Origin of the sequence: Plantactinospora sp. CA-294935, assembly GCF_050936445.1 — a bacterium.
Classification (GTDB): Bacteria; Actinomycetota; Actinomycetes; order Mycobacteriales; family Micromonosporaceae; genus Plantactinospora.
On sequence record NZ_JBNJMU010000001.1, the window covers coordinates 1,801,495 to 1,913,964 of the forward strand.

Annotated in this window: 104 protein-coding genes, 3 tRNA genes and 1 riboswitch (2 of these 108 cut by a window edge); of the genes, 48 read left to right on the plus strand and 59 right to left on the minus strand. The window is 71.7% G+C overall.

The annotated features are described in order from the left end of the window. A protein-coding gene (locus ACQEVC_RS08095; protein ID WP_432874655.1) for a peptide deformylase crosses the window boundary here: on the minus strand, positions 1-1,095 show its 5' portion. Its footprint begins 432 nt before the window's first position; the window shows 1,095 of its 1,527 coding nt (coding positions 1-1,095); it begins with the start codon at positions 1,093-1,095; the stop codon falls past the left edge of the window. 350 nt (positions 1,096-1,445) lie between these two features. Here ACQEVC_RS08095 and ACQEVC_RS08100 point away from each other — a divergent pair, with 350 nt between their 5' ends. Continuing rightward, positions 1,446-2,225 carry an IucA/IucC family C-terminal-domain containing protein gene (locus ACQEVC_RS08100; RefSeq protein WP_432891152.1) on the plus strand — a complete coding sequence of 260 codons (780 nt, stop codon included), beginning with the start codon at positions 1,446-1,448 and terminating at the stop codon, positions 2,223-2,225. 304 nt (positions 2,226-2,529) lie between these two features. Continuing rightward, positions 2,530-3,240 carry a class I SAM-dependent methyltransferase gene (locus tag ACQEVC_RS08105; protein ID WP_318398416.1) on the plus strand — a complete coding sequence of 237 codons (711 nt, stop codon included), beginning with the start codon at positions 2,530-2,532 and terminating at the stop codon, positions 3,238-3,240. Between the two features lie 68 nt (positions 3,241-3,308). On the opposite strand, the gene ACQEVC_RS08110 is transcribed toward ACQEVC_RS08105, so the two are convergent. The 3 genes from ACQEVC_RS08110 to ACQEVC_RS08120 all read right to left on the minus strand — a co-directional run bounded on the left by ACQEVC_RS08110 (position 3,309) and on the right by ACQEVC_RS08120 (position 4,971). Next, on the minus strand, positions 3,309-3,851 hold the full coding sequence (locus ACQEVC_RS08110) for a YbhB/YbcL family Raf kinase inhibitor-like protein (protein WP_432874658.1): 543 nt from the start codon (positions 3,849-3,851) through the stop codon (positions 3,309-3,311). 175 nt (positions 3,852-4,026) lie between these two features. Next, the gene (locus ACQEVC_RS08115; protein ID WP_432874661.1) at positions 4,027-4,311 is read right to left on the minus strand and encodes a hypothetical protein; all 285 of its coding nucleotides are present in this window, start codon (positions 4,309-4,311) and stop codon (positions 4,027-4,029) included. A 573-nt stretch (positions 4,312-4,884) separates the two neighbouring features. Then, positions 4,885-4,971 (minus strand) — tRNA-Ser (locus tag ACQEVC_RS08120). Positions 4,972-5,198: 227 nt separating this feature from the next. On the opposite strand from ACQEVC_RS08120, the gene ACQEVC_RS08125 reads away from it, so the two are divergent. Next, positions 5,199-6,176, plus strand: coding sequence for an NAD(P)H-quinone oxidoreductase (locus ACQEVC_RS08125; RefSeq protein ID WP_432874664.1), 978 nt, complete (start codon positions 5,199-5,201; stop codon positions 6,174-6,176). A 1-nt stretch (position 6,177) separates the two neighbouring features. Here ACQEVC_RS08125 and soxR read toward each other — a convergent pair whose 3' ends face one another. Beyond that, positions 6,178-6,636 (minus strand): redox-sensitive transcriptional activator SoxR, encoded by a 459-nt coding sequence (soxR, locus tag ACQEVC_RS08130; RefSeq protein ID WP_432874667.1) that lies wholly within the window; start codon positions 6,634-6,636, stop codon positions 6,178-6,180. Positions 6,637-6,728: 92 nt separating this feature from the next. Between soxR and ACQEVC_RS08135 the strand changes: the two genes are divergently transcribed. After that, positions 6,729-7,466 carry a transketolase gene (locus tag ACQEVC_RS08135; RefSeq protein WP_432874670.1) on the plus strand — a complete coding sequence of 246 codons (738 nt, stop codon included), beginning with the start codon at positions 6,729-6,731 and terminating at the stop codon, positions 7,464-7,466. Between the two features lie 6 nt (positions 7,467-7,472). Next, positions 7,473-8,375, plus strand: coding sequence for a transketolase family protein (locus ACQEVC_RS08140; protein ID WP_432874673.1), 903 nt, complete (start codon positions 7,473-7,475; stop codon positions 8,373-8,375). 137 nt (positions 8,376-8,512) lie between these two features. On the opposite strand, the gene ACQEVC_RS08145 is transcribed toward ACQEVC_RS08140, so the two are convergent. The 5 genes from ACQEVC_RS08145 to ACQEVC_RS08165 all read right to left on the minus strand — a co-directional run bounded on the left by ACQEVC_RS08145 (position 8,513) and on the right by ACQEVC_RS08165 (position 13,625). Beyond that, complete coding sequence (locus ACQEVC_RS08145) at positions 8,513-9,217, minus strand: glycosyltransferase family 2 protein (protein WP_432891154.1); 705 nt, start codon at positions 9,215-9,217, stop codon at positions 8,513-8,515. Positions 9,218-9,412: 195 nt separating this feature from the next. Then, positions 9,413-10,870 carry a HAMP domain-containing sensor histidine kinase gene (locus ACQEVC_RS08150; RefSeq protein ID WP_432874676.1) on the minus strand — a complete coding sequence of 486 codons (1,458 nt, stop codon included), beginning with the start codon at positions 10,868-10,870 and terminating at the stop codon, positions 9,413-9,415. Positions 10,871-10,874: 4 nt separating this feature from the next. Further along, positions 10,875-11,591 (minus strand): response regulator transcription factor, encoded by a 717-nt coding sequence (locus tag ACQEVC_RS08155; RefSeq protein WP_432874679.1) that lies wholly within the window; start codon positions 11,589-11,591, stop codon positions 10,875-10,877. A gap of 208 nt (positions 11,592-11,799) precedes the next feature. Then, positions 11,800-12,378, minus strand: a complete 579-nt coding sequence (locus ACQEVC_RS08160) for a hypothetical protein (RefSeq protein ID WP_432874682.1) — start codon at positions 12,376-12,378, stop codon at positions 11,800-11,802. Between the two features lie 59 nt (positions 12,379-12,437). Next, positions 12,438-13,625, minus strand: a complete 1,188-nt coding sequence (locus ACQEVC_RS08165) for a thiolase family protein (protein WP_432874685.1) — start codon at positions 13,623-13,625, stop codon at positions 12,438-12,440. 149 nt (positions 13,626-13,774) lie between these two features. Here ACQEVC_RS08165 and ACQEVC_RS08170 point away from each other — a divergent pair, with 149 nt between their 5' ends. Then, positions 13,775-14,218, plus strand: coding sequence for a PH domain-containing protein (locus ACQEVC_RS08170; RefSeq protein ID WP_432874688.1), 444 nt, complete (start codon positions 13,775-13,777; stop codon positions 14,216-14,218). A 56-nt stretch (positions 14,219-14,274) separates the two neighbouring features. On the opposite strand, the gene ACQEVC_RS08175 is transcribed toward ACQEVC_RS08170, so the two are convergent. Next, entirely contained in the window at positions 14,275-15,186 is a 912-nt protein-coding gene (locus ACQEVC_RS08175) for a rhomboid family intramembrane serine protease (RefSeq protein ID WP_432874690.1), read from the minus strand. 70 nt (positions 15,187-15,256) lie between these two features. Continuing rightward, on the minus strand, positions 15,257-15,787 hold the full coding sequence (locus ACQEVC_RS08180; protein ID WP_432874693.1) for a peptidylprolyl isomerase: 531 nt from the start codon (positions 15,785-15,787) through the stop codon (positions 15,257-15,259). A 189-nt stretch (positions 15,788-15,976) separates the two neighbouring features. Between ACQEVC_RS08180 and ACQEVC_RS08185 the strand changes: the two genes are divergently transcribed. Continuing rightward, positions 15,977-16,666: a hypothetical protein gene (locus tag ACQEVC_RS08185; protein ID WP_432874696.1), complete on the plus strand. Its 690-nt coding sequence runs from the start codon at positions 15,977-15,979 to the stop codon at positions 16,664-16,666. Between the two features lie 124 nt (positions 16,667-16,790). Here the strand turns inward: ACQEVC_RS08185 and corA are convergent, their stop codons facing one another. The 3 genes from corA to ACQEVC_RS08200 all read right to left on the minus strand — a co-directional run bounded on the left by corA (position 16,791) and on the right by ACQEVC_RS08200 (position 20,225). After that, positions 16,791-17,939 (minus strand): magnesium/cobalt transporter CorA, encoded by a 1,149-nt coding sequence (gene corA / locus ACQEVC_RS08190; RefSeq protein WP_432874698.1) that lies wholly within the window; start codon positions 17,937-17,939, stop codon positions 16,791-16,793. A 543-nt stretch (positions 17,940-18,482) separates the two neighbouring features. Next, on the minus strand, positions 18,483-19,577 hold the full coding sequence (locus ACQEVC_RS08195) for a PLP-dependent aminotransferase family protein (protein ID WP_432874701.1): 1,095 nt from the start codon (positions 19,575-19,577) through the stop codon (positions 18,483-18,485). A 255-nt stretch (positions 19,578-19,832) separates the two neighbouring features. Next, positions 19,833-20,225 carry a CBS domain-containing protein gene (locus ACQEVC_RS08200; RefSeq protein ID WP_432874704.1) on the minus strand — a complete coding sequence of 131 codons (393 nt, stop codon included), beginning with the start codon at positions 20,223-20,225 and terminating at the stop codon, positions 19,833-19,835. Between the two features lie 112 nt (positions 20,226-20,337). Here ACQEVC_RS08200 and ACQEVC_RS08205 point away from each other — a divergent pair, with 112 nt between their 5' ends. From ACQEVC_RS08205 to ACQEVC_RS08225, 5 genes are all read left to right on the plus strand, one after another. Beyond that, positions 20,338-20,787, plus strand: coding sequence for an NUDIX hydrolase (locus ACQEVC_RS08205; protein ID WP_432874707.1), 450 nt, complete (start codon positions 20,338-20,340; stop codon positions 20,785-20,787). Further along, positions 20,784-21,623: a hypothetical protein gene (locus ACQEVC_RS08210; protein ID WP_432874710.1), complete on the plus strand. Its 840-nt coding sequence runs from the start codon at positions 20,784-20,786 to the stop codon at positions 21,621-21,623. The genes ACQEVC_RS08205 and ACQEVC_RS08210 overlap by 4 nt, the downstream gene beginning before the upstream one ends. A gap of 192 nt (positions 21,624-21,815) precedes the next feature. Continuing rightward, positions 21,816-22,547, plus strand: coding sequence for a sugar phosphate nucleotidyltransferase (locus ACQEVC_RS08215; protein ID WP_432874713.1), 732 nt, complete (start codon positions 21,816-21,818; stop codon positions 22,545-22,547). Then, positions 22,535-23,602, plus strand: a complete 1,068-nt coding sequence (locus tag ACQEVC_RS08220; protein WP_432874716.1) for an iron-containing alcohol dehydrogenase family protein — start codon at positions 22,535-22,537, stop codon at positions 23,600-23,602. The genes ACQEVC_RS08215 and ACQEVC_RS08220 overlap by 13 nt, the downstream gene beginning before the upstream one ends. Continuing rightward, positions 23,577-24,305: a CDP-alcohol phosphatidyltransferase family protein gene (locus ACQEVC_RS08225; RefSeq protein WP_432874719.1), complete on the plus strand. Its 729-nt coding sequence runs from the start codon at positions 23,577-23,579 to the stop codon at positions 24,303-24,305. The genes ACQEVC_RS08220 and ACQEVC_RS08225 overlap by 26 nt, the downstream gene beginning before the upstream one ends. A gap of 127 nt (positions 24,306-24,432) precedes the next feature. On the opposite strand, the gene ACQEVC_RS08230 is transcribed toward ACQEVC_RS08225, so the two are convergent. Beyond that, positions 24,433-25,605 carry a glycosyltransferase family 4 protein gene (locus ACQEVC_RS08230; protein WP_432874721.1) on the minus strand — a complete coding sequence of 391 codons (1,173 nt, stop codon included), beginning with the start codon at positions 25,603-25,605 and terminating at the stop codon, positions 24,433-24,435. Between the two features lie 84 nt (positions 25,606-25,689). Here ACQEVC_RS08230 and ACQEVC_RS08235 point away from each other — a divergent pair, with 84 nt between their 5' ends. The 4 genes from ACQEVC_RS08235 (at position 25,690) to ACQEVC_RS08250 (ending at position 30,645) form a co-directional block, all read left to right on the plus strand. Next, a complete protein-coding gene (locus ACQEVC_RS08235; RefSeq protein WP_432874724.1) occupies positions 25,690-26,562 on the plus strand; it encodes an Fpg/Nei family DNA glycosylase in 873 nt (290 codons plus the stop codon). Between the two features lie 467 nt (positions 26,563-27,029). Further along, positions 27,030-28,541, plus strand: coding sequence for a sugar transferase (locus tag ACQEVC_RS08240; protein ID WP_432891156.1), 1,512 nt, complete (start codon positions 27,030-27,032; stop codon positions 28,539-28,541). A 117-nt stretch (positions 28,542-28,658) separates the two neighbouring features. Beyond that, positions 28,659-29,837 (plus strand): sensor histidine kinase, encoded by a 1,179-nt coding sequence (locus tag ACQEVC_RS08245; RefSeq protein ID WP_432891159.1) that lies wholly within the window; start codon positions 28,659-28,661, stop codon positions 29,835-29,837. A gap of 52 nt (positions 29,838-29,889) precedes the next feature. Beyond that, on the plus strand, positions 29,890-30,645 hold the full coding sequence (locus ACQEVC_RS08250) for a LytR/AlgR family response regulator transcription factor (protein ID WP_346263182.1): 756 nt from the start codon (positions 29,890-29,892) through the stop codon (positions 30,643-30,645). 75 nt (positions 30,646-30,720) lie between these two features. Here the strand turns inward: ACQEVC_RS08250 and ACQEVC_RS08255 are convergent, their stop codons facing one another. Continuing rightward, complete coding sequence (locus ACQEVC_RS08255) at positions 30,721-31,029, minus strand: hypothetical protein (RefSeq protein ID WP_432874727.1); 309 nt, start codon at positions 31,027-31,029, stop codon at positions 30,721-30,723. 265 nt (positions 31,030-31,294) lie between these two features. On the opposite strand from ACQEVC_RS08255, the gene bla reads away from it, so the two are divergent. Together bla and ACQEVC_RS08265 are read left to right on the plus strand one after the other, a co-directional pair. Next, complete coding sequence (gene bla / locus ACQEVC_RS08260; protein WP_432874730.1) at positions 31,295-32,245, plus strand: class A beta-lactamase; 951 nt, start codon at positions 31,295-31,297, stop codon at positions 32,243-32,245. Between the two features lie 203 nt (positions 32,246-32,448). Continuing rightward, positions 32,449-33,741: a D-alanyl-D-alanine carboxypeptidase family protein gene (locus ACQEVC_RS08265; protein WP_432874733.1), complete on the plus strand. Its 1,293-nt coding sequence runs from the start codon at positions 32,449-32,451 to the stop codon at positions 33,739-33,741. A 126-nt stretch (positions 33,742-33,867) separates the two neighbouring features. On the opposite strand, the gene ACQEVC_RS08270 is transcribed toward ACQEVC_RS08265, so the two are convergent. The 3 genes from ACQEVC_RS08270 to ACQEVC_RS08280 all read right to left on the minus strand — a co-directional run bounded on the left by ACQEVC_RS08270 (position 33,868) and on the right by ACQEVC_RS08280 (position 37,009). Then, positions 33,868-34,278: a VOC family protein gene (locus ACQEVC_RS08270; protein ID WP_432874736.1), complete on the minus strand. Its 411-nt coding sequence runs from the start codon at positions 34,276-34,278 to the stop codon at positions 33,868-33,870. An 82-nt stretch (positions 34,279-34,360) separates the two neighbouring features. Continuing rightward, positions 34,361-34,753: a helix-turn-helix domain-containing protein gene (locus ACQEVC_RS08275; RefSeq protein ID WP_432874739.1), complete on the minus strand. Its 393-nt coding sequence runs from the start codon at positions 34,751-34,753 to the stop codon at positions 34,361-34,363. 75 nt (positions 34,754-34,828) lie between these two features. Further along, positions 34,829-37,009, minus strand: a complete 2,181-nt coding sequence (locus ACQEVC_RS08280; RefSeq protein ID WP_432891162.1) for an Hsp70 family protein — start codon at positions 37,007-37,009, stop codon at positions 34,829-34,831. 555 nt (positions 37,010-37,564) lie between these two features. Between ACQEVC_RS08280 and ACQEVC_RS08285 the strand changes: the two genes are divergently transcribed. From ACQEVC_RS08285 to ACQEVC_RS08300, 4 genes are all read left to right on the plus strand, one after another. Continuing rightward, complete coding sequence (locus tag ACQEVC_RS08285; RefSeq protein ID WP_432874742.1) at positions 37,565-38,083, plus strand: AAA family ATPase; 519 nt, start codon at positions 37,565-37,567, stop codon at positions 38,081-38,083. Positions 38,084-38,716: 633 nt separating this feature from the next. Next, the gene (locus ACQEVC_RS08290; protein ID WP_432874745.1) at positions 38,717-39,085 is read left to right on the plus strand and encodes a hypothetical protein; all 369 of its coding nucleotides are present in this window, start codon (positions 38,717-38,719) and stop codon (positions 39,083-39,085) included. A gap of 63 nt (positions 39,086-39,148) precedes the next feature. Next, on the plus strand, positions 39,149-39,823 hold the full coding sequence (locus tag ACQEVC_RS08295) for an ABC transporter ATP-binding protein (protein ID WP_432874747.1): 675 nt from the start codon (positions 39,149-39,151) through the stop codon (positions 39,821-39,823). 92 nt (positions 39,824-39,915) lie between these two features. Then, the gene (locus ACQEVC_RS08300; protein ID WP_432874750.1) at positions 39,916-42,360 is read left to right on the plus strand and encodes an FtsX-like permease family protein; all 2,445 of its coding nucleotides are present in this window, start codon (positions 39,916-39,918) and stop codon (positions 42,358-42,360) included. A 107-nt stretch (positions 42,361-42,467) separates the two neighbouring features. Here the strand turns inward: ACQEVC_RS08300 and ACQEVC_RS08305 are convergent. Continuing rightward, positions 42,468-42,541, minus strand: a tRNA-Gly gene (locus ACQEVC_RS08305). Between the two features lie 252 nt (positions 42,542-42,793). On the opposite strand from ACQEVC_RS08305, the gene ACQEVC_RS08310 reads away from it, so the two are divergent. Then, complete coding sequence (locus ACQEVC_RS08310; RefSeq protein ID WP_432874752.1) at positions 42,794-43,741, plus strand: zinc metalloprotease; 948 nt, start codon at positions 42,794-42,796, stop codon at positions 43,739-43,741. A 1-nt stretch (position 43,742) separates the two neighbouring features. Here the strand turns inward: ACQEVC_RS08310 and ACQEVC_RS08315 are convergent, their stop codons facing one another. Beyond that, a complete protein-coding gene (locus ACQEVC_RS08315; protein ID WP_432874755.1) occupies positions 43,743-44,315 on the minus strand; it encodes a pyridoxamine 5'-phosphate oxidase family protein in 573 nt (190 codons plus the stop codon). 100 nt (positions 44,316-44,415) lie between these two features. Here ACQEVC_RS08315 and dcd point away from each other — a divergent pair, with 100 nt between their 5' ends. Further along, on the plus strand, positions 44,416-44,994 hold the full coding sequence (gene dcd / locus ACQEVC_RS08320) for a dCTP deaminase (protein ID WP_346261027.1): 579 nt from the start codon (positions 44,416-44,418) through the stop codon (positions 44,992-44,994). A gap of 147 nt (positions 44,995-45,141) precedes the next feature. On the opposite strand, the gene ACQEVC_RS08325 is transcribed toward dcd, so the two are convergent. Further along, a complete protein-coding gene (locus ACQEVC_RS08325; protein WP_432874757.1) occupies positions 45,142-46,182 on the minus strand; it encodes an NlpC/P60 family protein in 1,041 nt (346 codons plus the stop codon). Positions 46,183-46,194: 12 nt separating this feature from the next. Then, positions 46,195-46,335, minus strand: a riboswitch (cyclic di-AMP (ydaO/yuaA leader). A gap of 266 nt (positions 46,336-46,601) precedes the next feature. Here ACQEVC_RS08325 and ACQEVC_RS08330 point away from each other — a divergent pair. Beyond that, positions 46,602-48,587, plus strand: coding sequence for an N-acetylmuramoyl-L-alanine amidase (locus ACQEVC_RS08330; protein WP_432874760.1), 1,986 nt, complete (start codon positions 46,602-46,604; stop codon positions 48,585-48,587). On the opposite strand, the gene ACQEVC_RS08335 is transcribed toward ACQEVC_RS08330, so the two are convergent. The 3 genes from ACQEVC_RS08335 to ACQEVC_RS08345 all read right to left on the minus strand — a co-directional run bounded on the left by ACQEVC_RS08335 (position 48,584) and on the right by ACQEVC_RS08345 (position 51,854). Then, positions 48,584-49,639, minus strand: coding sequence for a hemolysin family protein (locus ACQEVC_RS08335; protein WP_432874763.1), 1,056 nt, complete (start codon positions 49,637-49,639; stop codon positions 48,584-48,586). The genes ACQEVC_RS08330 and ACQEVC_RS08335 overlap by 4 nt on opposite strands. Continuing rightward, on the minus strand, positions 49,636-50,982 hold the full coding sequence (locus ACQEVC_RS08340; RefSeq protein WP_432874766.1) for a hemolysin family protein: 1,347 nt from the start codon (positions 50,980-50,982) through the stop codon (positions 49,636-49,638). Before ACQEVC_RS08340 ends, ACQEVC_RS08335 begins: the two co-directional genes overlap by 4 nt. A 146-nt stretch (positions 50,983-51,128) precedes the next feature. Continuing rightward, the gene (locus ACQEVC_RS08345) at positions 51,129-51,854 is read right to left on the minus strand and encodes a hypothetical protein (RefSeq protein ID WP_432874769.1); all 726 of its coding nucleotides are present in this window, start codon (positions 51,852-51,854) and stop codon (positions 51,129-51,131) included. A gap of 198 nt (positions 51,855-52,052) precedes the next feature. Between ACQEVC_RS08345 and ACQEVC_RS08350 the strand changes: the two genes are divergently transcribed. Further along, positions 52,053-52,721: a DedA family protein gene (locus ACQEVC_RS08350; protein WP_432874772.1), complete on the plus strand. Its 669-nt coding sequence runs from the start codon at positions 52,053-52,055 to the stop codon at positions 52,719-52,721. Positions 52,722-52,771: 50 nt separating this feature from the next. On the opposite strand, the gene ACQEVC_RS08355 is transcribed toward ACQEVC_RS08350, so the two are convergent. From ACQEVC_RS08355 to ACQEVC_RS08370, 4 genes are all read right to left on the minus strand, one after another. Continuing rightward, positions 52,772-53,416, minus strand: a complete 645-nt coding sequence (locus tag ACQEVC_RS08355) for a response regulator (protein WP_432874774.1) — start codon at positions 53,414-53,416, stop codon at positions 52,772-52,774. Next, the gene (locus ACQEVC_RS08360) at positions 53,407-54,624 is read right to left on the minus strand and encodes a sensor histidine kinase (protein WP_432874776.1); all 1,218 of its coding nucleotides are present in this window, start codon (positions 54,622-54,624) and stop codon (positions 53,407-53,409) included. Before ACQEVC_RS08360 ends, ACQEVC_RS08355 begins: the two co-directional genes overlap by 10 nt. A 66-nt stretch (positions 54,625-54,690) precedes the next feature. Beyond that, positions 54,691-56,892 carry a (Fe-S)-binding protein gene (locus tag ACQEVC_RS08365; RefSeq protein WP_432874779.1) on the minus strand — a complete coding sequence of 734 codons (2,202 nt, stop codon included), beginning with the start codon at positions 56,890-56,892 and terminating at the stop codon, positions 54,691-54,693. Positions 56,893-57,168: 276 nt separating this feature from the next. Beyond that, complete coding sequence (locus tag ACQEVC_RS08370) at positions 57,169-57,432, minus strand: cell division protein CrgA (RefSeq protein WP_101368904.1); 264 nt, start codon at positions 57,430-57,432, stop codon at positions 57,169-57,171. Positions 57,433-57,657: 225 nt separating this feature from the next. Between ACQEVC_RS08370 and ACQEVC_RS08375 the strand changes: the two genes are divergently transcribed. Genes ACQEVC_RS08375 through ACQEVC_RS08390 form a run of 4 tightly spaced genes read left to right on the plus strand, consistent with a single transcriptional unit; the run spans position 57,658 to position 61,399 of the window. Next, a complete protein-coding gene (locus ACQEVC_RS08375; RefSeq protein ID WP_432891164.1) occupies positions 57,658-58,467 on the plus strand; it encodes a DUF881 domain-containing protein in 810 nt (269 codons plus the stop codon). After that, positions 58,464-60,434, plus strand: a complete 1,971-nt coding sequence (locus ACQEVC_RS08380; RefSeq protein ID WP_432874782.1) for a class E sortase — start codon at positions 58,464-58,466, stop codon at positions 60,432-60,434. The genes ACQEVC_RS08375 and ACQEVC_RS08380 overlap by 4 nt, the downstream gene beginning before the upstream one ends. Before the next feature lie 6 nt (positions 60,435-60,440). Further along, positions 60,441-60,743, plus strand: coding sequence for a hypothetical protein (locus ACQEVC_RS08385; protein WP_432874785.1), 303 nt, complete (start codon positions 60,441-60,443; stop codon positions 60,741-60,743). Between the two features lie 5 nt (positions 60,744-60,748). Continuing rightward, complete coding sequence (locus ACQEVC_RS08390; protein ID WP_432874788.1) at positions 60,749-61,399, plus strand: aminodeoxychorismate/anthranilate synthase component II; 651 nt, start codon at positions 60,749-60,751, stop codon at positions 61,397-61,399. Between the two features lie 262 nt (positions 61,400-61,661). On the opposite strand, the gene pknB is transcribed toward ACQEVC_RS08390, so the two are convergent. From pknB to ACQEVC_RS08425, 7 genes are all read right to left on the minus strand, one after another. Next, positions 61,662-63,467: a Stk1 family PASTA domain-containing Ser/Thr kinase gene (pknB, locus tag ACQEVC_RS08395; protein WP_432874791.1), complete on the minus strand. Its 1,806-nt coding sequence runs from the start codon at positions 63,465-63,467 to the stop codon at positions 61,662-61,664. Positions 63,468-63,486: 19 nt separating this feature from the next. Further along, entirely contained in the window at positions 63,487-64,860 is a 1,374-nt protein-coding gene (locus tag ACQEVC_RS08400; RefSeq protein WP_432874795.1) for a protein kinase domain-containing protein, read from the minus strand. A 1-nt stretch (position 64,861) separates the two neighbouring features. Continuing rightward, positions 64,862-66,367 (minus strand): peptidoglycan D,D-transpeptidase FtsI family protein, encoded by a 1,506-nt coding sequence (locus tag ACQEVC_RS08405; RefSeq protein ID WP_432874798.1) that lies wholly within the window; start codon positions 66,365-66,367, stop codon positions 64,862-64,864. Then, on the minus strand, positions 66,364-67,755 hold the full coding sequence (locus tag ACQEVC_RS08410) for an FtsW/RodA/SpoVE family cell cycle protein (protein WP_432891166.1): 1,392 nt from the start codon (positions 67,753-67,755) through the stop codon (positions 66,364-66,366). Before ACQEVC_RS08410 ends, ACQEVC_RS08405 begins: the two co-directional genes overlap by 4 nt. 145 nt (positions 67,756-67,900) lie before the next feature. Further along, positions 67,901-69,319: a BofC C-terminal domain-containing protein gene (locus ACQEVC_RS08415; protein ID WP_432874801.1), complete on the minus strand. Its 1,419-nt coding sequence runs from the start codon at positions 69,317-69,319 to the stop codon at positions 67,901-67,903. Then, positions 69,316-69,798, minus strand: coding sequence for an FHA domain-containing protein FhaB/FipA (locus tag ACQEVC_RS08420; RefSeq protein WP_432874804.1), 483 nt, complete (start codon positions 69,796-69,798; stop codon positions 69,316-69,318). Before ACQEVC_RS08420 ends, ACQEVC_RS08415 begins: the two co-directional genes overlap by 4 nt. A gap of 5 nt (positions 69,799-69,803) precedes the next feature. Continuing rightward, the gene (locus tag ACQEVC_RS08425) at positions 69,804-70,595 is read right to left on the minus strand and encodes a DUF3662 and FHA domain-containing protein (protein ID WP_318398479.1); all 792 of its coding nucleotides are present in this window, start codon (positions 70,593-70,595) and stop codon (positions 69,804-69,806) included. Positions 70,596-70,872: 277 nt separating this feature from the next. Here ACQEVC_RS08425 and ACQEVC_RS08430 point away from each other — a divergent pair. From ACQEVC_RS08430 to ACQEVC_RS08460, 7 genes are all read left to right on the plus strand, one after another. Then, positions 70,873-70,955 (plus strand) — tRNA-Leu (locus ACQEVC_RS08430). A gap of 112 nt (positions 70,956-71,067) precedes the next feature. Beyond that, entirely contained in the window at positions 71,068-72,135 is a 1,068-nt protein-coding gene (locus ACQEVC_RS08435; RefSeq protein ID WP_432874808.1) for an NAD-dependent epimerase/dehydratase family protein, read from the plus strand. Between the two features lie 129 nt (positions 72,136-72,264). Beyond that, positions 72,265-73,071, plus strand: a complete 807-nt coding sequence (locus tag ACQEVC_RS08440; protein ID WP_432874811.1) for a WecB/TagA/CpsF family glycosyltransferase — start codon at positions 72,265-72,267, stop codon at positions 73,069-73,071. 94 nt (positions 73,072-73,165) lie between these two features. Continuing rightward, a complete protein-coding gene (locus ACQEVC_RS08445) occupies positions 73,166-74,050 on the plus strand; it encodes an ABC transporter ATP-binding protein (protein ID WP_432874814.1) in 885 nt (294 codons plus the stop codon). Next, complete coding sequence (locus ACQEVC_RS08450) at positions 74,044-76,536, plus strand: ABC transporter permease (protein WP_432874817.1); 2,493 nt, start codon at positions 74,044-74,046, stop codon at positions 76,534-76,536. Before ACQEVC_RS08445 ends, ACQEVC_RS08450 begins: the two co-directional genes overlap by 7 nt. Before the next feature lie 89 nt (positions 76,537-76,625). Continuing rightward, a complete protein-coding gene (locus ACQEVC_RS08455; RefSeq protein WP_432874820.1) occupies positions 76,626-78,023 on the plus strand; it encodes a hypothetical protein in 1,398 nt (465 codons plus the stop codon). 387 nt (positions 78,024-78,410) lie between these two features. Continuing rightward, positions 78,411-79,190: a 3-ketoacyl-ACP reductase gene (locus ACQEVC_RS08460; RefSeq protein ID WP_432874823.1), complete on the plus strand. Its 780-nt coding sequence runs from the start codon at positions 78,411-78,413 to the stop codon at positions 79,188-79,190. A 65-nt stretch (positions 79,191-79,255) separates the two neighbouring features. On the opposite strand, the gene ACQEVC_RS08465 is transcribed toward ACQEVC_RS08460, so the two are convergent. Continuing rightward, the gene (locus ACQEVC_RS08465; protein WP_432874825.1) at positions 79,256-81,127 is read right to left on the minus strand and encodes a S8 family peptidase; all 1,872 of its coding nucleotides are present in this window, start codon (positions 81,125-81,127) and stop codon (positions 79,256-79,258) included. A 248-nt stretch (positions 81,128-81,375) separates the two neighbouring features. Between ACQEVC_RS08465 and ACQEVC_RS08470 the strand changes: the two genes are divergently transcribed. Further along, positions 81,376-81,975, plus strand: coding sequence for a hypothetical protein (locus ACQEVC_RS08470; protein WP_432874828.1), 600 nt, complete (start codon positions 81,376-81,378; stop codon positions 81,973-81,975). On the opposite strand, the gene ACQEVC_RS08475 is transcribed toward ACQEVC_RS08470, so the two are convergent. Next, on the minus strand, positions 81,943-82,383 hold the full coding sequence (locus tag ACQEVC_RS08475; protein WP_432874831.1) for a hypothetical protein: 441 nt from the start codon (positions 82,381-82,383) through the stop codon (positions 81,943-81,945). The two genes, ACQEVC_RS08470 and ACQEVC_RS08475, sit on opposite strands and share 33 nt — an antisense overlap. Positions 82,384-82,432: 49 nt before the next feature. Here ACQEVC_RS08475 and ACQEVC_RS08480 point away from each other — a divergent pair, with 49 nt between their 5' ends. Next, complete coding sequence (locus ACQEVC_RS08480; RefSeq protein WP_432874833.1) at positions 82,433-82,639, plus strand: hypothetical protein; 207 nt, start codon at positions 82,433-82,435, stop codon at positions 82,637-82,639. Positions 82,640-82,764: 125 nt separating this feature from the next. Here ACQEVC_RS08480 and ACQEVC_RS08485 read toward each other — a convergent pair whose 3' ends face one another. Together ACQEVC_RS08485 and ACQEVC_RS08490 are read right to left on the minus strand one after the other, a co-directional pair. Then, the gene (locus ACQEVC_RS08485; protein ID WP_432891169.1) at positions 82,765-82,986 is read right to left on the minus strand and encodes a DUF397 domain-containing protein; all 222 of its coding nucleotides are present in this window, start codon (positions 82,984-82,986) and stop codon (positions 82,765-82,767) included. Further along, positions 82,956-83,837: a helix-turn-helix domain-containing protein gene (locus tag ACQEVC_RS08490; RefSeq protein WP_107263184.1), complete on the minus strand. Its 882-nt coding sequence runs from the start codon at positions 83,835-83,837 to the stop codon at positions 82,956-82,958. The genes ACQEVC_RS08485 and ACQEVC_RS08490 overlap by 31 nt, the downstream gene beginning before the upstream one ends. 585 nt (positions 83,838-84,422) lie before the next feature. On the opposite strand from ACQEVC_RS08490, the gene ACQEVC_RS08495 reads away from it, so the two are divergent. Both ACQEVC_RS08495 and ACQEVC_RS08500 read left to right on the plus strand, forming a co-directional pair. Further along, positions 84,423-84,725 (plus strand): hypothetical protein, encoded by a 303-nt coding sequence (locus ACQEVC_RS08495; protein ID WP_346261053.1) that lies wholly within the window; start codon positions 84,423-84,425, stop codon positions 84,723-84,725. 160 nt (positions 84,726-84,885) lie between these two features. Beyond that, positions 84,886-85,404, plus strand: coding sequence for a hypothetical protein (locus ACQEVC_RS08500; protein WP_432874837.1), 519 nt, complete (start codon positions 84,886-84,888; stop codon positions 85,402-85,404). A 171-nt stretch (positions 85,405-85,575) separates the two neighbouring features. Here ACQEVC_RS08500 and ACQEVC_RS08505 read toward each other — a convergent pair whose 3' ends face one another. Both ACQEVC_RS08505 and ACQEVC_RS08510 read right to left on the minus strand, forming a co-directional pair. After that, entirely contained in the window at positions 85,576-86,427 is an 852-nt protein-coding gene (locus ACQEVC_RS08505; protein WP_432874839.1) for a PASTA domain-containing protein, read from the minus strand. Positions 86,428-86,548: 121 nt separating this feature from the next. Then, positions 86,549-87,223 carry a PASTA domain-containing protein gene (locus ACQEVC_RS08510; RefSeq protein ID WP_432874842.1) on the minus strand — a complete coding sequence of 225 codons (675 nt, stop codon included), beginning with the start codon at positions 87,221-87,223 and terminating at the stop codon, positions 86,549-86,551. Positions 87,224-87,408: 185 nt separating this feature from the next. Here ACQEVC_RS08510 and ACQEVC_RS08515 point away from each other — a divergent pair, with 185 nt between their 5' ends. After that, positions 87,409-88,848 carry a hypothetical protein gene (locus ACQEVC_RS08515; RefSeq protein ID WP_432874845.1) on the plus strand — a complete coding sequence of 480 codons (1,440 nt, stop codon included), beginning with the start codon at positions 87,409-87,411 and terminating at the stop codon, positions 88,846-88,848. A gap of 6 nt (positions 88,849-88,854) precedes the next feature. Here ACQEVC_RS08515 and ACQEVC_RS08520 read toward each other — a convergent pair whose 3' ends face one another. After that, positions 88,855-90,333 (minus strand): glutamate-cysteine ligase family protein, encoded by a 1,479-nt coding sequence (locus ACQEVC_RS08520; protein ID WP_432874848.1) that lies wholly within the window; start codon positions 90,331-90,333, stop codon positions 88,855-88,857. Positions 90,334-90,613: 280 nt separating this feature from the next. Further along, positions 90,614-91,198, minus strand: coding sequence for a YceI family protein (locus ACQEVC_RS08525; RefSeq protein WP_432874850.1), 585 nt, complete (start codon positions 91,196-91,198; stop codon positions 90,614-90,616). A gap of 150 nt (positions 91,199-91,348) precedes the next feature. Here ACQEVC_RS08525 and ACQEVC_RS08530 point away from each other — a divergent pair, with 150 nt between their 5' ends. After that, a complete protein-coding gene (locus ACQEVC_RS08530; protein WP_432891172.1) occupies positions 91,349-91,798 on the plus strand; it encodes a MarR family winged helix-turn-helix transcriptional regulator in 450 nt (149 codons plus the stop codon). Between the two features lie 278 nt (positions 91,799-92,076). Here the strand turns inward: ACQEVC_RS08530 and ACQEVC_RS08535 are convergent, their stop codons facing one another. The 3 genes from ACQEVC_RS08535 to ACQEVC_RS08545 all read right to left on the minus strand — a co-directional run bounded on the left by ACQEVC_RS08535 (position 92,077) and on the right by ACQEVC_RS08545 (position 97,985). Then, positions 92,077-94,746 (minus strand): ATP-binding protein, encoded by a 2,670-nt coding sequence (locus ACQEVC_RS08535; protein ID WP_432874852.1) that lies wholly within the window; start codon positions 94,744-94,746, stop codon positions 92,077-92,079. Positions 94,747-94,865: 119 nt separating this feature from the next. After that, the gene (locus ACQEVC_RS08540) at positions 94,866-97,175 is read right to left on the minus strand and encodes an MMPL family transporter (RefSeq protein WP_432874855.1); all 2,310 of its coding nucleotides are present in this window, start codon (positions 97,173-97,175) and stop codon (positions 94,866-94,868) included. Between the two features lie 324 nt (positions 97,176-97,499). Continuing rightward, positions 97,500-97,985 carry a MarR family winged helix-turn-helix transcriptional regulator gene (locus tag ACQEVC_RS08545; RefSeq protein WP_432874858.1) on the minus strand — a complete coding sequence of 162 codons (486 nt, stop codon included), beginning with the start codon at positions 97,983-97,985 and terminating at the stop codon, positions 97,500-97,502. Between the two features lie 51 nt (positions 97,986-98,036). Here ACQEVC_RS08545 and ACQEVC_RS08550 point away from each other — a divergent pair, with 51 nt between their 5' ends. Beyond that, positions 98,037-99,347: a multidrug effflux MFS transporter gene (locus ACQEVC_RS08550; protein WP_432874860.1), complete on the plus strand. Its 1,311-nt coding sequence runs from the start codon at positions 98,037-98,039 to the stop codon at positions 99,345-99,347. A gap of 19 nt (positions 99,348-99,366) precedes the next feature. On the opposite strand, the gene ACQEVC_RS08555 is transcribed toward ACQEVC_RS08550, so the two are convergent. Together ACQEVC_RS08555 and ACQEVC_RS08560 are read right to left on the minus strand one after the other, a co-directional pair. Further along, a complete protein-coding gene (locus ACQEVC_RS08555; protein ID WP_432874863.1) occupies positions 99,367-99,552 on the minus strand; it encodes a DUF397 domain-containing protein in 186 nt (61 codons plus the stop codon). Then, entirely contained in the window at positions 99,543-100,340 is a 798-nt protein-coding gene (locus ACQEVC_RS08560) for a helix-turn-helix domain-containing protein (RefSeq protein WP_432874866.1), read from the minus strand. Before ACQEVC_RS08560 ends, ACQEVC_RS08555 begins: the two co-directional genes overlap by 10 nt. A 175-nt stretch (positions 100,341-100,515) precedes the next feature. On the opposite strand from ACQEVC_RS08560, the gene ACQEVC_RS08565 reads away from it, so the two are divergent. After that, complete coding sequence (locus tag ACQEVC_RS08565; RefSeq protein WP_432874869.1) at positions 100,516-100,983, plus strand: hypothetical protein; 468 nt, start codon at positions 100,516-100,518, stop codon at positions 100,981-100,983. Positions 100,984-101,039: 56 nt separating this feature from the next. Here ACQEVC_RS08565 and ACQEVC_RS08570 read toward each other — a convergent pair whose 3' ends face one another. Together ACQEVC_RS08570 and ACQEVC_RS08575 are read right to left on the minus strand one after the other, a co-directional pair. Further along, the gene (locus ACQEVC_RS08570) at positions 101,040-101,441 is read right to left on the minus strand and encodes a hypothetical protein (protein ID WP_432874871.1); all 402 of its coding nucleotides are present in this window, start codon (positions 101,439-101,441) and stop codon (positions 101,040-101,042) included. Next, entirely contained in the window at positions 101,438-101,728 is a 291-nt protein-coding gene (locus tag ACQEVC_RS08575; RefSeq protein WP_432874873.1) for a hypothetical protein, read from the minus strand. Before ACQEVC_RS08575 ends, ACQEVC_RS08570 begins: the two co-directional genes overlap by 4 nt. A gap of 111 nt (positions 101,729-101,839) precedes the next feature. Between ACQEVC_RS08575 and ACQEVC_RS08580 the strand changes: the two genes are divergently transcribed. Beyond that, positions 101,840-103,081 (plus strand): D-alanyl-D-alanine carboxypeptidase family protein, encoded by a 1,242-nt coding sequence (locus tag ACQEVC_RS08580; RefSeq protein WP_432874876.1) that lies wholly within the window; start codon positions 101,840-101,842, stop codon positions 103,079-103,081. 27 nt (positions 103,082-103,108) lie between these two features. On the opposite strand, the gene ACQEVC_RS08585 is transcribed toward ACQEVC_RS08580, so the two are convergent. After that, the gene (locus ACQEVC_RS08585) at positions 103,109-103,861 is read right to left on the minus strand and encodes a GNAT family N-acetyltransferase (protein ID WP_432874879.1); all 753 of its coding nucleotides are present in this window, start codon (positions 103,859-103,861) and stop codon (positions 103,109-103,111) included. Between the two features lie 109 nt (positions 103,862-103,970). On the opposite strand from ACQEVC_RS08585, the gene ACQEVC_RS08590 reads away from it, so the two are divergent. Further along, positions 103,971-104,522, plus strand: a complete 552-nt coding sequence (locus ACQEVC_RS08590; RefSeq protein WP_432874882.1) for a DUF1697 domain-containing protein — start codon at positions 103,971-103,973, stop codon at positions 104,520-104,522. Between the two features lie 97 nt (positions 104,523-104,619). Here the strand turns inward: ACQEVC_RS08590 and ACQEVC_RS08595 are convergent, their stop codons facing one another. Together ACQEVC_RS08595 and ACQEVC_RS08600 are read right to left on the minus strand one after the other, a co-directional pair. Then, the gene (locus ACQEVC_RS08595) at positions 104,620-105,768 is read right to left on the minus strand and encodes an acyl-CoA dehydrogenase family protein (RefSeq protein ID WP_432874884.1); all 1,149 of its coding nucleotides are present in this window, start codon (positions 105,766-105,768) and stop codon (positions 104,620-104,622) included. A gap of 116 nt (positions 105,769-105,884) precedes the next feature. Next, complete coding sequence (locus tag ACQEVC_RS08600; protein ID WP_432874886.1) at positions 105,885-107,417, minus strand: acyl-CoA carboxylase subunit beta; 1,533 nt, start codon at positions 107,415-107,417, stop codon at positions 105,885-105,887. A gap of 206 nt (positions 107,418-107,623) precedes the next feature. Between ACQEVC_RS08600 and ACQEVC_RS08605 the strand changes: the two genes are divergently transcribed. Then, positions 107,624-108,199 (plus strand): snapalysin family zinc-dependent metalloprotease, encoded by a 576-nt coding sequence (locus ACQEVC_RS08605; protein ID WP_432874889.1) that lies wholly within the window; start codon positions 107,624-107,626, stop codon positions 108,197-108,199. A gap of 287 nt (positions 108,200-108,486) precedes the next feature. On the opposite strand, the gene ACQEVC_RS08610 is transcribed toward ACQEVC_RS08605, so the two are convergent. From ACQEVC_RS08610 to ACQEVC_RS08625, 4 genes are all read right to left on the minus strand, one after another. Further along, a complete protein-coding gene (locus ACQEVC_RS08610) occupies positions 108,487-109,134 on the minus strand; it encodes an MBL fold metallo-hydrolase (RefSeq protein ID WP_432874891.1) in 648 nt (215 codons plus the stop codon). A gap of 127 nt (positions 109,135-109,261) precedes the next feature. Continuing rightward, entirely contained in the window at positions 109,262-110,824 is a 1,563-nt protein-coding gene (locus ACQEVC_RS08615) for an alpha/beta fold hydrolase (protein WP_432874894.1), read from the minus strand. 177 nt (positions 110,825-111,001) lie between these two features. Then, positions 111,002-111,901: a hydroxymethylglutaryl-CoA lyase gene (locus ACQEVC_RS08620; protein WP_432891174.1), complete on the minus strand. Its 900-nt coding sequence runs from the start codon at positions 111,899-111,901 to the stop codon at positions 111,002-111,004. Between the two features lie 87 nt (positions 111,902-111,988). Continuing rightward, on the minus strand, positions 111,989-112,470 hold the 3' portion of the coding sequence (locus tag ACQEVC_RS08625) for an acetyl-CoA carboxylase biotin carboxylase subunit (protein WP_432874896.1). It continues 895 nt past the right edge of the window; the window shows 482 of its 1,377 coding nt (coding positions 896-1,377); its start codon lies off the right edge, out of view; the stop codon is at positions 111,989-111,991.

Consider the following 112,470-nt stretch of genomic DNA (forward strand, 5'->3'; position numbering starts at 1 on the left):
GGCCACCACGTCCCGGGCGTTGGCGTCGTCCCGGGGCAGGTCGAAGTGCCGGGCCGGCTGGCGGAGCAGGTCCGCGCCGAGCTGCACGATGCCGGCGGCCCGCATCCGGTCGCTGGCCCGGCCCTCCGCCGATTCCGGCGGCGCGGCGGCGGGTACGGCCGGCTGGGCCCGGTAGCGCCACTCCAGCCGGTACCGGGCGTTCAGCGGCGGGTCGTCGGTCGACCACTCGAAGAGCGCCCGGCCGCCCTCGTCGTGCCGGACCAGTGGCGTACGCAGCGGCCCCTCCTCGGCCGACAGCGACGTCTCCACGCCCCAGACCTGCGGCTCGAGGTCGAGCGGCAGGTCGAGCCGGAGCGCGAGCCGGCGGGTGGGCAGCCGTACGGCGCGCTGGAACCACTGCCCCCACTTGTCCTGGTTGACCCGGTAGGAGTATTCGGTGGTGACCCGCTCGCCCGGATACAGCGGAAACCGGCCGTCGCCGTTCTCGAAGAGCAGCCACACCTCCTTGAAGGCGTCCCGGTCGTGCTTCTTGCGCCACTCCATCGGCTCGCGGCTGCCCTGGTCGTCGCAGAACGCCTGGAGGTCCAGCTCGGCGAAGGTCAGCGGGTTCTCCCGGTGGTGCCGGTTGGACCGGGCCGGGTCGTTGGGATAGCGGTCGACGGCGATCCGCACCAGGTAGCGGGTGACCGGCTCCGTTCCGGCGTTGTAGAGCGCCCGCCGGATCACGCAGCGGTACGCGCCCTCGTGGTAGGCGAGCGTGGCGGTCTCCTGCTCCACGATCAGTCCGGTGCCGGGCGGCATCCACTGCTCGGGCACGGGTGGGTCGCGGTGCGCGACGGCACTGGAGCGGGCCTGCCGCAGTTCGTCGTACTCCTGGAAGCGCTGCCAGATCGCTCCGGCGGCGCCGAGTACGGCCTCCGCGCGCCGGGCGAAGTCCTCGGTCGGCCGGTGCCGCCGGCCCTCGACATGGCTGACGTAGGAAGGGTCGAACCCCATCCGGGCCGCGAGCTGTTTCTTGGTCATGCCCCGCTCGACCCGCCGACGGGAAAGCTCGGCCGCGAACGAGTCGGCAGCCCGCTCGATTGGCGTGGTCATCAGGTTCCTCTGGCCGGGAATCTCAGTTTGCTGGCCGAGCCGGCCAGTCTGACAGAACTGGCGCGTTAACGACAATGGCTTGACATTCCGGTCTCCGTGGATGATCCTCCACCGCCCAACTCCCGATCCCAGTCAGATCCGCGACGTGTCGGGGGAAACATCACGGGAAGACACCCCGGTACCCCCAACTCTGGTTAGCCTTGCCTTAGTAGGCTAGGGTGACGTTCGGTTGTCAGACGTGGGGGGTTGATCCAGGTGGTATCGAGGCAGACCAGTCCGGCTGCGGCCGTCGTGCCGTCCGCCTGCCCGCCCACCGGAACGACGCGAAACGGCGACCCAGCGTGACCATCCTGATCGGCGACCGGGCCGCCGCGCCACTGGCCCCGGTGACCGCCACGCTGCGCGCCGCCTTCGGCACCGACGAGCTGCCCGGCCTCGCGACCGGCCTGCTGGTCTCCGACGAGACCGGCTGGGCCCCGGCCACCGAGCTGGTCGACGGCACCCGGCTGCCCGAGCTGCTGGCCGTCACCCGGCACCGCTGGGGCGCCACCTCGCACGCCGCCGCCGCGCTGGCCTGGAAGTCCTACACCTACTGGCTGCTGCTGCCCGTGGTGCTCGGCTGGGCCTCCGCGCGCCGGGTGCCACTGCTGCGCCCGGACGACGTACTGGTCAGGTTCGAGGACCATCGGCCGCTGCTCACGCTCGGCATGCGCCGCTCCACCGAGATCGCCGTACTTCCCTCGGACCCACTGGCCCTCTCCGGCCTGCCCGAGGTGCGGGTCGTACTGGGCGAGGCCGAGCTGCTCGCCGCGCTGCGCGCGTCCCTGCTCGACGCGCACCTGACCCCGATGCTCGACTCGCTGCACCACCAGGTCCGGGTCGGCGCCCGTACGCTGCTCGGCTCGGTCGCCTCTGGCGTGGCGCACGGGGTACTGCGGGCCGCCGACGCGCTGCCCGGCGGCTCCGCCGAGACGATCGGCGCCCTGCTCGACACCCTGGGCGTGGCGGACCTGGTCGACCTGGTGCCCGGCCCGACCGGCGAACTGACCGTCCAGCGCAAGACCTGCTGCCTGGCCTTCACCCTGCCGCAGCCCAAGGTCTGCGCCGGCTGCTGCATCCGCACCTCCTGAGCACCCGTCCGCCGCCGAACCGGGCTCCGCCACTGCGGCGATCCCGGAGCGTCACCGTCGGCTGGCGGAGCGTGGCGAACCGACCAAGGGATCGACGCTGGACTGTTATCGCCATGACATGCCGGGCGTACCTCCTCGGGCTATGTTCGGGAGGTCTGTAACGAAACGCCCCCGAACTGGTCACAACCGATGCCTGAAGTCACGAGTTCGGCTCGCACGAGTGCCCCAATTTTCCTACGGTCGTCGTAGATGGTTCACTCTGTCGGTCCAGTGCAGGTCGAGTCAGAGCGTGAGGGATCTACGCATGGCAGAAATAACTGGAGATCAGCGTATTCAGGAAGAGGTGCTCGAGGGCCTGGCCACAGCCGTCAACCACCGACGCTGGTTCGTCGAGCTGGCCCTCCCCTACCTTGGCGACAATCCGATCGAGATCGGTAGTGGCCTGGGGGACTACGCCATCGAGTGGGCACCGTTCCTGGAGCGGTTCACCGCAACCGAGGCTGACCCGGACCGGCTGGTCGCGCTCAAGGAGCGCCTCGCCAGCGAGCCGACCATCGAGGTGCGGCAGATGCTGCTGCCCAACACGGAGCAGGGCGACTACAGCGCCGCCGTCTCCTACAACGTGTTGGAGCACATCGAGGACCACGTCGGGGCGCTGCGCAGCATGCGCAACCTGGTACGGCCCGGCGGGGCGATCGTGCTGATCGTGCCGGCCTTCGAGTTCGCGATGAGCCCGGCCGACATCGCCACCGGGCACGTCCGGCGCTACACGAAGAAGACCATGCGGGCCGCACTCGAAGAGGCGGGCCTGGAGGTCGAGACGCTGCACTACGCCAACGCGCTGGGGCTGCTCGGCTACTACATGGCGACCAGCGTCTTCCGGCTGATGCCCAAGGAAGGGCCGATGGTCAAGGTGTACGACACCCTCGTACTGCCGGTGACCAAGGCCGCGGAGCGGGTGGTCCGCCCGCCGTTCGGCCAGTCCGTCTTCGCGGTCGCCCGAGTGCCCGCCTGAAGCAACCACGGGCCACGGGCCGGCATCGGCGCACCATTTCCCGCCGGATGCCGGCCCCGCCGCCAGCCTCAGCCCTTGACCTGGTACGTCGGCCGGATCACCGCCCGGGCCAGGGTATGGAAGGTCAGGTTGAACCCGACGTACGCCGGGCTCGCCTCCGGCGCGAGGTCGAGCTTCTCCACGTCGAGGGCGTGCACGGCGAAGACGTACCGGTGCGGGCGGTCCCCGGCCGGCGGCGCGGAGCCGCCGTACGTCTGCTCGCCGTAGTCGTTGCGCACGCTGAACGCGCCCGGAACACCGGCCGATGACGTCTGCCCGGCTCCCCGGGGCAGCTCGGTCACCTCGACGGGTACGTTGACCAGCACCCAGTGCCAGAACCCGCTGCCGGTGGGGGCGTCGGGGTCGTAGCAGGTGACCGTGAAGCTCTTGGTCTCGGCCGGGAAGCCCGTCCAGGCGAGCTGCGGCGAGAGGTTCGCGCCACCGACGCCCGGGTGGGCGAACTCGGCGGCCATCGGCTCGCCGTTCTGGACGTCGTTGCTGGTCAGCGTGAATGTCGGAACGGTCGGCAGCATCTCGTACGGGTCGGGTGGAACGGGTCGGTCGAGAGTCATCGCGAAGTCCTTTCCGCACAGCGGGTCGCTCGGGCCGGTGCACCGGCGCCGTGCCCTTTCTACCCGTTCGACGGGTAACCACCCGCGTGGACCTCGCGGCCTGCTCGGTACGCCCGCCACCCGTCACTCCCCAGGGCATCTCGGCCCGCCACCGCGCGGCCTCGGCGCCGGCGGGTCAGGGTTCGGCGTCCATCGGTACCGCGTCGGCGGCGATCCGCAGCTCGGCGGCGGTGACGCCGGGCGGCGGTACGGCCGCACGGCGGTGGATCTCGACCACCAGCGGGCGGCGCGGCTCCTCGACCCGGGCCAGATAGCCGCGCGCCGCCGCCAGTGCCTCGCAGTGCAGCACTCCGCAGCTGCGGCAGATCCCCTCGGCGTCCGGAGCGTGGTCGGCGACGATCCGCCGGGCCACGAGGATGAGTCGGTTCCGCACCTGCACCGGGGTGAGCCGCAGCTCCATGGCGCCCTCGCTTCACTCCGTACGCCCATTCGGGCGTGACCGTCGCCAGCGGCCCCGTACCGCCGATTTCCGCAGAAGATGTGCACGGATAATCACCATGCGATTACTACGCGTAGAGCGTAGGCAAACGCACCGCATAGCCGTCAACCGAGTGTGGGACATCTCCCAGGTACCGGAACAGACCCGCGTATCCGAAGGCCCCTGTACCACATCCGACACATGATCAGGCCGTTGTCCACAGACGTCTTCGTTATCCACAGTCGTGCTCGTCGTCGCCCAACGGCGTTGGCACCGAGGCAACACTTGCGGCATGTCCGACGTGTGTCGGAGGCCATGGGGCAGAGAGGAGGAGAGTTGTCCAGGAAACATGAGAGAGAGCAGTTCGAACGGATGCGTCGTGTCGAACAGATCGAGCGGGACCCCTGCTCGTCGCGCTGCCGACGGAGGTACGCAGGCACCGCCTGGTGCGCGTCCGCCGCGCCGCCGTACTCGTCAACCCGATCGACACCCGGACGGGGCAACGGCAACGGCGTTTCCCGGGCGGGCAGACCGGCGCACACCCAGGTTCACTTGCGGAGGGCGTGGGATTCGAACCCACGAGGACGTTGCCGCCCTACCGGTTTTCAAGACCAGCGCCATCGGCCACTAGGCGAGCCCTCCCGGGGCCGTGGTCGTCCATGGAACGGCGGTCCACGGCCGTGCCTAGTGTGCCATGGCCGGCGGTCGGCCGGGCGGAGCAGGCCGGGGGCCACCGGCCGGATCGACCGGCTTACCCGGCAGGGTCGCCGGGCGTACCGGCAGGGACCACCGACCCGGTCGTCGGGCGTAACCAGCCGGAATTTGGGCCGAGGCTTGGGGTGGAAACAGGATCGGGTAAGACTGGACCGATGAAGGCGATCACGATTCCCGAGCCGGGCGGACCCGACGCGTTGGTCTGGGCCGACGTGCCCGAGCCGACTCCGGGGCCGGACGAGGTGACGCTCGAGGTCCGGGCGAGTGCGGTCAACCGTGCCGACCTACTGCAACGCCAGGGACACTATCCGCCGCCGCCGGGTGCTCCGCCGTACCCGGGCCTGGAGTGCGCGGGCGTGGTCAGTGCGGTCGGTGCCGAGGTGACGGGCTGGAGTGTCGGCGATCCGGCCTGCGCGCTGCTCAGCGGCGGCGGCTACGCGGAACGGGTGGCAGTACCGGCCGGGCAGCTCCTGCCGGTACCGGAGGGGGTCGACCTGGTCGACGCGGCGGCACTGCCCGAGGTTGCCTGCACGGTCTGGTCCAATGTGGTCCAACTGGCCCGGCTCGGCATCGGGGAGACGCTGCTCGTGCACGGCGGCGGCAGCGGCATCGGCACCTTCGCGATCCAGCTCGGTACGGCCCTCGGCGCCACCGTGCTGGCCACCGCCCGGGGCAACAAGCACGACCGGCTTCGCGAGTTGGGCGCCAGCGGGGTCATCGACTACGCCGAGGAGGACTTCGTCGAGGCGACGAAGCGGCTCACCGACGGCCGGGGCGCCGACGTGATCCTGGACATCATGGGCGCCTCCTATCTGGGTCGCAACGTCAAGGCGTTGGCCACCGGCGGTCGGATCGTGGTGATCGGCCTCCAGGGTGGCCGCAAGGGCGAACTGGACCTGGCCGCACTGCTGGCCAAGCGGGGTTCGGTGGCCGCGACCGCACTGCGTTCCCGGCCCGCCGTGGAGAAGGCCGCGATCGTCCGGGGCGTACGCGAGGAGGTCTGGCCGCTGGTCGAGTCGGGCACGATCCGCCCGGTGATCTACCGTCGGCTGCCGATGTCGGAGGCGGCCGAGGCGCACCGGATCGTGGACTCCAGCGACCACATCGGCAAGGTGCTGCTCACGGTCGACTGAATTACCTCGGCTCGGCGGGCGGGTCGGGCAGCATCCGGCGGGGGCCAGGGCCCTGCGCGGCCAGCTCGTCGTCCGGGTTGTAGAGGTTGCAACTGCGCAGCGACAGGCAGCCGCAGCCGATGCAGTTGGTGAGATCGTCGCGCAGCCGGACCATCAGGTCGATCTTCTCGTCCAGCCGGCGGCGCCACCTCGCGGAGAGCCGCGCCCAGTCGGCCTTGGTCGGGGTACGCCCGTCCGGCAGCTCGGCGAGCGCTCCCCGGATGTCCTCCAGTGACACCCCGAGCTGCTGGGAGATCCGGATGAACGCGACCCGGCGCAGCTCTGTCCGGTCGAAGCGCCGCTGGTTGCCTCCGGTACGCCCGGCCCGGATCAGCCCGAGCCGCTCGTAGTAGCGCAGCGCCGAGGTCGCCACGCCGGAGCGGACGGCCAGCTCCCCGATGGTCAGGGTCTCCTGCCGCACGGCGATCCCCCTCGCAGACGGTCGGACCGGATCGACAGCTATCCCGGAAAAGGTCTTGAGTTGAAGCGAACTTCAACTTGCAGGGTAGAGGCATGACCACGATAGCCACCGCACCGGGGCGTACCCGCCCGTCCGCACCGCAGGTCCGGCGCTCCGGCCTTCCGGCCGCACTCGGTCCGCTGCTACGCCGGCTGACCGGTGACGAGAAACACGCGCCCAGCGCGCACTCGACCCTCGACGTGCTCTGGGTGCTCTACGACCGGATCCTCCGGGTCTCCCCGGCGACCGCCGACGACCCCGACCGGGACCGTTTCCTGCTCTCCAAGGGTCACGGACCGGCCGCCTACTACGCGGTGCTCGCCGCGAAGGGGTTCGTCCCGGAACACTGGCTCGACGACCTGGCCGGCCCGGAGAGCCGGCTCGGCCACCACCCGGACCGGGTGCTGGTCCCCGGGGTCGAGATCGGCACCGGCTCGCTCGGCCACGGCCTCGGGCTGGGCGTCGGCACCGCGCTCGGTCTCCGCGCCCAGGGCCTGGACCGGCCCCGGGTGTACGTCCTGCTCGGCGACGCCGAACTCGACGAGGGATCGAACCACGAGGCGATGGCGTACGCCGGCGCCACCGGGCTGGGCACACTCACCGCGATCGTGATCGACAACCAGTCCGCCAGCCACGGCTGGCCGGGAGGGATAGCCAGCCGGTTCACCGTGCACGGCTGGTCCGCCAGCACCGTCGACGGCCGGGACCACGACGCGATCGAGACCGCCCTCACCGCCTACCGACCGGACCGGCCGCACGTGGTCGTCGCGGTCGTCGAACCCAAGGAGTGACCGACGATGCGCGACACCTTCGTCAACACCGCCACCGCGCTGCTGGACGACGATCCGCGTACCGCGGTCGTGCTCGCCGACATCTCGGCGTCGAGTTTCGGGCCCGCCGCCCGGCAGCACCCGGACCGGGTACTCAACGTCGGGATCCGGGAGCAGTTGATGGTCGGAGTGGCCGGCGGGCTCGCCCTGACCGGGTTGCGCCCGATCGTGCACTCGTACGCCACGTTCGCCGTCGACCGGGCGTACGAGCAGCTCAAGCTCGACCTCGACCACCAGGGGGTGGGTGCGGTGGTGGTCAGCGTCGGCGCGTCGTACGACGGAGCGAGCATGGGCCGCACGCACATGTCCCCGGGCGACGTGGCCCTGCTGGACACCCTCACCGACTGGACGGTGCACGTGCCCGGGCATCCGGCCGAGGTGCCCGGGCTGCTCCGGGCCGCCGTCCGGCACGACGACCGGGTCTACCTGCGGCTCTCCACCCAGGTCAACGAGGTGCCACTGCCCGCCGCCGGGCGGCTGGCGGTACTCCGCCGGGGCTCGGTCGGCGCGGCCCTGGTGGTGGCGGTCGGCCCGATGCTCCGCCCGGTGCTGGAGGCGGTCGCCGGGCTGGACGTGACGGTCGCGTACACCCACACGCCGCGCCCGTTCGACGTCGTCGGACTGCGGGAACTGGTCGGCGCGGCCACCTCGGCCGGCACCGCACCGGCGGTGGTGCTGGTCGAGCCCTACCTGGCCGGTACGTCCAGCGCGCTGCTCGGCGCGGCGCTGGGCGGGGTACCGCACCGGTCGCTCTCGCTCGGCGTGGGCCGCACCGACCTGCGCCGGTACGGCGAGCCGGCCGACCACGCCCGGTGGCACGGTCTCGACCCGGCGGGCCTGCGCCGGTCGATCACCGAATTCCTCGGCTGACGACTGGCCCTCTTCAACCTGAACCGCGCGGCGCACGCGCCCCGGTTTCCGCCTACGGCCATGGCGGACCGCAACGGGAAGTTGAAAGGTTCACTGCCGCGCCCACCCCTGACCCGTCCCCGGGGTGGCGCCGGGTCTCAGCGCCGGCCGGGGATTTCCCGACGGCGGGTACGCTCCCGGCCGAGGATCAGCAGCGCCTCGACGCCGTCCTTCCAGGTGATCTTCTTGCCCTCTTCCCGGTTGCGGGCCCGGTAGCTGATCGGCACCTCGTACGGGCGGATCCGGCGGCGCAGCAGCTTGCCGGTCACCTCCGCCTCCATCCCGAAGCCCCGGGAGCGGACGTCCAGCGAGCGGTAGAGCCCGACCGGCATCAGCTTGAAGCAGGTCTCCAGATCCCCGATGTAGGAGTTGAACAGCACGTTGGCGGCGGTGGTGACGGCCTTGTTGCCCATCACGTACCAGAAGCTGTAGGCGCTGTGGCTACCGAATGTCCGATTTCCGTAGACCACCGTGGCCCGACCGTCCAGCACCGGGGCGAGCAGCTTCGGGATGTCCTGCGGGTCGTACTCCAGGTCGGCGTCGAGGATCACCATGTATTCGCCCTCGGCGTTGTCCACCGCGGTCCGGATCGCCGCACCCTTGCCGGCGTTGCGGGGATGGGTGATCACCCGGAGCCGGGTGTCGTCGGCCCGACCGAGGATCTCTCCGGTACCATCACGGCTGCCGTCATCGACCACGACGAGTTCGATCTCGCACGGATAGTCGACCGCGAGGGCCTGCTTGAGGGCGTCCGCGATGCGTTCTTCCTCGTTGTAGACCGGCATGAGGATCGAGAGCTTCACGGGGATCTCCACGGTGCCGACGACAAATCGGCCCTAGCCTAGCCTGATTACCGGCCTCCGCCATGCCTGGCATCCGCACCCGGCCTCCCGGATCACCTCCGCTCGGGGGGATCGGCCGGGGCCGACGGCGGGGTCGGAACGGGCCGACGGCGGGGCCGGGGTAAGGAACGCCCACCCCTCCGGCCGGTGACCGTTCTAGCCTCCGGCCGGTAACCAGACGGTGAAACTCGCGCCACCTTCCGGGGCGTGCCCGGCGGTGATCCGGCCGCCCAGCCGGCGGACCAGACCGGCGGCGAGGGCCAGCCCGAGCCCGCTGCCGACCTTGCGTACGCCCTGGTAGCGCTGGCGCAGCGCACCGCGCTCGAAGGCCACCGCGAGGTCGTCGTCGGTCAGCCCCGGCCCGGCGTCCCGGACCTCCAGCACCCCGCCGGGCGGTTCGGCCGGCCCTCCCGGGCGTACCGCCAGCACGATCGCCGCCCCCGGCGGTACCACCCGGAGCGCGTTCTCCAGCAGCCCGTCCACGACCTGCCGGATCCGGCCCGGATCGGTGTGCACCGAGGTCGGCACGGCCGGCACCTCGACCCGGAGTACGACGCCGAGCGCGGCGCAGCGGGCGCTCCACACCTGGGCGGCGTCGGCGGTCAACCGGTTCAGGTCCACCGCCACCGGCTCCAGGGCGAAGTCGGCCGCCTCCAGCCGGGCCAGCGACAGCAGGTCGCCGATCAGCCGGTCGAGGTGTTCCGCCTCGGTCAGCATGGTCTGGCCGGCCCGCTGGGCGCCCTCCGGGCCGACCACCCCGTCGGCCAGCGCCTCCGCGTAGCCCCGGATCGCGGTCAGCGGGGTACGCAGTTCGTGCGAGACGGAGAGCAGGAACTCCCGCTGCCGCCCCTCGCTCTGGGCCAGCGCGGCGGCCAGGTCGTTGAGCGCGTACGCCAGGTCGGCGGCCTCCTCCGGCGGCTCCACCGGGACCCGTACCGCCCGGTCGCCGGAGCGCAACCGGGCCGCCGCCGTCGCCGCGTGCCGGATCGGCCGGGCGAGCCGGCGGGCCAGCAGCGCCCCGGCCACCACCCCGGCGGCCAGCCCGGCGAGCAGCGGCAGCCAGAGCAGCCCGACGACGTCTCCCCACAGCTCGGTGGTGGCCGGCCGGGCCAGCACGACACCGTTGCCGCCCGGCAGCCAGCGCCCCTCCACCATCGCCCGCCGGCCGGCGACCGATCGCTGGCCGGAGAAGTTCCGGCCTGCCGCCACCCGGTCGAGCACCTCGGCGGGCAGGCCGGGCCGGTCGGGACTGCCGGCCCTGATCAGGTACGCGTCGATGCCCTGGTTGCGCAGTTGCCGGACGATCCGCTCCTCGTCGGCGGCCCGTCCCCGGTCCAGCCGGTTGCGCAGCGCCTCGGCGGCGAGCCGGGCCTGTGCCGCCAGCGCGTCCCGGGCCTGCCGCTCGGCCGAGCGGGCGGCCAGCGGCACCGCGACGACGGCGGTCACGAAGACCGCCACCAGGGCCACCGCGCAACTGGCCGCGACCGCGCGGGCGGTCAGGGTACGCCCGAACCGGCGCGGCCGGTCCCGCCCCGGCGCGCCGCCGGCCGGGTCTGCCGCCGGCCGGCCCGACCCGGCGAGGTGGCCGGTCGCCGGCCGGCTCGTCCCGTCCACCGGATCAGCCGGCACAGGCGTACCCGACGCCGCGATGGGTCCGGATCACGTCGGCGGCGGGGCCGAGCTTGCCGCGTACCTGCGCGACGTGCACGTCGACGGTGCGGGTGCCGGTGTGCGCGGCGTAGCCCCAGACGCTGGCCAGCAGTTCCTCCCGGGTGAAGACCCGGCCCGGCCGGCCCATCAGGTGTGCCAGCAGGTCGAACTCGGTGGAGGTGAGCTGCACCGGGTCGCCGGCCACGGTGACCTGCCGGCGTACCGGATCGAGAGTGACCGGGCCGACCACCCTGGGAAGCCCTGCGGCGTCCGGGGCGCCACCGGTGCGGCGCAGCACCGCCCGGATCCGGGCCACCAGCTCGCGGGGACTGAACGGCTTGGTCACGTAGTCGTCCGCGCCGAGTTCCAGCCCGACGACCCGATCCACCTCGTCGTCCCGGGCGGTCAGGAAGATCACCGGCGTCCAGTCGCCGGCCGCGCGCAGCCGACGGCAGACCTCGGTGCCGGTCAGACCGGGCAGGGCGATGTCGAGTACGCAGGCGACCGGGCGCAGCCGCCGCGCCGCGGCCAGCCCGGCGTCGCCGTCGTGTTCGACGTGTACGCCGTAGCCGTCCCGGGTCAGATAGAGCCGGACCAGGTCGGCGATGGACCGCTCGTCCTCGACCACCAGGACGAGTCCTCGGTGCGGGGCGCTGCTGCCCGGCTGGGCGGTGTCGACGGCCACCGGCCAATGATGTCCGATCGCCGGGCCTGCTGCCTCCGCCGGCAACGTTCGGATTCGGTACGGATCCGGCGGCGGGGACAGCGCGGCGCCGGCCAGGTCATCACGACGGCCAGCACGCCGGCAACGGTCCCGGGAGCGGGCTCTGCTGACCGCCGTGGCTGACCGGCGGCTCCGCTACTGACCCGCAGCTCCGCTGCTGACCGGCGGCTCAGACGGCTACGGCGGGGCTGAGTCGCGGAGCGCGGGCCGGTGCGGTCAGCCGGGCCGGCGGGGTCGCCGCCGCCGTCGGGACCGGGCGGTGCCCGATACCGGGCACAGCCGGGCGGTCGACCGGCGCGGCGGAGTTCGCCGCTGCGGACCGGGCCGCCATCTTCGGCCGGAAGACCTGGCTGAACAGGGCGTCGAGCTGCCACATCTGGCTGGGCCGGTCGGCCCGGATCAGAAACCGCTCGCGTACGCCGTCGACGGCGGTCGCGGCCAGCTCGACCATCGAGGCCCGGGGGTCGGGATTCCACGCGACGTTGTTGAGGTGCCGCAGTTCGGTGTTGAGGTGCAGCCGCAGCCGGTGCAGCAGCCGGGTCTGCTCGGTGATCACCAGCCGGCGGGTGGTGAGCAGCAGCAGGCAGCCGTGCGTGGGCTGTTCCGCGCGGGTACACCGGGTCACCAGGACGGTGACCTCGCCGGCCGGTACGCAGTTGCGCAGGACCGGCAGATGCCGACTCACGGTCGGGCTGGCCACCCCGGTCTCGGCGGCGGCCGGCAGGAACGTTCGACAGAACACATCCACGCCTTTTCCAACGAGATCCGGCCGGGGATGACGCGGCCGAGGCATGGACGAGAATGAAATTATAGAAGTTCCACGATGGTTGCGTTGGCCATCCCGCCGCCCTCGCACATCGTCTGGAGGCCGTACCGGACGCCGTGGTCGCGCATGTACTGGAGCATCGTGGTCATGATCCGGGCACCGGAGCCGCCGAGCGGATGGCCGAGGGCGATCGCACCGCCCCGGGGGTTGAGCCGGGCGGGGTCGGCCTCGGTCTCGGCCAGCCAGGCGAGCGGCACCGGGGCGAACGCCTCGTTCACCTCGTACACCCCGATCTCCTCGATGCCGAGCCCGGCCCGGCGCAGCGCCCTGGCGGTGGCCGGGATGGGTGCAGTGAGCATCAGCACCGGATCGTCGGCGGTGACCACGGCGGTGTGGATCCGGGCCAGCGGTCGCAGTCCGTGCTGCCGGGCCCACTCGGCGGTGGTCACCGCGAGCGCGGCGGCACCGTCGGAGATCTGCGAGGCGGAGCCGGCGGTGACCACCCCGTCGGCCCGGAACGGGGTCTTCAGCTCGGCCAGCCGCTCCAGGCTGGTGTCCCGGCGGATTCCCTCGTCGGCGACCACCTTGGCACCGTCCGGTACGACCACCGGGACGATCTCCGGCTCGAAGGCACCGGCGTCCTGGGCGGCCGCCGCCTTCTGGTGACTGGTCAGCGCGTACTCGTCGAGCTGTCGCCGGGTCAGCCCCCAGCGGGCGGCGATCAGCTCCGCGCCGACGCCCTGGTTGAACGGCACCGGTTCGTCGGCGGCGAAGCCGGGCGTACCCCGGTAGCGGTCCCGGACCAGGTCGCCGTAGGGCAGACCGGTGCCGGCGGGTCCGGGCGAGATGCTGCTGCCCATCGGCACCCGGGTCATCGACTCCACCCCACCGGCGACCACCAGGTCGGCCTGGCCGGAGGCGACCGCCGCCGCCGCGAAGTGCAGCGCCTGCTGGCTCGACCCGCACTGCCGGTCGAGCGTGGTGCCGGGCACCGACTCCGGCCAGCCGGCGGCGAGTACGGCGTTGCGGCCGACGTTCCAGGCCTGCTCGCCGACCTGGGAGACACAGCCCCAGATCACGTCGTCCACCTCGGCCGGGTCCAGCCCGGCGCGTTCGGCGAGCGCCGTGAGCACCCGCGCCGAGAGGTCGACCGGGTGCACGGTGCCGAGTGCTCCACCGCGCCGACCGACCGGGGTCCGTACCGCACCGACGATGACCGCGTCCGCCATGTCTACTCCCCAGTAACTTGGCTACCCCGATACTACGTCGTCGGTGGGTGCTGACCGGAAGAGGTCCCGCCGTACCGGTCCGCCCCGGCGGCGGGACCGGTACCCGCGCCCCGGACGCCCACCCGGGACGGCGATGGCATCCTGGACCCGTGCACTCCGAACCGGACACTCCCGCACGGCGCTGGCGCGTCGAGACCGCGCTGCCGGTGTGCAAGCTCGGCGGCGCGGCCCTCTTCGTCGTGCTCGGCGCCCTCTTCGCCGACGGCGACCCGGTACGACTCGGCGCCGGACTACTGGTCGGGGCCGTCCTGCTCGGCTGGGGCGTACGGGACCTGGTGGCGCCGGTCCGGCTCGCGGTCGACCCCGACGGGGTCACCGTGATCCAGGGCTTCGCCGGACGGCGGCACATCCCGTGGTCGGAGATCGAACGGATCACCGTGGACACCCGGCCCCGCCTCGGGCTGGCGACCGAGACGCTGGAGATCGACCGGGGCGCCTCGCTGCACCTGTTCAGCCGGTACGACCTCGGGGTCGCGCCGCGCGAGGTCGCCGAGGTGCTGCACGCCGTACGCGCCGGCGGCCCGGCGTACTAAGCCGCCGGGCCGCCGGATCCGGCGGCCCGGCGTCGTTTCCGGTGCCCGTCCGACCTTCAGGCGAGCAGGGCGGCGGACTGCATCAGGGTCAGGCCGGTCAGCACCAGTCCGATCACCGCACCGCCACCGACCTGGAAGAGCGTGCGGCGGGACCGGGGCGCGTAGGCCAGCACCAGGGCCATCGCCGCGCCGGCGGTCAGCCCGCCCAGGTGACCGGCGATGGAGATCCCGGGTACGGCAAAGGTGAAGACCAGGTTGACCACGAGGATCGGGATCACCGACGAGGTGTCCCGACCCAGTCGACGCATGATCACGAAGAGCGCGGCGAAGAGCCCGAAGATCGCGGTCGACGCGCCGACCGTCCGGGCGGTCGCCGGGCTGAACAGGTAGGCCGCGACGTTGCCGCCCACCCCGGCGACGAGGTAGAGCGCCAGGAACCGCAGCGGGCCGAGGGTGGCCTCCAGGGAACGGCCCAGCACCCAGAGCGCCCACATGTTCATCAGCAGGTGCAGCAGCCCGTAGTGCAGGAACATCGCGGTGAAGAGCCGGTAGTATTCACCGGCCGCGATGCCCTCCTCGACGCCGAACGGCCCGATCCGGTCCAGGCCGAGCACCGCACCCCAGTCGGTCAGCGGGGTCGCCCCGCCGAGCAGGCCGCCGAAGCCGGCCCCGGCCACCGCGTCGCCGCCCCGGGCGGTGTAGATGGAGAGCAGGATCAACGCGATGTTGATCCCGATCAGCACCTTGGTGACGTACCCCCGGCGGCCGGCGGCACCGCCACCGAAGACGGTCCGCGCCGGCCGCTGCCCGCGGCGGCCCTCCGCCACGCACTCCGGGCACTGGTGCCCGACCGATGCCTCCCGCATGCAGTCGGGACAGATCGGCCGGTCGCACCGGGTGCACCGGACGTAGGTCTCCCGGGACGGGTGGCGGTAGCAGACCGGTGTGGTCGGCGGCGACTCGCTCATGCCGCTTCTCCGCTCATGCCCGACCTCCGCCCGCTACGACTCATGCAGGCAAAGGTACCCGGGATCGACGTCAGCCGTCCTTACGCTCGATCTCGACGCGCTCGATGACCACATCCTGGAGCGGCCGGTCCTGCGCGCCGGTGGGGGTGGTGGCGATCGCGTCGACGACCTTCGCCGACTCCTCGTCCGCGACCTGGCCGAAGATGGTGTGCCGGTTGTTCAGGTGCGGGGTCGGCGCGACGGTGATGAAGAACTGCGAGCCGTTGGTGCCCGGGCCGGCGTTCGCCATCGCGAGCAGGTACGGCCGGTCGAACCGCAGGTCCGGGTGGAACTCGTCGGCGAAGTTGTAACCCGGGCCACCCCGGCCGGTGCCGGTCGGGTCCCCCATCTGGACCATGAACCCGCTGATCACCCGGTGCGAGATGGTGCCGTCGTAGTACGGCCCGCTGCCCGGCTGGCCGGTGCGCGGGTCGGTGTACTGCCGGGTCCCCTCGGCGAGTTCCACGAAGTTCCGCACGGTCTTCGGGGCGTGGTTCGGAAACAGTTCCAGCCGGATCGGACCGGCGTTGGTGTGCAGGGTTGCGTAGGCGGCCTCGGCCACGAGTACTCCTCGATCGACATGCCGCCGGCCGCGAGGTGCCGGCCGGCGGGACGGTCCGCCGGCCAGGAGGCGCAGGCCGGCGCTGGTAGGTGTTTCTATGCGGATCCTCCCATGTGCCCGTTCTGGCAGTGCGGGCGCATCCGAGGGTGCAGGATGACGGGGGAACAACACCCAAGGAGGTGGGGACCGGTGTTTGGATTCGGGGGGCGCAGATCCCGCAGGAAGCTCGTCAAGGCCGAACTGGGCGAGAGCCTCGATCACCTGATGCGCGCGGCCACCCACGCGGCGTCCGGGGTCGGGGCAACGGTGGGGCCGCGGGCGTACGCCGCCCGGGCCTATCTCGCGCCGACGGCGACCAGGGTGCGGGCGACGGCGTCGGACGGCTGGGAGTCGGCGATGACCAGGTTCGCACCGTTGGCCACGGCCGCCACGGACGGCGCCCGCCAGGCCGGCTCGGTCGCCCGTAAGGCGAGGTCGAGGAAGATGAGAGCGATGCGGAAGAAGAACTCGATGATGCGTCGACGCTGGCCGGTCCTGACCGGGCTGTTGGTCGCGGGGGCGGTGGCCGGTGCCATGGGCGCGGCCGCGATGCGGCGGCGCGGGCAGCGCCCGTGGGACGAGTACGACCCGGCGGCCACGCTGGACGCCGTACGCGACGACGCCGCCACGATCATGGGCAACTCGGCGGGCGACACGACCCGGGAACCCACCGGACCCAAGTCCGCGCCGATGGAAAAGGCGAAGGACCGTACGGCGACGGCCGGCGAGAAGATCTCGACCGGGCCGATCACCGAGGGGGCCAAGAAGGTGGCGACGAAGAGCGGCGACAAGTCCGACGGGCTGCTCGGTACGGCCGCGTCGCGCAACAGCGGCAACTGAGCGACCCTGCGGTACGGGCGCACCGCCCGGAGCAGTTCCGGGCAGGTGGCGTCGTCCGGGGACGGTCACGGCGGCGTGGGGCGGGAATGCCCCACGCCGCGACCGTACGCACCGCCGGTGCCGATCAGAGCCAGCGGTTGCGCCGGAACCAGCGGTAGAGGCCGAGCGAGATCAGCAGCATCAGCGCGAGTACGACCGGATAGCCGTACTTCCAGCCGGTCTCCGGCATGAAGTCGAAGTTCATCCCGTAGATGCCGGCGATCGCGGTCCAGACCGCGGCGATGGCGGCCCACGCGGCGATCTTGCGCATGTCGTTGTTCTGATCGACCGTCACCTGGGCGAGCCGGGCCTGGAGGATCGAGTTGAGCAGGTCGTCGTAGGAGTTGACCTGCTCCACCGTGCGGGTCAGGTGGTCCTGCACGTCCCGGAAGTACCGCCGGATCTCCTTCGGCACCTCCCGGTTGACCTGCGCGGTCAGCGTCATCATCGGGCGTTGCAGCGGGACGACCGCCCGCTTGAACTCGACGAGTTCCCGCTTCATCTGGTAGATCCGCTGGATCCGGCCGTGCGCCTGCCGGGCGAATACCTCGCCCTCCAGCACGTCCAGGTCGTCGCCGACCCGGTCGGTCACCTCCAGGTAGATGTCCACCACCCGGTCCATCACGGCGTACGCCACCGCCCACGGCCCCTGGCGGAGGATCTCCTGCCGCGCCTCCAGGTCGGAACGGACCGGCGCCAGCCGGCAGGCGTCCCCGTGCCGGACGGTGAGCACGAAGGTCGGCCCGATGAAGAGCATCACCTGGCCGGTCTCGATCACTTCGGAGTTCTCGGTCAGCTCGCCGTGCCGGACGTACCGGACGGTACGCAGCACCAGGAAGCTGACCTCGCCGAAGCGCTCCAGCTTGGGTCGCTGCTCCGCCTTGACGGCGTCCTCGACGGCCAGCTCGTGCAACCCGTACGCCGCCGCGATGCCGGCCATCTCCGCCTGGCTCGGCTCGTGCACGCCCAGCCACACGAAGGCGCCGGGCTGCTGCTGCGCGGCGTCCAGCGCCTCGGCGTAACCGAGCTGTCCCGGCTGGCGTACGCCGTCGACGTAGAGCCCGCAGTCGACCACGCCCTGCCCGTCCGGCCGGGAGTTCTCCGGGGTCCGCTGCTGACCGACCTCGGTGCTGAGCATCCGGGTCACCGCCCGCACCGGTGCCGTCCAGGCCCGGGGTCTCGGCCGGCTGTTCCCACTGACCGCCACTCGATCGGAATCGGTCGGATCCGGCATCGCCACCGCCCCCTTTCGGCCCGTTCGGTCGCGGGTTGCAGCGTACGCCGCCGGCACTCGGCGCCGGACATGTCGCGGATCACCCCTGGCGGCGCCGCCGGTGGCGGGCCGGCTCGCCGGCGAGGGGCCGGAGAAGTGGTGCCGGGTGGACCGTCCACGTCGGGGGGTAAGGTGCGGACGGCCCACCCGGCACCGTGGGGGCGGGGGTTCTGCTCCGGGCGCGCCAGCCGCAGCCGGAAGCCTGCCGTCCCGGGACGGAACGAGCGGCCTCCACGCGAGTGGCGCTCGCAGCATTGTGGGCCGGCTACCGGCGCGTAGGAAGCCCTGAATTCGCCGACGGCCACTATTGTCAGATATCTGACAGAGGATTCCCTACGAAACGCCCGGTCAGCCAGATAACCGCCCGCCGACCACGCGACCGCTAGCCCCACCCCGGCGCCGCCACCCGCCCCGGACGCGAAAAACCGGGGCACGGCCACCGGGAGCGTCCGCCCCGGCGGCGTACCCCGGCATCCGTCGCACCGGTCCGCCCTGGAACACCTGTTACTCGCGTACCGCCCGCACCGCGTCGGCGAGCCGGCGGACCCCCTCGTCGATCTGGTCGACGGTCACCCCGGAGTACGCCAGCCGCAGCCCGTGCTGGCCCCCCTCCACCAGGAAGTCGCTGCCCTTGACGACCGTGACGCCCCGCTCGGCCGCGGCCGGCGCCAGCCGGTCCACGTGCACGTTCTGCGGCAACTCGATCCAGAGGAAGTAGCCGCCGTTCGGCTCGGTGAACCGGGCGTCCGGGATGTGCTCGCGGAGCGCGGCGGCCAGCGCGGCGGCCCGCTCGCCGAGCGCGGTGCTGACGGTCCGGATCGACCGGTCCAGGTCACCGCTGACGCAGAACTGGTGCACGATCGCCTGGGCCACCATGCCGGGCGAGATGTAGAGGTTGGTCGCCTCCTTGGCGATGTCCGCGATCAGCGGCGCCGGACCGACCAGGTAACCGACCCGGACGCCCGGGCAGACCGTCTTGGTGAAGCTGGAGGCGTGCACCACGCTGCCCTGCCGGTCGAGCGAGAGCATCGAGGGCAGGGGTTCGCCCCGGAACCGGATGTCCGCGTACGGGTCGTCCTCGAAGATCGTGAAGTCGTACTCGGCGGCGAGGTCGAGCAGGGCCTGCCGCTTCTCCGCCGACAGGGTCACCCCGGCCGGGTTCTGGAAGTTGGGGATGATGTGCGCCAGCTTCGGGCGAACCCCGGACTCGAGCAGTTTGCCCAGCTCGTCGGTGTCGACCCCGTCCGGCTGGATGGTGACCGGGTGCAGCTCGCCACCCTGACGTTGCAGGTTGAGCAGGGTCCGGTCGTAGGTCGGCCGCTCCACCACGACCGCGTCGCCGGGGCGCACCAGGTGCTGGAACAGGAACGCGTCGGCCTGGAGCGAACCGTTGGTGACCAGGACCTGGTCGACCTCGACGCCGTGCTTGTCGGCGATCCACTTCCGCAAGGGCGGGTATCCGACGGATGTCCCGTACCCGGTGATGCCGGCGGGGTCGGCGTCGAAGGCGCGTCCGGCCGCGGCCTTCAGCCCTTCGATGTCGACGATGTCCAGCGACGGCGCCCCACGGGCGAAGGAGATCAGCTGCTCGACAGTCATGACTACCCAGCGTACGGGCGCCGCCAGCGTCCCGGGCGGAGGCACGACAATGTCCGTATCTTGGGCGGCCGAAACCGGCCGGCGGGCGATTCGCCCCGGCTGGTGACGGTCCGGCAACCGCTGGACGGGACGGCCCGGCTCCGGATTGTGCCGGTCGGACGCCCGCGTCTCCCGTCGGCCGGGCTGCCGCTCGTCGGCTCGGTCAGGCTCCCGGGCTTCTCGTCGGCTCGGCCAGGCTCCCGGGCTTCGGGTCGGTCAGATCGAGGCGACCGCCGGGGTGCCGACCCAGACCCGGACGATGTCCCGGACCGAGATCATCCCGACCACCTCGCCGTCGTCCAGCACCACCAGGTGCCGGAAGCCGCCCCGGGACATCGCCTCGGCGGCCTCGTGCACCGTCCAGTCCGGTCCGGCGTAGACCACGTCCCAGGTCAGGTGCGCGGCGGTCCGTTCGACGTCGACGTCGAGGCCGGCGCCGACGGCCTTGAGCACGTCGCGCTCGGTCATGATGCCGACGCCCTCGGAGTCGGGGTCGACGACGACCGCGGAGCCGACGCCCCGCTCGGCCATCATCGCGGCGGTCTGCCGGAGGGTGTGCTCCGGGCCGACCACCAGGACATTGCCGGACATCGCTTCACGTACCCGCATCACTCATCACATCCTTGGGACGGGGACACCGGTTAGGGACAGACTGGACGTTCGGCCGGGGAACCACAAGCGGCGGTGTGGGCGGCGGGACCGGGGTGGCTAGTCTCGACGCGTGTCCACAGAGCCCCTACGCTGCGCCGGAGCCCTGATCGTCGACGACGAGGGCCGGATCTTCATCCAGCGACGGTCCCCTCACCGGAAGCTCTTTCCCAACACCTGGGACATCGTCGGTGGTCACCTCGAACCGGGCGAGACGGTCGAGGAGGCGCTGTTCCGTGAGGTCACCGAGGAGACCGGCTGGACGGTCTCGCTGGTACTGGGCACGGTCGGCGAATACCGCTACACGCCCGACGACGGCATCGACCGGATCGAGACCGACTTCCTCGTCCGGGTCGACGGCGACCTCGCCCGCCCCCGGCTGGAGGCGGGCAAGCACACCGAGTTCCGGTGGCTCCGCGAGGACGAGGTCGCGGTGCTCGACGAGCACCGCGACGTCAACGACGGGCTGATCCGGCGGATCGCGGAGGACGGTTTCCGCGCCCTGCACCTGATCGGCCTGTGAACGACCCGGTCCCGCTCGCCCCGCACCAGGCCGCCGCGCTGGTCTGGCCGGCCGTCGACCGGGTCTTCCGCACCGTCATGGCGACCACCCGGGTCCGGGGCGGCGCCGAACTGATCCAGAGTTACGGCGGTCCGGCCGCGACCGGCTTCCTGATCGACTTCCGGACCCGGCTGGCGGCACCCGGCGGCACCATCGACCGCGTCGGGCTGGCCGCCCTGCTCCGCTACGGCGACCTGGCCGAGTGCCAGCGGGTGCTGGACAAGCAGGTCGCGCACGGGATGCTGTACCGGCTGCCGGACGGCGGCGTGCTGGCCACCGAGCGCGGCAGGGCCTTCCTGGCCGAGCTCGCCGAGCTGCACGCCGAGGTGACCGGGGAGATCTGGGCCGGGCACCCCGAACGGCTACGCCGACTCGTCGGCATCCTCGGCCGGCTGCTCTCGGCCGCGCTCGACGAGCTGCGTCCCGCCGAGCTGCCGGTACCGGGCACCGGGCACGGTCACCTGCCACCCGCGCCGGCCGAGACCGTCCCGGTGGACGGACCGACCGACGGGCGGGCGTTCGAGGCGGTGGCGCCCCCGTACGAGCCGGACGGCACCCCGCCGGGCGTACTGCTGCTGAACCGGCTCGGCACGCTGCGGTACCACCGCGCCGACGCGCACGCCGACGCCTGGCAGGCCGCCGGGCACACCGCCCGGAGCATCGCCGAACTCGCGGCGGGGCCGGAACGGCTCGCCATCGAGCTGGAGACGGACCGCCGGGCGGCCGGCCCGTACGCCGTGCTGACCCCGCCGGAGCGGCTGCGGCTCCTCGCCGACCTGGCCGCGCTGCCCGGCTGAGCACCCGGCCCGGCCCGCCCCCCGGCAGAGCTGCCGCAGCTCGCCTTCCGTTACCTGCCTCGACGGGTGGTTTCCGCCCGTTCACCCAGCGTCGCATCGACATGGGTTAGTCGGCTGTTTGCCGGGAATTCGTACTCCTGACACGCAGCGCTATCCTCCGTGCGTTGGACGTGTCGCGAGGAAGGACCCGGAATGATCGGTGTGGTACTGGCCGCGGGGGCGGGTCGCCGGCTGCGGCCGTACACGGACACCCTGCCCAAGGCGCTCATTCCGGTCGACGGCGAGACCACGATCCTCGACATCGCGCTGCGCAACCTGGCCGAGGTCGGGCTGACCGACGTGACCGTGGTGGTCGGGTACGCGGCCGGCGCGGTCGAGGCCCGGCAGGCCGCTCTCCAGGACCGCTACGGCGTGAAGCTCAGCCTGGTGCACAACGACCGGGCCGAGGAGTGGAACAACGCGTACTCGCTCTGGCTGGCCCGCGAGCACTTCGCCCAGGGCGCGCTGCTGGTCAACGGCGACACCGTGCACCCGGTCGACGTGGAGCGGACCCTGCTCGCCCGGCGCGGCCCGGGCATCCTGCTCGCGGTCGACACCGTGAAGAAGCTCGCCGACGAGGAGATGAAGACGGTCTTCGACGACTCCGGCCAGCTCGTCCGGATCAGCAAGCTGATGGACCCGGCGCAGGCGTACGGGGAGTACATCGGGGCGACCGTGATCGAGTCCCGGGTCGCCGGTGAGCTGGCCGACGCGCTGGAGGCGACCTGGCGGCGTGACCCCGACCTCTACTACGAGGACGGCTACCAGGAGTTCGCGCAGCGCGGCGGCGAGGTGCGGGCGGCACCCATCGGCGACCTGCCCTGGGTCGAGGTCGACAACCACGAGGACCTGGCCCGAGCCCGGGAGATCGCATGCCACTACTAGCCCGTACCGTCAACACCCCGCTGGTGATCGACGTGCGCCGCGGCGCGGTCGCGGACCTCGGCGCGCTGCTCGCCGACCGGCGGATCTCGGCCGGCGGCGAGGTGGCGGTGGTGGTCGGCCCCGGGCAGGGCGAGCGGATCGCCGAGCTGTGCCGGCCCGGCCTCGGCAACGCCGACGTCTTCACCGTGACCGGCGGCACCCTGGACGCCGCCCAGGAACTCGGCGAGAACCTGCACCGCCGCAGCTACGACGCGGTGGTCGGGATCGGCGGCGGCAAGACCATCGACACCGCCAAGTGGGCCGCCTCGCGCTACGGCATCCCGATGGTGACCGTGGCGACCAGCCTGGCGCACGACGGGATCGCCTCGCCGACCGCCTCGCTCGACCACGACGGCGGCAAGGGCTCCTACGGAGTGCACATCCCGATCGCCATCGTGGTCGACCTGGACTTCGTGGAGAACGGCCCCGACCGGCAGACCCAGGCCGGGATCGGGGACGCGCTGAGCAATCTCAGCGCGGTCGCCGACTGGGAGCTGGCCCACCGGGTACGCGCGGAACCGATCGACGGGCTCGCCGTAACACTGGCCCGCTCCGGTGCCGAGGCCCTGATCAACCACCCCGGGAAGATCACCGACGACGCCTTCCTGACCACCCTGGCCGAGGCGCTGATCCTGGGCGGGATCGCCTCCTCGATCTGCGGCTCGACCCGGCCGGTCAGCGGCGGCTGCCACGAGATCTCGCACGCGCTGGACCGGCTCAACCCGGGCGCCGCGTCGCACGGCGAGCAGGTCGGGCTCGGCGCGCTCTTCTGCACCTACCTGCGCGGCGACCTGGAACGGTTCGGCCAGCTCGCCTCCTGCCTGCATCGGCACGGGCTGCCCACCACCCCGACCGAGCTGGGGCTGACCGACGAGGAGTTCGCCGCCGCCGTCCACTATGCCCCGAGCACCCGGCCGGATCGATACACCATTCTGGAACACCTCGACCTGGCTCCTGCCGCGATCGGTGAACGGCTGGCAAACTACGGCGATGCAATCCGTGAACATCTCGGCTGACCTGGTGTCCCCGCCCACCGCCGCCGACTTCTACCGGGTCAACCGGGGCGGTGGCCTGTTCAGCGAGGCGATCAGCCAGCGGATCGGCGCCGCCCTGGCCCTGGCCGCGCACCGGATGGGGCTGCCGCCCACCGCGCTGACCATGGGCAACCTGGTACTCGGGCTGGCGGTGTCGGTGACCGTGGTGACCCTGGCCGGGCCGGTCGCCGCCGGGGACGTACCGGCCTGGGTGGTGGGGCTGGTCGCGCTGCTCGGCTGGCAGTTGGCGTACGCCCTGGACTGCGCGGACGGGCAACTCGCCCGGGTCACCGGCCAGGGCAGCCCGGCGGGTGCGCGGGTGGACGTGCTCTGCGACGTGGCGGCCCAGATCGCGCTGGTCACCGCACTGTCGGCGACGTCGGTGGCGCAGCGGCCCTCGGCACCGATCTGGCTGGTCGCGGCGTTCGCCGGCACCTGGATGGTCAACCTGGTCACCTCGGTGATGGCGGCCGGCCCGAACGCCGCCAGCATGGTCACCTCGACCTCGCTGCCGGTCCGGCTGGTGAAGCTGATCCGGGACTACGGTGCGGTGATCTTCCTGGCCGGGCTGGTGCTGACCGTCGTACCGGAGTGGACCACCTGGCTGATCGCCGCGTTCACGGTGGTCAACGGCGGCTTCCTGCTGGCCAGCATCGCCTTCTCGGCCCGCGCCTCGCTCCGCTGACCTCGTCCGCACCCGTCGGGCGCACCGGCGGCCGACCGGTGCGACCCCGCAGGCCGACCCCTCTCGGGCACGGCCCGCACGCCGACCGCCGCCGGATGCAGCCGCACGCCGGCCGCATGCCGGGCGGTCAGCGCCGGGCCAGCCCGGCGTAGACGTCCAGGAGCTGCTTGGTGACCACGTCGGGGTGGAAGGTCCGTTCGTAGCGGGCCCGGGCCAGCGGGGCAACGGTCGCGGCGGCCTCCCGGGCGGTGGGCAGCGCCGCGGCCAGCTCGGCCGGTTCCGGTCGGACGAGCCAGCCCGCCGCACCGGCCGGGTCGTCCGCGCCGACCAGGTACGGGATGCCGCCGAGCGCGGTACCCAGCACCGGGCGGCCGGCGGCCAGCGCCTCGATCACCACCGTGGGCAGCACGTCGTGCCAGGTCGGCACGGCCAACACCACGGCGGTGGACCGGAGCGCGGCGGCCACCCCGGCCCGGTCCAGCGGGCCGAGGAACTCGACGTCGGCACGCTCGGCGGCGGCCGCCTCCGCCAGCGGGCGCAGTTCGCCGTCCCCGGCGATGCGCAGCGGGCCGAGCGCGCCGTCGGGGTGCCGGCGCCAGGCGTCGAGCAGCAGCCCGACCCCCTTCTCCGGGGAGAGCCGGCCGAAGAACAGGAAGCCCTCGCCGAGCGGCGCCGGGATGCCGGGATCCGGGATGCCGTTCGGCTTGACCACGATCCGCTCCTCCGGGATGCCGTAGTCGCGCAGGTGTGCGGCGATCCCGGAGGTGAGCGCGATGTAGCGGTCCACGGAGCGCCAGGTCGGCCGGTGTACGGCCAGGGTGGTCGCCATCAGCGCGCTCTGCGCCCGGGAGCCCCGGTAGCAGCGGTGCACGATCGCCGGCACGCCCAGCGCCCGGCCCCGGCAGTCCTGGCAGATCTTGCCGTCCCGGAAATAGAGCCCGGAGGAGCAGACCTGCCGGTAGTTGTGCACCGTCTGCACCACCGGCACCCCGTGCTTGTGCGCGGTCCGGACCACCCAGGGCGAGAGCAGCGGGTACGGGTTGTGCAGGTGCAGTACGTCCGGCCGGTGCTCGGTGATCAGTCGGCTCAGCTCCTGCTGCGCCTTTGGCGCGTAGATCGGCGAGATCGGCAGCAGCGCCTTGGCGGCCGGCGAGAACTCCGCGATCTCGTCGGAACTGCGTAGGAAGGGACGGACGGTCACCCCGGCGGCCCGGAGCTGGGTGATCTCCTGGTCGACGATGGTGTTCTCGCCGGACGGCTGCGCCTCGCGGTACCGGTTGTGCGCCACGATCACCTGCACGCCGGTCGCCCCTCCTCCATGATCACGTCCTTCCCCGTCCGCGCGTTCCGCGCGCGGCCGGGATTGAACGCTACCGTTTATCTCGTGCCTGAGTTACCTGAGGTGGAGGCGCTCGCCGGCTACCTGCGCGAGCGGGCGGTCGGCCGGCGGGTCGACCGGATCGAGGTGGCGGCGATCAGCGCCCTGAAGACGTACGACCCGGCGCCGTCGGCGGCCGCCGGTCGGGAGGTCGTGGGGGCGGGCCGGCACGGCAAGTTCCTCGACGTGACGCTGGCCGGCGACGGTGCGCCGGACGTGCACCTGGTGGTGCACCTGGCCCGGGCCGGCTGGCTGCACTACCGGGAGGCGTTCAACTCGGCCGTGCCGCTCAAGCCCGGCAAGGGCCCGATCGCGCTGCGGGTACGCCTCGACGACGGGTCCGGTTTCGACCTGACCGAGGCCGGTACCCAGAAGAAGCTCGCCGTGTACCTGGTGACCGATCCGGGCCAGGTGCCCGGGGTGTCCCGGCTCGGGCCGGACGCGCTCGCCGCCGACCTCGCCACCTTTGCCGAGCGGCTGCGCGGCCGACGGGGCCAGCTGAAGGGCGTGCTGACCGACCAGGAGGTGCTGGCCGGGGTCGGCAACGCGTACTCGGACGAGATCCTGCACGTGGCGAAGCTGTCGCCGTTCGCGCTGACCAACCGGCTCACCGACAAGCAGATGGCGGCGCTGCACGAGGCGACCCGGCAGGTGCTCGGGGACGCGGTGGCGCGGTCGCTGGGTCAGCGGGCGGCGGAACTGAAGGGGGAGAAACGGGCCGGGTTGCGGGTGCACGCCCGGACCGGGCTGCCCTGTCCGGTCTGTGGCGACACGATCCGTGAGGTGTCGTTCGCCGACTCCAGCCTGCAGTACTGTCCGAAATGTCAGACCGGCGGCAAGCCGCTCGCCGACCGCCGGCTCTCCCGGCTGATCCGCTGACCGGCGACAACGCCGCTCCCGCGCCGGGTGACCGGGGGTCCGCCGCTGCGCGGTCGTGCTTGTAGCTTGAGCGATTCTGCTTGTACGGTAAGTGATCCCGGCTCGTACACCGGGTCAAAAACGCCCACTGGTCAAGAAACCGGCAACCGCCGGGCTCTACCGCCACCGCTATCCGTCGGTATAGTGACCCCGGTCTGCGACTCCGCTGTGGGCGGCCCGGCTCTCGTTGCCGGCGGGGCGGACGGGGTGCCGTCCCTCGGGTCGGTGTCCCCGGCGATCACAGTTCGGCCTCCGCGCCGCGAGGCGGCGCTCCGGACCGAACGAGGATCGGGGCCTGCATGGGAGAGACTGAGACGGTGGGCGACCCGAGCCCTTACGGCAAATGGGCGGCACGTGTCACGCGGGAGGACGTGGGTGAGGTGACGACAAGCCTCCAGCGCCCGGTAGGCAGCGGCCGACCGAGTACTCTGCGTCACGTCGACAGCTTCGAGATCCAGCCACCGACCACTCCACAGCCGAACGGGGTACCCCGTTCGGCGTGGGCGCGGGCGCGGCGGCGGGTGTCCCGCTGGCACCGGCCGTACATCGCGATCCTGCTGCTGCTGGACTTCGGAGCGGCGGTACTGGCGAGCTGGCTCGCGATCTCGCAGTTCGAACAGGCCCGGGCCGGCTTCCAGATCAACGACGATGACGCCACCTGGTTCCACACCGTGTCGTACGTCCTGCTCCCGATCGGCTGGTTGATCCTGCTCTGGGGCAACGGCGCGTACGACCGCCGCTACCTGGGGCTCGGCACCGACGAGTTCAAGCGGGTCACCCGGGCCGGGGTCGCGGTCGCGGCCAGCGTCTCGTTCCTCGCCTTCGCCACCAAGACCGACCTGTCCCGACTCACCGTCGGCACCGCGCTGCTCGGCACCCTGCTGCTGGTCCTGTTCGCCCGCTCCACCGCCCGGCTGCTCCTGCACACCGTGCGACGGCGTGCCGGCCAGGCCGCGCAGCGGGTCGTGCTGGTCGGCACCCTGCCGGAGGCGTTGGAGGTCTACACGGCGATCAGCCGCAGCCCGGCCGCCGGGCTGATCCCGGTGGCGATCCACCTCACCGACGGTTACGCCGCGGCCCGGGGCATCGAGACGCCGATCCCGGTCTACGCCGGCCGGGACGTCCTCTCCCTGGTCCGCGAGGTCGGCGGCGACACCATCGCGGTCTGCGGCTCGGCCAGCACCGAGCCGGGCGAGCTGCGCCGGCTGGCCTGGCAGCTGGAGGGCTCCGGCGTCGACCTGATCGTGGCGCCGCAGCTCACCGACATCGCCGGCCCCCGGGTGCACATCCGGCCGATCGAGGGTCTGCCGCTGCTGCACGTCGAGGAGCCGACGCTCTCCGGCCCGGCGCTGCTGGCCAAGAACCTGCTCGACCGGCTCGCCGCCGGGCTGGGGCTGCTGCTGCTGATCCCGCTCTTCGTCGCGATCGCGATCGCGATCCGGATCTCCGACCCCGGGCCGGTCTTCTTCCGGCAGCCCCGGGTCGGGCACGAGGGCCGGACGTTCCGGGTCTGGAAGTTCCGGACCATGTACGTCGACGCCGAGCAGCGCCTCGCCAGCCTGGTCGACCAGAACGAGACCGACGGCATGCTGTTCAAGATCAAGCAAGATCCTCGGGTCTTCCCGGCCGGGCGGTTCCTCCGGGCCAGCTCGCTCGACGAGCTGCCCCAGTTGATCAACGTGCTCTGGGGCGAGATGTCCCTGGTCGGCCCCCGCCCGCTCCCGGCCGACGACGGCGACTTCCTCGGCGACGTACGGCGCCGGCTGCTGGTCCGGCCCGGCATCACCGGGCTGTGGCAGGTCTCCGGCCGCTCCGACCTCTCCTGGGACGAGGCGGTCCGGCTGGACCTCTACTACGTCGACAACTGGTCGCTGGCGTACGACCTGAGCATCCTGTGGCGGACCGTCGGAGTGGTACTGGCCCGCAAGGGCGCGTACTAGCGCATCCCCTCGTCGACCGGATACAGCCCGACCGGTGGCTTGGCGAACCGGTCGACCAACCGTCAGGATCTCTGCGTGGGGTGGCCCAACCTGTCCACGGCGGTAGCCGTGGTGGCGATGATCAGTGCGCTGGCGGCTGCCCTCTTCGCCGTCGTCCGACTCCGGGCCCGGCAGGGCATCGCCACCGCCACCCAGCGGGCCACCTACGACGTGCTGCACACCGCCGGGCTGGCCGCCGAACCGCTGCGCGCCGGACTCACCCCGGCCGGCGCGGCCAAGGCAGTGCGCCACCTGCGTACCCTGGTCGGCTCCGCCGGACTCGCGCTGGCCGACCGGGACCGGTTGCTGGCCCTCGACGGGCGCGGCGGCCACCACGGCGAGCAACTCCTCGCCGCCGCCGCCAACACCATCAGGACCCGCCGGTCGACCGTGCTCGGCGAGGCGGATCTGCGCTGCGACCGGGTCGACTGCCCGGTCCGGGGAGCGGTGATCGCCCCGCTGACCGGTCCCGACGGCCGGGCCGGCGCGGCGCTGGTGGCGATCGCCGACGACCAGCCTGCGCCCGGCCTGGTGCAGGCCGCCCTGGAGACCGCGCACTGGGCCGGTGCCCAACTCGCGCTCGCCGAACTCGACTCGTCCCGGGAGCGGCTGGCCCGGGCCGAGGTACGCGCCCTGCGGGCCCAGATCAGCCCGCACTTCATCTACAACGCGCTGACCGCGATCGGCTCGTTCGTCCGGACCGACCCGGAGCGGGCCCGGGAGCTGATCCTGGAGTTCGCCGAGTTCACCCGCTACTCGTTCCGGGCGCACGGCGAGTTCACCACGCTCGCCGAGGAACTGCGCTCGATCGACCGCTACCTGACCATCGAGCGGGCCCGGTTCGGCGACCGGCTCCAGGTGAAGTTGCAGATCGCCCCGGAGGTGCTGCCGGTCAGCCTGCCGTTCCTCTGCCTGCAGCCGCTGGTCGAGAACGCCGTCCGGCACGGGCTGTCCCGCAAGCCCGGAGTGGGGATGGTCAGCATCGAGGCCCGGGACGCCGGGGCAGAATGCCACATAACGGTCGAGGACGACGGGGTCGGGATGGACCCGGCGGTGCTGGCCGCCGGCATCGCCGAGGCCGCCGTCGACCCGGCCGACGACTCCGGCCAGCACGTCGGTCTCTCCAACGTGGACGAGCGGCTCCGGTCGGTCTTCGGGGACCAGTTCGGCCTGGTCGTCGAGACCGACCTGGGATCGGGTACGAAGGTGAGCATGCGGATACCGAAGTTCCACCGTCATGTCCGGGCGAGCGCGTGACCCCCTGCGCGCACGTACACCCGGGCGGGCGGGCGACCCGGAGGGCTGATCCGTGACCGGTTTCCTGCGCGTCCTGGCCGTCGACGACGAGCCACCCGCGCTCGACGAGCTGGCGTACCACCTGCGGGCCGATCCACGGGTGTCCCGGCTGCACACCGCCGGGGACGCGACCGAGGCGCTGCGGGTACTCCGGGACGCCGACGTCGACGTGGTCTTCCTCGACATCCGGATGCCGGGACTCGACGGCATGGAGCTGGCCCGGGTACTCCGCCGGTTCGCCCGGCCACCGGCGATCGTCTTCGTCACCGCCTACGACGACGGGGCGGTGGACGCCTTCGACCTCGGCGCCACCGACTACGTACGCAAGCCGGTCCGGGCCGAACGGCTCGCCGAGTCGCTGCGCCGGGTGGTCGGCTCCCGGGTGGTACCCACCCATCCGGCGGCACTGGCCCGGGCCGAGCCCGACCCGACGATCCCGGTCGAGCTGGCCGGCACCACCCGGATGCTGCCCCGCTCGGCCGTACGCTGGGTCGAGGCGCAGGGCGACTACGCCCGGCTGCACACCGCCGACGGCTCACACCTGGTCCGGGTGCCGCTGGCCACCCTCGCCGAGCGGTGGGCCGACGCCGGGTTCGTCCGGATCCACCGGTCCTACCTGGTGCAGCTCCGGCTGATCGCCGAACTCCGGCTCGCCAACTCGGGCTACGTGGTGGTGGTCGACGACACCGAGCTGCCGGTCAGCCGCCGGCACACCCGGGAACTGAAGGACAAGCTGGTCCGGGCCGCCAAGCAGGACTGGAACCGCTGACTACGGACGGAGCCGTGCCGGCGTCCCCGACATCGCCGGCGCTTTCCCGGACCGGCATCTCCGCGCAGCCGTCCGCTAGTCGGTGAGGGCGCGGGCGAAGATCGACGGGGAATGCGGCTCGGCGCCGAACACGACGGTGGTGCCGGCGGCCCGGTCGACGGCGTCGTCCCAGCCCGGCGGGGCGGCGTCGGCCCCGCCCGGGCCGAGCCGCGCGACCAGGTAGCCGGCCTCGCCCGGCCCGTCCACCACGCAGAGCGTCAACCGGTTGACCAGCAACCACTGGTCGTCCTGGGCCGGGCCGGGTGCCTCGACCGCCAGCCGCAGCACGGGGGAGCCGTCCACCAGCTCGAAACGGACGGCCTCCGGAGGAAGGAAATCAGGCATCCGGCGAGTATGCCGGTTGCCGATCGGGGTGGTGGACCGGCCGTACCGCCCGAGACGGCGGCGTGCGTCGCGGCCGGGGCGCGGGGGCGACCCTGACCCCGGCACACTCAGCCCGGGCAATCCCGACGGTCGCCGCCCGCTGCCGACGTACGACCTGCGGTGGGTGTCGGTGGCGCTCGGGCCACCCCGTGCGGGTGAACCCGGCGGATAGTCTCGATCGCTGGCGGCCTGCCGGCTGCGCGACTCAGCAACGGGGAAGAGAAGAATGCCACCATCACGTCCGACCGTCACCCGCCGGGCTCTGCTCGGAGCTGTCGTGCTCGCGCCGCTGGCCGGCTGTGCCAAGGACACGACGACCGCATCCCCGCGCCCTTCGGCTCCGCCCTCCGCCACGCCTGCGTCCACCGCGCCCCCCACCGCCGCAGCACCGCGACGCCACGAACACCTGGTCCGGTTGGAACGCAAGTTCGACGCCCGGCTCGGGCTGTACGCCCTCGCCACCGGCACCGGCAGCGTCGTCGCGCATCGGGCGGACGACCGGTTCGCGTTCTGCTCGACGTTCAAGGGGCTCGCCGCGGCGGCGGTGCTGGCCCGCAACCCGATGTCGCACCTGGACACGGTCGTCCGGTACGCCGAGCGCGACCTGACGGCGAACGCCGTCATCACCAGGCGGCACGTCGGCAGGGGAATGACGATCCGGCAACTGTGCGACGCCGCGGTCCGGCACAGCGACGGCACCGCCGGCAACCTCCTGCTCCGGGATCTCGGCGGGCCGGCCCAGTTGACGGCGTACACGCGCAGCCTCGGTGACACGGTCACCCGGATGGACCGGATCGAGCCGGCGATCACCCAGGCCACCCCGGGAGATCCGCGCGACACCACCTCGCCAAGGGCGATCGGTACTGACTACCAGAAGATCGTGCTGGGCGACGCCCTCGTACCCGAGAAGCGCGCCTTCCTCCGCGACCTGCTGGAACGCAACGCCACCAGCGTCGGCGCCCGGCGTATCCGGGCCGGCGTGCCGAAGGACTGGACGGTGGCCGACAAGACCGGGACCGGCGGCTACGGCACGGTCAACGACATCGGCGTCGTCTGGCCCCCGGGTTCCGCGCCGCTGGTCATCTCGATCATGAGCAGCAAGGCCACCCGGGACGCCGAGTACGACCAGGCGCTCATCGCCGAGGCCACCGCGTACGCCGTGGCAACCCTCAGCTGACCCCGGCCGCTCGCCAGCGCGTCCCGGCACCGCCTCCTCGCCGGCTGCCGGCGTACCGCGACCGTTGCCCGGTGGTGCGACAATGCACTACTTCGCGGGTGTGGCGCCCGGGCCGGTCAGGAGCGCCAACGCCGGCGATGCCGACATCAGTGCACCGGCCGCGCCGTATGGCAGGTCGGTGCGCCCACGGGGGAGATTTCAGGATGCTCGACTCCGCGACGACCCAGGTGCTCGAACCTGTGCCGCCATCACCACCGCCGAAGCGGGGGCGTACGCGTAGCCACTGGCTACTGGCCGCCGGGCTGTTGATCGTGCTGCTGGCCGGTGCCACGCTGTTCGCGCTCGCGCCGCTGCGCAGTCCGCTGCCCGCGGCGGCCGTCACCCGTACCCTGCCGGAGGCGACGACGATCCCCGGCAAGGCGCCGGTGGTGCCGTGGCCGAGGAGCGGGCAGGCCGCGCTCTCGGTCGAGGGAGTCGGCTCGCTCGGCACGTCCGGCGGCGGCGAGCCGGTCCCGATCGCCAGCGTGACCAAAGTGATGACGGCGTACGTCATCCTGACCGAGCACCCGCTCGACCGGGGTGAGCACGGGCCGAAGCTGACCGTCAGCGCGGCGCAGGCCGGCGCGTACCCGGCGGAGCTGGCCCGGGGCGAGTCCCTGGTGCCGGTCGTCGCGGGCGCCGTGTTCACCGAACGGCAGGCCCTCCAGGCGGTGCTGCTGCCGTCGGCGAACAACATGGCCCGGATCCTCGCCGCGTGGGACTCCGGCAGCGTCGCGGCGTTCGTGGCGAAGATGAACGCCACCGCCGACGCGCTCGGCATGAAGGACACCCACTACACCGACCCGTCCGGGCTCGACCCGGGCACCGTGAGCACCGCCGTCGACCAGGTGATCCTGGCCCGCAAGGCGATGGAACTGCCGGCGTTCGCGGAGATCGTGGCGCAGAAGAAGGCCACCCTGCCGGTCGCCGGCGAGGTGAAGAACTACAACTCGCTGGTCGGCCGGGACGGCGTGGTGGGGATCAAGACCGGGTCGACCGACGAGGCCGGTGGCTGTCTCGTCTTCGCCGCCGTCGTCAGGGTCGGCGGCCGGAAGATCACCATCGTCGGCGCCGTCCTCGGCCAGCCCGGCGCGAACACGCCGGTACAGCTCGACCGGGTCTTCAAGGCGACCCGCCCGCTCGTCCGCACCGCCACCACCGCCCTCAAGCTGCACCCGGTCGTCCGCAGCGGCGACCAGGTCGCCACCGTGTCCGGCCCGCTCGGCACCGGCACCACCATCCACGCCGGGAAGGACCTGACCGTGCTCGGCTGGCCCGGCATGCCGGTACGCCTGGACGTCCACATCCCCGCCGTACCGGGCCGGCTGCCGGCGCAGACCGAACACGGCCAGATCACCGCGACCGCCGGCGACGGCGGCCCGGTCACCGGCGCGCTGCACAGCGGGGCGCGGCTGGAACCGCCGAGCAACTGGGAACGGATCCGCCACCACCGCTGAACGGGCTGGCGGTCGCCCCGTACCCCAGCCCTGGCCGGGCCGGGACTGCACCTGCCACGCCGAAGGCCCCGGACGGGACTCGTGTCCCTGCCGGGGCCTCGCGTTCGGTGACGAGTCTCGGATCGGTCAGGACTTCGGCTGGGTGAACCGGATACTGTTGCCGAAGGGGTCACGCAGGCCACAGTCGATCCCGTACGGGCGCTCGGTCGGCTCCTCGGTGAACTCGACGCCCCGACCCAGCAGCGTCTCGTACGTCTTGCGGCAGTCGTCAGTGCTGAAAATCAGCCAGCCGCCCGTCGCGCCCTTGGTCACCAGCTCCCGGACCTGCTGCGCCGTCTCCTCGGACAGTGCCGGCGGGCCAGGCGTCGTCAGCAGGATCTGCCGCTCCGGTTCGCCGGGGACGTTGACGGTCAGCCAACGCATGAAGCCGAGGTCGGTGTCCGTGTTGACCTCAAGGCCGAGCTTGCCGACGTAGAAATCAAGGGCCTCGTCCTGGTCGAGGACGTAGATCTGCGACTGCGTGATGGCGTTGAACATGCCCATCACGCTACGGCCCGAGCCGGCCGAAAACTTATCCAAAACTGCTCAGTCGGTGGAGTGTCTCGGCAGCTCAGCGCGGTCAGGCGGTCGGACGCGTCCAGGCCATCGTGAAGCAGGTCGGCACGTTCGCGGCCACCGCCTCCTTCCGGTACGTCCTCGGCGAGCGGCCCACGATGTCGCGGAAGGTACGGCTGAAGGTCCCCGGGCTGCCGAAGCCGACACCGAAGCAGATGTCGGTCACACTGCGGTCGGTCTCCCGGAGCAGGAACATCGCCCGCTCGACCCGACGCCGCTGGAGATAGCGGTGCGGCGTCTCGCCGAACGTCGCTCGGAAGGTACGCGTGAAGTGCGCCTCCGACACGTGCGCGATCCGGGCCAGCGCCGGTACGTCCAGCGGTTGCGCGTACGCCCGGTCCATCGCGTCCCGTGCCCTGAGCATCCGGCGGTTGGACTCTTCCACGGCGCGACTCACCGCACCGTCACACCACGCCCGCCCGGTGCGCTCCCGGCGCTACGGGCAACTGCCCCCGGGTAAGCCGGAGCAGGGTCAGGTGCCGACCTTCCACGTCCGGACCGTCTCGTCAATGCCGCCGCTGGCGAGGGTTCGGCCGTCGGGGCTGAACGCCACGCTGAGGACGTTGTCGATGTGGCCCCGGTAGGTGGCGGCCGTCTTGCGGGTGGCGACGTTCCACAGCCGTACGGTTCCGTCATCGCCGGCGGTGGCGAGCGTCTTTCCGTCGGGGCTGAACGCGACGTCTTTGAAGCCGGCCGGACTTCTGAGGGTGACGATGGTCCTGCGGGTGGCGACGTTCCACAGCCGTACGGTTCCGTCATCGCCGGCGGTGGCGAAGGTCTTGCCGTCGGGGCTGAACACCACCCTGTTGATCCAGTCGGTGTGGCCGGTGAGGGTGGCGATGGTCGAGCGGGTGGGAACGTCCCACAGCCACACGGTCTCGTCCTCGCTGGCGGTGGCAAGGGTCTTGCCGTCAGGGCTGAACGCCACACTGTTGACGTTGTCGGTATGGCCGGTGAGGACCGCGATGGTCTTGCGGGTCGCGACGTTCCACAGCCGTACGGTCTCGTCCCGGCTCGCGGTGGCGAGGGTTCTACCGTCGGGGCTGAACGCCACGCCGAGGACCCAGTCGGTGTGGTCGGTGAGGGTGGCGATGGTCTTGCGGGTGGCTACGTCCCACAGCCGTACGGTGTCGTCGAAGCTGCCGGAGGCGAGCGTCTTTCCGTCGGGGCTGAACGCCACACTGTGGACGTAGTTGGTATGGCCGATGAGGACGGCGCTGGTGTCGTGGGTGGGCAACTCCCACAGTCGGACGGTGTTGTCCAAGCTGCCGGAGGCGAGCTTTCTACCGTCGGGGCTGAACGCCACACTGTTGACATTGTTGGTGTGGCTGGTCGTCTGTGATGAAGCCTGGCCCGTTGGCGTGGTGGTGGGGGTGGGGGTCGCCAGCGGTGAACTCTGGTCCTTGGGTGTGGCGGTGCCCTGCCGCGGACCGCCGGCCCGGTCCGTCCGCTCGGTTGCCAGGAAGGTCCACAACCCGACGACGATCACCAGTACCAGGGCGGCGGCGCCTGCGACGATGACTCGGTCGCGGGGAACTCGAAGCCGCCGGTGCGGCCAGTGGACTGCGCCGGTGTCAGTGGTGTCGTCCCGGGTCTTCCCATCACCAGGGGTGATGTCGATCGGCGTCGACCGGTCGAACCGTCGGGCGTTGCCGGTGGTTGGGGTGTCAGCCGGGGGTGCCACGCCGTTCGGCATGTGGAGGGCGCCTTCGGCGACGACGAGTTCGGGGTGGTCCAGGGCGGTGGGTGCGATGCGGAGGGTGCGGTGCAGGAGTGTGGCGACCAGCGGTACGCGGGAGGAGCCGCCGACCAGGAATTCGTCGCGGGTGAGGTGGATGACGGTGTCGACGAGGGGGATGTGCAGGTCGGCGGTGGTGTGGCGGGACAGTTGTTCCTTGGCGGCACGGGCATTGCGCCACAGGATCTGGCGGGCGCGTTGGTCGGCGGGGGTATGGGGCCAGTTCAACGGCCGCCACGCGTCGGTGTCGGTAGTGGTCAGCGAGCGGGCGTGGGCGACGATGGCGGCGTCGAGGTCCAAGCCACCGACGTCGTCCAGCCCGGCGGTGGCGACCACCTCCAGCCCGCCCTCGGTGCGGCGTACCACGCTGACGTCGCAGGTGCCGGCGCCGAGGTCGTAGACGAGGAGGCAGCGCCCGACCGGCAGCTCGTTGCCGAGGACATCGGCGAAGTACGCCGCCGCGGCGGCGGGTTCGGCGATGAAGGTGCATTCGCCGAGTTGTGCCTGCTCCGCGGCGGCGGCCAGAATGCGGAGTCGGGTGCGGCTCCACCCAGCCGGATGCGTGAGCACCACGGTGTCCGGTGGCCTGCCCGCGACCCGTTCCGCCTCGGTGCTGACCCGGGCCAGCACGGTGGCGATCGCGTCGGTGACGGCGACCTCCCGTTCGGCGAGCCAGATCACGCGATCGTCGATCCGCCGTTTCGGGTTGGCCTCGAAACCGGCCGGGTCGGTCAGCGCGGCACGTTCGGCATCCGCCCCGGTCAGGAGTGGCGCGTCGCCCGGTCCGGCGAACACCCCGGACGACAGCAGCGGCGACGCGTCGAACAGCAACGGCTTCGCCCGCCCGTCCGGACCGGACAGCACCGCCACCGTCGAAGACGTACCGAAATCGACACCGAGTCGGTATCCACCCATCGCCACGTGATCACCCTATGGCAGGGTTTCAACGTCCCTGGGCTGCGCGCATGGGGTTGCGCTCGTGGCGCCGGCCCCACGCCCGAGCCCGGCGATCCCACCGCACACCGCCGCCACCTCGAACCTCAGCCAGGGTTCCGAGACCCACGCGCGAGATGACGGCTCTTCGAAGTTGAGCGGGGGTTCGGGGCTGGAGTCGACCCGAGCGTGAAGGGTCTGCAGCCCGTCGCTGATCATCTGAGTATCGAAGTGGTCCGAGCCGTAGGTTTCTTCTGGGATCATGCGGCGAGGGCTGGTACGGCAGGCTGGTGGTCGCAGCCGGAGGCTGTTGGGAGTTCTGCTCTTTCTGTTCGTGTCGCTCGATCCGGGCCATGAGGTCCTCAAGGTCGGCCGGGGAGCGGGGCACTTCGGGCGGGTGACGGGATCATGCCCGCGAGGCCTCCGGCGCTTTGAGTCGAGCCCTGGTAACTGAACCTGGTCACGGTCGTTGGAACCGAATGGCTCCGGACCGAACGTCGACCTCCCGGGCGACGCGCTACATGTAGCGTCGGTCCCATGATCGTGTGGCTCAACGGCACCCACGGCGCAGGTAAGACGACGACCAGTGCACTCGTGCAGCAACTGATCCCGGACTCGCGGGTGTTCGACGCCGAGAAGGTCGGCGAGACACTCATGGACATCACGCCGGGGCTACCTGCGACGGACAACTTCCAGCACTGGCCGCCGTGGCGGCAACTCGTCGTCGAGACCGCCCGCCGCGTACTCGACTACACCGGCGGCACTCTGGTGATGCCCATGACTGTCCTGGTCGAGCAGTACTGGCGCGAGATCAGCACGGGCCTCGCCCACCATGCCATCCCGGTAAGGCACTTCGTCCTCCACGCCGACCAAGACACCCTCCGCCGGCGTATCGCGGGGGAACACCCCATCCCCTCCCCGTTCCGCCTCAAATACCTCGAGCCCTACGCGGAGGCGGCTCGCACGTGGCTACGCGACGAGGCCGAGGTCATCGACACCACGCACCTCACGCCCCCCCAGGCCGCCCTGCAGATCGCAAAGGCCGTCACGAGTTGAGCCCCGCCCCACCCGCCAGGCGCCCGCCGATCCGGCCGGCGACACGACGGAGGGCGCGGAAGGGCACGGCGAACCGGAGGGGCACGACACCGAGATAGACATCAGATACGCCGAAGGCCCAGCGTCAGGAAATGTTCTCTGACCTGGGCCTTCGTTGTCTGAGGGGGTGACGGGAATCGAACCCGCACCGTCAGCTTGGAAATTGGACCGGAACGGGTCCCGGTACGCCGTTTCGCCTGGTCGAGACGGTCTGGGCCGGCCTGGCTTGGCCTGGCGTTACACCGGCTTATGGCCCGTGGATGGCCCGGACCGCCGTCCGTTGCTCGGCTACGCTCCGTCGCCGGGCGGCCAAAGTCGCCCCTCGTCACTACCGAGGCAAAGATCTTGTAAATGGCAGGCCATCCGCTTGAAGGAACGTTCAGACGTCAACTGGATCTCCGGTTGCCGGCTAGGCTCGATCGGCACTGCCGCGACCGTCCAGTCAACGTTCCGATCCGTCTGACATCGACACTCGTCTATCTGGGCGGTTTACGATAGCGTCGTCGTGTCGCGCGCACCGAAAGGAATCGAAGGGGGTAGAGATCAGCCTGCCCGGTGAGATGCTCATGGATTCATTGACTTACGGGAGGAACAATGAACCTGAAAGCGCTAGCCATTGCGGGGATTCTCGCCGCATCCGGCATGGTGGCCGCAGTCGGACCAGCAAGCGCCGCCTTGAGCGATTGCGCAACGGACAGGATGTGCTCCTGGGGGAACAACGACTACCTCTGGATGCTCTACAGTCGCCCACACGGTGAGTCGAACTACCTGAACTTTACGGGCGATAAGAATGACGAGATGGACTCCTGGGCCAATCGCTCCGCGAGCCACACCGGCTGCATGGCCGAAGACGCAAACGGCGGCGGCTATAAACAAACAATGGCACGGAACTCCAACGACAACAACGTCTCTCCTTTGAACTCTGACCTAGTCAGCTCGTGGCGCACTACGAGCGGTTGCTGACCAAGCTGTAGCCTTAACCCAGTAACGGCCGAGCTCTGATTTCCGCAACCGGTGAGTGGTGAGATGTCTTTGTTGGAGCTGCGCGATGTCAGCAAGTCGTACAAGACAGCGGCCGAGGAGGTCTGGGCTGTCCGCGATGTGAGCCTGACGGCCACAGCCGGCGAGTTCGTGTGCATCCACGGCCCCAGCGGCTCCGGCAAGTCCACGCTACTCAATCTCATCGTCGGTCTGGATCTCGCCGATACGGGCGAGATCCAGATCGACGGTGTTGACGTCGTGCGTATGAACGAGACCGCACGGGCGAATCTCCGCCTGCGCACCATCGGCGTGGTCTTCCAAGATCATGCTCTCATTGAGGAGTTCACGGCGACGGAGAACGTCGCTCTTCCGCTCGAGGCCAGCGGCACGACCACCGCCGCGGCCCTGCAGCAAGCCGATCAACTGCTGGCCAGGGTAGGTCTGTCCGATCTCGGCAAACGCTGGCCCGGGCAGCTCAGCGGCGGCCAACGGCAGCGGGTCGGGATCGCACGCGCACTCGCTGGCGGCCGACGGATCATCATCGCGGACGAACCAACCGGCTCCCTGGACAGCAAGGCATCAGCCGATCTGTTCGAACTCATTGCCGAACTCTGCTCCGCCGGAACCTTGGCACTCGTCTTTTCGCATGATCCGCTTTGCCGGAGGTACGCCGACACCGTACACGAAATGGTCGACGGATCCCTGCGGGACGCGTCGTGAGCGTAGAGCCGCCGGCTGGATCAGGACGGCTGGTCCTCACCTTCGCGCGCCGGTTCGCACGTTCCCGCCGGCTACGGGTCAGTGTCGTTCCGGTGTTCGTGGCCGCGGTTCTGCTGACCGGGCTGTACGTCGCACTGATCGGTCAATCATTGACCCCGGAGCAGGTCGCCCAGCGGGATATGGGGCGCTACAGCGCCTTCGCCGGATTCGGAGCCGGAGACGTGGCTCCCGGCAGCACAATCCGGGAGTCGCTGGCAACTGCCATGCCGAGCACGTCGGACCGACAGTCCAACGTCGCCCTAATTTCGACGGATCTCGCCGTCCCGGCGGTGGCGCACGGCTCGCTCAGGTTGATCGAGATGGACTGGGCACAGGACCCGTTTCCGGGGAAATATCGGATGCTGTCCGGGCGCTGGCCCGAACAGCCGGGTGAAGCGATCGTCGTCAACCCCGACGCGGCGACAGGCGCCATCCCGGACCATTTCAGCCTGTACGGCGGCCGCGTCGAACTCACCGTTGTCGGCACGGTCGACGATCTCTTCACGGGTAACGTGGAGGTCTTCGCCGGGCCCGGTACCTGGGCCGGCATGGATCCTGACCTTGCCTCCCTGAACACCCGCCTTCGCGCCCAGCCTGTCGTCTACTGGGACGGCACCGACGTGCCCGGAGTCATCGCCGCCATCGCGGAGGCGCTGCGAGCGGCGTCGAACGACCCTGCGGCAGAGGATCTTGTTGGCCGGGTGCAAGAGACATATACCAGTCAACAATCGATTCTGTCTCAGACACGTCCCTCATGGATCGACCGATCACCAGCCGGATACACGATTCCGTCGCTGGCCCTGCCGCTGCTGGCCACACTTGCCGCGTTCGCCCTGACCCGGCGTCACGTCGCGCGGTCGGTACATCGGATGCTATCGGTGGGCGTGCCCCGCCGAATCGCGGTCGGCGGTGTCGGCCTCGCCCAGGCTGCCTGGTGCCTGACCGCGGCGGTGGCGGGACACATCGTCGGTCTGGCTCTGGGCGTGGTGGCCGCCCGAATCACGGCCGAGGTGCTGGCACAGCCAACCGGGCCGATACCCACCGCCGTCGGCCCCCTTGCGCGGACCATCACCATTGTCGTTGCCGGCTGCGCCTTCGGCACCCTGCTGAGCGCCCGCGCCAGAGCCGCCCGGACCGATCCGGCGAGTAAGTCGGAGCCGACCGCTGGGCAAGCACCACCGACGCGGCGTGACGACCTAGTGCGACATGCACGCCACCTACTGGCGACACTCGCGGTCGGTGTGGCGCTGACGCGCCTCCCCGGCCTTGACTCCCCCGCCAAGGCCATGCAGGCCGCCGGCATCGTGGCGGCCGCAGTACTGCTGATGCTGCCAGATGTAGTTCCAGCGCTCCTTCGCCGATTGCCCGAGACGAACCTGCGTGCCCGACTCAGCAAACGGCAACTGCTGGCAGACACCAGTCGGGTCACCATGCTCATCGCCGCCATCGCGATGCTGCTGGGGTTGTCCACCGGCTTCGTGGCACTGCTGGACACGATGATCCGCACCGCCGGAACACAGGTCTACCCAGATGTGCTGCCTGGCCAGGTCCAGATCGCCGACAACGACACGGACGTTCAACCGGCACCACCGGCGGCGCTCAAGGCGGCGCAGACCGTACCCTCGCTACGCGATCAGACACCGGTCACCATTCACTTCCTCGCCACCATAGACGGCACAACGGTGACCCACATCATTGCCGGAGAAGCCTTCGGACTCGTGCTGGCCGTGGACTCGGCCGCCGACGCCGACCGGCTCCTCCAGACAAAACTGAACGACAGGCAGCGGGCGCTGCTGGCCCGCGGCGGAATCCTCTTCTGGGATCACCGCACCCCGATCGGCACCACCGTCGACCTTCGCCACCAGCGGACCGATACGGTCAGCGGCGTACTGGCCAGCATCCCGGCCGAGGCGTTCCAGGTAACCGAGGCGGCATGGAATGTAGGCACCACCGGCCTCGTCCTGACCGCGACCGCCCGCCAGCACCACCTCCCCAGCACCGCCGGCACCCTCATCTTCACCGACATCAGCAGCGCCGACGCGGAGGCGGCACAGGCTGCGGTCACCGCCGCCGGAATGGATCCACGCACCGCACGAATCCATCGGCCACCACCCGCACCAATCCCACCGATCGCGCTCAACCTCACCGCAGTCGGCGTAGTGATCCTCGCGATCGCCCTGACCCAGACCCTGACCCAGACCCAGATCCGCAGCCTCCGGCAGCACCTCGGACACCTCATCGCGCTCGGCTTGTCCACCCGCTGGGCCCGAACAATCGTCATCCGCCAACACCTCGTCCTGACCGTCCTGGCGACCGCGATCGGGCTACTGATCGGCCTCCCCGCCGCACTGCTGGCGGCCTGGCGGATTCCCGGCTTTGCCCTCAGCATCCCGTGGGAACAACTGGCGCTCCTGACCGCCGCTGTCTACTCATCGATCGCCGTCGCAACGGCGCTGGCCACCCGCCGGCTCACCGCTGCGGACAGCGTGACGGCGTGACCAGCGAGATCCACAGAAGCTGGATGCCCCAACCCCTGTTTCAACTCTCCTAGCTAGCAACGCGGAAGCCCTGGCGGGACATTGGTACTGGCCAGGGCTTCCGCACGTGGAGCGGGTGACGGGAATCGAACCCGCACTGTCAGCTTGGGAAGCTGATGTTCTGCCATTGAACTACACCCGCGAGCGGACCCCACTGTACCTGGTCGGGTCCGATCATGCACTCACCCTCCCCCGCGTACGGCTGCCAGGGCTCTGTCACTCGCTCGGACTGGTCGCGAACCACGCCGTGCCACCTCGTTTGCAACTACGGCCACGACGAGTAACGTCCGCCCCACCTGCAACTATGGCTCTGCGTCACTACAGGGCCACTCTCCGGATGCAAAGGGTGTTGGCAATGGCGTTTCGTGGACTGCGACCGTCGTCGCGTTCCGGCATGACCGGCATGGCGAGCATCTTTCTCGTCCTGCTGCTCGGCCCCGGTCCGGTGGTGGCGGCACCCTCGGGCTCGGCCGGAGGGTCCGGCGGACCGGGCTGCGCCGAGACGACCGAGGTTCATCCGCACGGGAAAGCGCGGCCCGGAGCGCCGCACACCACCGAGCCGAACGAGCTGACTCCGACCGAGGCCGCCGAACTGGAGCGTGCGGTCGAATCGGCGTACGCGCAACGGGTCGGGGTGGCGCCGCTCGGTGTATCGAGGAGGCTCAGGATTACCGTCAACGTGGTGTTCCACGTGATCAGCGAGCGGCGGACCCGGGCCGACGGGGACATCCCACTCTCACTGATCAACGCCCAACTGAAGGTGTTGAACGACTCGTTCGGCGGGCGTACCGGCGGGGCCTGGACGCCGTTCCACTTCAGGCTGAGGAAGGTGAACCGGGTGGTGAACCCGGCCTGGTATCCGATTGTGCCGGAGAGCCCGGCGGAGGCGCAGATGAAGCGTGCGCTGCGGGTCGGCGGCAAGCACACCCTGAACGTCTACACCGGACTACTGGCCGACGAACTGCTCGGCTGGGCGACCTTCCCGAAGCGCGAGTTCGACCCGTACGACGGGGTGGTGGTGCTCGCCGAGTCGCTGCCCGGCGGCCGGGCGGCGCCGTACAACGCGGGTGACACGGCGACCCACGAGGTCGGACACTGGCTGAACCTCTACCACACGTTCCAGGAGGGTTGCGCGGGTCGAGGCGACCACGTCTTGGACACGCCCGCCGAGGCGGAGCCGGGCTTCGGCTGCCCGGAGCGACGGGACACCTGCGCGACGAGGCCGGGCCTCGACCCGATCCACAACTTCATGGACTACTCGGTCGACGCCTGCATGTACGAGTTCACCTATGGGCAGGCGCTCCGGATGCTCAGGGCCTGGAAGGCGTTCCGCGAGCCGTAGGTCAGGACGCCGGGACCGGCGCCTCTTCGACGGCCCGGCGGCGGCCGCGCCGCTTCGGCCCGGCGGCGGCACTGCCCTCGGGAGCGCCGATCGCGCCGGCCGGGTCGAGCCAGACCTGCACGGCGGGACGCTCGGACCGATCTCCGGCGGCGAGCGGCGTGGCGCCGTTGCTGCCGTGCCGGGCAACCATCGCCACGTCGACGGTGAACTCGAAGAGCCGCCAGTCGACCTGCGGTGCGGCCCGCAGGTTGCCGGCGAGCTGGTCCACCCGCGCCTGGTCGGTCACCGGCCGGGCCCGGCCGGCGACGTACGCCTCGTCGTCGCTGTCCTCGGGAGGGAACGAGTGCAGCGCGTAGCGCCCGTCCCGTTCGAGGTCGCGCCGCTTCGGAGAGTCGACGACGAAACAGAAGAGTCCCTCGTCGGTGATGACCGGGGACACCGGGTGCACGCGCGGCCCACCGTCGGCGCGCACGGTCGCCAGGTAGCCGAGACCCGGGCCGTACTGCTGGATGAGGACGCGGATCGCGTCGGCGAGTCGGGGCTCGTCAGAGGCGAATTCGGACCAGGATGCCATGGGTACATTCTATCGAACACATGTTCGATCACCTACCCCGATCCCACCCATCGGCGAGGTCGCGGCCCGTCGACTTCGCGCGACTCGCTAAGGTGATCCGGTGCTGCTCTCCGACCACGACCTAGTGATCGAGATCAAGGCGGGCACGCTCGCGCTTGAGCCGTTCGAGCCCGCGCTGGTGCAGCCGTCGAGCATCGACGTACGGCTGGACCGGCTCTTCCGGGTCTTCAACAACCACCTCTACACGCACATCGACCCGGCGGTGCAGCAGGACGACCTGACCTCGCTGGTCGACGTGCCGGACGGCGAACCGTTCGTGCTGCACCCGGGTGAGTTCGTGCTCGCCTCCACGCTGGAGGTGATCTCCCTCGGCGACCAGTTGGCGGGAAGACTCGAAGGGAAATCGAGTCTGGGCCGGCTCGGCCTGCTCACCCACTCGACCGCGGGCTTCATCGACCCCGGGTTCTCCGGCCACGTCACGCTGGAGCTGTCGAACGTGGCCAACCTGCCGATCCGGCTCTGGCCCGGGATGAAGATCGGCCAGCTCTGCATCTTCCGGCTCTCGTCGCCGTCCGCCCACCCGTACGGGTCGGCCGTCTACGGCTCGCGTTACCAGGGGCAGCGCGGCCCCACCCCGAGCCGCTCCTGGCAGAACTGGCGCACCTGGCCCACCCGCTGAGGCTGCCGGCGTCAGAAGCAGCGCGCCGGCACCAAACGGCCCGGACCGGGCCCGACGGGGAGCCGGGAAGGCGAACAGAACCGAATGGCAGAACCCCCGCCGCACCTGCGCGACGGGGGTTCTGCCATTGACTCGCTCCGGGATGCGTCAGCCGGGTCTACCGAAGCTGTGGATCTCGCCGTCGTCCATCCGCTTCATCTTGATCGGTTCGCCGGCCCGGGAGGCGTGCACGATCCAGCCGTCGCCGACGTACATGCCGACGTGGCTGAGGTCGGCATAGTAGAAGACCAGGTCACCGGGGCGTAGCGCGGAGCGGCTGATGCTGGCCGTCTGGCCGCGCTGCGCCCGGGCGTTGTGCGGCAGCGACACGCCGCCCTGGTTCCAGGCCGCCAGGGTCAGGCCGGAGCAGTCGTACGAGCCGGGGCCTTCGGCACCCCACTTGTACGGCTTGCCGATCTGGGCACAGGCGAACTTGACCGCCTTGCCGGCCGCACCTCCGGGGTAGGTGGCCGGGCAGGGTGCGGGCCGCAGCGGGCCGGCCGAGCCGTTCCCGTACGCCTGGATCCGCAGCTTCTGCAACCGCTCGACCTCGGCGTCGATCTCCTTCTTCTTCGCCGCCAGCTCTTTCTCGGTTTTGGTCAACTGGCTGACCAGCCGGTCCAGCGGAGCCTTCTGGGAGGCGTACTTGTCCTTGAGGTCGACGACCGCCTGCACCTCGCGCTGCTGCTGCCGCGCGAACTGGTCGAGCACCGAGAGCTGGCCGACCAGCGCGGTCGGCGACTTGGAGGTGAGCAGGGCGTTGACCGCCGATGCCTTGTCACCCTTGTACGCCTGCACCGCGAAGTCGCTCACCCGGTTCATCGCGGCGTCGATCTGCGACTGGAGCGGGGCGATCTTCTTCTGCAGGGCGGCGGCCTGCTTCTTCTTCGCGGCCAGGTCCTGCCGGGTGGCGTTGTGCTTCTCGACGACCGGCTCCAGCTTGCGCCAGGCGGTGTCGATCTGCTGCTCGATCTCGGCCACCGACGGTTCGGCGAGCGTCGGCGTCGTGCCGGTGAGCAACACCGCGGCGCTGGCCAGTGCGGTGAGCGCGATGGCGAGAATGGACCTTCGAGTGCGCGGTTTCGCGTTCCCGGCGTCGGTGGATGCCGACCGGAGGGATGGCGACCGCGACGGGGCAGGGGGAGCCACCGGGGTCCGTACTCCTTCTTCCGTAGCCCGCCTACCGGGTTAGCTGACGGGTTCGGGCGGGAAGATTGTCGCCCTACCGCGTGAGACGCGGATTCACCCCATGAAGCTCGGGTCCCCGGTTCGCTGAGTGTGACGATTCGGCGGTGTCGAGACGTCGCCGCCCGGCTAGGCGGCCTGCCGTCGGCTCGACGGTCCCCAACACTAGAGAAGGGTGTTATCCAAACGCAACCCCGTGATCTGAGTCGATTCGTTAGGTATCGGACCAGTCGCTGACGGTGGGAGCCACTGGGACACGCCGAACACGCTGCGTGTCGGTGAAAGTTTTCTGCATAGCGACGAGCTTCGCCGGCAGGTATTGACGGACACCGGTCCCGGGTGGAGGGTGATCTTCAGGCCCACCCCCGGCTCATGGAGGTTCGATGCTTCCCACCACACACCCGCTGAGCAGGAGAATCGCGATCGGGGCCGCGGTCGTCGGCGCCGCCGCGCTGCTGCCGGCCAGCCCCGCGCCAGCCACCGTCGCACTCCCCGAAACCCGGCAACAGGAGTACGCCGCCGCGGCGGCCGAGTTCGGCGTACCCGAGAGTGTGCTGCTCGGCGTCTCCTATCTGGAATCTCGCTGGGACACGAACGCCGGCACGCCGAGCACCAGCGGCGGGTACGGCCCGATGCACCTGACCGACGTCGCCGGGCTGGCCGCCGAGCCGGAACACCCGGAGCACGGCGAGGACCGGCGCGGTGACCCGGCCCGGCCCGCCCGACCGGCGACCGGACCCGCCGGCCCGCACGTCGACCGGACCGGCGACACACCGCCCGGCGGGCAGACCCTGGACGCCGCCGCCGCGTTGACCGGGGTCGACGAACACCTGCTCCGCGCCGAACCGGCGGCGAACATCCGGGGCGGGGCGGCGCTGCTGGCGTCGTACCAGCAGGCGCTGGCCGCGCCGACGGGCCCGGCCAGCGACCCGGCGACCTGGTACGGCGCGGTGGCCCGGTACGCCGGCAGCGACCGCGCGGACGCCGCGGCGGCCTTCGCCGACGAGGTCTACCGGACCCTCGCCGAGGGCGCCAGCCGGACCACGGACGACGGCCACCGGATCACCCTGCCCGGGAGGCCGGGGATGGTCCCGCAGCGCTCCTGGCTGGACCGACTCGGCCTGCCCGGCACGCCCCGTCCGGACGGGCTGGAGTGCCCGCGCGACATCTCCTGCGAGTGGATCCCGGCCCCCTACCAGGCGTTCGGGGACGGCGACTACGGCAACCACGACCTCTCCGACCGGCCGGGCCGGCAGAAGATCGAGTACATCGTCATCCACGACACCGAGGGCAGCTACGACACCACGCTGCGGCTGGTGCAGGACCCCACCTACGTGAGCTGGCAGTACACGCTCCGCTCGGCGGACGGGCACATCGCGCAGCACGTAAAGGGCAAGGACGTGGCCTGGCACGCCGGCAACTGGTACGTCAACGCCAAGGCGATCGGCCTCGAACACGAGGGCTTCGCCGCCCAGGGCACCTGGTACACCGAGGCGATGTACCGGACCTCGGCCAAACTCGTCCGCTACCTCGCCGACCGGTACGACATCCCGCTCGACCGCGACCACGTGATCGGGCACGACAACGTCCCCGGCATCCTGCCGGCGAACGTGCGCGGCATGCACTGGGACCCGGGCCCGTACTGGGACTGGTCGCACTACTTCGACCTGCTCAAGGCGCCGTTCCGGGGCATCGGCCTACCGGCCGCCGGCCTGGTCACCATCGACCCGGACTTCGCCACCAACCGGCCGGCCTTCACCGGCTGCGAGACCGCCGGGGTGCCGTGCCCGGCCCGGGGGTCGTCGTCGGTGATCCTGCGTACCGCGCCGGCCGCCGACGCGCCACTGGTGAACGACATCGCGCTGCGGCCGGACGGCACCCCGAACACCATGCACATCTCCGACCACGGTGCCCGGGCCTCGGCCGGGCAGACGTACGCGCTCGCCGGCCGGCAGGGCGACTGGACGGCGATCTGGTATCTCGGGCAGAAGGCGTGGTTCCACAACCCGAGGAGCAACCCGGCCGCGAAGTGGGCGCTCGGGCTGGTCGCGACGCCGAAGCCGGGCCGGGCGACGATCCCGGTGTACGGCAGGGCGTACCCGGAGCCGGACGCCTATCCGGCCGGCGTGCCGGTGCAGGCGGTCACGCCGTTGCAGTACACCCTCGCCGCCGGGCAGCGGTACGCCGTCGGCAACGTACTGCCCAGCGAGTACTACCGGGCCACCACCTTCGACGGCTCGTCGCCCGGTGACTGGACGGTGATCCGGGGCGACCTGAGGTACGTCCAGATCCAGTTCGGTCACCGGATCATGTTCGTCAACGCCGACGACGTACAACTGCTGCCGTCGCCGATCGGCGCGCCGCACTAGACCTGGCCGGCAGCCGGCGCGGGTTGCGCACCGGTGCCGGTGGGGTCCGTGGCCGTTCCGACGACGGCGGTGAGCACGTCGTCCAGGGTGACCACCCCCATCGGCACCCGCCCGTCGCTGACCAGCACCATGTGCCGGCGCTCCCGGCGCATCGACAGCAGCAGGTCGGCCAGGCTCCGGTCCGGCGGCACCACGGCCAGCGGCCGGAGCAGCTCCGTCGGGACCGGCGCCCGGCGGGCGGCACCGGAGTACCCGAGGACGTCCTTGACGTGCACGAAGCCCAGCACCCGGCGGGTGGCCCGCTGCACCACCGGGAACCGGGACCGGCCGGTGCGGGTCGCCAGCACCTCCAGGGAGGCCGGCGAGACGTCCTCGGCCACGGTGGTGACCGTGGCCCAGGGCCGCAGCGCGTCTGCGGCGGTACGCCGGTTCAGCGCCAGCGCGCCGGTGATCCGAGCATGCTCCTCCGAGCCGAGCAACCCCTCTGTCCGCGCCTGCGAGACCAGCCCGGCCAACTCCTCGGCGGTGAAGACCGTCTTCACCGCGTCGGCCGCCTCGATCCGCCACAGCCGCAGGATCCGCGCCGACGTCCACTTCATCGCCAGCAGCAGCGGCTTGGTCGCCACGCAGAACGCCAGCATCGCCGGCCCGAGCCAGAGCGCGGACGGCTCCGGCCCGGCCAACGTGATGTTCTTCGGCACCATCTCGCCGATCACGGTGTGCAGGAAGACCACCACGCCGAGCGCGATCACGAAGGCGATCGGATGTACCGCGCGGTCCGGCAGCCCGAGGCCGTGGAACGGCTCCTCCAGCAGGTGCGCCAGGGCCGGCTCGGCGATGGCGCCGAGCCCGAGCGAGCAGATGGTGATGCCGAGCTGGGCGCCCGCGATCATCAGCGGGATCTGGTTCATCGCCGACAGCGCCCACCGGGCCCGCTGCGACCCGGCCGCCAGCGGCTCGATCACGGTACGCCGGGACGCGATCAGCGCGAACTCGCTGCCCACGAAGAAGGCGTTGCCGAGCAGCAGCCCGAGGGTGATCAGCAGGTTCACCCGGTGGCCTCCTCGGGCCGGACCACCCGGACCTGCTCGATCCGGTGCCGGACCACCTCGACCACGGTGAACTCGAAGCCCTGCTCCTCGACGGTCTCACCGGCCACCGGGATGTGGCCAAGCCGGGCCAGCAGAAACCCGGCCAGCGTCTCGTACGGGCCCTCGGGCAGCCGGAAGCCGACCTGCTCGACCAGCTCGTCCTCGCGCAGCACCCCGTCGACCAGCACGGTGCGTTCCCCGCCCGGCACCGTCAACTCGACCGGGCTGGACTCGGCGGCGTCCGGGGTGGACTCGGCCGCGCCCGGGGTGAACTCCTCGGCGACCGGGTCGAACTCGTCGGCGATCTCCCCGACCAGCTCCTCGACCAGGTCCTCGACGGTCACCACCCCGTCGGTGCCGCCGTACTCGTCGACCACGATCGCCAGGTCCGCGCCGGCCGAGCGGAGCGCCGCGAGTACGCCGTCCAGGTCCAGGCTCTCCGGCACGTACACCGGTTCGCGGGCCACCGCGGCCACCGGGGTGCGGGCCCGACGGTGGGGTGGTACGCCCAGCGCGTCGACGACCCCGGCCACTCCGGTGACCAGGTCGACGGTCTCCTCGTAGACCGGGAAGCGGGTCCGGCCGGTCTGCTGGGCCAGCGCCAGCAGCTCGGCGACGGAGGCGGTGGCCCGCAGCGCGACCACGTCGACCCGGGGCGTCATCGCCTCGGCGGCCCGCTTGTCGCCGAACCGGATCGTCCGTTGCAGCAGCATCGCGGTCTCCCGGGGCAGCGCTCCGGCCCGCGCGGAGATCGCCGCCAGCAGGCCGAGTTCCTCGGGGGAGCGGGCGCTGGCCAGCTCCTCCTGCGGTTCGACGCCGAGCCGGCGGACCAGCCAGTTCGCCGAGTTGTTCAGGCCCCGGATCAGCCAGCCGAAGATCCGGGAGAACGTCCGCATCGGCCCGGCGGTGGCCAGCGCGGCCGGCATCGGCCGGGCCAGCGCGGCGTTCTTCGGCACCAGCTCGCCGAAGAGCATCGACAGCAGCGTCGCCAGGGCCAGCGCGAGCAGCGGGGTGACCCGCCCGGTGGCGTCCCCGGCGACCGGGCGCAGCAGCGGTGTGAAGAGCTTCGCCAGTGCCGGCTCGGCGAGATAGCCGGTGAGCAGCGCGGTGATGGTGATGCCGAGCTGCGCGCCGGAGAGCTGGAAGGAGAGTTCCCGCAGCGCCTTGCGGACCGTGCCGGCCCGCCGGTCACCGCCGGCCACCCGCCGGTCGAGTGCCGCCCGGTCGACGGTGACCAGGGCGAACTCGGCCGCGACGAAGAAGGCGTTGCCGCCGGTCAACAGGACGAAGCCGACCAGCGGCAACAGGGTGGTGAGGAGTAGGGCGTCGATGATCCGTTCACCTCGACCGTGGTTGCGTCCGGCCCGCGATTATCGAGCACAGTACCGGCACGACCAGGCGTCGGCTGCCCGGTGGCCACGGTGCGCGGGGCGGCGTGCCCCGGGGTGGCTCAGCGCCGCAGACAGCGCCAGCCGAACGGGTCCCGGCCCTCCGGGTTCTCCGCGAACGCGCCGTCGCCGTAGGTGTCCCGGCAGGCCCGGTCGATGTCGACGGTGCGGGAGGGGAGCAGCAGCCGCTCGCACTCCCAGCCGCCGTCGTCACGGGTGTCCGCCCAGCTCACCCCGCCGACATGCTCGTCGCAGTAGCGATCCATCATCCGGGCCAGTTCGTCCCGGCCGTCCGGGCCGAGCACTACGGGCTGCGGGGGCGGCGGCGGGGCGGCCGGCGGCGGCGGGCTGGTGGTCGCGGGTGGCGTCGGTGCCGCCGCGCCCTGGAGTGGTGGCCGCGACGAGCTCGACGGTGCCGGTGGGGTCGGCGCGGGAGCGCCGGTGGCCCGGGACGTCGGGCTCGGGGACGCCGTCGGGGTCGTCGCGGGCGTACTGGTCGGCAGGACGTCGTCCGGGGTCGGGTACGCCGGCGGTGTCGACTCCGGTGCCGGCGGGCTGGCCACCGCCGCCGGTACGCCGCCCCCCGGCTCGGTGCCGCCACCCCAGCCCATCGTCCGGAGCGTCTCCGCGCCGAACGGGACGGCCAGGAGCAGCAGCCCGACCCCGAGCCCCACCGTGGAGATCACCCGGAGCCGGCGTCCCGACCGGTCGCGCCGGTCGACCGGCCCGGCCTTCCGGTGCCGTCCGCTCGACTCCGCTGCCATCCGGTGTGGTGCGCTTTCCGCCACGCGGCGCCCGCCTCCTCGCGGTCCTGGGGCCGTCGGCCCACCATCGCCTGGTTCGGGACCGCCGACGGCGGTCCGGCATCGACAGGTACGAACGAGCGCCGTGTGTGGTTCACCGCAGTGCGTGACTGTGGTGACCGGCAGGCGATCGGGCGCCCCTCCACAGGGTTTGGACAGGTGGCACCGGCTAGCGTCGAATTCATGATCGATGATACGGCTCCGCTGGCCGCCGAACCCACCCCGCTGAGCGGGATCGCCGAGTGGGCGACCGACCTGATGGACACGCTCGGTGCCCCCGGAGCGGGCCTGGCGGTGGCGCTGGAGAATCTCTTCCCGCCGCTGCCCAGCGAGATCATTCTGCCGCTCGCCGGCTTCGCCGCCAGCCGGGGCGAGATGAGCCTCTGGTCGGCGATCTTCTGGACCACCCTCGGTTCGGTGGTCGGCGCGCTGGCGCTCTACTACGTCGGGGCGCTGCTCGGCCGGGAGCGTACCCGGGCGATCGCCGCCCGGCTGCCGCTGGTCAAGCTCGCCGACGTGGACCGCACCGAGGCGTGGTTCGTCCGGCACGGAGTCAAGACGGTCTTCCTCGGCCGGATGATCCCGATCTTCCGCAGCCTGATCTCCATCCCGGCCGGCATCGAACGGATGCGGCTGGGGACCTTCCTGCTCTGCACCGCCCTCGGCAGCCTGATCTGGAACACCGTCTTCGTGCTGGCCGGCTACCTGCTCGGCGAGAACTGGCACCGGGTCGAGGAGTACGCCAGCCTGTTCCAGAAGGTGGTGATCGTGCTGGTGGTGATCGCGGTCGGCTGGTTCGTGCTCTCCCGGCTGGCCCGGCGCAACCGTCCGCGCAGCCGCCACCGGATGTGACCCGTCGCCGGTCCCGGGCCGTCCCCGGCGGCGGCCCGGTCCGGCCCCGGTCAGCCACCCAGATAGCGGAGTACCGCGAGCACCCGCCGGCTGTACCCGGTGACGTGCGCGAGGTCGAGCTTGTCGAAGATGGCGTTCACGTGCTTCTCGACCGCGCTCTGCGAGACGTGTAGCTGCGCCGCGATCGTGGCGTTGGTGTGCCCCTGCGCCATGTGGTCGAGCACCGCCCGCTCCCGTACCGTCAACCGGCTCAGCGGGTCGGTGTGACTGGTCCGGGCCAGCAGTTGGCGTACCACCTCCGGATCGAAGGCGGCGCCGCCGTCACCCACCCGGGTCAGCGCGTCGAGGAACTCGCCGACCTGGGCCACCCGGTCCTTCAGCAGGTATCCGACCCCGCCGCTCTGGCTGGTCAGCAGCTCGACGGCGTAACGCTTCTCGACGTACTGGGAGAGCACCAGGACCCCGACGGCGGGCCAGCGGCGGCGGATCTCCAGCGCGGCGCGCAACCCCTCGTCGGTGTGGGTCGGCGGCATCCGCACGTCGACCACCACCGCGTCGGGTGGGTCCGCCGCGATGGCCGCGACCAGCGCGTCCGCGTCGCCGACGGCGGCGGTTACCTGGTGCCCTTCCTCGGCCAGCAGCCGGACCAGCCCCTCCCGGAGCAGGATCGAGTCCTCGGCCAACATCACTCGCATGGCAGCTCCGCGACGACGGTGGTGGGGCCGCCGGTCGGGCTCTGCACCCGGAAGCGGCCGTCCAGGGCGGCGACCCGGCGGGCCAGCCCGGAAAGCCCGACGCCGGCCGGGTCGGCACCGCCGACGCCGTCGTCGACGACCGTCACGACCAGCCGGCCGTCCCGGACTACGACCTCGACGTCGACCCGGCTGGCCCCGGCGTGCTTGGCGGCGTTCGTCACCGCCTCCGAGACCACGAAGTACGCGGCCGTCTCGACCGCCCGCGCCGGCCGCGCGGTCAGCCGGTGGTCGATCCGGACCGGCAGCCCGGCGTGCTCGGCGACCCGGGCCAGCGCGTCGGCCAGCCCCAGGTTGTCCAACGCGGTCGGATAGACCCGCCAGGCCACCTCGCGGAGGTCGTCGAGGACCCGGCCCGACTCCTCGTGCGCCTGGCGCAGCAGTTCCGCCGCCTTGGCCGGGTCGGTGGTCCGGCGGGCCCGGCCGACCAGCATGCCGAGCGCGACCAGCCGCTGCTGTACGCCGTCGTGCAGGTCCCGCTCGATCCGCCGCCGCTCCGCGTCGACCGCCGCCACCACCCCGGCCCGGCTGGTGGCCAACTCGGTGATCCGGCGTTCGAGCACCTCCCGGCCGCTCGGCCCGAGGAACCGCCGGGCCACCCGACGGTCGAGCGCGACCACGCCGGTCGCGCCCTGCACCACCAGGAAGAGGCCGACCAGTCCGAGTACGAGCTGCGCCAGGAAGGTCAGCAGGGTGCTCTCGCCGTGTACCGCCTCCCAGATCCAGACCCCGCCGGAGAGCACACCCCAGCCGAAGAGCAGCAGTACGGAGCCGCCGAGCATGCCGACCGCCCAGCGCACGGCGAGATAGCGTACGGCCCGGCGACCGGTGTAGTCGGCCGCGTTCTCGCTGTCCAGGAACGTCGCCAGCCGCCACCGTTCGACCTCGGCCAACTGGCGGGCGCCGGTCTCGATCCGCTCGACGATCCGCTCCGCCGCCGTCCGGCGGGACTCGGCCCGTACCCAGAGCACCAGCAGGATCGACCCGAGCCCGAGCAGGTACGTCAGCTCCACCGTCGCGGTCACCGCGCCGATCAGCAGTCCTGCGCCGAGCCGCAGCGACCGGCGGAGCAGGACGGGCAGGGTGCGGCCGGCGTCCCGCCGGGGCGCCGGTACGGCGTCCTCGGTCACGTTCTCCGGCCCTGCTGACACCTCTGGAGGCTACCGGTGTGGTTTTCCCCAGATACCGGGCTGGGGAGCCCGCCCGGCCCGGTGCGCTCAGCCGGCGGCGCCGGCCGGTTCCGGGTCGGCGGGGGCGGCCGGGGCGGCCGGTTTGACCGAGCGGAGCAGCACGGTGGCGACGTCGACCACCTCGACCTGGTCGCCGGCCTCCTTGCCGTTGACGCCGTCGTTCAGCATCGTCGAGCAGAACGGGCAACCGACCGCGACCGTCTTCGCCCCGGTCGACATCGCCTCCTCGACCCGGTCGACGTTGATCCGCTTGCCGATCCGCTCCTCCATCCACATCCGGGCGCCGCCGGCGCCGCAGCAGAAGGAGCGCTCCTGGTTGCGCGGCATCTCGGTGATCCCGTCGGCCGCGGCCGCGCCGAGCACCTCGCGCGGCGGGGCGAAGACCCGGTTGTGCCGGCCCAGATAGCACGGGTCGTGATAGGTCAGCCCGCCGTCCACCGGCTGGACCGGGGTGAGCCGGCCCTCGGCGACCAGGTGGGCCAGCAGCTGGGTGTGGTGCACGACCTCGAACTGGCCGCCGAGTTCGCCGTACTCGTTGCCGAGGGTGTTGAAGCAGTGCGGGCAGGTGGCGACGATCTTGCGCTTCGCCGGCTCGCGGTCGCCGAACGCCTCGTTGAGGGTCTCCACGTTCTGCTGGGCGAGCATCTGGAAGACGAACTCGTTGCCGATCCGCCGGGCCGGGTCGCCGGAGCAGGTCTCGCCCTCGCCGAGGATGGCGAAGTTCACCCCGGCCTCGTGCAGCAGGGCGGCCACCGCCCGGGTGGTCTTCTTGGCCCGGTCCTCGAAGGCTCCGGCGCAGCCGACCCAGAAGAGGTATTCGAAGTCCTCGACCTCGCCGACCCGGGGCACCTCGAAGTCGAGCCCCTTGGTCCAGTCTTCCCGGGTGTTCGGCGGGGCTCCCCACGGGTTGCCCTTGTTCTCCAGGTTGCGCAGCATCACGCCGGCCTCGGACGGGAAGCTCGACTCGATCAGCACCTGGTAGCGGCGCATGTCCACGATGTGGTCGACGTGTTCGATGTCGACCGGGCACTGCTCGACGCAGGCCCCGCAGGTGGTGCAGGACCAGAGCACGTCCGGGTCGATCACCCCGAGTTCCTCGGCGCCACCGATCAGCGGCCGGTTCGCCTCGGCCAGCGCCAGCACGTCGACGTGCGCCAACTGGGCCTCGGTCGCCTTCTCCTCACCGGTCAGGTCCTTGCCGCCGCCGGCCAGCAGGTACGGCGCCTTCGCGTACGCGTGGTCGCGCAGCGACAGCACCAGCAGCTTCGGCGAGAGCGGTTTGCCGGTGTTCCAGGCCGGGCACTGCGACTGGCACCGCCCGCACTCCGTGCAGGTGGTGAAGTCCAGCAGTCCCTTCCAGGTGAACTGCTCGACCTGGGCCACCCCGAACTGGTCTTTCTCCGGGTCGGCCTCCTCGAAGTCGAGCGGCTTGCCGTTGCTGGTCATCGGGCGCAGCGCGCCGAGCCCGGAGTCGGCCCGGCCGGGGTCGCGCTTGAAGAAGATGTTGGGGAACGCGGCGAACCGGTGCCAGGCGACACCCATGGTCACGTTCAGCGAGATGACGATGACCCAGGTCATCGAGATCGCGATCTTGACCAGGGCGGTGACGCTGGTGCCCGCGTCCCAGGCCGGCAGCAGCGCGCCGACCGCGTGGCTGAGCGGGGTGGCCCAGGCCGGGAACTCGAAGTGGTCGGTGGCGACCTTGAAGCCCCGGATCAGGAACCCGCAGACCAGTACGGCCAGCACCACGGCCTCGACGAAGTAGCCCTGCCACATGGTGGAGCCGGTGAACCGGGACCGGCGGGCCGGGTTGCCCGGGCGGTTACGCAGCCGGATGCCGATCAGCACCAGGATCCCGACCACCCCGAGGATCCCGATCAGTTCGGTGACCAGGCCGTAGCCCACCCAGTGCCCGACCAGCGGCAGTCCGCCGGTCGGGGTGACCACCTCGAAGTACGCCTCCAGCACCAGCAGCGAGAGGATGACGAAGGCGACCATCACGAACCAGTGCGCGGCGCCCACCACGCTCCAGCGCAGCATCCGGGTGTGGCCGAGCGTTTCGACCAGCATGTTCCGGGCCCGGACGCCCCGGTCGGCGAACCGCCCCGGGTCGGGCTGGCCGAGCCGGATCACCGCGGTCATCCGCAGCACCGCGCGCGTCGCCAGCCACACCGCGACCGCGGTGATGCCGGCGGCGAGGATCGTGGTGACGATCTGGACGCTGCCCATGCCTGTTGGCCTCCCCGTCCTGCTGCCTGCCCTCGTCCGCCGCCCGGCCGGCGGTCCGTTGGCCGGCGGCGGCGATGTACGCAGCCTACGCGGCGAGGTTACTGGTTGGTAACGTGACTATCCTCGCAACGACGGTCATCACAGCCGAGCTGGACGGTGCGAGGCACGCGCCGACCCGGGTGGGGCCGTCGGGCGGCCCGGTCGGTACCGGCCACCCGGCTCGACGGGCGATCGACGACAGGCCGGGACCGTCGGAGCGGGAAACCCGGGCCGGGGTCAGCGCCAGCGGGAGAGCAGCCCGAGCGAACCGACCATCGCGCCGAAGCCGATGGCGAGGTTCCAGTACCGCCAGGTGGCGACGGGGTATTCCATGTCGGACAGGTAGAAGACCACCAGCCAGCCGATGCCGAAGACGATCAAGCCGACCGCCGTGGCCGGCAACCAGACCGGGCTAGGCTTACGGGTCGCCGCGGTGGACGTGGGACGGACGTCCGTCGGCGGCGTGTACACCTTCTTCTTACGTACCTGAGACTTGGGCACGGCGCTCTCCTGAGGGGTTGTGATCCTCGTCCGGCCTGACAACCGGACGCAAGGGCGACGGTCCATGGCCAATAATGTTCGACAGCTAGCGTAGTCGCGAGAACCCGTTCAGGCCACGGACCCGGGCATCTGGGTACGGACGGTTGAACGCCCGGATCGCCTCGGTAATTCCCGCGATTAGGACATAATTAGCATATTGGCATGATCGTGAGGGGGAAGGGCCCGATGGAGTACACCTCCGGCGTCGCGTCCTGGCGGAAGGTGCTCCGCCGCGCCGCCGTGGGGCTGCTGCCCCGGCGGTCGGCCGAGCGCCGCCCCGGGTGGTCGGTCGGCGTACCCCTGATCGCGCTCGCCGCCGGGCTGCTCTTCACCACCACGGCCACCACCGCCGGCGGCACCTCGCTGCGCGAGGACCGTCGCCCGGAGCTCGCCCAGCTCATCGAGGACCGGCGCGAGCAGGTGGCCTCGGGCCAGGAGCGGGCCGCCGCGCTTCGCGACCAGGTGGAGAGCCAGACCGAGGCGCTCGGCGGCTCCGACGGTCGGGTGGCGGCCCAGCGGGACCGGGCCACGGGCAGCCGGGAAGCGGCCGGGTTCACCGCGCTGACCGGCCCGGGGATCTCCGTCGAACTCGACGACGCGCCGCAGCAGAGCGACAGCAAGCTGCCGACCGACGCCCGCAACGACGATCTCGTGGTCCACCAGGGCGACGTGCAGGCCGTGGTCAACGCGCTCTGGGCCGGAGGTGCCGAGGCCATGACCATCATGGGTGTCCGTGTCCTCTCCACCAGCGCGGTACGCTGCGTGGGGAACACCCTGCTCCTGCACGGCCGGGTGTACTCACCACCGTTCCGAATCACCGCCATCGGCGATCCCGCCGTACTACAGCGAGCACTCGCCGCGTCCGAGGGGGTCCGGTTGTTCAAGGACGCGGTCACCCATTACCACCTCGGATACCACGAGGCAGTGGAGCCCAGCGTGACGGTTCCCGCGTACGACGGTCCCGGCGGACTCCGGTCGGCCAAGGTTCCGGGGTGAGCCCGGTGACCGGCGACCCGAACTCCGCCCGCAACGGTCGGCACCGCGCGCCCGACGGCGACGACCCGACCATGTACATTCCCCGGCTGCCGGAGGCCGACGAGCCGCCGGAGACCGACCGGGCAGCACGTCCCGCCCGCCCGGAGCCGGGCGGCCGCCGTTTGCGGATCACCGTCGACCACGTCGTGGCACCGCCGCCGGGCCGGGCGCCCCGCGCGCCCGAGCCGCCCCCGCCGGCCGCGCCGGCCGCGCACGACACCATGGACCTGCCCGCGCACGGCACCATCGGGCCGCCCGCCGGCGACTCCGGCCGCTATCCGAGCGCCGATCCGGTCGGGCACGGCCCGTCCGGTCCGCCGGAGCCGCGTCCGGGAGAGCACGGCCACCCGGGCGAGCGCCGGGGTCCGGTCGAGAGCTACCGCCCGCAGCCGTACTCGCCGGTCGAGCCCGAGTTCCGGGTCGCCCGGCCGCCGGCCGACCGCCGGGAATCGGCGCCGCACGCCAGCCGGCGGGACCCGACATCCGATCCCGAGCGCTGGCCGCCGGGACCGAGCACCGTCCCCGACCGTCGGGAGCCGCCATCGGCGGTCCGACCGGGCGCCTGGGAACCGTCCCCGGCCGCCGACCCCGACCATTGGGAGCCGTCCCCCGGTGTCGACGTCGGCCGCCGGGCCGCCGCGCCGGCCGCCCCGGACCCCTGGGCACCGCCGACGGCTTCCGCTGCCGCCGCCCGACCGACCCCCGGCGGTACGCCCGACCGGCTCGGCGCACCCGCGCAACCCGACCGGCTCGGCGCACCCGCGCAACCCGACCGGCTCGGCGCACCCGCGCAACCCGACGGGACCGGCCAGGTGCACGGAACCGGTCGCGTCCCCGGGACCGGTCGCGCCGAGGGGATCGGTGCGACCGGACAGGTCCCCGGGACGGGTCGCACCGACAGCCCGACGACGCTCATCCCGACCGTCGCGCCACCGCCGGACCCGGAGACCACCGCGCCGATCCCGCCGACGCCACACCGCGGCTCCGGAGCCGACGGCGCCACCACCGCCCTGCCGCAGGTCCGGCCCGCGGCCACGCCCCGTCAGGCGGACATCGAGTCCACCGCACTGATCGGCGCGATCCCACCCCGTCCGGCGGCCGGCGACGGCGCGGACGGCGGGGACGGCGGGGACGGCGGGGTGGACGCCGACCAGCGTCCCCGGCGTGGCGAGCGGGTTGTCCGGCTCCGGCCGGAGCAGACCGGCGAGGGCTACAAGAGCGTCTACTCCGAGCTGACCCGGCCGTCGATCGGCTCCCGGATCCGCACCGGCATCCGGGCCACCGGCGAGGTGCTGATCACCTTCGGCCTGGTCGTCCTGCTCTTCGCGGCGTACGAGGTCTGGGGCAAGTCAACCATCGTCAACGCGCACCAGGACGATCTGGGCCAGCAGTTGGCCCAGCAGTGGGACGAGCCCGACCCGACGGTCGGCCCGACCCCCACCGGTACCCCGAAACCGATCAAGCCGGTGCCGGGCAAGCCGATCGCCGGCCTCTACATCCCGAAACTGGACAAGCACTGGGTGGTCGTCGAGGGCGTCACCCAGAAGGACATCCGGTACGCCCCCGGCCACTACCCGACCAGCGCCCTGCCCGGCCAGGTCGGCAACTTCTCGGTTGCCGGTCACCGGAACCGGGCCACCTTCTGGCGGCTGGACGAACTCGACGACGGCGACGCGATCGTGGTGGAGTCCAAGGACGCCTGGTTCGTCTACCACGTGTCACAGACCCGGATCGTCCGGCCGTCCCAGGTCGAGGTGGTCGCCCCGGTCCCCGGCAAGCCGGGTGCGAAGGCGACGAAGGCGATGTTGACCCTGACCACCTGCAACCCGAAGTTCGACAACTACCAGCGGTTGATCGTGCACGCCGAGCTGATCCGTACCGAGCTGAAGGCGGTCGGCTCGCCGCGGCCACCGGAGTTGGACGGCTGACCGACGATGTACGCGTGGATCTGGCGCAAGCTGCCGTTCGGAGTTCCGGGCAAGCTGATCGGCTCGCTGCTGATCACCGCGGGCCTGCTCGCGCTGCTCTGGTACATCGTCTTTCCGTGGGCCGAACCGCTGCTGCCGTTCGACGACGTCCAGGTGACCCAGGACAACGGAGTTCCCGGTGAGCCGGCCGGCGAGCCGGGGGTGGACGGCGAGGATCCGGGGGTCGACGGTGAGCCGTCCGGCGACGGGCACGAGTTGCCGTACGACACCACCCGGAACAACACCCCGCCCCCGAGCCCGAGCAGGTAGGCCCGATGCGCGTCCTCGTGATCGACAACTACGACTCGTTCGTCTTCAACCTCGTGCAATATCTGGGCCAGCTCGGCGCTGACTGCGAGGTACGCCGCAACGACGAGATCGACCTCGCCGAGGTGGGCCGGCTCGACGTGGCCGGGGTGCTGCTCTCCCCCGGTCCAGGTACCCCGGACCGGGCCGGCGTCTGCCTCGACGTGATCCGCGAGTACGCCGGCAGGCTGCCGATCCTCGGCGTCTGCCTCGGCCACCAGGCCATCGGCGCCGCCTTCGGGGCGACCGTGGAGCGGGCACCCGAACTGCTGCACGGCAAGACGTCCGAGGTCCGGCACCGGGACGTGGGCGTACTGGCCGGGCTGCCGGACCCGTTCACCGCCACCCGGTACCACTCGCTCGCCGTACCGTCGGAGACCCTGCCGGCGGAGATCGAGGTCACCGGCTGGACCGAGTCGGGTGTGGTGATGGCGATCCGGCACCGTGACCTGCCGATCGAGGGCGTGCAGTTCCACCCCGAGTCGGTGCTGACCGAGGGCGGCCACCTGATGCTGGCCAACTGGCTCGCCGGTTGCGGCCTGCCCGCCGCACTGGACCGGGCTCCCGCGCTGGCTGCCGAGGTGGACGCCCGGCGCCGGGCCGCCTTCGTCACGGTCTGACGTCGCGGTCCGGGCCCAACCGACTTCGTCACGGTCTTGGCACCCAGCCACTGTTCATCACGGTCTTGGCGCCCAGCCGCCTTCGTCACGGTCTTGGCGCCCAGCCACTGTTCGTCACGGTCTTGGCGCCCAGCGACCTTTGTCACGGTCTTGGCGCCCAGCCACTGTTCGTCACGGGTCTGACGCCGCCGACCGCCCCGGACCAATTCGGTCTGGGGCGGTCGGCCTGCGTAACGCGGTCAGCCGGTCCGCTCTGCTGTGATCAGCGGGATTCCGGGCGGGTCACCGGCGGGTTCACCGGTGGGAACAGTCCGCCACCGCCGCCGCCGTTGCCCGTGGGCGTGGGCGTGGGGGTGGGCGGGGTCGGCTCGTCGTCCTCTTCCGGCACGCTCACGGTGATCGTCACGGTGGTGCCGGTCGCCTTCTTCTCCCCGCCCCGCGGGTTCTGCCCGGTCACCTCGCCGGCCTCGGCGGGCGGCACCGGGTCGCCGTCGACGACCCTCACCTCGAAGCCGGCCTCCCTCAGCCGATCCCGGGCCTCGTCCTCCTGGAGCCCGGTGACCCGAGGCACCTCGACGACGTTGCCCCGGGAGACCTCGACGGTCACGGTGCTGCGCGGGGCGACCTTCTCACCCTCCTCAGGATCGACCTTGGTGACGATGCCCTTCGGCTCGGTGCTGTTCACGTCCTTGCGCTGCACGGTCAGTCCGAGGCCCTTGAGCTGGCCTTCGACCGCCTCGAACCGCCCGCCCACCAGGTTCGCCGGGATCGTCACGTTGGCGGGGCCGGCACAGACCCGGATCTCGACCTCGGTGCCCTGGTCGACCGTGGAGTTCGGCGGCCGGCTCTGCGAGGTGACCTCCCCCACCTCGCAGTCGTCACTGGTGTCCGCCGCGCCGAGCTTGGGGGTCAGCTTGGCCTGCCGGAGCGTGTTCTCGGCGGCCTCCCGGGTGCTGCCGACCACGTTCGGCACCTCGGCGGTGCTCGTGGTGCCGGGGTCGTCCTGGTTGAGCATCAGGGCGGCGACCAGGGCGATCACCGCGAGCACCCCGAGACCGCTGAGCGTCGCGATCACCCAGGCGGACGCCTTGCGGCGCCGTGCGTCGCCGACCCGGGCCGGCGGCATCGGCCGACCCCCGGCGGTCTGGATCGGCCGAGTGGTGGCGGTGTGCGACATCGCCATCGTCTCGTCCTCGCGCAGCACCGGGGTGGCCATCACCGGCCGGCCGGCCGCCGCGCGGAGCAGGTCGGCCCGCATCTCCGCCGCGCTCTGGTAGCGGTTGAGCGGGTTCTTCGACAGCGCCTTGAGCACGATCGCGTCGATCGGCGGGGTGACGTCCGGGTTCAGGTCGCTCGGCGACGGCGGATCTTCCCGTACGTGCTGGTAGGCGACGCTGACCGGGCTGTCGCCCACGAACGGCGGATGGCCGCAGAGGAGCTCGAACAGGACACAACCGGCGGCGTAGACGTCCGACCGGGCGTCCACCGCCTCGCCCCGGGCCTGCTCGGGGGAGAGGTACTGAGCCGTACCGATCACCGCGCTGGTCTGCGTCATCGTGGTGGCGCCGCTGGCCAGCGCCCGGGCGATGCCGAAGTCCATCACCTTGACCTGGCCGGTCTGGGTCATCATCACGTTGCCGGGCTTGATGTCCCGGTGGATGATGCCGTGCCGGTGGCTGAACTCCAGCGCCGCGCAGACGTCGGCGGTGATCTCCAGGGCCCGCCGGGGCATCAGCCGACCCTCGGCGGCGAGTACCTCCTTGAGCGTCCGGCCGTTGACGAACTCCATGACGATGAACGGCAGCGTCTCGCCGGTCGGCGCGATTTCCTCGCCGGTGTCGTAGACGGCGACGATCGCCGGGTGGTTCAGCGACGCGGCGTTCTGCGCCTCCCGCCGGAAACGCATCTGGAAGGTGTCGTCACGGGCCAGATCGGTACGAAGCATCTTGATCGCGACGTCGCGGCCGAGCCGGAGGTCGCGCCCACGGTGCACCTCGGCCATGCCGCCGTAACCGAGCAGCTCGCCGACCTGGTACCTGCCACCCAGCAGGCGGGCCTGCGCCGTCATCTCGTCTGTCGTCCTTCGCTCATCTGGTCACCCCGTCGGGGCCCGCGGTCCGCTGCACCAGACGGTACGGCGCACCGGGTGGTGCGTCGCGTCCGGCTTCCGACCGCAATTCCGTTGTCGCCGCCTGGGGCGCTGGCATGCTGCTGTTCTGGTTCTGGTTTTCTCTCAAGTTGAAGGCAATCACGCCCGAGCAGATCAGTACCAACAGGCCAAGCACGACGAAGAGCGCGATCAGCAACGAGCGGTTCCCGGGCGACGGCGGCGGTGAAGCCGGACGCCCCGGATACGAGTATGCGGCCTCCGGCCGGGGTCGGACCGGCTGCGGCACCGGGGCCGCACCCCGGTTGTACCCGGCAGGTCCGACCGGCGTCGCGCCGGCGGGCGGGCGGGCCACCGGCGCGACGGCCGGCGAGTGCGGCGCGAGCGGCGCCACCCGCGCGGCGCCGGGCGGCACCCGGGGCGCGGGCGGGACCGAGGTCGGCCGGGGCGGCATCGCGGGCGCGGGTGGCGGCGGCGCGGGGCGCTGCGGGGGCACCGGCAGCGAGGCGACCGGCCGGCCGGGCTGGTTGGCCATCCCGATGGTGGCGGCGGCCTGCCGGGACACCGCCGCCAGTTCGGCGGCGCTCTGCCAGCGGGCCTTCGGGTCCTTCGCCATCGACCGCTCGACGATCGCCCGGATCGCCGGCGGGATGTCGCCGGGAAGCTGCCGGGGAGCGTCCCGGACGTGCTTCATGGCGATCTCGATCGCGCTGTTGCCCTCGAACGGCCGCCGGCCGGCGAGGCACTGGTACGCGACCACGCCGAGCGCGTACACGTCGGAGCACGCGGTGGCGACCTCGCCGGCCGCCTGCTCCGGCGAGATGTACGACGCCGTGCCGAGCACCGAACCGGCGGCGGTGAGCTGGCCGACCAGGGCCGAGCGGGCGATGCCGAAGTCGGTGAGCACCAGCGTGCCGTTCGGCCGGACCAGCAGGTTGCCCGGCTTCACGTCCCGGTGCACGATGCCCTTGTCGTGCGCCGCCTGCAACGCGTCGGCGGCCTGCGCGACCAGTGCCATGGTGCGGGCCGGGGTGAGCCGGCCGACCCGGCTCAGCGTCCGGGAGAGCGCGTCGCCCTCGACGTACTCCATGACGAGGAAGGCGATCTGCTGGTCGCTGCCGTAGTCGTAGACGTCCACCACCCCGGGGTGGTTGATGGTGGCCATGGTCCGGGCCTCACCCCGGAACCGCTCGGCGAAGCCCGGCTCGTCCAGCAGCGCCGGCAGCAGGATCTTGACCGCCACCGTGCGGCCGAGCACCTCGTCGGTGCCCCGCCACACGTCGCCCATGCCGCCGCCGGCGATCCGCTCGTCGAGGCGGTACCGGTTACCGAGCAGCACTCCGGGCTTCAGCATCTCAGCGGCCTCCCCGGTCGGCGATGACCGCCCGCATGATCAGTTGGCTGATCCGCGCCGCCTCGGCACTGCCGCCCGGTCCGGCGGCCTCCAGGAAGACACAGACCGCGGAGATCGGCTTGCCGGCGTCGTCGATCGCGAACCCGATGAACCAGCCGTGGTCGTCGCTGTTTCCACCGGTCTCGGCGGTACCGGTCTTGCCGCCGACCCGGTAGCCGTTGATCCTCGCGTTCTCGCCGGTGCCGTTCTGCACCACGCTGACCATCATGTCCTGGAGCTGCTTGGCGACGTCGGCGCTGACCGGCTCGCGCAGCTCCTTGGGGACCGCGGTGTAGTAGTCGGTGGTGCGGTCCGGGCCGAGCTGCTGCTGCACCAGGTACGGCCGCATCTGCCGCCCGTCGTTGGCTACCGTCGCTGCGATCAGCGCGCCCTGCAACGGGGTCATCCGGACGTCGTTCTGCCCGATCGAGGACATGGCCACCTGCGGCGGGTCGTCGTTGCCGTCCGGGGTGGCCATCTCGCCGGTACGGCTGGCCGCCACCTTCTGACCCGAGCCGTTGAGCCGGCCCACGGCCAGCTCGTCGTCCTCGAAACCGAACTGGCGGGCCTCGTCCTTGAGCCTGTCGGCACCGAGCTTGACGCCGAGCTGGGCGAACCCGGTGTTGCAGGACTCGGTCAACGCCTGGGTCAACGTCACCTGGGACTCGGGGCAGATGCTCGGCGCCGCGTTACGGATCGGCTGGCCGGCGGTCGGCGCGAGGTAGCTCGGACCGGCCGGGATCCGCTGGCCGGGGTCGTACCCGTTCTCCAGGGCGGCGGCCGAGGTGATGACCTTGAAGGTGGAGCCCGGCGGGAAGGTCTCGGAGAGCGCCCGGTTCTTCAGCGGGCCGTCCTTGGCCGCGTCGAGCTGGTCGTACGCGGCCTGGGCCTTCTCGGTGTCGTGGTCGGCCAGCGGGTTCGGGTCGAAGCTCGGCATCGAGACGAGCGCCTGGATCGCCCCGGTGGTGGGGTCGAGCGCCACCGCCGCGCCCTTGGTCACGTCGTTGCGGTTGTTGGCCAGCTCGCGGTAGGCGGTCTCCTGCGCCCGGGGGGAGAGGGTGAGCAGGATGTTCCCGCCGGCGGTCTGGTTGCCGGTGAAGAGGTCCCGCACCCGGTCGCCGAAGAGCTGGTCGCTGGTGCCGGCGAGGAAGTCGTTCTCGCTCTTCTCGATGCCGGTGTCGGCCAGGTTGACCGGCTTGTACCCGAGCGCGTGCGCGTACACCTCGCCCTTCGGGTAGGTGCGGAGGAACTTGAGTTTGCCGCTGGTCTCCTTGCTGGTCGCCAGGGGCGTTCCGCCAGCCTCGATGATCCCGCGCTTGCGCTCGTACTCGGCGACCTGGACCCGGCCGTTGTAGTCGCTGTTGCGATATTCGTCGGCCTTGTACGCCTGTACGTAGTTGAGGTTGACGAAGAGCAGGCCGAACAGGACCATCACGACGACGCCGACCTTGCGCAACGGTGCGTTCATGGCCTGATCACCTCCGTTGTGGCGCCATGCAACTGGGCCGGCGGCCCGGCGGGTGTCCCGCTGGGCCGGGCCGGGGAAGCGGAGTCGACCGGCCGGCGCGCGGCGTCGGAGATCCGGAGCAGGGCCGCGACCAGCAGCCAGTTCGCCATCAGTGACGAACCACCGGCGGAGAGGAACGGCGTGGTCTGACCGGTGAGCGGAATGAGGCCGCTGACCCCACCGATGATCACGAAGAGCTGGAGGCAGACCGTGAAGGAGAGGCCGCCGGCGAGCAGCTTGCCGAACGAGTCGCGGACGGCCAGCGCGGCCCGCAGCCCCCGCTCGATGATCAGCAGGTAGACCACCAGCAGCGCGGAGAGCCCGAACAGCCCGATCTCCTCGCCCAACCCGGCGAAGACGAAGTCCGTGTGCACCTCGGGGATCTCCGTCGGCTGCCCGGCGCCGGGGCCGGTCCCGAAGAGCCCACCGGTACCCAGCCCGAGCAGCCCCTGGAGGGTCTGCCACCCAGTGCCGTACGGGTCGCCGTACGGGTCGAGCCAGATGTCGACCCGGGTGTAGAAGCTGGCGAACGGGCCCCCGACGGTGCTGCCGAGATACCAGGCGAGCACGGCACCGCCGAAGAAGAGCAGCAGGCCGATGATCAGCCAACTGACCCGTTCCGTGGCGATGTAGAGGGTGACCACGAACATGCCGAAGTAGAGCAGCGAGGTGCCGAGGTCCTTCTGGAAGACCAGCACCCCGAGGCTGATCAACCAGACCACGATGACCGGGCCGAGATCCCGGCCGCGCGGGAAGTCGATACCGAGGAAACGCCGGCTGGCCAGCGAGAGCACCTCGCGCTTGCGCACCAGGTAGTAGGCGAAGAAGACCAGCAGGGCCAGCTTGGCGAACTCACCCGGCTGGATCGTGAACCCGCCGACGCTGATCCACAGCTTGGCGTCCGACTGCGGGTTCACCTGCGAGTACTTGGCGGGCAGCAGCGCCGGGGTGATCACCAGCACGATGCCGGCCAGGACCAGGGTGTAGGCGTACCGGGAGATCGCCCGGTGGTCGCGGATCAGCACCAGCAGCCCGGCGGCGAGCGCCACCGAGAGCAGCGTCCAGGCGAGCTGCCGCCCGCCGGTGCCGGAGAACATGGTGAGGTCGGCACGCTCCTCCGGAGTGGTCCGGCCCAGGTCCAGTCGGCGCAGGAAGGCAACGCCGAGACCGTTGACCAGGGCGACCGCCGGCACCAGCACCGGATCGGCGTACGGCGCCAGGAACCGGATCACCACGTGGATCGCCAGGAAGACGGCGGTGATCGACGCGATCGGCACCCAGAAGTCGAACGTCACCGTGTCGAGCAGGTTCGCCTCGGCCGTCGCCGCGTACGCCGCCACCACGACCATGGCCAGCAACAGCAGCGCCAACTCGGCATTCCGCCTGGACCTGGCGGCGAATCGGACACGTGGCAGCTCGCCCGTTGGTGCGGGCGTCGATGCCGATCCAGGCGGGGCGGTCACGTGAGTTCCCTCGGATCGTCGGAGCTGACGCTCACTCGATCGACCGGCATCCCGCGGGGTCGGTGACCGGCGGGATCGGGTCGGACGGTGGCGCGTCGGGCGTGTCCGCCGGAGTGGCGGTCGCCCGCACGGTCTGGCCGGGGGTAGGAGTGGGCGCGGACGGGGTCGGCGTGGTGGCGCTCGGCGTGGGGGTCGGACCGGGCGTGGCGCTCGGCTGGCAGAGCGGCTTCAGGTTGGGGTTGCCCGGGTCCTCGTTGGTCAGCTCGGCGAGCCGGCGTTCCGCGTCCGGCTCGTCGTGTGCCTGGATGCCCTGCTTCACCTGCTCCTGGGCGGCGTCGGTCAGGTCGTCCAGCTTCGTCGGGCTGGTCGCGTGCACGTTCGACAGGTCGAGCCCGGCGATCCGGCCCGGAACGCCCTGGAAGACCGCGAGCTGACCGTCGTCGGTGGCACCGACATAATATTGCCGCTGGGTGTAGTCCCAGCCGAACCAGAGTCCCGCGCCGACCACCCCGAGCAGCGCCACCACGATCACGGCGGTACGCAGCGGATGCCGGCGCGGACGCTCGGACTCGTCGTCGCCGGCCGGTTCGGGCTCGGCCGGCTCCGGGCTGGCCGGGCGCGGCGGGGAGAGCGCCGAGGCCCGGGCGGCCGGCGTCGAGTCGTCGGCCGAGGTCGCCATGCCCCGGTCCCGGGAGGCCGCGCCGCCGACTATCGGGGCCGCCTCCAGGATGTCCTGGTCGCTGGCGTCCGCGATGATCACGGTGATGTTGTCCGGACCGCCGCCCCGGAGGGCGAGCTGCACCAGCCGCTCGACGCACGCCTGGGGGTCCTTGAGGTTGCGCATGGTGTCCGCGATGGTCTCCGCGCTCACCACGCCGGAGAGCCCGTCGCTGCAGATCAGGTAGCGGTCACCGGTGCGGACCTGGCGTACGGAGTATTCGGGGTCGATGTCGCGACCGTCCAGCGCCCGGGTGAGCAGCGACCGCTGCGGGTGGCTGCTCGCCTCCTCCAGGCTGATCCGGCCCTCGTCGACCAGCATCTGGACGTACGTGTCGTCCTTGGTGATCTGGGCGAACTCGTCGTCGCGGAGCAGATAGGCACGGGAGTCACCGATGTGCACCATGCCGATCTTGCTGCCCGAGAAGAGCAGAGCGGTGAGCGTGGTGCCCATCCCCTCGAGATGCGGATTGGCGTCCACGGTGTCGCGCAACTGTTGGTTGGCGGTGTCCACGGCCGAACGCAGCGCGTCGACAAGGGCGTCACCCGGGACGTCCTCGTCGAGCGGGGCCATGGCACCGATGACGATGTTGCTGGCGACGTCACCGGCGGCCATCCCACCCATGCCGTCGGCCACGGCGAGAAGCCGTGGCCCGGCATAGACGGAATCCTGGTTGCCGTCTCGGATCAGCCCGCGGTCGCTGTGCGCCGCGTAACGCAGGGTCAGAGTCATGGCCGTAATTCGAGAGAAGTGCGGCCGATCCGGATCGGCACGCCGAGGGGGACGGGGGTAGGTCCGGTGACCTTAGCGCGATCGAGGTAGGTCCCGTTAGTCGAGCCGAGATCTTCGACGAACCACTGCCCGGATCGGGGCACGAGCCGGGCGTGCCGGGCCGAGGCGTAGTCGTCGGTGATCACCAGCGTGGAGTCCTCCGCCCGGCCGATGGTGATCTGTGCTTCGCCGAGCGTGATCCGCGTACCGGCGAGTTGGCCCGCGGTGACGACCAACTGGTGCGCCGCCCGGCCCCGTTTGACCTTCGCCGGCTTGTTCTGCCCCAGCGCGGCCCCCACCCCGCGCGGCGCGGCGACGAGGCGACTGGACCTCGCGCCGGCGAAGAGGTCCCGACGGATCACCCCGACCACCGTGAAGACGAAGATCCACAGCAGGACGATGAAGCCGATCCGGGCAACGGTGATAACTAATGGGGGCAAGGTGGTTAGCCGTCCACGCGGAAGGTCAGGGTGGTGGTGCCGAGCTGGATCATGTCGCCCGGGTTGAGCGCCACGGCGGAGACCCGCTGCCCGTTGACCATCGTGCCGTTGGTCGACCCGAGATCGGTCAGCACCACCTGGGCACCGTCGAAGTCGAGCCGGGCGTGCCGACGGGAGATGCCGACGTCCGGCAGCCGCAGGTTTGCCTGGTCACCCCGGCCGATCACGGTCGAACCCATCTGCAACGGATAGGTGCGGCCGTCGCCGGAGACGAGCCGGATGTTGCGACCACCGGCGCCGTGTCCCGGCGGTGGGCCGTAGCCGCCGCCCTGGTCGTACGGCGGGTAGCCACCCGGCTGCTGGTCGTATGGCGACTGGTGCACCGGTGCGACGTCGCCGCCGGTGTAGACCTCGGCGGTGACCCGGAACATCCCCGTGTCGAGACCGTCCCCACGCTCGATCTCGACGATGACGTCGCCGTAGACCGTCCACGCCTGCTCGCCGATGAACTCCGCCTGCGACTGGGCCAGTTCCTGGGCCAGCGCGGCGGCGTACGGCGCCAGCCGACTGTGGTCGTACGGTGAGAGATCGATCACGTAGCGGTTGGGTACCAGGGTGCGCCCACCGGCGAGGATCGCCTTGTGCGCCTCTGCCTCCCGCTGCATCGCGTTGAGGATCTCGACAGGGTGCACGACCCCTTTGAACACCTTTGCGAAGGCCCCCTCGACCAGGCCCTCCAGACGCTTCTCAAAGCGTTGCAGCACGCTCACCGGCTCCTCCTCGGGTTCCGAGGACATGATGGTATCCGGCCGCCGCACGTGCGGCTCGCACGCCGCTCGGCCGCCTGCAGCCGGCCTCTCCTCAGCGGCCGGGGTTGGTCGTGCTACTCTTCCATCCGCTGCGGACGGTAACGCCCGCAGCGGCAGTAGGGACAGCGTAGTATGTCCCGGCACATGCCGAAGAGCGGGCTCCGGACATGATTGTTATTGTCCTGTGGCGCGCTCGGGGGATGGGCCGGGTTGGCCCGAGTCCTTTCGTCGAGAGGGCACGGGGCGACGCGGTCACGCCTCGCAAGGGGAAGTGGCGGAATGGCAGACGCGCACGGTTCAGGTCCGTGTGCCCGAAAGGGCGTGGGGGTTCAACTCCCCCCTTCCCCACCGCTTCGAGGGGCTCCGTGGTGACACGGGGCCCCTCGTTCATATCGGGGCAAAGGCACCACCGCGCTATGCTCCGGTGGTTTCCGACCCGAGGGCGAACCAGGAGTGACGTGTGACAGTCGCGTTGGTGACCGGATCCGGCGGCCTGATCGGATCCGAGGCGGTCCGGCACTTCGCCGGGCTCGGCCTGGACGTGGTCGGAATCGACAACGACATGCGTCGGCGGTTCTTCGGCCCGGAGGCGTCCACCGCGTGGAACGTGCTGCGGCTCACCAGTGACCTCGGCGACGCGTACAGGCACCACGACGTGGACATCCGCGACCGGGACGCGCTGGCCGAGATCTTCCGGCGGTACGGCCGGGACATCGGCGTGGTGATCCACACCGCCGCACAGCCCTCGCACGACTGGGCCCTGCGCGACCCGTACACCGACTTCGACGTGAACGCGGGCGGCACGCTGAACGTCCTGCAGAACGTCCGCGAGCACTGCATCGACGCGCCGGTGATCCACTGCTCCACCAACAAGGTCTACGGCGACCGGCCGAACAGCCTGCCGCTGGTCGAGCAGGAGACCCGCTGGGAACTCGCGGCGGACCACCCGTACTTCGACGGCATCAAGGAGGACATGTCGATCGACGCCTCGCTGCACTCGGTCTTCGGCGCCTCCAAGGTCGCCGCGGACGTGATGGTGCAGGAGTACGGTCGCTACTTCGGCATGAAGACCGCCTGCTTCCGGGGCGGCACGCTGACCGGTCCGGCGCACTCCGCCACCGAGCTGCACGGCTTCCTGGCGTACGTGATGCGCTGCAACATGGAGCGCCGGACATACAAGATCTTCGGATACAAGGGCAAGATGGTCCGGGACGCGATCCACAGCCACGACGTGGTCGCCGCCTTCGAGGCGTTCTTCCGGGAGCCCCGCTCGGCCGCGGTCTACAACCTCGGCGGCGGGCGGCACTCGAACTGCTCGCACCTGGAGGCGTTCGCGCTGGCCGAGCAGATCACCGGGCAGGAAATGATCACGGAGTACCACGAGGCCAACCGGATCGGCGACCATCAGTGGTGGATCGGCTCCAACGCCGCCTTCCAGCGCGACTACCCGCACTGGAAGCAGATCTACGACGTGCCGATGATCCTCCAGGAGATCTACGCCGCCAACGTCGACAAGTGGGTGCCGTAGTGAACCTTTTCAACCTCTCCTTGCGGCCCGTCGTGGCCACAGGTGGAAGTCGGGGCGCCGGCGCCGCGCGGTTCAGGTTGAAAAAGGTTCGACCGTGAGGGCGGCGACCAGCGAGGCAGGGGGAAACTGTTGATCTCGCGGGGTAAGCGGAACGTGCTCGGCGTCCTGGTCGACGCGGTCGACTACGAGGCCGCGACCGAGCAGGTGGTGGCCGCCGGGCGGGAGCGCCGGCCGATGGCGCTGACCGCGCTGGCCGTGCACGGGGTGATGACCGGGGTACTCGATCCGGCGCACAACGCCCGGCTCAACGCCTTCGACGTGGTCACCCCGGACGGGCAGCCCGTGCGGTGGGCGCTCAACCTGTTGCACCGCGCCGCCCTGGCCGAACGGGTCTACGGGCCCGACCTGACGCTGAGCGTGCTCGCCAGGTTCGCCGACGAGGGCATGCCGGTCTATCTCTACGGCTCCACCGACTCCACCCTCGCCCGGCTGATCCCGGAGCTGGAGCGGATGTTCCCGGCCCTGAAGATCGCCGGGGTGGAGTCGTCGAAGTTCCGGCCGGCCCGGCCGGGCGAGGACGCCGAGATCGCCGACCGGATCCGCTCCTCCGGGGCCCGGCTCGTGCTGGTCGGGCTCGGCTGCCCCCGGCAGGAGATCTTCGCGTACGCGATGCGGCCGCTGCTCGACATGCCGCTGATGGCGGTCGGTGCGGCCTTCGACTACCACGCCGGCCTGCTCCGCAAGCCGCCGCCGTGGATGCAGCGGGTCGGCCTGGAGTGGCTGTGGCGGTTCGGCCTGGAGCCGAGGCGCCTGTTCCACCGCTACATGGTGCTCAACCCGGCGTACGTGGCCCGGCTGACCGCGCAGCGGCTCGGCATCTGGAAGGCCACCCCGCCGGCCCCGGCGAACGACCGCCCGGCCACCTTCGCGGTCTGACCGGCCCGTCCGGGTCCGGGTAGGGCTGCCCCTACCCGGAGGAGGCCGGTCGCCGGGAGTGTTTCGGGGTGCCGGGTCCGATTGACTCGCTGCTATGGACGCGGTGCGGCTGGCGGAGGTCAGCAGACGGTACGGCTCGGGCGACAGCGCGGTCACCGCGCTGGACCGGGTAACCCTCGGTTTCGCCAGCGGTACGTTTACGGCGGTGATGGGCCCGTCGGGTTCCGGCAAGAGCACGCTGTTGCAGTGTGCGGCCGGCCTGGACCGGCCGACCGCCGGCAGCGTCACCGTCGGCGACGTCGACCTCGGTGGGCTCTCCGAGACGAAGCTGACGCTGCTGCGCCGGGACGCCATCGGTTTCGTGTTCCAGTCCTTCAACCTGCTTTCCGCGCTCACCGCCGAGCAGAACGTGGCACTGCCGCTGCGGCTGGCCGGGCGCCGGCCGCGCCGGGGCGACGTCCGGGCCGCGCTCGCCGCAGTGGGGCTGGCCGGACGGGCCAGGCACCGGCCGGCCCAGCTCTCCGGAGGCCAGCAGCAGCGGGTCGCGATCGCCCGCGCGCTGATCACCCGTCCCCGGGTGCTCTTCGCGGACGAGCCGACCGGCGCGCTGGACTCGACGGCCGGGCGCGAGGTGCTGCGGCTGCTGCGCGGGCAGGTGGACCGGGCCGGGCAGACGATCGTGATGGTCACCCACGATCCGGTGGCGGCCGGGTACGCCGACCGGGTGGTCTTCCTCGCCGACGGTCGGGTGGCCGACGAACTGCGCCAACCAACCGCATCGGCGGTGGCGGAGCGGATGACCGCCCTGGAACCGGCCGTACCCGAGGCCGCCGCCCCGGAGCCGGCCCGGCTCGCACCGGACCCACTCGGCGCGGACCGTCTCGGACCGGACCGCCTCGGACCGGACCGGCTCGGATGGGACCGGCCTGGATGGGATCGGCTCGGAGCGGTCGGGCCGGAACGGGTCGCGCCGTGCTGACGCTCGCCGGCCAGACGTTCCGGAGCCGCTGGACGGCGTTCGTCGGCACCTTCGTCGCGCTCTGTCTCGGCGTCTGCCTGCTGGCCACCACCGGGCTCACCCTGGCGGCCAGCGTCACCGGTCCGGACCGGGCCGCTCAGTGGTACCGGAACGCCGACGTGGTGCTGACCGGGCCGAAGTCGGTGAGCGTCAGCACGGGTACCGGCGACGAGCGGTACACCTCGACCACGGGTACGGCGTACTCGCGGCCGGTGCCGGCCGAGCTGGTGGCCCGGCTGGGCGCGGTGCCGGGGGTCGCCTCGGCGGTACCCGACCGTCAGGTCCCGGTGGACCTGGCCGGTACCGCCGGAATCGCCCGACCGTGGTCGGCTGCGGCGCTGGGCGGGTACGGCCCGCTGGTGGGCCGGCCGCCCACGGTGGACGGCGAGGTGGTGTCGACCTCGCCGGGCGGGCACCGGCCGGGTGACCGGATCCCGGTGCAGACCCCGGACGGGCCACGGACGTTCACCGTCAGCGGGGTGCTGGCGCCGGTCCCCGGGGCGGCGGACGAGGACGCGCCGGCCGTCGCCTTTCTCACCGACCGGACCGCCGCCGCGCTGGCCGGCGACCGGATCACCGCGGTGGCGCTCCGGGCCGGCGACGGGATCTCCGCCGGCACGCTGGCGGAGCGGGTCCGCGCCGCCGCGCCCGGGTTCCGGGTGCTCACCGGTGACGAGCGGCGCGCCGCCGAGCCGGATCCGGACGGCGACGAGCTGGCCATCGCGGCCTCGCTGCTGGGTACCACCGCCGGGGTGGCCACCTTCGTCTCGGTCTTCGTGGTCGCGGGTACCTTCTCGTTCGCGGTCGCCCAGCGCCGGCGCGAGTTCGCCCTGCTGCGTACCACCGGGGCCACCCCCCGGCAGATCCGCCGGCTGGTGCTCGGCGAGGCGGTACTCGTCGGGCTGCTGGCCGGGCTGGCCGGCAGCGCGCTCAGCCTGGTCACCGCGCCGCCGTACGCGCACTGGCTCGCCCGGTCCGGCTTCGCGCCGGAGGACTTCACGGCCCGGTTCGTCCTCTGGCCGTTGCTCGCCGCCTCCGGGGTCGGTCTGCTGGTCGCACTGCTCGGCGCCGGGGTCGCCGCCCGGCGGGCGGCCCGGGTACGCCCGGTCGAGGCGCTGCGCGAGGCGTCGGTCGACACCCGGGTGATGGGCTGGGGACGGTGGCTGTTCGGGCTGCTCTTCCTCGGCGGCGCGGTGGTGCTGCTCACCGCCCTGCCGGAGATCGGGGTCTCGGACGGCCTGGCCATGGTCATGCTGGTCGCCCAGTTGGCCCTGGCCGCCGCCGGGCTGCTCGCACCGGTGCTGATCCGGGTGCTCGTGCCGTTGCTCGGCGCTCCGCTGCGGGGGCAGACCGGCATGCTCGCCCGGTCGAGTGCGCTGAGCGCGCTGCGCCGCACCTCCGCCACCGCCGCGCCGATCCTGGTCACCGTCGGCATCGCGGCCACCACCCTGCCGCTGACCGCGACGCTCTGGCAGGCCGAGCAGCGTTCCGCCCGGGAGCGGGTCACCGCCGGCGCCGTGGTGACCGCGAGCGGCCCGGTCGGGCTCGCCGAGCCGACGGTCGCGGCGCTCGGCCGGGTCGCCGGGGTGCGGGCCGCCGTCCCGAGCCGGCCGGGCGAGGTGTACGTCCGCAGCGACGACTACGCCGAGGAGTACTCCGCCCGGTACGTCGGGGCGGGGCTGGACCGGGTGCTGCGACTGCCGGTCGTGGCGGGTTCGGTCGACGGGCTGACCGGTACGGACACCGTGGCGGTGAGCCGGTCGATGGGCTGGCGGGTCGGCGACCGGGTCCAGGTGTGGCTCGCCGACACGACCGAGGTACGCCTGCGGGTGGTGGCCGTACTCGCCGACTCGGTCGACCTGGACCGGACCCTGCTGCTGCCCTGGGAGCTGGGCCGGGCACACCAGCCCGGTGGCGGTGCCGACGTGGTCTACCTGGACGGCGGCGATCCGGCGGCGCTCGACGCGGCGGCCGTCGCCGGTGGCGGGCGGGTGCTGCCGACCGCCGAGCACCTGGTGGCGGGGGACGCCGTGCAGTACGAGCGGAACCGGGTCGCACTGCTGGCGGTACTCGGGATGGCGCTGCTCTACACCGGCATAGCGATCGCCAACACGCTGGTGATGGCGACCAACGACCGGCGCCGGGAACTCGCGGTGCTGCGGTTGACCGGCGCGACGCCCGGGCAGGTGCTGCGGATGATCGGCCTGGAGGCGGTGCTGGTCGGGCTGGCCGGTACGGCGCTCGCCGCGCTGGTGGCCGCCGCGATGCTGGCCGGGCTGCGGGCCCGGCTGGCCGAGTTGGTGGCGCAGCCGCAGATCAGCGTGCCGTGGTTGCCGATCACGCTGATCGCGGCCGGGTGCCTGCTCGCCGCCGTGCTGGCCAGCCTGGTGCCGACGGTGCTGGCGCTGCGCACTCCGGCCGCCCAGCTCGCCGGGGTCCGGGAGTAGGTCGGGGGCACCCGGATCGACGGGCACGCGGCGGGTCCGGACTCGTACCGCCCCTGTCGCTTGGGATAGCGCTTTCCTATGCTGGGCCGATGATGAGGATCGACCAGGGCCTGACCCCGTCCGCGCTGCTACCCAAGATCGACCGACTCTGGGAGGTCTCCGCCCAGAAAATCGACTCGATCGAGAAGACCTGCCCGCCCGGCGCCGCCTCGCCGGTCTTCACCGTGGAGGGGCAGTACACCGCGCGGGGCTGGACCGAGTGGACCCAGGGCTTCCAGTACGGCGCCGCGCTGCTCCAGTTCGACGCCACCGGCGAGCGACGGTTCCTCGACTCCGGGCGGGAGCAGACCGTGGCGGTGATGGCCAGCCACGTGAGCCACATCGGCGTACACGACCACGGGTTCAACAACGTCAGCACCTACGGGAACCTGTGGCGGCTGATGAACGAGGGGCGGATCCCGGCCGACCGCGCCGAGCGGGACTTCTACGAGCTGGCGCTCAAGCTGACCGGCGCGGTGCAGGCGGCTCGGTGGCGTACCACCGCGGACGGCACCGGCTACGTCTACTCGTTCAACGGGCCGCAGTCGCTCTTCGTCGACACCATCCGGTCCTGCCGGGCGCTCGCCGTGTCGCACCTGCTCGGGCACGTGCTGATGGGCGAGCGGGACGAGCGGATCTCGCTGCTGCGCCGGCTGGTCGAGCACGCCGGCAACACCGCCCGGTGGAACGTCTACTACGGCGAGGGCCGGGACAGCTACGACATCCCCGGACGGACCGCACACGAGTCGATCTTCAACGTGAACGACGGCAGCTACCGCTGCCCCAGCACCCAGCAGGGGTACTCGCCGTTCAGCACCTGGACCCGGGGGCTGGCCTGGGCGATGCTCGGCTTCCCTGAGCAGTTGGAGTTCCTCGCCGTGCTCGCGGACGACGAACTGGCCCCGTACGGCGGCCGGGCCGCCGTCGAGGCGACGATGCTGCGCGCCGCCACCGCCACCTGCGACTTCTACCTGGCGCACACCCCCACCGACGGCGTGCCGTACTGGGACACCGGGGCGCCCGGGCTGGTCCACCTCGGCGACTACCTGGACCGGCCGGCGGACCCGTACAACGCGCACGAGCCGGTGGACTCCTCGGCAGCGGCGATCGGCGCGCAGGGGCTGCTCCGGCTGGGCCACTATCTCGACCGGGCCGGCCGCACCGAGGAGGGCCGGAAGTACTGGCAGGCCGGGCTGACCGTCGCCGACACGCTCTTCGGCGAGCCGTACCTGAGCACCGACGCCCGGCACCAGGGCCTGCTGCTGCACTCGGTCTACCACCGCCCGAACGGCTGGGACCACGTGCCTGCCGGGCAGCGGGTGCCGAACGGCGAGTCGAGCATGTGGGGCGACTACCACGCCCGGGAACTGGCCCTCTATCTCCAGCGGATCGCCCGGGACGAGCCGTACTACACCTTCTTCGGCCCGACCGAAGGCGTGATCGCATGAACGAGCGAATCAGCCAGCTCAGCGCGGATCAGCCTCATGACGGCACGCAGCGAAGCGGAGGGGCGGCATGAGCGAGCGGAGCGAGCGAACCAGCCAGCTCAGTGCGGATGAGCCTCATGACGGCACGGAGCGAAGCGGAGGGGCGGCATGAGCGAGCGGAGCGAGCGAACCAGCCAGCTCAGTGCGGATGAGCCTCATGACGGCACGGAGCGAAGCGGAGGGGCGGCATGAGCGAGCGGAGCGAGCGAACCAGCCAGCTCAGTGCGGATGAGCCTCATGACGGCACGGAGCGAAGCGGAGGGGCGGCATGAGCGAGCGGAGCGAGCGAACCAGCCAGCTCAGTGCGGATGAGCCTCATGACGGCACGGAGCGAAGCGGAGGGGCGGCATGAGCGGCCGTCCGGTGGCGGTGGTGACCGGCGGGTCGCGCGGCATCGGTCGGGGCGTGGTGCTGGCGCTGGCCGGCGCCGGCTACGACGTGGTGGTCAACTACGCCAGCAACGCCGACGCGGCGGCACAGGTCGGCAAGGAGGTGGCGGCCCGGGGCGGCCGGGCGCACCTGGTCCGGGCCGACGTTTCCCGAGCCGGGGACCGGCGGCACCTGGTCGACGAGACGACGACCGCGTTCGGCCGGATCGATCTGCTGGTCAGCAACGCCGGGGTCGCGCCGAGCGTCCGGGCGGACCTGCTGGAGGCCGGGGAGGAGTCCTTCGACCGACTGGTCGACATCAACCTCAAGGGCCCGTACTTCCTGATCCAGCTCGTCGCCAACACCATGATCGCGCAGCAGGCCGCCGGCCTGGTCGAACGGCCGAAGATCGTGGTGATCTCGTCGATCAGCGCCTACACGGCCAGCGTCAACCGGGGCGACTACTGCGTCACCAAGGCCGGCCTGGCGATGACCGCCCAGCTCTACGCCGCCCGGCTGGCCGAGCACGGGATCAACGTCTACGAGATCCGGCCCGGCGTGATCGAGACCGACATGACCGGCCCGGTCAAGGCCCGGTACGACGACCTGATCTTCAACCAGGGCCTGACCCCGATCCGGCGCTGGGGGCAGCCGGACGACGTCGGCCGGGCCGTCGTGGCGGTCGCCACCGACCTGCTGCCGTTCAGCACCGGTCAGGTGATCGACGTGGACGGCGGCTTCCACCTGCGTACTCTGTAGTCCGTCGACGAGAGCGGGCCCCTTCCCGGCGGGGAGGGGGCCCGCTCGCTGTCGGGGTCAGCGCACTACAGGGTCAGGGTCCAGGCGTTGATGTAGCCGGTGTCCCCGGAGTAGACGTCCCGCACCTGCAACCGCCAGAGGCCGTTGCCCGGCTCCGAGGAGAGGTTGACGGTGTACGTCGCGTTCAGGTTGTCGGCACCGTCGAAGATGCTGCTGCTCTTCAGCCGGTATGCGCTGCCGTCCGGGGCGATCAGGTCGACGACCAGGTCACCCCGGTAGGTGTGCACGATCTCCACCGCCACGGCGGACGCGCTGGAGGCGTTCCGCGCGCAGCCGGAGAGGGTGATCCCGCTCGTCACGTTGACGTTGGTGTCCGGGATGGCCACGTCGGTCGTGTTGCTGGCCGCGCAGCCGCTGCTGGTACCGGTCACCGTCAGGGTGTAGCTGGTGCTCCGGGTGGCCGACGCCCCGGTGCCGGTGATGGTCAACGGGTACGTCCCCGGCGGGGTGCTGCCGGTGGTGGCGATGGTCAACGTGGACGAGCCGCCCGAGGTGAGCGTGGCCGGGCCGAACGTGGCGGTGGCGCCGCTCGGCAGGCCGCTCGCCGAGAGCGTCACCGACTGCGCGGAGCCGGCCGTGGTGGCGGTGCCGACGGTGGCCGTCACCGAGCCGCCCGGCGCCGTCGACCCGGTGCCCGGCGAGACCGAGACCGAGAAGTCGTTGGCCGGGGTGCCCTCGTTGACCACGTAGAGCAGCCGGTTGGGGGTACCGGTGCCCGGGTTGGTCACCACGTCGGGCGTGGAGTTGTTGACCAGGTAGTCGCGGACCTGCTGCGGCGACCAGGTCGGGTTGGCGGAGAGCACCATCGCCGCCGCACCGGCCACGTGCGGCGACGCCATCGAGGTACCGCTGATGGTGTTGGTGGCGGTGTCGCCGGTGGACCAGGCGGAGGTGATGCCGACGCCCGGCGCCAGGATGTCGACGCAGGTGCCGAAGTTGGAGAAGCTCGCCGCCGCGTCGTTGTTCTGGGTGGCGCCGACCGTGATGGCGTTCGGCACCCGGGCCGGGGAGGAGTTGCAGGCGTTCTGCCGCACGCCGAGCACGTTGCCGTTGCCGGCCGCCACCACATAGGTGATGCCGGCGTTGATGGAGTTGTTGACCGCGGTGTCGATCGCGCTGTCCGCCGAGCCGCCGAGGCTCATGTTGGCCACCGCCGGGCGTACCGCGTTCGCGGTGACCCAGTCCATCCCGGCGACCACCTGGGCGGTGGTGCCCTGGCCCGAGCAGTTCAGCACCCGTACGCCGTAGACCCGGGCCGCCTTGGCCACCCCGTACGACGTACCGGCGACCGTGCCGGCGACGTGCGTGCCGTGCCCGTGGCAGTCGTCGGCCGCACCGCCGTCGATCGCGTCGAACCCGCTCACCGCCCGGCCGCCGAAGTCGTTGTGGCTGAACCGGATGCCGGTGTCGATGACGTACGCGTTCACGTTCGACGCCGTGTTCGGGTACGTGTACGAACTGTCCAGCGGCCGGTTCCGCTGGTCGATCCGATCGAGGCCCCAGGACGGGGGGTTCGGCTGGGTGCCGCTGATCTGGAACGTCTTGTTCTGCTCGACGTACGCCACGCTCGGGTCGGCGGCGATCCGCCGCGCGGCCTGTGCGGAGGCGCTGATCTCGAAGCCCCGCAGCGCGGCGCTGTAGGTGCGGCCCACCTTGCCACCGTGCTTGCCGATCAGGCCCCGGGCCGTCGTCGACACGCTGGCCCGGGCGACCGCGGTGTCCTTGAACACCACGATGTAGCTGTCGGCGACGGCGTTCGCGGCGCCGACACCCCGGACCGGTGCTTCTGGTGGAGCCGCGGCGGCCGGCACGGCCGCGGCGGCGATCATGGCCAGAGTGGACACTCCGACGACAACGGACCTACGAGGGAGACTCATCTCCCCTCCTCCCCTCCGATCGGTGCACGACAGCCCGTCCCGTTGAGTGACGGGTCAGCACGACCGATCGAGCTGGACATTAGTCAGAACCGATGCGGAACAGTAGATCCCGAGCGTTCTATCTGTCTGGGAAGATGACTGTCACTGCTTCGGATGCCGACTCCGCACCCCCCTACGGGTGCCTTCTCCGGGAATCGGTGGGGGCGGGCCCGGATTCGCCCGACCGGAAATCGGGCAAGGCTGTTGGCATGGATACCGACCTCGCCATCCTGCTCGCGATCGCCGCCGTGTGGATCGCGGCAGGTCTCGTCGTCGAGGGGTTGCCGCAGCTACGGACCGCGCGACCACTGCGTCGGCGCACCGGACTGCTGCTCGCGCTGGTCGGGTCCGGGCTGGCCGGGCTGGCCGGGGTGCTGTTGGCCGGTCTGGTGGAGGCGGAGCCGACGCTCGCCGACCGGACCGCGGTCGGGCTGGCGCTGCCGGCGGTGCCCGCGGTGGTCGTGGCGGCGGTGACGGTACGCCGGCTGCGGCAGCTCTGGGTCGGTGCGGGCGCCTTCGCGCGAGCGCCGGAGACCCCGGCCCCACCGGCGCTGCGCGCCGCCGCCGCTCATCCGATGATCGCGCTGCCGGTGCAGGTGACCGGTCTGGTCATGCTGCCGGCGCTGGTCACCGCCACCGGCCTGGTGCCACTGACAAGTCCGGGCATGATCGGAGTGGTGCTCACCGCGGCGGTACTCGCCGTCGGCACCATCGGGGTACGGCACGCGCTGCGGCACAGCCGCCTGGTGGAGCGGGCGGTCACCGTGCGGTCGCGCTCATCGCGTACGGCTGGCGTCCTGCACGTATAGCAGTTCGAGAATCGCCCGGGCGGCCTCGAACCAGCGGTCGAGCCAGAGCGAGTTGGGGACGGCGCCCTTCGGCGGCAACTCCAGCAGCAGTCCGCGCAGCAGCGGATGGTCGACCAGCGGCTCGGTGTGCACGTCCGGCCAGCCGGCCGGCGGGAAGACCGGTTCGGTCAGTCCACCCATGTCCAGCGACGGCAACGTCGGCGTACGCTCCGGCGGGCTCGCCGACGCCAGACCGGCGCCGCCCAGGTCGGCGACCTCCGCCGGGGCACCCTCCGACGACCCGAGGTCGGTGTCGACCGACGCTTCCTCCACGGTGGTGCTGGTGTCCCGGCGGGCACCCCGGTACTTGCCGCCGAACCGTTCCGGCTTGGCGGAACCGTTGCCCAGATTCTCCGACCCGATAGTCATCCGTCTCGCCTGCCTCGCTCGGTTTGCGAACCCCCTGCGGCGGCCGCTCATGCCGACTCCCGCCGTCTGGTACAACGACCCGACCGGTCAGCGGCGACGGCCGGCCGGAGCGTTCGGGATCCGCGACGCGGCCCCGCGCCGGAGCCGTCGGACGCCACCCGGCGACGCCGACACGTTCGGCGGCTTCGACGCGTGCAGCGAGTCCGCCGACGCAGCCAGCGCGGCCATCCGGGCAGCTTCGGCGCTGACCGGGTGACCGCGCTGGGTTGAACCCTTTCCACCTGAACGGCGCGGCGCGTGCGCCCCGACCTGCACCTGCGGCCACGGCGGACCGCGAGGAGAGGTTGAAGAAGGCTCATTGGTCGCCGGTTCTCGTGACCGTCAGGCCAGATCGAATTCGCCGTCCTTGGCACCGCCGACGAACGCGTCCCACTCGTCGGGCGTGAAGATCAGGGCGGGCCCGCTCCGGTTCTTCGAATCGCGTACCGCGATCGCGCCGCCCGCGAAGGCCACCTCGACGCAGTTGTCACAGTTGGGTCCGCTACGCGAACTCTTGTGCCAGGCTGCCCCGCTCAGGTCGACGCGGTACCCCTTTGTCTCCACTTCCACAATGGCTCCTCTGCCAACTTCGAAATCAGCGCGACGGACTCCTCCGGGCGTAGGGCTGCCGCACGGATATGATCGAAGATGAATATGTATTTCTGTAGTTCATCCCGCTTCTCCAGAAAAAGCCCGCCCGTGGCATTTTCGGCGTACACCACGTCTGGATCGCCCGGTTCGGGGAAGCCGAGGATGGTGAAAGTGCCGTCCATGCCGGCATGCGCACCGGCGTCGAACGGCAGGACCTGGAGCGTGACGTTCGGTAGGTCAGCGGCCTCTACCAGCCGCTCCAACTGGGCCCGCATGACCGCGTCGCCGCCCACCGGCCGGCTGATCACCGCCTCATCGAGCACCACCCACAGATCGATCGGATCGTCCGGGTCAAGTAACGACTGACGACCCAACCGGACACGGACCCGCTGGTCGACTTCCTCGGCGACCCAGTCCGGCCGGGCGGACCGGATCATCGCCTGGGCGTACTCCTCGGTCTGCAACAGTCCGGGCACGGTCTGCTGCTCGTACGCCCGGATCGAGGCGGCCGCCGCCTCCAGCCCGACGTACGCCCCGGCGAGCACCGGACTGTACGGATGCCACCAGCCCTTCTGCCGGGCCTCCCGAGCGATCTGGATCAGCTCGTCGCACTCTGCGCCCGTCACGCCGTAGATGCCGAGCATGTCGCGGACGTCCCGGACGGTGGCCGTGGTGTGGCCGGTCTCGATCCGGGACACCTTGGACGCGGAGCACTCCAGCAACTCGGCGACGGCCTCGATCGTGACTCCGGCCTTCTCCCGGCGCTGGCGAAGCTCGGCTCCGAGCCGGCGACGGCGGATGGTCGGGCTCCGGCGCTCGGTCACCGGGTCACCTCCGGACGATCAATAAGGGAGTCGGATTGCCGCCGCGCCTTCGACCGCCATCGGCGGGGGATCATTCGCGGCGGATGGAGCGATGACCCTGTCGGCCGCAGGGGCCGAAACCGGGTCCAGTCTGCCGGTTCCACGCGCGGCGCATCAAGCGCCGTACAGCCCACTATCGCCATCCCGGAGCAAAGGGCAAACTGCAACTTGCATTGATCATGTTCTTGATGCACCCTGTCCGTATGGCTCGGGCTACGCAGCGTTCCCCTCTGGTCAGGCGACGCAATGCTCCCCCATTCTCGCCTGACCGTGGAGACGGTCGTGCCGGCGGTACGGCGAGAAGCCCCGCTCCGGGGTAAGAGCCCCCGCCGCTGTATGCCAGGGCCGCTACGGCGGCTGGCGCGTCCCGGAGTCGACAGGTGTTGGCCGGGGCGATGTGATGGCAACGACGCATCGCCCCGGCCGACGCCCCACGCCCGACCGGCCCCTGGTGCGACCTCCGACCAACCGCCGCAGGACCACCCACCAGACCCCCGCCCGCCACTTCCGCCGGCCCCGCCCGGCGCCAGTCGGACAGGAGCTGCTGTGCCCCTTCCCCGCTCCGGTGATGTGCTGCACGTGACTCGCGCGGCGAGCGTCCAGTTCGCCGAGCCCATCTACTTCCGGGTGATCCGGGTGCACGACTGGCCGACCTACCACGGCTGGGTCTGGCTGGACGGCTACGAGCTCAACCCGAGCGGCGACGCGGTCGAACGTCGATCGATATTCGTGCAGGTCAACGGGCTGCGTCAGCTCCAGACCAACGCCGGACGGCACAACTACCCGCAGGCCCTGCGGCCCGCCCGGACCAACTCCAGCGCGTTCGCCGCGCGGGTCCGGGTCGGCTGAGGCGCATCTCCTCGAAGGCCGGATGGCACCCCCGTCACCGCCCTAGACTGGGCGTATCCACCCCACGGGTTCACCACCCGCACGTCGTCGAGGGCCCCGAACCTGGGAGCCGCCGATGGCAGTTGAGACCTCCGACCGACACCGGACGACGTGTCGGAGCATGCGGGTCAGCGTGCTGCTGATCCTGATCACCGTCGGCCTGCCCGGCTGTGCGAGCGGCACCGGCACCAGCCGCCCGCTCTCCGTACGACACCCGGCCGCCAACCCGACGTCGCCGGCCGAGCCGGGGCGTACCGAACCCGATCCGGGGCTCGCCGACCCCTCCGGGCACGGCGGGGCGGCCACCTCCACACCGCCCACCGCCACCTATGAGGGCTGGCCGGGCCGGCGCATCGGGCCCTGGCACCGGCTGCCGGCCCAGGGCAGCCCGGAGACACCGGGCCCCGACGACACCGCCGACCCGGCCATCGCCTCGGACGACGGCCCGGGTGCCTATCGGGCTCCGACCGCCCCGGAACACCAACCCGACGACGCCGAGGAGCAGCGGGCCGGGCCACCGCCGTCCACCGACGGACCGCCGCCGGGCTATCAGCGCTCACTGGCGTACTCCGGCCTGTTCGGCCTGGTGATCTCGGCCGTCGGTCTGGTCATGGTCGGCACCAGGCGCCGCTACTGGTAACCGGCCCGGCCCGGGTGCGAGCCCCCGACCGTCCTGACCCTGCCTACCGCCCGGACCGGGGCTCGGTCGCTCGCGTCTTGTAGTGATCCCGAGGGCTCAGCCGTTTGCCGTGATCCCGAGGGCTCAGCCACCCCGGGTGGGTCGCCTCGGGTCGGTGGGACCGGGTGCGGCTCAGCCGCCCGGGGTCGGCCCGGTCGGGCCGGTGGGACCGGGTGCGGTGGTCGGCGGCGAGGTCGGCGGTTCGGCGACCACGAGGATGACCTCGCTGCCCGGCTGGACCTCCGTACCGGTCGACGGCTCCGTGTCCAGTACGGTCCCCGGCGGCCGGCCGGAGGTCCGGGGCTCGATCCGGGGCACCAGCCCCAGCCGGCCGAGCTCCGCCACCGCTTCCTGCTGGGACAGTCCGACGAGCGGGGGCAGCAGTACCGGCGCTTCGGTGCTGACACTCGGGGTGGCGCTCGGCGTGCTCGCGGCGGTGGTCGGCGGGCCGGTCGTGGGCGCGGTCGGCGCCGCCGGGGTGGTCAGCACCGGGGAGGGTGAGCTGGGGGTGACGCGCCGGGCCGAGTCGACGATCGCCCAGCCGGCAACGACCAGGACACCGAGCAGGACCACCGCCACCGTCCCGACCAGGATCGGCATCCACCAGCGCCGGTCGTCCGGCTCCGGGTCGTAGCTCCAGTCGGGCTGCGGCTGGCGGGGCGGGGCGGAGCCCCGGGGTGGCACTCCGGCCCGGCCGGACCAGGCCGGCTCGCGGGGCGGGATCGGCGCGGTGGCGTCCGCCGCGCCGGGCTGCCGGACCGTGTCGCCGATCCGGGTGGCGTCCTCCGGGCCGGGCTGCCGGGCGGTGTCGCCGGCTCGGGTGGCATCCGCCGCGCCGGGTTGGCCGATCCGGGTGGCATCGTCCGGGCCGGCACCGGCGCCGGCAGGCGGCCCGCTCGGGGCGTCGCCCTGCGGCCGGTCTTCGGGTACGCCACGGTCGCCGTCCACACCGTCGTCCGGAGGCTGTCGCGGATCGTCGGCCATGCCACGTCCTCTCGCCATCGGATGGACCGGGCGAACCACGTCAAACCTATCCGACCCGACGTGCTGCCCACCATCGTCGCGAGTCCGGGCGTGTCTGCCCGTTCGACGCTGCGTGCCCGGGTTACGGCGTCGGCGTTCCGCCGGATACCGGACCGTCGGAACAGTAGAGCCGGACCTGCTGGTTCCACCGCAGCACGGTCCCGCCGGGGGGATCCTGGTTGCGTACGTCGCCCCGATCCTTGGTCGGGTATTGCGGATAGAGGCCGTCGTCGACCAGTCGCCGCGCCGCCTGCTTGCAGGACTCGCCCACGAGCGCGGGTACCACCACCTCCGGTGCCTCACCCACCACGGTGACCCGGACGGTGATGCCCCGTTTCACCGCGGTGCCACCCCTCGGGTTGGTACTGGCGACGCTGGGGTCGTCGCCCGCCCTGCCGAAGATGAACTGCACCCCGAGGCCGAGCTGCCGCAACTCCTCCCGGGCCTGCTGGAAGTCCTTGCCGACCAGGTCGGGCAGGATCATCTGGCCGATCGGCGGCGGCGTGCTGCTCGCCCGGCGGCTGGGGGTCCGGCTCGGCGTACTCCGTGGTGACTTGCTCGTCGTCTGCGCCGTCGGGGTGGTGGGTCCGGCGTCGTACGGTCCCTCCCGGTCGTCGTCGCCGGCCAGCAGGTAGCCGCCGATGGCACCGACGACGGCACAGATGACCAGCCCGACCGCCGCGCCCGCGAACAGGCCGGCCCGGTTCGAGGGACCGCCGCCCAGGTCCGGGTGTCCCGCCACAGCCTCATCCGTCATGCCGACCCTGCCTCACCATCCGGCGTACGAAAGCCACGCCGTTTTCCGTCCGCCCGCTGGAGCGCGCTGCCCGACAGCATCGGTGGCCCGGCCCTCGGAGCGCAACCGGCCACGGTTCGTGTCGGGACGGCTGCCCCCGGTTCACGGCTCGCCCCCGGCGTCGGATGGACGCTACGCTGCCCCGCATGGCCGCACGAGGCTGGGGAGGATCCGTCGCGACGGCGGTCGGCGTTGCCGCCGGCGCTGGCGCCGCTCAACTGGGCTTCGGCTACGGGCTCGGCATCATCGCCTGGCTGCCGTCGACCGGCGGCAACAGCGAGGCGGCCTGGGTCGCCAGCCTCACCTGGGCCGCCTGGATAGCCGCCACCTCGACCGTTGCCGGGGCGGTCTGCGCGCACCGGCTCGGCGGAGGTGGCCGAGGCTCCGCCGGGCGCGCCGGGGATCCGCCGCCGACCCTGGCCACCTTTCTGTGGCGGGCCGCGCTCGCCGTCTCCAGTGCGATCGGCGCGCTGGTCACCGTGGTGCTGGTCGCCGTTCCGGCCCGGGCGGTGGTGCGGGCCGACACCTCCGCTCCGCAGACCGTCGCGGCCGGCTACGCCATCCTCGGCATCCTGCTCGGGTTGGTGGCGGCGATCTGGGCGATCTCGTCACCGGCCGTCGCCAGCAACGTGCTCGGTACGGTCTGCTGGCTCTGGGCGCTCGCGGTGATCTCGGTCGTCGACGGCGTACTCTCCGGGCGCGGGCTGTCCGCCGCGCAGCTCGGGGTCTGGCAGTTGACCTCCGACGGCGAACGCTTCTGGTTCCGGGAGTACTTCTACTGGCCCGGTGCCGCGCTGTCGCTCGGTTCCGCGCTGCTGATCGGCGCGCTCGCCGCCCGCCCCGCGGCACGCCGGCCGGCGACCCGGGTCGGCGCTGCGATCTCCGGCATCAGCGGGCCGCTGCTGGTGGCGGTCGCCTACTTCGTCGCCGCGCCCCGGCTGGTGGGCATCCGTCCCGAGCAGGTGTCGGCGCACCTGATGGCACCGTACGCGGTGGTCGCCGGTCTCGCCGGGTCCGCGCTGGTCGCGGCGCTGGCACAACGCTCGGAGACGATGGCCCGGCAGGCGGACTCCCTCGACTCCCGCTCCGACCCGCCCCCGTCCGGGACCGGGCCGGACGCACCACCGCCCACCGACGGCAGCCCGGCGTCACCGCCGCCCGGCGAGGCGCGGACCAGCGACACGCGGCCCGGCGAGGCGCGGCCCGGCGACACGCGGACTGGCGAGGCGTGGTCCGCGGAGGCCGGCAGGAAGACCCGCCGGAGCGACGCCACCGCCCCGGCCGCGGACGCCGACCCGGACGAGCAGACCGATCGCACCGACGGCCCCGGGGCCGGCCCGTCGGGCGGTGCCGGCCGACCGGCCCGGGTGCCCGGCCAGCCCGGCCGCAGGGCACGGCGCGGCGCCGACCAGGCCGACACCGCCCCGGTACCGTCAAGCGCCGCCCCCGTCCGCTCCCAGGACGCCGGGTCCGACGGCGAACCCGCTCCGGTCGCCGACCCGGCGACCGGGCCGGAGGAGTCCGCCGAGGGCACCGGGGGCGGTGCCAAGGGCAGGCTGGGCAGGTTGGGTCGCCGCTTCCGCTGACCCGGGTCAGTCGACCGGCCAGGTGTGCACGGGCTCGTCGGTCCGCTGGAGTTCGCCGTACCGGCGCAGCATGTGGTGCAGGGCCTCGGACCGGTCCATCCCCCGGCCGCGTTCGGCGGCCTGCACCGCCTCCACCTGCCACACCGCGCCGTTGCGGCCGGTACGGCAGCGCTGCTCGATGATGCCGAGCAGCCGGTCCCGATGCTCCGCGCCGACCCCGAACCGGTCCAGCCCGGCGGCCGCCCTCGGCAGCAGTACGTCCAGCACCAGCTCGGTCACCTTCACCTCGCCGAGCCGGGGCCAGGAGACGGCGGCGTCGATTCCCCGCCGCGCGGCCGCGTGGAAGTTCTCCTCGGCCGCGCTGAACGTCAGTTGGCTCCAGATCGGCCGGTCGCCCTCGGCCAGATCCCGGGCCAGCCCGAAGTAGAAGGCGGCGTTGGCCAGCATGTCGACCACGGTCGGCCCGGCCGGGAGTACCCGGTTCTCCACCCGCAGGTGGGGACGGCCGTTCATGATGTCGTAGACCGGCCGGTTCCACCGGTAGACGGTGCCGTTGTGCAGCCGCAGCTCGGGGAGGCGGGGGATGCCGCCGTTGTGCAGCACCTCGACCGGGTCCTCGTCGTCGCAGATCGGCAGCAGAGGTGGGAAGTAGCGGACGTTCTCCTCGAAGAGGTCGAAGATCGAGGTGATCCACCGCTCGCCGAACCAGACCCGGGGGCGTACGCCCTGGGCCTTGAGTTCGTCGGGCCGGGTGTCGGTGGCCTGCTCGAAGAGGGCGACCCGGGTCTCGGCCCAGAGCTGCCGGCCGTGCAGGAACGGTGAGTTGGCGCCGAGCGCGACCTGTACCCCGGCGATCGCCTGCGACGCGTTCCAGTAGTCGGCGAAGCTGTCCGGCGCCACCTGGAGGTGGAACTGGAGACTGGTGCAGGCGGCCTCGGAGACGATCGAGTCGGTGTGTGTCTGCAACCGCTCGACGCCCCGGATGTCCAGCTCGATGTCCTCGCCCCGGGCGGCGACGATCTGGTCGTTGAGCACCTGGTAACGCTCGTTGGTGGAGAGGTTGTCGCGGACCAGGTGCCGGGGGGTGAGCGTGGGCAGGATGCCGATCAGGATGATGCTGGCGTCGGACTTGACCGCCAGCTCCTCCGCCCGGCCGAGACTGGTCCGCAGGTCCTGCTCGTAGTCGGCGAAGCCGGCTGCCTCGATCAGCCGGGGTCGGGCGTTGAGTTCCAGGTTGAACTGACCCAGCTCGGTCTGGAAGCTCGGGTCGGCGAGGTTGTCCAGCACTTCCGCGTTGCGCATCGCCGGCTCGACGTTCGCGTCCACCAGGTTCAGTTCGATCTCCAGGCCGGTGGTCGGCCGATCGGCGTCGAAGCCGAAGTCGTCGAGCATGAGCGCGAAGACGTCCAGACACCGGCGTACCTTCTGCCGGTATCGGATCCGGTCCTCCCGGGTGAAGGGGACCTCCGACACGTCCTGGCCCATCGACCCTCCCGCCGCGAGGCGCGCTCTGCGCAGTTCCGCAGGGCCTTGCCCAGCGGAGGCGCGTACGAATCATTACCGTATGAGCGCCGCGCACACGTGACGACAGCCACGGCGCCCGCCGCCCAGCGTGAGCGAACAGCGGCGCTGCGTCCACCATTGCACACGAACGAGCTTCGTTTTCCACCGGGCGCATTACCCAACGAGGCGCCCCGGTCACCATCGCAGCGGTGACCGGGGCATCCTGGTGTCGATCCCGACGGTGTGGTCGGGCGGCCGGGGGTCAGGCCTGGCGGATGGCCTCACCCTCGATCTCAATCTTGATCTTCTTACCGACCAGTACGCCGCCGGTCTCCAGCGCGACGTTCCAGGTCAGGCCGAACTCCTCGCGGTCGATCTCGGTGGTCGCGGTGAAACCGAAGATGTCCTGGCCGAACGGGCTGCGGCCGGCGCCCTCGAACTCGACCTCCAGGTCGACCTGCTTGGTGACGCCCTTGACCGTGAGGTCACCGGTGAGCACGAACTCGTTGCCGCTGTGCGACTTGACGCCGGTGCTGCGGAACTCCAGGGTCGGGTACTTCTCCGCCTCCAGGAAGTCGCCGCTGCGCAGGTGGTTGTCCCGGTCGTCGGCGCCGGTGTCGATGCTGCCGGCCCGGATGGTCGCGGTCACCGCGGACTCGAGCGGGTTCTCCGCGACGGTGATCGTCGCCTCCGCCTCGCGGAACTGGCCGCGGACCTTGCTCACCATCATGTGCCGGGCCACGAACCCGACGCGCTTGTGCGCCTGGTCGAGCAGGTAGGTGCCGGCGGTGGGGATCGTCAGCCCTTCCCACGTACGGGTGGTGGCGGACTCGGCGCTGCTGGTCATGGTGTGCCTTCCCAGGAGATAGGTTGTGTGACCGATGACTGACTGAGCAACTATAGACACAGCAATATTCCCTGTGTCAACGACTGCTACGATGACCGGGTGACCAAGAACCTGTACGACGACGCCCGGATCACGGCCATAGGCCTGGTCATGGAGGTGTACGCCGGGCTCGCCGCCAGATTTGCCGCCCAGTTCGAGGAGCACGGGCTGTCGACGGTGGAGTTCGAGGTCCTGATGCGGCTGGCCCGCTCGCCCGAGCACCAACTCCGGATGACCGACCTCGCCGCGCAGACCTCGCTCTCCACCAGCGGCGTGACCCGGGTCGTCGACCGGATGGAACGGGACGGCCTGCTCTGCCGACGCGCCTGCCCCTCCGACCGGCGCAGTGCGTACGCGGTGGTGACGGAGTCCGGCATGGCGCGACTCGAAGAGACGCTGCCCGGCCACATCCAGCTCATCCAGGACTGGTTCATCGGTCAACTCGAACCGGCCAGGCTGGAGAGCCTGCTCGACTCGCTGCGGGTCGTCCGGGACGCGGTCCATCCCGGCGCCACCGCCGGCAGCACCGGTGCCAGCGCCGGGGCAAGCACTGCCTGTTGAACTCCGGACACGGAGTGCCGACAAACGCCACGGATCCTGATTACCACCTCAGGAGGGGACCGGTACACCCCGAAAGACCACCGGCAGAAAGACCGGCAGAAGTCACGCACATATCGCCACGTCACCCATTAATCAGAAAAAACGGGCGTCTGAAGCTGGTTAATCTTCAGGCAGCCGGGGGGCTCTGGGGACGTGGTGCGGGCGGGGATCAGTGAGGGCTCTGTCGGGGGGCTGCCCCGCTCGCGCCACGGCCCCAAGGTGAGAGCCGACGGGTCGGGTCAGCTCCCGGCCTGATCCACGTCGGTGTCGGTCCGGTCCACGTCCGCCGCGTCGATCAGCGCCCGCTCCCGTGGCAGCAGAACGATCCCGCCCTCCCGGCACACCTGAGCAAGACGCTTGACCGCCGCGTTCCGGGCCGCCGGATCGTCGGTACTCGCCACCAGGCCGACCAGCGCCTCGGCAACGTCCCGCAGGTCACGGGACCCTTCACAGGCCCGCACGGCCGCCGCGTACCACTCGGCCGCCCACTCCCGGTCGCCCCGCTGCATCGCCAGACTCGCCTCGATCAGCGCGCAGATCCCGTCGTCCCGGGGAGCGATCTCGTCGGTCCGGGCACCACCGGGTTCCAGCTCGACCGGGCCCGCGCCGTCGCCCGCCTTCCGGGCACGCAACTCGGCAAGTACCGCCGTCGCCTCGTCGATCCGCCCGTCCTGGGCGAGCGCCAGGCCGACCGTGCCGAGCGCCCGCCGGCGGTGCCCGGGGTCGCCGAGGTCGGCCAGCGCCGACACCACCCGGCGACCGTGCCGGACCGCGTCCGGGTACCGGCCCTCCAGGCGGGCCACCTCGGCCAGGTTGGCCCGGGCCAGCACCCGGAGGCGCTCCTCGCCGCACTCCGCGGCGAGCCGGTCCACCGCCGCCAGCCGACGCCGGGCGGCGGCGAGGTCACCGACCCGGATCTCGTGCCAGGTCAGGTTGTTCTGCGCCACCGCCATGTCCCGGATCCGGCCGGTACGGGTGGCCAGCTCCAGCGCCGCCTCGCCGTGCTGCCGCGCCTCGTCGTGACCGCCGATCGCGGTCCACAGTCCACAGAGCACGTTCCGGGCGGCCAGTTCACCGGGTACGTCGGACAGCCGTTGGAACGCCGCCACCGCCGCCTCGGCGGACGGCAGCTCCTGCGGACCGGCACCGTGCTCCTGGGCGAGCTGCGCGACCCCGACCTGGGCCCAGGCCCGGGCCGCCGGATCGGCGTCACCGGTACGCGGGTCGTCCAGCAGCCGGCGCAGCCACTGCCGACCCGCCACGTCCCGCCCCCGGTACCGCCACCATCGGGCGAGGTTCCCGGCCAACCGCAGCGCGGTGTGCGGATCGTCGTTCGCCGAGTACGCCAGTGCGGTCCACAGGTCACCGGCCACCTCGTCGAGCCGGCCGACCGCCTCGACGAACCGGGCACCGGCCAGGTCCGGCGCGACCCGGGCGGCCAGTCCGGCGAAGACCGACGCGTGCCGTCGACGGATCGCGGCGAGTTCGCCGTTCGCGGTGGCCCGTTCGGCGGCGAAGTCCCGCACCACGTCCAGTACCCGGAACCGGAGCGGTCCGGTGCCCCGGGCGCCGATCAGCCCGTGTGCCAGCAGCCGGTCCAGCAACCGGACGGGATCGACCGGTTGCTGGACCGGCTCGTCACCGGCACTCCCGTCGCCGGGCGGCGCATCGCCGTCGGTGAACCGCAAATCGCCGGGCGAGGGCGAACCGTCGGCCGGGAACGGGTCGGGGGCGAGCATCGCCTCGGCCAGCTCCACCGACCAGCGGTTACGCAGCACCGAGAGGCGGCGCAGGGCGGCCCGCTCGTCGGCGTCGAGCAGCCGGTAGCTGGCGGCCACCGCGTCCCGCAAAGTCACCGCCGCCGCACGGCCCACCGGTGCCGTGCCGAGGTCGAGCAGGCGATTGCCGTACCGGTCGAGCAGCTCGTTGAGGTTGAGCACCCGACCGTGCGCCGCGGCCAGTTCGATGGCGAGGGGCAGTCCGCCGAGCCGGCGTACCAGCTCGACGAGCGCGACCACCTCGTCGGGTTGCGGTGGCTCGCGGCCGATCTGGCGCAGCCGGGCGAGCAGCAGCGCGACGGCGGGATAGTCGGCCACCACCGCGAGGTCGGTCGGTACGTCGGCGGGCGGCACCTCCAGCGGGGTGACCGGGCGGACCCGTTCCCCGGAGAGCCCGACCGGGTGCCGTCCGGTGGTCAGCACCCGCAGCGTCGGCGCGATCTCGGCGAGCCGGTCGAGCGCCTCGGCGGCCGCTCCGGGTGCGCGTTCGACGGCGTCCACCAGCAGCAGCGACGGCGCGTCCGAGAACCGGCCGGCGAGGTCACTGGCCCGGCCGACGCCGAAGACCGTGGCGACGACCGACAGCACGTCACCCTCGGTGGAACCCTCGATCATGACGATCCCGCTGGTACCACCGGGAAAGTCGTCGGCCACCTCCCGAGCGACCTTGAGGGCCAGCCCGGTCTTGCCGACTCCGGCGAGGCCGACCAGGCTGACCACCCCGCGCGCCACCCGGGGCTGCTCGGTCAGCATCGCCGCCAGGTCGGCCACATCCCGGTCCCGACCGATCAGCTCACCCGGATCCGGCAGCCCGAAGCCGCGCGTCGGCAGGCGCCGGGACGCCGCGGACGCAAGACCGCCCACCTCCGGCATCGGCCCGGCCTGGCCCCGGGCCAGCGCGACGAAGTCGGACCGGTCCTGCCCGGCCAGACCGAGCGCGGCGGCGAGCAGTTCCACGGTCGTCCGCTGTGGACGGGAGGCCCGGCCCCGCTCGAGGTCACGGACCGTACGGATCCCGACGGCGGCCCGTTCGGCAAGTTCGGCCTGGGTCAGTCCGGCCGCCAGCCGGCACCGGCGGAGCAACTCGGCGAAGCCACCCGGAACCCGGTCGGAGCCATGATCCGGAGTCATGGGCAGGAAGACTACGCAGCCCAATAGGGTCCCGGCAGAGATACGTCGTGCTACCGACGGAAGAGGACATAGATATCCGACAGATCACTGATGACCGGTTCCGGCCGGTAACCGAGCCCTCACGGTTCAACGGAAACCGGCACCGGAGCGGGCGGAACCGGCGTACCGACCGGCAGGTCCCGGTCGCCGGAGAGCCGCTGGTGCAGCCGGCGCAGCGGGGCCGGCGCCCACCAGTTCCACTCGCCGAGCAGGCTCATCAACGCCGGCATCAGCAGCCCGCGGACCACCGTGACGTCGAGCAGTACGGCCACCGCCATGCCGAGGCCGATCTCCTTGACCGCGGTCAGGTCGCCGAGCAGGAAACCCAGGAAGACGATGGTGATGCAGACCGCCGCCGAGGTCACCACCGGACCGGTCCGGGTGATCCCGGCCAGCACCGCCCGCTGTCCGGCTCGGGTGCGGGCCGCCGGGGTACGCAGGCCCGACCAGCGCCGCCATTCCTCGCGGATCCGGGCCAGCAGGAACACCTCGTAGTCCATCGACAGCCCGAAGACGAAGACGAAGAGCAGGACCGGGGTGGTGAGGTCGATCGCTCCCCAGGACTCCACCCCGATCAGCGCGGCACCCACGCCCCACTGGAAGACCACCACCAGCACGCCGAGGGTGGCGAGCAGGGTCAGCACGTTCATCACCAGCGCCTTGACCGGGATGACCAGCGAGCCGGTGAGTACGAAGAGCAGCCCGGTGGTGACCAGCAGCAGCACGAGTACGGCGTACGGCAGCCGTTGCGTTACCGAAGCGCGGTAGTCGACCAGCTCGGCGGCGGGCCCGCCGACCAGCAGCGGCAGTGGCTGGTCGAGGGCACGCACCGCGCGTACCAGCTCACGGGACTCGGGGCCGCTGGTCGCGCCGTGCGGGGTCAGGTCGATCACCACCGCCGGACCCGGCACGTCGGGGCGGGGCTGCATCCGGATCACCTGGGGCAGGGTGTTGAGCTGGTTCATCAGGTCCCGCACCTCGGCACTGGCCGGATCCGCCTCCACGACGACGGTGACCGGGGCGGCCCGGCCCGCCTCGAAGTCGCGCAGCAGCACGTCGTGCACCTGCCGGGCCTCCATCGACCGGGGCAGTGTCCGGGCGTCGGAGTTGGCCAGGTTGGCGCCGGCCAGGAAGGGCAGGGCCAGCAGCAGCAGGCCGGCGGAGACGCCGAACGCGACCGGGCCGGGTCTGCGCTGTGCGTACTCGGCGAGCCGGCCGAGCAGGCCGGGGCCGGCGCCGGGCGTACCCGATCGGGGGGTGGTTGCGGGTCGGGCCGGGACGATCCGGCGGGCCGGGCTCGCGGCGGCGGCCAGGGTCCGGCGCACCCAGGTCCGGGCGCCGGGAGCCGGGATGTGCCGGTGCGCGACGGCGAGCAGCGCCGGCAGCAGGGTCAGGCCGGCACACGTGGCCAGCGCCACCGCGAGCGCGCCGCCGAGCGCCATCGCGGCGAGCAGCGGTTCGGCGAAGGCGTAGAGGCCGACCATCGCCGCCGCGACCGCCAGGCCGGAGATCAGCACGGTACGGCCGGCGGTCGCCATCGTCCGGGCCAGCGCCTCGGCGGGATCGCCGCTCCGCAGCCCGTCGTCATTCCCCGGCCCGTGCTCGCTTCCCGGCCCGTCGCCGCGTTCCTCGCGGAACCGGGCGATCAGCAGCAGCGCGTAGTCCACGGTCAGACCGATGCCGAGCAGCGTGACCACGTTGACGGTGAACTCGCCGACCCCGGTGACGGCGGTCAGGCCGTAGAGGCCGAGCAGGGTCACCGCGACGGCGGCGAGCGCGGCGACCAGCGGGAGCACCCCGGCCAGCAGACCGCCGAGGATCACCACCAGCGCCACCAGGAGTACGCCGAGCGCGATCGACTCACCGACGGCCGCGTCGTCGATCGCCTGCTCAGCGAAGGCCCGCTCGGCCAACGTTTCGCCGCCGACCAGCACCTGCGGCGCGTCGATGCCGCGCAGCAGGGCGGCCACCCGGTCCTCGGCCGCCTCCCGCTCGGCGGTCGGCAGCCCGTCGGCCAACTCGACCCGGACCAGCGTGCTGCGGTTGTCGGCGCCGATCCGGCCGCCCGCCGCGTTGTAGAGGTCCTCGACCTCCCTGACCCCCGGTACGGCCTGCACCTCGGCGCGTACCCGGTTGACGCTGGCCACCAGCGCGGGGTCGTACGGGTCCCGGTCCCGGACGATCGCGACCACGATCGGGCCCTCCGGGAGGAGTGCGGCGACCCGGCGGTCGGCCCGCTGCGACTCGGCGTCCGGGCGGAGGTTGTCGGTGTCGACCAGCCGGTCGAAGACCTGCCCGCCGAGGGTGGCTCCGGCGAGCACCAGTCCCAGCCAGGCCACAAGTACCGGCCAGCGCCACCGCCACAGCGACCGTCCGAACGCAGCGAACATGCTCCGAACCTCCCCTGGCGGGACGCCCGCTCGTCGCCCTCGGCGCACATGCAAACACCCTGAGCAGTCAGGCGTCAGCCGCTATCCGGTCAGAACTGACTGTCCGGTGTGCCGGGTCGAGGTCCGGTGTGCCGGGTCGAGGTCCGGTGTGCCGGGTCGAGGTCCGGTGTGCCGGGTCGAGGTCCGGTGTGCCGGGTCGAGGTCCGGTGTGCCGGGTCGAGGTCCGGTGTGCCGGGTCGAGGTCCGGTGTGCCGGGTCGAGGTCCGGTGTGCCGGGTCGAGGCCGGGATCGGGAAACGGGGTCAGCCGGGGTCGGGGAACGGGGTCAGCCGCGTTCGGTGGCGCGGCGGGCCCGCAGGCGTTCGGCGAGCGCGCCGAGTGCCGGAGCGGCGCTGGCCAGCTCGGCCCGCTGCTCGTCGCTGATCTCGGCCATGGCGTCGGCGAAGATCCGGGCCCAGGCGTCCTCGATCCGGGCCGAGCCGTGCGCCGCGTCGAGCGTCGCGTGCAGCCGTACGGCCCGCCGGTCGTTCGGGTCGGGCTCGCGGCGGACCAGGTTGCGGGCCACCAGGGCGCGGACGGTCGCGCTGACGTTGCTGGCGTGCAGGCCGAGGTCACGGGCAAGGGTGCTCACCGAGACGCCGGGGGCGTCGGCGACGTACCGGAGTACCTCCAGCTCGGACGGCGGCAACTGGCCGAGCCCGGCCGCGTCGATGCCCTGTAGCCGCATCACCCGGCTCAGTTGGTACAGAACGGGTACGAGTGTCCTCGCCTGCCGGAGCACCGTCTCGTCCGCCATGGTCACTCGTTTCACTTCACGAGGATAACGCTAGACATACTTATATAGTTATAGTAACTTGCCGTGGTGACTTCCGCCCCCTCCCAGACCGACAAGTCCGGCCCGCCCTCGCCGCCCGAGCCGCCCGCCGAGCCGCCCACCCGGCCGCGCCGGCTGCTGCTCCCCGCCCTCGTACTGCTGGCCTTCGTGCCGCCGATGGGCATCGACATGTACCTACCGGCCTTCCCCCGGATCGCCGACGAGTTCCGCACCGACCCCTCCGGGGTGCAGCTCACCCTCACCGCCTTCGTGATCGGGCTGGCCCTCGGTCAACTCGTGCTCGGTCCGCTCTCCGACCGGTACGGCCGCCGGCTGCTGATCCTCGCCGGTACGGCGCTCTGCGCGGCCTCCGCCGCCGCCTGCGCCTTCGCGCCCACCCTGGAGACGTTGACCGCGCTCCGGTTCGTGATGGGGTTCAGCGCGGCCGCCGGGGTGGTGGTCGGCCGGGCCGTCATCTCCGACACCGCCCAGGGGCCTGCCGCCGCCCGGATGTTCGGCATCCTGATGGCGCTCAGCGGCATCGCCCCGATCACCGCACCGCTGATCGGGGGTGTGGTGACCGGTGCCGCCGGCTGGCGCGCGGTGTGGTTCACCCTCGCGGCCGGACTGCTGCTCACCCTGCTGGTCGCGCTGGTCGGCGTACCCGAGAGTCTGCCGCCGGACCGCCGGCACGCCGGCGGGCTCCGCGCCACCCTGGCCACCGCGCGCTCGTTGCTGACCGACCGGGTCTATCTCGGCTACATCTTCGCGTTCGGCTTCGGGTTCGCGGCCCTGTTCTGCTACATCGCCGCGTCGCCCTTCTTCCTCCAGTACGTCCTGGGGCTCTCCGTCCGGCAGGCCGCCGTCGCCTTCGCCGCCGGTGCGTTGATCGCCACCCTGAGCAGCGCGGTCAACGCCCGGGTCGTCGGCCGGGGGGCCTCCCCGGCGGTACTGCTCCGGATCGGCCTGGCCACCATGCTGGCCACCACCGGCGGCCTGCTCGCCGTCACCCTCGCCGGTCAGCTTGACCGGGCGGTGGCGGTCGCGCTGCTGCTCTTCTTCGTCGGACTGGGCATGATCATGGGGAACGCCACCGCGCTGGCGATCCAACGCGTACCGAAGGCGGCCGGCAGCGGGTCGGCGGTGCTCGGCACCCTCCAGGGCGTACTCGCGGCGGTGGCGGCCCCGCTGATGGGGCTCGGTGGGCGGGACAACGCCGTAGCGCTGTTCCTGGGCATGACCGTCTGCGTCGCGGTCGCCTGCCTCGCACTGCTGCTCACCCGGGGCGACCGGCCGGTGGTCGAGACCGAGGCGCCGAGGCATATTCACCCTCGTGGTGATACCACCACGGCATCGTGATGACCTGGTGGTATCACGCTCAACGCTTGAGTGCCTGCACGAACCTCTCCCACGCGGAGTCCGCGAACGCCAGCACCGGCCCGGCCGGATCCTTGCTGTCCCGCACCCCGACCACCCCGGGTAGATTCCCGGCCACCTCCACACAGTTGCCGGCGTTGGCGTTGCTGCGGCTGCTCTTCCGCCAGATCGCGCGACTCAACTCCACGACTCCGCCACCTCCTGGATCATCTCGATGGACTGCTGGTGGGACAGCGCCTCGCACCGGATTATCTCCCAGATCTTGTTGATCCTGGCCACCTCGTCGGCGCGCTCGATCAACCGCCCGTTGATCTGGTCGTCGAGAAAGCCGATATCGTCGCCACCCGTCATCGTCGCGATCACGAAGGAGCCGTTGACGCCGACGTAGGCGCCCGCGCTGGTAGGCACCACCTGGATCCGTATCCGAGGCTGTTCCGCGCACAGCTTTACGATGTGCCGGAGCTGATCGCGCATGACCTCACGGCCACCGATCGGCTGGCGGAGCACTCGTTCGTCCACGACGGCGGTGAACAACGGCGGCTTTTCCCGGGCGAGGATCTCCTGCCGGGCCATCCGGGTGGTTACGTGCTGCTCGACCTCCGCGTTCGTGAACATCCTGCCGCCACTGAGCAGGGCGCGGGCGTATGCCTCGGTCTGCAACAGGCCAGGGATCACCGACCACTCGAAGGAACGGATGGCTTCGGCCTCCTGTTCGAGAATGGTCCACTCCCGGAACCATGGCATGACCGGCCCGACACCGATCACTGCCTGGATGCGTTCGAGGAGACCGCCGGTCTCCAGTACGTTGTCGCAGCGCTTGGCGAACTCGCGGGTCGGGCGGCGCTGGCACAGCTCGATCTTGGCGATCAGTGCCGAGGAGAAGTTGATCCGCTGTGCCAGACCGTCCTGGGACAGTCCGGCGATGCCACGGAACCGGCGTAACTCGCCGGCGAACAGTGTCGTCGGTTCGGCCACGGACAGGCTCCTTACCTGCGGATTGTGGACCCCGGACAACGGCTCGGGTCGCCCGGGCAACACTTCCGAGAGTAGTGGCCCGGTCACGAGACTGGGGACCGGAAACGCGCCCATCGGCAGACCGGGACCTGATCCGGGTGGGCGTCCCGGACCGCCCCAGGGAGGTAACGCTCCGATGTGGTCACTGCTTCGGGGGCAACCCCAACCCGTCCGGTACGCCCCGCAGCACCGGCGCGACTGGCGGCGACCGTGGTGGCGACACTGCCGCTGCGGCGACCGCTGGCCGTGCCCGGATCGGTTCAACCCGCCACCGCTCGTCCCGCCGTACCCGATGGCACGGATCGGCGCGAACCTGCCGCCCCGGTTTCCGCGTGAGCGCCCGACGAACCGGGGCCCCACCTGGCGGCACCTGCCTTTGCGTCCACTCTGGATCTGCCGGGGATGCGGGCACCCGTGGCCGTGTGCCACTGCCCGACTGACGCTGCTCTCCGACTATCGGGAGGACCTGGTGGGACTACACGTCTATCTCGGCTCGGCGCTCTACGCCGCCACCGCCGACCTGCACCGGCTCAACCCGAATCCGGGACCGGCCCCGGCGGCGCTGCACGCCCGCTTTCTCGGCTGGGTCCGCCCTCGTGCCTGACGGCTGAGTCAGCCGACCCGACGAGCACCTTCTCGCCCCGACACGAAGGATCACTGTCAGCGGGGCGGAGGTAGCTCGATCGCGGTCAGGCCTCGCCGCCGGTAGACGTCGGGATTTCCGGTGAGCACCGAACGGCCGGTCGGCCACTCCGCGTCCGGTCTCGCCACGACGACCGCGTGCGCGGCCCGCCAGTCCACGGCACCGGAGACGAGCCGTCCGACCGCGGTCGCCGCCGAATAGCCGAGTTCGACGACCTCCATCGCCGGTAACGCCCCGACGTGTTCGCCGAGCGCCGGGCGGTCGGCCGAGGCGGCGGCCAGGCAGAGTGCGGGGACGTAGATGTGCCGCCCCGCCTCCTGGTGCGCCGCCGCGACCAACCCGGAGAGCAGCCGGTGGCCGGCGCCGAGCGCGAGCAGGGCGGTGTGGTCGAAGACGACCGCCGCGAGCGGAGTGGTCACGCTCGCGGCTCGTCGGAGCCGGCCGGGTCGAGAGTGGTGGGTACGGCCCCCGACTCGACGTCCCGCCAGAAGTCTTCACCGGCGGAGACGTCGTCGCCGTCGAGGTCGACACCGATCCGCGACCGCAGGTATCGGGCCGCGCTGGCCGCGCGTTCCCGCAGCTCGGCTGCGGTGGGTGTGCCGTTGGACAGCTCGGCGACCAGGTCCCGCACGGTCATGCCCCGCTCCCGGGCGATCGTGGCGAGCCGGTCCCGGACCACCGCGTCCACCTTGATCGTCGTGTCCACGGGCGGAAGTATACCGACGGTATACCGGCGTCCGGAGCGGCTCGCCGGGCACGGCGGCGCCGATATCCGAATCCGCCATCCGTACGGATGACAACGATTACTCTCCGGAGTATGGCCTGCGGGTTGTTTGCACTCAGAGTAGCCAGCGCTCTCCTGATGCTGCCGTCGGTGACAATGGCCGGAGCGCCCGGAGCTGCGGTGGCGAGGACTCCGGCCCAGACCCGAGCGGGTACGCCGTCTCGGCCCTGTCCGGCGCCGAGCCCGCCGGTGGCCCGGCCGACCCGGCCAGCGCCGCCACCGCTCGACCCGGCGAAGGCGGCGGTCGGCGGCCCGGCGCTGGCAACCGCCGGCCTGGTCACCCCGTCCGGCGCCGCCGAGCCACCCAAGGTCACCGCCACCTCGTGGCTGGTCGCCGACCTGGCCAGCGGCGCGGTGCTCGGCGGCTGCGGCCCGCACGAGTACGGCGTGCCGGCGAGCGTGCAGAAGCTGCTGCTGGTGGCGGCGGTACTGCCACACCTCGACCCGCAGCGGGTCGTCGAGGTGACCGAGTCGGACCTCGACTTCGAGCCGGGCAGCTCGGCGGTGGGTCTGGTACGCGGCGGCCGGTACACGGTCGAGACGCTCTGGCTCGGCCTGATGCTCAACTCCGGCAACGACGCGGCGAACGTGCTGGCCCGGCTCGGCGGCGGCGCCGCTGGCCAGGCCGGCGGGGTCGCGGCGATGAACGCCGAGGCGGCCCGGCTCGGTGCGCACCAGACGCATGCGGCCACACCCTCCGGGCTGGACGGACCCGGCCAGTACACCAGCGCCTACGACCTGGCGCTGATCGCCCGCGCCTGCTTCGGGCACCCCGACTTCCGCCGGTACGCCGCGACCAAGATGGCGCAGGTGCCGGCCCAGGCGGCGAACAACACCAAGGGGTACCCGATCTGGAACGACAACCAGCTCCTGCACCGTTATCCCGGGGCGCTGGGCGGCAAGACCGGCTACACCGACCTGGCCCGGCACAGCTTCGTCGGGGCGGCCGAGCGCAACGGTCGTACCCTGCTGGTCACCCTGCTCGGCGCGGAGTCGCAGCCGCTGCGCGGCTGGGAGCAGGGCGCGGCGCTGCTCGACTGGGGATTCGGGCTGCCCGCCGACGCGACCGTCGGCCAGCTCGTCGCACCGGGCCGGGCCGACTCCGGCAACCAGGTCTCGTCGCCGGCCGCCGGCGCCACCCAGGTGCGTCCCGACCGGGGCTTCCGCACCGACTGGCTGCTCGGCACGGTCGCCCCGGTGTTCCTGGTCGGCACCCTGCTCGTGCTCCTGGTCCGGCAGCGACGCCGGGCCGCCCGCCGACGGGACGGCCGCTGACGGGACGGCCGCTGACCCGGGGCCCGGCTAATGCGTCGGACGGACCGGGCCGACCTCGGAGACCTCCAGGACCCGGCCGGCCAGCTCGACGCCCGGCAGCTCCTCGTCCCGGTACGCCGCCCGGCGCGGATCGGCCAGATAGGACTGGTAGCCGTCCCGCCCGGCGAACGACAGCAGGTGCACCTCGGTCCGGCCGTCCCCGGTACGCAGTCGTTGCTCCAGCCGGCCGTCATGCTCGGCCAGCAGCGGCAGCACCCGCTCCTCGTAGCGGCCGAATGCGCTCAGGTGCTCCTCGGGGACGTCGAGCAGCACGACCACCCGGATCCGCGAGCGGGGCTCCGAGCCGTCCAACCGCTTGATGAAGTGCAGGTCGGAGTACCCGCCGGGAAAGCCCTCGCTGCGACCGACCTCGACGTAGCCGTGCCGGCGGTAGAACGGCGGCGCCTGGAACTCGAACGACGAGACGATCATCCGGTCGCAGCCGCGCCGCCGGGCCTCGTCCTCGGCGGCCCGCAGCAGCCGGCCGCCCCAGCCGTGCCGCCGCTGGTCCTCGCGGACCCAGAGCATGCTGATCCCGCCACAGCCGCCCCAGGTCCAGCCGGTCAGACCGCCGACCAGCTCACCCGCCTCGTCGGTCACCCGGACCGAGAGGTCGGCCTCGTCGTCAGCTCCGGTCGCCCGGTTGTTGAACACGGTCAACTCCGCGCTGAGCCGCTTGGACAACTCCGGGTCGTCCCCGCCGACCACGACCGCCAGCCGGGTACCAGGTTCCGTCGTCATCCGCGCAGTATGCGCAACGGCGATCGTCGGGCGCGTCCCATTTCCTTCCAGGCACCTTCGACCGGGATACGCTGCTGACCGTCGGAAACAAGCGACCGAGGAGGCGGGGATGGGCCGTTACGCCGCACTCCTGCGGGGCGTCAACCTCGGTTCACACAACCGGATCGGCATGGCCGACCTGCGCCGGATCGTCACCGACCTCGGCCACGACGACGTGAAGACCTACCTGCAGAGCGGCAACGTGGTCTTCGGGGCCGGGAACGGCGCCGGTCCGGAACGGCTGGCCGGTGACCTCCGGCGAGCCCTCGCCGACCAGTTGGCCATCGACGTGGCGGTAATGGTCCGCTCCGGCCCGGAGTTGGCGGAGCTGACCGGCGGCAACCCGTACGCGCCCGCCCAGCCGGACGAGGTCAAGCTGCTGGTGGCATTCCTGGCGGAGCCGCCGGAGGCCGACCGGGTGACCGAGCTGTCCGTGCCGGGCGGCGAGAGCGCCGAGTTCACCGTCGCCGGTACCGGCCGGGACCTCTACCTGCACTACCCGGACGGGTACGGCCGCAGCAGGTTCAGCAACGCCTACCTGGAGAAACGGCTCGGCGTCGCCTCGACCACCCGGAACTGGAAGACCGTCAGGGCCCTGGCCGAGCTGACCGCGACCGACTGAGTCGGGTCAGGTTGCCGTGACCCGGCAGGTACGCAGGTGCCCGGAGTTGACCGGCCGGCCGAACAAGCCGTGAGTCGGCCGGCCGGAGCATTCCGGGCTACAGCCCCAGGTCGCGGGCGATGATCATGCGCTGCACCTCGGAGGTGCCCTCGCCGATCTCCAGGATCTTCGAGTCGCGCCAGAACCGGGCCACGGCGAACTCGTTCATGAAGCCGTACCCGCCGTGGATCTGGGTCGCCTCCCGGGCGTTGTCCACCGCGCACTCGCTGGCGTGCAGCTTGGCGATCGCCGCGTGCCGCTTGAAGTCCTCGCCGGCCAGCATCCGGGCCGCCGCGTCGTAGTACGCCAGCCGGGAGGTGTGCGCCCGCCGCTCCATGTCAGCGATCTTGAACTGGATGGCCTGGAAGTTGGCGATCGGCCGGCCGAAGGCGTGCCGCTCCTTGGCGTACCGGATGGACTCGTCGACGCAGCCCTGGGCGAGGCCGACCGCCAGCGCCGCGATCGCGATCCGCCCCTCGTCGAGGATCCGCAGGAACTGGGCGAAGCCCCGGCCGCGCTGGCCGAGCAGGTTCTCCGCCGGCACCCGGCAGTCGTCGAAGGTCAGCTCGTGGGTGTCCGAGGCGCACCAGCCCACCTTGGAATAGCCCGGCGCGACGGTGAAGCCCGGCGTACCGGAGGGCACGATGATGGTGGAGAGTTCCTTGGAGCCGTCCGGGTTGGTGCCGGTGACGGCGGTGACCGTGACCAGGGTGGTGATCTCGGTACCCGAGTTGGTGATGAACGCCTTCGAGCCGTTGATCACCCACTCGTCGCCGTCCAGCACCGCCCGGGTCGCCGTGCCGCCCGCGTCGGAGCCGAAGCCCGGCTCGGTCAGCCCGAACCCGGCCAGCGCCTCGCCGGTGACCAGCTTCGGCAGCCAGCGGGCGCGCTGCTCGTCGGTGCCGAACCGGTAGATCGGCATCGCGCCGAGCGAGACCGCCGCCTCCAGCGTGATCGCCACGCTGGAGTCGACCCGGGCGATCTCTTCCAGGGCGAGGCAGAGCGCGAAGTAGTCGCCGCCCATCCCGCCGTGCTCCTCCGGGAACGGCAGGCCGAACAGCCCCATCTTGCCCATCTGCGCGACGATCTCGTACGGGAAGGTGTGCCGCTCGTAGTGGTCGGCGATGGCCGGCGCGACGACCTCGCGGGCGAAGGACCGCACGCTCGATCGCAGCGCCTCGTACTCCTCGCTGAGCCGGAAGTCCATGGGTTCCTCCATCGGGTCGGTCCGCCGGGAACGCTCGTGGCGCGACGGGCGGGGGTGCTGCGGGTGGCGGGCCGGGCGTTCCGATCTCCTCAACGGTCGGAGCGCCGGGCCGGTTCCTAGACGGGCGTGACGCCGTGCCGGCGCCGGGAGAAGGTGCGGTCCTTACCTCGGGCGGCGGCGAACCGCCGGATCAGCTCGGTTCGCAGGTCGGCCGGTTCGACGATCGCGTCCACGACCAGCTCGCTGGCCAGCCGGACGACGTCGATGTCCTGCTCGTAGGCGGTGCGCCGCTCCGCGACGAAGGCCGCCCGCTCGTCCGGGTCCCCGATCGCGGCGATCTTGTTGGCGTAGACCGCGTTCACCGCCGCCTCGGCGCCCATCACCGCGATCTTCGCGGTGGGCAGCGCGATCGTCGCGTCCGGCTCGAAGCCGGGGCCGGCCATGGCGTAGAGCCCGGCACCGTACGCCTTGCGGACCACCACGCAGATCTTCGGTACGGTCGCCTCGCTGATCGCCGTGATCATCTTGGCGCCGTGCCGGATGATGCCCTGCTTCTCCACCGCCGTGCCGACCATGAACCCGGGCACGTCGGAGAGGAAGAGCAGCGGCACGTTGAACGCGTCGCAGAGCTGGACGAACCGGGTCGCCTTGTCGGCGGAGTCGACGAATAGCACCCCGCCCTTGAACATCGAGTTGTTCGCCACCACGCCGACGACCTGGCCGTCGAGCCGGCCGAAGCCGACGGTCAGCTCCTTGGCCCAGAGCGCCTGGATCTCCAGGAAGGAGTCGGCGTCGAGCAGTCCCTTGACGTACCGGCGCATGTCGAACGCCTGCCGCTCGCTCGCCGGCACCAGCGCGGCCAGGTCGACCTTGTCCGGCGCGGCGACGGCGGGCGCGGCCGGCGGCGACTGCGTCCAGTTCGCCGGCAGGTAGGAGAGGTAGCGGCGGACCACGTCGAGGGCGTCCGCCTCGGTCTTGCAGAGGAAGTGCCCGACGCCGGACTCGGCGCAGTGCACCCGGGCCCCGCCCATCTCCTCCAGCGTGGTCTTCTCCCCGGTGACCATCTCGACCATCCGGTCGGAGCCGAGGTACATGCTGGCGTTGCCGTCCACCATCGCCACCACGTCACAGAACGCCGGGATGTAGGCCCCGCCGGCCGCGCTCGGCCCGAACAGCGCGCAGACCTGCGGAATCGAGCCGGAGGCACGGACCTGGTTCCAGAAGATCTTCCCGGCGCCGCGCCGGCCGGGGAAGAGGTCCACCTGGTCGGTGATCCGGGCACCGGCCGAGTCGACCAGATAGACCATCGGCTGGCCGTTGGCGTACGCCCGCTCGATGATCCGGATGATCTTCTCCACCGTACGGGCACCCCAGCTCCCGGCCTTGACCGTGGAGTCGTTGGCCATCAGGCAGACGGCCCGGCCGTCGATGCTGGCCTGGCCGGTGACCACGCCGTCGGCGGGTAGCCCGTCGGCGAGCGCGTTCGCGTAGAGCCCGTCCTCGACGAACGATCCCTCGTCAACCAGCAACGCGATCCGTTCCCGGGCGAAGAGCTTGCCCTTGGCCGCGTTGGCGGCGTGGTATTTCTCCGCCCCGCCGGCCCGGACCCGCTTGCCGAGTTGTTCCAGCGCCGCATCGTCGAGTGTCACGCCGACCCCCTCGCCGCACCGGGACCTGCGGTCCCGCGCCAACCGACCTGAACGATCGTTAGGCTACTGCATCCGAGCCGGTCCGGGCCACTCGACCACTGCCATAACGAACGACCACGTATCTGGACAGGATGGTGTAATTGACGTTTGTCTATACTAGGCTGCTGGCACCCCCTCCCGTCGACCACCGGATCGGAGAGCGAGCCATGACCTCACGGATCAGCCGGCTACTGGTCGCGTTCGTCGCGACCACGGGTGCCACCCTCGGCGTCACGCTGGCCAACCCCTCGCCCGCGTCCGCCGCCATGACCATCTGCTACAACACCAGCCAGGCGGGCAGTTTCGTCAGTGTCGCGAACCAGGCCGCCTCGATCTGGAACAACGCCACGTCGAACCTGACCCTCACCGCCAACTGCGGCTCGAACCTGCGGATCTACTCGATCACCGGCGGTGGCTCGTACGCCGTGCGGACCAGCCTCGGCAACGGCCGGGTCTACATCGACACCCAGCAGGCGCAGCAGTACAGCCCGTTGCGGATCATGAGCCACGAGATCGGGCACATCCTCGGGCTGCCGGACAACTACAACGGCAACTGCGCGCTGCTGATGTCGGGCGGCAGTGCCGGCACCGGTTGCACCAACCCGTACCCGAGCAGCGCGGAGGCCAGCCGGGTCACCCAGCTCTTCGCCGGTACCCGGGTCGGGCCGGAGCGCGCCGGCGACGTCGGCAGCCAGATCTTCCCGGACAGTTGGCCGGCGACGATGCTCGCCCCGATCGGCTGACCTGCCGGCGGAGAAACGGGCCTATGACGGAGGGGCCGGCGATTCGCCGGCCCCTCCCGAGGTGCCCGCATCGACGCCGTACACCGGGCCAAGAGGTGTAGCGGTCCCGGCGTCTCGTCCGGACCGCACGGCGGACGCGTCCGGACGAGACGTCGAATCAGTGCAGCCGGTACGCCTGGATCACGGTCTGCGCCACGGAGTTGCCGGCGGCGTCGATGGCGGTGGCCCGCAGGGAGGCATGCCCGGCGCCGGCCGGGGCCACTACTGAGGGCGCCCCCGAAACCTGGTCAGTCGAAGGTGACCGACTGGCCGGGCGGAATCCGGGCGTACTCCGTCTCGGCCTTCTGCGCGAACCAGCGGTCCACGATCGGCGCCCCGCGCTCGCTGACCACCGCGTCGTGGATCGAGTACGCCCGCCGGGGCTTGACCGCCCGGACGAAGTCGAGCGACTCGGCGACCTTCAGCCACGGCGCGCTGGTCGGCACCAGCAGCGTCGCCACCGGCAGGTCCGGTACGAAGAACGCGTCGCCGGGGTGGTAGAGCCCGCCACCCGTCGTGCCGACGTCGACCACGAAGCCGAGGTTCGGAATTCCCGGCAACCCCTGGTAGATCTCGGCGTGGTCCCGACCGACCGCCTGCACCCGGAACCCGCCCGCGTCGAACTCGTCGCCGGAGGCGACCGGCACCACCGCCGGACCGAGATCGGCCAGTTGCCCGGCCACGTCGGCGTGGGTGTAGATCCGCAGCGCCGGGTTGGTGGCCACCGCCGCACTGATCCGCTCGGTGTCCAGGTGGTCCGGGTGCTCGTGCGTGACCAGCACGTGGTCGACGGAGTCCAGCGCCTCGGCCTCGGTCCACATGCCCGGATCGATCACCAGCGACCGCCCGTCCGCCTCCAGGCGTACGCAGGCATGGGTGTACTTGATCAACCGCATTTGCCGAGCTTATCCCGGTTTGTCGGTGCTTGCCTCCGTTACGCCGCCAGTCTGCCGCGTGGCCCCCTCCCAGAGCACGCGGAGAAGGGGCCGCGGCAATTGCGGGAGGGGCCGGTGTCCAAGGTGGCTACCTGGTCAACCAGGGCATGGTCCGGTACGGGAAGGGACGGTCCGCGGTCGTCGGCGGGCGGACCGACTGTCGGGTGGCCCCCGGCTCGGCGGGTGGCTCGACAGCCGGGCAGCGCGCCCCGCCTGCCGGGAGCGTACGGTCGACGAGATACCGCTCGATGGCGTCATCGGTGCACTCGCTGCGGCCGTACGCGCCGTGTCCCCACCCCTCGTAGGTGAGCAGGACCCCGTCGCGACCAAGCTGCCGGGCCACCCCGAGCGCCTGGTTGTATCCGGTCACCGGGTCGTGCAGCGCGTTCGTGACCAGCAGCGGGGTGGCGCTGTCACGGATCCGGAGCGGGTGTTGCGGGTTGGCGATCCGGGCGGGCGAGCCGAGACAGGCCGCGGTCAGGGCGGCGGCGGCCGGCGAGTAGCGCATGTCCGGCGCGATCCGTTCCGCCCGGCGCAGGTGTCCGGCCCATTCCCGGTAGTCGCGCACGGGCAGGCTCCAGTCGTTGCAGAAGATCGCGACCTGCGGGTACTCGGCCTCCTCGGGCAGTTCCGGGCCCGGCTCCCACGGCTGCGTGTCCCCGGAATCGAGGTCGACGAGGAAGTCCGCCAGAAAGGACCACTCCGGCCCGTAGAAGGCGCGGAAGGCGAACCAGATCAGTATCTCCGCCCGCAGTGGAACGTCCGGAACGAAGGGGGACGGGATCTCACCCCGGTCGACCCGGTCGAGCAGCCGGTGCCAGAAGGCCCGAACATCCCGGCCGTGCAGCGGGCTGGCCGGCGTCCGGTCACTCCACCTCACGAACTCGTCGAAGGAGTCCTGGGCGCTGGCCGTCCCGGCGTCCAGGAAACCGGTCGTGCCGAGGCTGTGATCCAGATTGCTGTCCGAGACGATCGCGCGTACCCGGTCGGGGAAGAGTTCGGCGTACTGCTGGGCGTTCAACGAGCCGTAGGAGAGGCCGTAGTAGCTGAGTTGCCGGTCGCCGAGCACCGCCGGGACGTGATCCATGTCGCGGACCACGCTGAGCATGTCGGCATGGTCGACGATCGGGCCGCTGCGCGCCCGGCAGTCCGCCCGCAGCCGGGCGTTGAAGGCCAGCCGGGCGTCGAAGTCGGCCTGGCTGCGCATCACGAACGACGGCTCCCGATCGAGCAGGTCCTGGGAGCAACGGATCGGGGTGCTGAGACCGACGCCTCGCGGGTCGACGCCGACGATGTCGAAGCGGCTACGGATCTCCTCGCCGAACCGGTCCGCCCCGAAAATGGCCATCAACCTGCCGGAACCGCCGGGGCCGCCCGGGTTGATCTGCATCGAGCCGATCCGGCGGCGCGGATCGGTGGCCGGGCGCCGGGCCAACGCCAGTTCGATCGTCGGTCCCTTCGGACGCGACCAGTCGAGGGGCACCCTGAGCGTGCCGCACTGGGCGGTCTCGTCCTCCGGACACGGCGACCAGTCGATCGTGCCGGGCCGATCGGTGGATGGGGTTGCCGCCGCGACGTCCGCGACGACGACGGGCGACCCGAGTGTGGTGACGACCAGTGCGGTGCTGAGCAGGAAGCTTGCGGTCCGCACGAATCCTCCATCCGTCGCGGTGACCGACGCGGCCTGACCGTCCGCGTCTCCGCGAGGCCCCCTCGACGAGGTGAACGACATGACTCATGCAAATCTAGCAATGCGCCTCGGATGTGGGGGGATGCCTCGGTGCGGAGGTTTCGCCACCCGTCCGGTCGCCGTGTCGACCCGCCCGGCTCAGACCAGCCGGGTACGCGGGCCGGCCCGGAGCACCCCGGACGGCAACTCCCGGCCGACGAGCTGTTCGGCGTAGGCCGCCGCCTCCAGCAGTGCGTCCAGGTCGACCCCGGTCTCGATGCCCATGTCGTGCAGCATGTGCACCACCTCCTCGGTGGCCACGTTCCCGCTCGCCCCCGGCGCGTACGGGCAGCCGCCGAGCCCGCCGACGCTGGCGTCGTACTCGGTGACGCCGAGTTCGAGCGCGGTCAGCAGGTTCGCCAGCGCCGTACCCCGGGTGTTGTGGAAGTGCAGCAGCACCGGGATGTCGGGCTGCCGGTTCCGGACCGCGGTGACCAGTTCCCGGACCCGGCGCGGGGTCGCCATCCCGGTGGTGTCACCGAAGGCGACCCGGTCCGCCCCGTCGGCCACCACCCGGTCGACGATGCCGGCCACCCGGGCCGGGTCGACGTCCCCCTCGTACGGGCAGCCGAAGCTGGTCGCCACGATCACCTCGGCGGTCGCCCCCGCCTCGTGCAACAGCGAGATCAGCCCGGCGATGTCGTCCAGCGACTCGGCGGTGGAGCGGTTGACGTTGCGCCGGTTGTGGGTGTCGCTGGCCGAGACCACCACCTCGATCTCGGTGAAGCCGGCGGCCAGGGCCCGCTGGGCGCCCTTCGAGTTCGGCACCAGCGCCGAATAGCGCACCTGCGGTGCCCTCGTCGCCCGCGCCCACACCTCGTCGGCGTCGGCCATCTGCGCGATCGCCTTCGGGTGCACGAAGGAGACCGCCTCGATCCGGCGTACGCCGGTGCTGCCGAGCAGGTCCAGCAGGCGTATCTTGCCGTCGGTCGGGACCGGGTCCTCGTTCTGCAGGCCGTCGCGCGGTCCGACCTCCCGGATCGAGACCGCGCCCGGCAGGTCGCTCGTCATGCCGCCACCTCGTTCCACCCACTCACCACGTCGCCCGCATCCGGCCGCGCACTTCTCCGCGTCCCATCCGGCCAGTCACTTCTTCGCCCGCATCCGGCCGACGATGCCGGTGTCGTAGTCACCGCCGAGGAACTCGGCGTTGTCGAACAGCTCGGCGAAGAACGGCAGGTTGCACTTCGGTCCGGCGATCTCGAACCCGGCCACCGCCGTACGGGCCCGGTCGATCGCCTCGGCCCGGTCGGCGCCGTACACGATCAGCTTCGCCATCAGCGAGTCGTAGAACGGCGTGACGGTGGTGCCGAGGGCGTATCCGGAGTCGACCCGGACCCCCTCGCCGGTCGGCTCCGTCCACGCGGTCACCGCGCCCGGGCCCGGCATGAACCGCAACGGATCCTCGGCGTTGACCCGCAGCTCGATGGCGTGCCCGCGCGGGGCGAGCGCGTCCGGGTCGAAGTTCGGGGCCAGCCCGGCGGCCACCCGGAGCTGCTCGGAGACCAGGTCGACGCCGTAGACCAGCTCGGTCACCGGGTGCTCGACCTGGAGCCGGGTGTTCATCT

What these genes read in the sequence shown, in the direction of transcription:
- ACQEVC_RS08330 (WP_432874760.1), top strand. Translation starts at nt 46,602, where the DNA reads ATGCTTCCCACCACACACCCGCTGAGCAGGAGAATCGCGATCGGGGCC.
- ACQEVC_RS08475 (WP_432874831.1), bottom strand. Translation starts at nt 82,383, where the DNA reads ATGACTATCGGGTCGGAGAATCTGGGCAACGGTTCCGCCAAGCCGGAA.
- ACQEVC_RS08290 (WP_432874745.1), top strand. Translation starts at nt 38,717, where the DNA reads ATGAACCTGAAAGCGCTAGCCATTGCGGGGATTCTCGCCGCATCCGGC.
- ACQEVC_RS08585 (WP_432874879.1), bottom strand. Translation starts at nt 103,861, where the DNA reads ATGACGACGGAACCTGGTACCCGGCTGGCGGTCGTGGTCGGCGGGGAC.
- ACQEVC_RS08400 (WP_432874795.1), bottom strand. Translation starts at nt 64,860, where the DNA reads ATGCTGAAGCCCGGAGTGCTGCTCGGTAACCGGTACCGCCTCGACGAG.
- ACQEVC_RS08355 (WP_432874774.1), bottom strand. Translation starts at nt 53,416, where the DNA reads ATGCGAGTGATGTTGGCCGAGGACTCGATCCTGCTCCGGGAGGGGCTG.
- ACQEVC_RS08105 (WP_318398416.1), top strand. Translation starts at nt 2,530, where the DNA reads ATGGCAGAAATAACTGGAGATCAGCGTATTCAGGAAGAGGTGCTCGAG.
- ACQEVC_RS08520 (WP_432874848.1), bottom strand. Translation starts at nt 90,333, where the DNA reads ATGGGCCAGGACGTGTCGGAGGTCCCCTTCACCCGGGAGGACCGGATC.
- ACQEVC_RS08350 (WP_432874772.1), top strand. Translation starts at nt 52,053, where the DNA reads ATGATCGATGATACGGCTCCGCTGGCCGCCGAACCCACCCCGCTGAGC.
- ACQEVC_RS08265 (WP_432874733.1), top strand. Translation starts at nt 32,449, where the DNA reads ATGCTCGACTCCGCGACGACCCAGGTGCTCGAACCTGTGCCGCCATCA.
- ACQEVC_RS08295 (WP_432874747.1), top strand. Translation starts at nt 39,149, where the DNA reads ATGTCTTTGTTGGAGCTGCGCGATGTCAGCAAGTCGTACAAGACAGCG.
- ACQEVC_RS08135 (WP_432874670.1), top strand. Translation starts at nt 6,729, where the DNA reads ATGACCACGATAGCCACCGCACCGGGGCGTACCCGCCCGTCCGCACCG.
- ACQEVC_RS08480 (WP_432874833.1), top strand. Translation starts at nt 82,433, where the DNA reads ATGCCGACTCCCGCCGTCTGGTACAACGACCCGACCGGTCAGCGGCGA.
- ACQEVC_RS08225 (WP_432874719.1), top strand. Translation starts at nt 23,577, where the DNA reads ATGCAATCCGTGAACATCTCGGCTGACCTGGTGTCCCCGCCCACCGCC.
- ACQEVC_RS08200 (WP_432874704.1), bottom strand. Translation starts at nt 20,225, where the DNA reads ATGCGGGTACGTGAAGCGATGTCCGGCAATGTCCTGGTGGTCGGCCCG.
- ACQEVC_RS08390 (WP_432874788.1), top strand. Translation starts at nt 60,749, where the DNA reads ATGCGCGTCCTCGTGATCGACAACTACGACTCGTTCGTCTTCAACCTC.
- ACQEVC_RS08255 (WP_432874727.1), bottom strand. Translation starts at nt 31,029, where the DNA reads ATGCCTGATTTCCTTCCTCCGGAGGCCGTCCGTTTCGAGCTGGTGGAC.
- bla (WP_432874730.1), top strand. Translation starts at nt 31,295, where the DNA reads ATGCCACCATCACGTCCGACCGTCACCCGCCGGGCTCTGCTCGGAGCT.
- ACQEVC_RS08195 (WP_432874701.1), bottom strand. Translation starts at nt 19,577, where the DNA reads ATGACTGTCGAGCAGCTGATCTCCTTCGCCCGTGGGGCGCCGTCGCTG.
- ACQEVC_RS08515 (WP_432874845.1), top strand. Translation starts at nt 87,409, where the DNA reads ATGGCCGCACGAGGCTGGGGAGGATCCGTCGCGACGGCGGTCGGCGTT.
- ACQEVC_RS08590 (WP_432874882.1), top strand. Translation starts at nt 103,971, where the DNA reads ATGGGCCGTTACGCCGCACTCCTGCGGGGCGTCAACCTCGGTTCACAC.
- pknB (WP_432874791.1), bottom strand. Translation starts at nt 63,467, where the DNA reads ATGACGGCGCAGGCCCGCCTGCTGGGTGGCAGGTACCAGGTCGGCGAG.
- ACQEVC_RS08405 (WP_432874798.1), bottom strand. Translation starts at nt 66,367, where the DNA reads ATGAACGCACCGTTGCGCAAGGTCGGCGTCGTCGTGATGGTCCTGTTC.
- ACQEVC_RS08500 (WP_432874837.1), top strand. Translation starts at nt 84,886, where the DNA reads ATGCGGGTCAGCGTGCTGCTGATCCTGATCACCGTCGGCCTGCCCGGC.
- ACQEVC_RS08115 (WP_432874661.1), bottom strand. Translation starts at nt 4,311, where the DNA reads ATGGAGCTGCGGCTCACCCCGGTGCAGGTGCGGAACCGACTCATCCTC.
- ACQEVC_RS08270 (WP_432874736.1), bottom strand. Translation starts at nt 34,278, where the DNA reads ATGTTCAACGCCATCACGCAGTCGCAGATCTACGTCCTCGACCAGGAC.
- ACQEVC_RS08445 (WP_432874814.1), top strand. Translation starts at nt 73,166, where the DNA reads ATGGACGCGGTGCGGCTGGCGGAGGTCAGCAGACGGTACGGCTCGGGC.
- ACQEVC_RS08540 (WP_432874855.1), bottom strand. Translation starts at nt 97,175, where the DNA reads ATGTTCGCTGCGTTCGGACGGTCGCTGTGGCGGTGGCGCTGGCCGGTA.
- ACQEVC_RS08530 (WP_432891172.1), top strand. Translation starts at nt 91,349, where the DNA reads ATGGAGGTGTACGCCGGGCTCGCCGCCAGATTTGCCGCCCAGTTCGAG.
- ACQEVC_RS08315 (WP_432874755.1), bottom strand. Translation starts at nt 44,315, where the DNA reads ATGGCATCCTGGTCCGAATTCGCCTCTGACGAGCCCCGACTCGCCGAC.
- ACQEVC_RS08535 (WP_432874852.1), bottom strand. Translation starts at nt 94,746, where the DNA reads ATGACTCCGGATCATGGCTCCGACCGGGTTCCGGGTGGCTTCGCCGAG.
- ACQEVC_RS08455 (WP_432874820.1), top strand. Translation starts at nt 76,626, where the DNA reads ATGATGAGGATCGACCAGGGCCTGACCCCGTCCGCGCTGCTACCCAAG.
- ACQEVC_RS08425 (WP_318398479.1), bottom strand. Translation starts at nt 70,595, where the DNA reads ATGTCCTCGGAACCCGAGGAGGAGCCGGTGAGCGTGCTGCAACGCTTT.
- ACQEVC_RS08410 (WP_432891166.1), bottom strand. Translation starts at nt 67,755, where the DNA reads ATGGTCGTGGTGGCGGCGTACGCGGCGACGGCCGAGGCGAACCTGCTC.
- ACQEVC_RS08245 (WP_432891159.1), top strand. Translation starts at nt 28,659, where the DNA reads ATGATCAGTGCGCTGGCGGCTGCCCTCTTCGCCGTCGTCCGACTCCGG.
- ACQEVC_RS08285 (WP_432874742.1), top strand. Translation starts at nt 37,565, where the DNA reads ATGATCGTGTGGCTCAACGGCACCCACGGCGCAGGTAAGACGACGACC.
- ACQEVC_RS08375 (WP_432891164.1), top strand. Translation starts at nt 57,658, where the DNA reads ATGGAGTACACCTCCGGCGTCGCGTCCTGGCGGAAGGTGCTCCGCCGC.
- ACQEVC_RS08175 (WP_432874690.1), bottom strand. Translation starts at nt 15,186, where the DNA reads ATGAGCGAGTCGCCGCCGACCACACCGGTCTGCTACCGCCACCCGTCC.
- ACQEVC_RS08415 (WP_432874801.1), bottom strand. Translation starts at nt 69,319, where the DNA reads ATGACTCTGACCCTGCGTTACGCGGCGCACAGCGACCGCGGGCTGATC.
- ACQEVC_RS08140 (WP_432874673.1), top strand. Translation starts at nt 7,473, where the DNA reads ATGCGCGACACCTTCGTCAACACCGCCACCGCGCTGCTGGACGACGAT.
- ACQEVC_RS08310 (WP_432874752.1), top strand. Translation starts at nt 42,794, where the DNA reads ATGACCGGCATGGCGAGCATCTTTCTCGTCCTGCTGCTCGGCCCCGGT.
- ACQEVC_RS08460 (WP_432874823.1), top strand. Translation starts at nt 78,411, where the DNA reads ATGAGCGGCCGTCCGGTGGCGGTGGTGACCGGCGGGTCGCGCGGCATC.
- ACQEVC_RS08470 (WP_432874828.1), top strand. Translation starts at nt 81,376, where the DNA reads ATGGATACCGACCTCGCCATCCTGCTCGCGATCGCCGCCGTGTGGATC.
- ACQEVC_RS08220 (WP_432874716.1), top strand. Translation starts at nt 22,535, where the DNA reads ATGCCACTACTAGCCCGTACCGTCAACACCCCGCTGGTGATCGACGTG.
- corA (WP_432874698.1), bottom strand. Translation starts at nt 17,939, where the DNA reads ATGCCGGATCCGACCGATTCCGATCGAGTGGCGGTCAGTGGGAACAGC.
- ACQEVC_RS08525 (WP_432874850.1), bottom strand. Translation starts at nt 91,198, where the DNA reads ATGACCAGCAGCGCCGAGTCCGCCACCACCCGTACGTGGGAAGGGCTG.
- ACQEVC_RS08165 (WP_432874685.1), bottom strand. Translation starts at nt 13,625, where the DNA reads ATGGCGGACGCGGTCATCGTCGGTGCGGTACGGACCCCGGTCGGTCGG.
- ACQEVC_RS08110 (WP_432874658.1), bottom strand. Translation starts at nt 3,851, where the DNA reads ATGACTCTCGACCGACCCGTTCCACCCGACCCGTACGAGATGCTGCCG.
- ACQEVC_RS08505 (WP_432874839.1), bottom strand. Translation starts at nt 86,427, where the DNA reads ATGGCCGACGATCCGCGACAGCCTCCGGACGACGGTGTGGACGGCGAC.
- ACQEVC_RS08565 (WP_432874869.1), top strand. Translation starts at nt 100,516, where the DNA reads ATGTGGTCACTGCTTCGGGGGCAACCCCAACCCGTCCGGTACGCCCCG.
- ACQEVC_RS08215 (WP_432874713.1), top strand. Translation starts at nt 21,816, where the DNA reads ATGATCGGTGTGGTACTGGCCGCGGGGGCGGGTCGCCGGCTGCGGCCG.
- ACQEVC_RS08385 (WP_432874785.1), top strand. Translation starts at nt 60,441, where the DNA reads ATGTACGCGTGGATCTGGCGCAAGCTGCCGTTCGGAGTTCCGGGCAAG.
- ACQEVC_RS08605 (WP_432874889.1), top strand. Translation starts at nt 107,624, where the DNA reads ATGACCTCACGGATCAGCCGGCTACTGGTCGCGTTCGTCGCGACCACG.
- ACQEVC_RS08465 (WP_432874825.1), bottom strand. Translation starts at nt 81,127, where the DNA reads ATGAGTCTCCCTCGTAGGTCCGTTGTCGTCGGAGTGTCCACTCTGGCC.
- ACQEVC_RS08580 (WP_432874876.1), top strand. Translation starts at nt 101,840, where the DNA reads ATGGCCTGCGGGTTGTTTGCACTCAGAGTAGCCAGCGCTCTCCTGATG.
- ACQEVC_RS08365 (WP_432874779.1), bottom strand. Translation starts at nt 56,892, where the DNA reads ATGGGCAGCGTCCAGATCGTCACCACGATCCTCGCCGCCGGCATCACC.
- ACQEVC_RS08610 (WP_432874891.1), bottom strand. Translation starts at nt 109,134, where the DNA reads ATGCGGTTGATCAAGTACACCCATGCCTGCGTACGCCTGGAGGCGGAC.
- ACQEVC_RS08510 (WP_432874842.1), bottom strand. Translation starts at nt 87,223, where the DNA reads ATGACGGATGAGGCTGTGGCGGGACACCCGGACCTGGGCGGCGGTCCC.
- ACQEVC_RS08280 (WP_432891162.1), bottom strand. Translation starts at nt 37,009, where the DNA reads ATGGGTGGATACCGACTCGGTGTCGATTTCGGTACGTCTTCGACGGTG.
- ACQEVC_RS08595 (WP_432874884.1), bottom strand. Translation starts at nt 105,768, where the DNA reads ATGGACTTCCGGCTCAGCGAGGAGTACGAGGCGCTGCGATCGAGCGTG.
- ACQEVC_RS08125 (WP_432874664.1), top strand. Translation starts at nt 5,199, where the DNA reads ATGAAGGCGATCACGATTCCCGAGCCGGGCGGACCCGACGCGTTGGTC.